General features: G+C 38.0%; 110 protein-coding genes and 6 pseudogenes (2 of these 116 only partly in view). 32 read left to right on the top strand and 84 right to left on the bottom strand.

The annotated features are described in order from the left end of the window. The 3 genes and pseudogenes from ACZ5AE_RS03910 to ACZ5AE_RS03900 all read left to right on the top strand — a co-directional run. A protein-coding gene (locus ACZ5AE_RS03910) for a DUF3231 family protein (RefSeq protein ID WP_464569644.1) crosses the window boundary here: on the top strand, window positions 1-954 show its 3' portion. Its footprint begins 84 nt before the window's first position; 954 of the gene's 1038 nt are visible here — the last part of the coding sequence; its start codon lies beyond the left edge, outside the window; its stop codon occupies window positions 952-954. A gap of 443 nt (window positions 955-1397) precedes the next feature. Next, complete coding sequence (locus tag ACZ5AE_RS03905) at window positions 1398-1913, top strand: hypothetical protein (protein ID WP_464569642.1); 516 nt, start codon at window positions 1398-1400, stop codon at window positions 1911-1913. Between the two features lie 369 nt (window positions 1914-2282). Next, window positions 2283-2458: pseudogene (locus tag ACZ5AE_RS03900) on the top strand (O-methyltransferase); the annotation flags it as partial. Here the strand turns inward: ACZ5AE_RS03900 and ACZ5AE_RS03895 are convergent. The 4 genes and pseudogenes from ACZ5AE_RS03895 to ACZ5AE_RS03880 form a co-directional block, all read right to left on the bottom strand. Then, window positions 2457-2666: pseudogene (locus tag ACZ5AE_RS03895) on the bottom strand (patatin-like phospholipase family protein); the annotation flags it as partial. The pseudogenes ACZ5AE_RS03900 and ACZ5AE_RS03895 overlap by 2 nt on opposite strands. A 149-nt stretch (window positions 2667-2815) precedes the next feature. Further along, window positions 2816-3712: an RCC1 domain-containing protein gene (locus tag ACZ5AE_RS03890; RefSeq protein WP_464569640.1), complete on the bottom strand. Its 897-nt coding sequence runs from the start codon at window positions 3710-3712 to the stop codon at window positions 2816-2818. A 108-nt stretch (window positions 3713-3820) separates the two neighbouring features. Continuing rightward, window positions 3821-4528, bottom strand: a complete 708-nt coding sequence (locus tag ACZ5AE_RS03885) for an aspartate/glutamate racemase family protein (RefSeq protein WP_464569638.1) — start codon at window positions 4526-4528, stop codon at window positions 3821-3823. Between the two features lie 193 nt (window positions 4529-4721). After that, the gene (locus ACZ5AE_RS03880; RefSeq protein WP_464569636.1) at window positions 4722-5201 is read right to left on the bottom strand and encodes a GyrI-like domain-containing protein; all 480 of its coding nucleotides are present in this window, start codon (window positions 5199-5201) and stop codon (window positions 4722-4724) included. 109 nt (window positions 5202-5310) lie between these two features. Here ACZ5AE_RS03880 and ACZ5AE_RS03875 point away from each other — a divergent pair, with 109 nt between their 5' ends. Both ACZ5AE_RS03875 and ACZ5AE_RS03870 read left to right on the top strand, forming a co-directional pair. Next, on the top strand, window positions 5311-6273 hold the full coding sequence (locus ACZ5AE_RS03875) for a helix-turn-helix transcriptional regulator (protein WP_464569634.1): 963 nt from the start codon (window positions 5311-5313) through the stop codon (window positions 6271-6273). 3 nt (window positions 6274-6276) lie between these two features. After that, window positions 6277-6420, top strand: a complete 144-nt coding sequence (locus ACZ5AE_RS03870; RefSeq protein WP_464569632.1) for a hypothetical protein — start codon at window positions 6277-6279, stop codon at window positions 6418-6420. Between the two features lie 104 nt (window positions 6421-6524). On the opposite strand, the gene ACZ5AE_RS03865 is transcribed toward ACZ5AE_RS03870, so the two are convergent. The 3 genes from ACZ5AE_RS03865 to ACZ5AE_RS03855 all read right to left on the bottom strand — a co-directional run bounded on the left by ACZ5AE_RS03865 (window position 6525) and on the right by ACZ5AE_RS03855 (window position 7970). Next, window positions 6525-6686, bottom strand: coding sequence for a DUF3934 family protein (locus ACZ5AE_RS03865; RefSeq protein ID WP_464569630.1), 162 nt, complete (start codon window positions 6684-6686; stop codon window positions 6525-6527). Between the two features lie 318 nt (window positions 6687-7004). Beyond that, the gene (locus ACZ5AE_RS03860; protein WP_464569628.1) at window positions 7005-7205 is read right to left on the bottom strand and encodes a cold-shock protein; all 201 of its coding nucleotides are present in this window, start codon (window positions 7203-7205) and stop codon (window positions 7005-7007) included. A gap of 321 nt (window positions 7206-7526) precedes the next feature. After that, window positions 7527-7970: a hypothetical protein gene (locus ACZ5AE_RS03855; RefSeq protein WP_464569626.1), complete on the bottom strand. Its 444-nt coding sequence runs from the start codon at window positions 7968-7970 to the stop codon at window positions 7527-7529. 693 nt (window positions 7971-8663) lie between these two features. Between ACZ5AE_RS03855 and ACZ5AE_RS03850 the strand changes: the two genes are divergently transcribed. Continuing rightward, window positions 8664-9056 (top strand): hypothetical protein, encoded by a 393-nt coding sequence (locus tag ACZ5AE_RS03850; RefSeq protein WP_464569624.1) that lies wholly within the window; start codon window positions 8664-8666, stop codon window positions 9054-9056. Between the two features lie 538 nt (window positions 9057-9594). Beyond that, a complete protein-coding gene (locus ACZ5AE_RS03845) occupies window positions 9595-9753 on the top strand; it encodes a hypothetical protein (protein ID WP_464569622.1) in 159 nt (52 codons plus the stop codon). A 175-nt stretch (window positions 9754-9928) separates the two neighbouring features. On the opposite strand, the gene ACZ5AE_RS03840 is transcribed toward ACZ5AE_RS03845, so the two are convergent. The 3 genes from ACZ5AE_RS03840 to ACZ5AE_RS03830 all read right to left on the bottom strand — a co-directional run bounded on the left by ACZ5AE_RS03840 (window position 9929) and on the right by ACZ5AE_RS03830 (window position 12760). After that, window positions 9929-10237 carry a magnetosome magnetite crystal formation protein family gene (locus tag ACZ5AE_RS03840; protein ID WP_464569620.1) on the bottom strand — a complete coding sequence of 103 codons (309 nt, stop codon included), beginning with the start codon at window positions 10235-10237 and terminating at the stop codon, window positions 9929-9931. Window positions 10238-10933: 696 nt separating this feature from the next. Next, window positions 10934-11209, bottom strand: coding sequence for a hypothetical protein (locus tag ACZ5AE_RS03835; protein WP_464569618.1), 276 nt, complete (start codon window positions 11207-11209; stop codon window positions 10934-10936). Window positions 11210-11530: 321 nt separating this feature from the next. Next, entirely contained in the window at window positions 11531-12760 is a 1230-nt protein-coding gene (locus ACZ5AE_RS03830; protein WP_464569616.1) for a multidrug efflux MFS transporter, read from the bottom strand. Between the two features lie 122 nt (window positions 12761-12882). Here ACZ5AE_RS03830 and ACZ5AE_RS03825 point away from each other — a divergent pair, with 122 nt between their 5' ends. From ACZ5AE_RS03825 to ACZ5AE_RS03810, 4 genes and pseudogenes are all read left to right on the top strand, one after another. Continuing rightward, complete coding sequence (locus ACZ5AE_RS03825) at window positions 12883-13764, top strand: LysR family transcriptional regulator (RefSeq protein WP_464569614.1); 882 nt, start codon at window positions 12883-12885, stop codon at window positions 13762-13764. A 263-nt stretch (window positions 13765-14027) separates the two neighbouring features. Further along, the gene (locus ACZ5AE_RS03820) at window positions 14028-14426 is read left to right on the top strand and encodes a (deoxy)nucleoside triphosphate pyrophosphohydrolase (protein ID WP_464569612.1); all 399 of its coding nucleotides are present in this window, start codon (window positions 14028-14030) and stop codon (window positions 14424-14426) included. A 187-nt stretch (window positions 14427-14613) separates the two neighbouring features. After that, window positions 14614-15270: pseudogene (locus ACZ5AE_RS03815) on the top strand (transposase); the annotation flags it as partial. 178 nt (window positions 15271-15448) lie between these two features. Further along, complete coding sequence (locus ACZ5AE_RS03810) at window positions 15449-16540, top strand: LLM class flavin-dependent oxidoreductase (protein WP_464569610.1); 1092 nt, start codon at window positions 15449-15451, stop codon at window positions 16538-16540. A gap of 167 nt (window positions 16541-16707) precedes the next feature. Here ACZ5AE_RS03810 and ACZ5AE_RS03805 read toward each other — a convergent pair whose 3' ends face one another. From ACZ5AE_RS03805 to ACZ5AE_RS03770, 8 genes and pseudogenes are all read right to left on the bottom strand, one after another. Beyond that, window positions 16708-18582, bottom strand: a complete 1875-nt coding sequence (locus tag ACZ5AE_RS03805) for a sigma-54-dependent Fis family transcriptional regulator (RefSeq protein WP_464569608.1) — start codon at window positions 18580-18582, stop codon at window positions 16708-16710. A gap of 763 nt (window positions 18583-19345) precedes the next feature. Beyond that, window positions 19346-19954 (bottom strand): transglutaminase-like domain-containing protein, encoded by a 609-nt coding sequence (locus tag ACZ5AE_RS03800; RefSeq protein WP_464569606.1) that lies wholly within the window; start codon window positions 19952-19954, stop codon window positions 19346-19348. Window positions 19955-20587: 633 nt separating this feature from the next. After that, window positions 20588-21100, bottom strand: coding sequence for an SRPBCC domain-containing protein (locus ACZ5AE_RS03795; RefSeq protein ID WP_464569604.1), 513 nt, complete (start codon window positions 21098-21100; stop codon window positions 20588-20590). 143 nt (window positions 21101-21243) lie between these two features. After that, window positions 21244-21551, bottom strand: a pseudogene (locus ACZ5AE_RS03790) (magnetosome magnetite crystal formation protein family). Window positions 21552-22005: 454 nt separating this feature from the next. Next, complete coding sequence (locus tag ACZ5AE_RS03785; RefSeq protein WP_464569602.1) at window positions 22006-23124, bottom strand: GerAB/ArcD/ProY family transporter; 1119 nt, start codon at window positions 23122-23124, stop codon at window positions 22006-22008. Further along, on the bottom strand, window positions 23121-24311 hold the full coding sequence (locus tag ACZ5AE_RS03780) for a Ger(x)C family spore germination protein (RefSeq protein ID WP_464569600.1): 1191 nt from the start codon (window positions 24309-24311) through the stop codon (window positions 23121-23123). Before ACZ5AE_RS03780 ends, ACZ5AE_RS03785 begins: the two co-directional genes overlap by 4 nt. Before the next feature lie 20 nt (window positions 24312-24331). Beyond that, window positions 24332-25891, bottom strand: coding sequence for a spore germination protein (locus ACZ5AE_RS03775; RefSeq protein ID WP_464569598.1), 1560 nt, complete (start codon window positions 25889-25891; stop codon window positions 24332-24334). Window positions 25892-26865: 974 nt separating this feature from the next. Continuing rightward, window positions 26866-27864: an aldo/keto reductase gene (locus tag ACZ5AE_RS03770; protein WP_464569596.1), complete on the bottom strand. Its 999-nt coding sequence runs from the start codon at window positions 27862-27864 to the stop codon at window positions 26866-26868. Between the two features lie 324 nt (window positions 27865-28188). Between ACZ5AE_RS03770 and ACZ5AE_RS03765 the strand changes: the two are divergent. Further along, window positions 28189-29031 (top strand): annotated as a pseudogene (locus ACZ5AE_RS03765) (tyrosine-type recombinase/integrase). A gap of 162 nt (window positions 29032-29193) precedes the next feature. Here ACZ5AE_RS03765 and ACZ5AE_RS03760 read toward each other — a convergent pair. After that, window positions 29194-29619 carry a MaoC family dehydratase gene (locus tag ACZ5AE_RS03760; RefSeq protein WP_464569594.1) on the bottom strand — a complete coding sequence of 142 codons (426 nt, stop codon included), beginning with the start codon at window positions 29617-29619 and terminating at the stop codon, window positions 29194-29196. A 958-nt stretch (window positions 29620-30577) separates the two neighbouring features. Then, complete coding sequence (locus ACZ5AE_RS03755) at window positions 30578-31618, bottom strand: NADH:flavin oxidoreductase/NADH oxidase (protein WP_464569592.1); 1041 nt, start codon at window positions 31616-31618, stop codon at window positions 30578-30580. A gap of 497 nt (window positions 31619-32115) precedes the next feature. On the opposite strand from ACZ5AE_RS03755, the gene ACZ5AE_RS03750 reads away from it, so the two are divergent. Together ACZ5AE_RS03750 and ACZ5AE_RS03745 are read left to right on the top strand one after the other, a co-directional pair. Then, entirely contained in the window at window positions 32116-32925 is an 810-nt protein-coding gene (locus ACZ5AE_RS03750) for a TrmB family transcriptional regulator (protein ID WP_464569590.1), read from the top strand. A 90-nt stretch (window positions 32926-33015) separates the two neighbouring features. Further along, window positions 33016-34410: an MFS transporter gene (locus tag ACZ5AE_RS03745; RefSeq protein WP_464569588.1), complete on the top strand. Its 1395-nt coding sequence runs from the start codon at window positions 33016-33018 to the stop codon at window positions 34408-34410. A 189-nt stretch (window positions 34411-34599) separates the two neighbouring features. Here ACZ5AE_RS03745 and ACZ5AE_RS03740 read toward each other — a convergent pair whose 3' ends face one another. After that, a complete protein-coding gene (locus ACZ5AE_RS03740; protein ID WP_464569587.1) occupies window positions 34600-35256 on the bottom strand; it encodes an ArsR/SmtB family transcription factor in 657 nt (218 codons plus the stop codon). A 127-nt stretch (window positions 35257-35383) separates the two neighbouring features. On the opposite strand from ACZ5AE_RS03740, the gene ACZ5AE_RS03735 reads away from it, so the two are divergent. Next, window positions 35384-35860 (top strand): DinB family protein, encoded by a 477-nt coding sequence (locus ACZ5AE_RS03735; RefSeq protein ID WP_464569585.1) that lies wholly within the window; start codon window positions 35384-35386, stop codon window positions 35858-35860. Window positions 35861-35955: 95 nt separating this feature from the next. On the opposite strand, the pseudogene ACZ5AE_RS03730 reads toward ACZ5AE_RS03735, so the two are convergent. From ACZ5AE_RS03730 to ACZ5AE_RS03720, 3 genes and pseudogenes are all read right to left on the bottom strand, one after another. Then, a pseudogene (locus ACZ5AE_RS03730) lies at window positions 35956-36036 on the bottom strand (YvrJ family protein); the annotation flags it as partial. A 123-nt stretch (window positions 36037-36159) separates the two neighbouring features. Next, window positions 36160-36378 carry a DUF2922 domain-containing protein gene (locus ACZ5AE_RS03725; RefSeq protein WP_464569583.1) on the bottom strand — a complete coding sequence of 73 codons (219 nt, stop codon included), beginning with the start codon at window positions 36376-36378 and terminating at the stop codon, window positions 36160-36162. 177 nt (window positions 36379-36555) lie between these two features. Further along, a complete protein-coding gene (locus tag ACZ5AE_RS03720; protein ID WP_213146163.1) occupies window positions 36556-36774 on the bottom strand; it encodes a DUF1659 domain-containing protein in 219 nt (72 codons plus the stop codon). A gap of 411 nt (window positions 36775-37185) precedes the next feature. Here ACZ5AE_RS03720 and ACZ5AE_RS03715 point away from each other — a divergent pair, with 411 nt between their 5' ends. Further along, window positions 37186-37386, top strand: a complete 201-nt coding sequence (locus tag ACZ5AE_RS03715) for a hypothetical protein (RefSeq protein WP_464569581.1) — start codon at window positions 37186-37188, stop codon at window positions 37384-37386. 46 nt (window positions 37387-37432) lie between these two features. On the opposite strand, the gene ACZ5AE_RS03710 is transcribed toward ACZ5AE_RS03715, so the two are convergent. From ACZ5AE_RS03710 to ACZ5AE_RS03700, 3 genes are all read right to left on the bottom strand, one after another. Beyond that, window positions 37433-38599 carry an ISL3 family transposase gene (locus ACZ5AE_RS03710; RefSeq protein WP_464573536.1) on the bottom strand — a complete coding sequence of 389 codons (1167 nt, stop codon included), beginning with the start codon at window positions 38597-38599 and terminating at the stop codon, window positions 37433-37435. Next, window positions 38532-38999 (bottom strand): transposase family protein, encoded by a 468-nt coding sequence (locus tag ACZ5AE_RS03705; RefSeq protein WP_464565413.1) that lies wholly within the window; start codon window positions 38997-38999, stop codon window positions 38532-38534. The genes ACZ5AE_RS03710 and ACZ5AE_RS03705 overlap by 68 nt, the downstream gene beginning before the upstream one ends. A gap of 610 nt (window positions 39000-39609) precedes the next feature. Next, window positions 39610-40374 carry a SurA N-terminal domain-containing protein gene (locus ACZ5AE_RS03700; RefSeq protein ID WP_464569579.1) on the bottom strand — a complete coding sequence of 255 codons (765 nt, stop codon included), beginning with the start codon at window positions 40372-40374 and terminating at the stop codon, window positions 39610-39612. Window positions 40375-40545: 171 nt separating this feature from the next. Here ACZ5AE_RS03700 and ACZ5AE_RS03695 point away from each other — a divergent pair, with 171 nt between their 5' ends. Then, window positions 40546-40848: a hypothetical protein gene (locus tag ACZ5AE_RS03695; RefSeq protein WP_464569577.1), complete on the top strand. Its 303-nt coding sequence runs from the start codon at window positions 40546-40548 to the stop codon at window positions 40846-40848. Beyond that, window positions 40849-41052 (top strand): helix-turn-helix transcriptional regulator, encoded by a 204-nt coding sequence (locus ACZ5AE_RS03690; RefSeq protein ID WP_464569575.1) that lies wholly within the window; start codon window positions 40849-40851, stop codon window positions 41050-41052. It abuts the gene before it with no gap. 1193 nt (window positions 41053-42245) lie between these two features. Here the strand turns inward: ACZ5AE_RS03690 and ACZ5AE_RS03685 are convergent. The 7 genes from ACZ5AE_RS03685 to ACZ5AE_RS03655 form a co-directional block, all read right to left on the bottom strand. Then, a complete protein-coding gene (locus tag ACZ5AE_RS03685; RefSeq protein ID WP_464569573.1) occupies window positions 42246-42758 on the bottom strand; it encodes an SRPBCC domain-containing protein in 513 nt (170 codons plus the stop codon). A 595-nt stretch (window positions 42759-43353) separates the two neighbouring features. After that, window positions 43354-43827 (bottom strand): GNAT family N-acetyltransferase, encoded by a 474-nt coding sequence (locus tag ACZ5AE_RS03680; protein ID WP_464569571.1) that lies wholly within the window; start codon window positions 43825-43827, stop codon window positions 43354-43356. A gap of 306 nt (window positions 43828-44133) precedes the next feature. Continuing rightward, window positions 44134-44667, bottom strand: a complete 534-nt coding sequence (locus ACZ5AE_RS03675) for a cysteine hydrolase family protein (protein WP_464569569.1) — start codon at window positions 44665-44667, stop codon at window positions 44134-44136. 312 nt (window positions 44668-44979) lie between these two features. Beyond that, window positions 44980-45216 (bottom strand): DUF5348 domain-containing protein, encoded by a 237-nt coding sequence (locus tag ACZ5AE_RS03670; protein WP_464565670.1) that lies wholly within the window; start codon window positions 45214-45216, stop codon window positions 44980-44982. Continuing rightward, entirely contained in the window at window positions 45213-46013 is an 801-nt protein-coding gene (locus ACZ5AE_RS03665; RefSeq protein WP_464565672.1) for an ExeA family protein, read from the bottom strand. Before ACZ5AE_RS03665 ends, ACZ5AE_RS03670 begins: the two co-directional genes overlap by 4 nt. After that, window positions 46006-47361: a DDE-type integrase/transposase/recombinase gene (locus ACZ5AE_RS03660; protein WP_464565674.1), complete on the bottom strand. Its 1356-nt coding sequence runs from the start codon at window positions 47359-47361 to the stop codon at window positions 46006-46008. Before ACZ5AE_RS03660 ends, ACZ5AE_RS03665 begins: the two co-directional genes overlap by 8 nt. 39 nt (window positions 47362-47400) lie before the next feature. Continuing rightward, entirely contained in the window at window positions 47401-47958 is a 558-nt protein-coding gene (locus ACZ5AE_RS03655) for a DUF6431 domain-containing protein (RefSeq protein ID WP_464569567.1), read from the bottom strand. Window positions 47959-48607: 649 nt separating this feature from the next. Between ACZ5AE_RS03655 and ACZ5AE_RS03650 the strand changes: the two genes are divergently transcribed. The 3 genes from ACZ5AE_RS03650 (at window position 48608) to ACZ5AE_RS03640 (ending at window position 50627) form a co-directional block, all read left to right on the top strand. Further along, window positions 48608-49372, top strand: coding sequence for a DeoR/GlpR family DNA-binding transcription regulator (locus ACZ5AE_RS03650; RefSeq protein ID WP_464569565.1), 765 nt, complete (start codon window positions 48608-48610; stop codon window positions 49370-49372). A gap of 52 nt (window positions 49373-49424) precedes the next feature. Continuing rightward, window positions 49425-50045 (top strand): HAD family hydrolase, encoded by a 621-nt coding sequence (locus ACZ5AE_RS03645; protein ID WP_464569563.1) that lies wholly within the window; start codon window positions 49425-49427, stop codon window positions 50043-50045. A gap of 240 nt (window positions 50046-50285) precedes the next feature. Then, window positions 50286-50627 (top strand): NUDIX domain-containing protein, encoded by a 342-nt coding sequence (locus tag ACZ5AE_RS03640; RefSeq protein ID WP_464569560.1) that lies wholly within the window; start codon window positions 50286-50288, stop codon window positions 50625-50627. Between the two features lie 143 nt (window positions 50628-50770). Here the strand turns inward: ACZ5AE_RS03640 and ACZ5AE_RS03635 are convergent, their stop codons facing one another. The 8 genes from ACZ5AE_RS03635 to ACZ5AE_RS03600 all read right to left on the bottom strand — a co-directional run bounded on the left by ACZ5AE_RS03635 (window position 50771) and on the right by ACZ5AE_RS03600 (window position 56339). Then, entirely contained in the window at window positions 50771-51403 is a 633-nt protein-coding gene (locus ACZ5AE_RS03635; protein WP_464569558.1) for a competence protein ComK, read from the bottom strand. A gap of 494 nt (window positions 51404-51897) precedes the next feature. Further along, window positions 51898-52128, bottom strand: a complete 231-nt coding sequence (locus tag ACZ5AE_RS03630) for a helix-turn-helix domain-containing protein (protein WP_213146166.1) — start codon at window positions 52126-52128, stop codon at window positions 51898-51900. Between the two features lie 91 nt (window positions 52129-52219). After that, window positions 52220-52489, bottom strand: a complete 270-nt coding sequence (locus ACZ5AE_RS03625; protein WP_464569556.1) for a sigma factor-like helix-turn-helix DNA-binding protein — start codon at window positions 52487-52489, stop codon at window positions 52220-52222. A gap of 578 nt (window positions 52490-53067) precedes the next feature. Continuing rightward, complete coding sequence (locus ACZ5AE_RS03620; RefSeq protein WP_464565186.1) at window positions 53068-54210, bottom strand: IS91 family transposase; 1143 nt, start codon at window positions 54208-54210, stop codon at window positions 53068-53070. Beyond that, window positions 54207-55079: a tyrosine-type recombinase/integrase gene (locus ACZ5AE_RS03615; protein ID WP_464565188.1), complete on the bottom strand. Its 873-nt coding sequence runs from the start codon at window positions 55077-55079 to the stop codon at window positions 54207-54209. Before ACZ5AE_RS03615 ends, ACZ5AE_RS03620 begins: the two co-directional genes overlap by 4 nt. Window positions 55080-55489: 410 nt before the next feature. Continuing rightward, complete coding sequence (locus tag ACZ5AE_RS03610) at window positions 55490-55627, bottom strand: YvrJ family protein (RefSeq protein WP_213117301.1); 138 nt, start codon at window positions 55625-55627, stop codon at window positions 55490-55492. Between the two features lie 124 nt (window positions 55628-55751). Then, entirely contained in the window at window positions 55752-55970 is a 219-nt protein-coding gene (locus ACZ5AE_RS03605; protein ID WP_464569554.1) for a DUF2922 domain-containing protein, read from the bottom strand. Window positions 55971-56120: 150 nt separating this feature from the next. Next, window positions 56121-56339, bottom strand: coding sequence for a DUF1659 domain-containing protein (locus ACZ5AE_RS03600; RefSeq protein WP_464569552.1), 219 nt, complete (start codon window positions 56337-56339; stop codon window positions 56121-56123). 315 nt (window positions 56340-56654) lie between these two features. Between ACZ5AE_RS03600 and ACZ5AE_RS03595 the strand changes: the two genes are divergently transcribed. Then, complete coding sequence (locus tag ACZ5AE_RS03595; RefSeq protein WP_464569550.1) at window positions 56655-57053, top strand: (deoxy)nucleoside triphosphate pyrophosphohydrolase; 399 nt, start codon at window positions 56655-56657, stop codon at window positions 57051-57053. A gap of 25 nt (window positions 57054-57078) precedes the next feature. On the opposite strand, the gene ACZ5AE_RS03590 is transcribed toward ACZ5AE_RS03595, so the two are convergent. The 4 genes from ACZ5AE_RS03590 to ACZ5AE_RS03575 all read right to left on the bottom strand — a co-directional run bounded on the left by ACZ5AE_RS03590 (window position 57079) and on the right by ACZ5AE_RS03575 (window position 62666). Next, window positions 57079-59982, bottom strand: coding sequence for a DEAD/DEAH box helicase (locus ACZ5AE_RS03590; RefSeq protein WP_464573535.1), 2904 nt, complete (start codon window positions 59980-59982; stop codon window positions 57079-57081). Window positions 59983-60190: 208 nt separating this feature from the next. Then, complete coding sequence (locus ACZ5AE_RS03585; protein WP_464573534.1) at window positions 60191-60547, bottom strand: hypothetical protein; 357 nt, start codon at window positions 60545-60547, stop codon at window positions 60191-60193. A 779-nt stretch (window positions 60548-61326) separates the two neighbouring features. After that, complete coding sequence (locus ACZ5AE_RS03580) at window positions 61327-61752, bottom strand: hypothetical protein (RefSeq protein WP_464569548.1); 426 nt, start codon at window positions 61750-61752, stop codon at window positions 61327-61329. Window positions 61753-61820: 68 nt separating this feature from the next. Further along, window positions 61821-62666 carry a DnaB helicase C-terminal domain-containing protein gene (locus ACZ5AE_RS03575; protein ID WP_464569546.1) on the bottom strand — a complete coding sequence of 282 codons (846 nt, stop codon included), beginning with the start codon at window positions 62664-62666 and terminating at the stop codon, window positions 61821-61823. Between the two features lie 74 nt (window positions 62667-62740). Here ACZ5AE_RS03575 and ACZ5AE_RS03570 point away from each other — a divergent pair, with 74 nt between their 5' ends. Beyond that, complete coding sequence (locus tag ACZ5AE_RS03570) at window positions 62741-63544, top strand: 3D domain-containing protein (RefSeq protein ID WP_464569544.1); 804 nt, start codon at window positions 62741-62743, stop codon at window positions 63542-63544. Between the two features lie 793 nt (window positions 63545-64337). Here the strand turns inward: ACZ5AE_RS03570 and ACZ5AE_RS03565 are convergent. From ACZ5AE_RS03565 to ACZ5AE_RS03505, 13 genes are all read right to left on the bottom strand, one after another. Continuing rightward, window positions 64338-64778: a hypothetical protein gene (locus tag ACZ5AE_RS03565; protein ID WP_464569542.1), complete on the bottom strand. Its 441-nt coding sequence runs from the start codon at window positions 64776-64778 to the stop codon at window positions 64338-64340. 68 nt (window positions 64779-64846) lie between these two features. Further along, the gene (locus ACZ5AE_RS03560; RefSeq protein ID WP_464569540.1) at window positions 64847-66106 is read right to left on the bottom strand and encodes a DnaB-like helicase C-terminal domain-containing protein; all 1260 of its coding nucleotides are present in this window, start codon (window positions 66104-66106) and stop codon (window positions 64847-64849) included. Further along, the gene (locus ACZ5AE_RS03555; protein ID WP_464569538.1) at window positions 66103-67101 is read right to left on the bottom strand and encodes a DnaD domain protein; all 999 of its coding nucleotides are present in this window, start codon (window positions 67099-67101) and stop codon (window positions 66103-66105) included. Before ACZ5AE_RS03555 ends, ACZ5AE_RS03560 begins: the two co-directional genes overlap by 4 nt. 403 nt (window positions 67102-67504) lie before the next feature. Next, entirely contained in the window at window positions 67505-68443 is a 939-nt protein-coding gene (locus ACZ5AE_RS03550; protein ID WP_464569536.1) for an acetamidase/formamidase family protein, read from the bottom strand. Between the two features lie 29 nt (window positions 68444-68472). After that, entirely contained in the window at window positions 68473-69204 is a 732-nt protein-coding gene (locus tag ACZ5AE_RS03545) for an ABC transporter ATP-binding protein (protein WP_464569534.1), read from the bottom strand. A gap of 5 nt (window positions 69205-69209) precedes the next feature. Beyond that, complete coding sequence (locus tag ACZ5AE_RS03540) at window positions 69210-69956, bottom strand: ABC transporter ATP-binding protein (protein WP_464569532.1); 747 nt, start codon at window positions 69954-69956, stop codon at window positions 69210-69212. Beyond that, entirely contained in the window at window positions 69937-70986 is a 1050-nt protein-coding gene (locus ACZ5AE_RS03535; RefSeq protein WP_464569530.1) for an ABC transporter permease subunit, read from the bottom strand. The genes ACZ5AE_RS03540 and ACZ5AE_RS03535 overlap by 20 nt, the downstream gene beginning before the upstream one ends. Window positions 70987-70988: 2 nt before the next feature. Continuing rightward, a complete protein-coding gene (locus ACZ5AE_RS03530; RefSeq protein ID WP_464569528.1) occupies window positions 70989-71858 on the bottom strand; it encodes an ABC transporter permease subunit in 870 nt (289 codons plus the stop codon). Between the two features lie 89 nt (window positions 71859-71947). Then, entirely contained in the window at window positions 71948-73219 is a 1272-nt protein-coding gene (locus ACZ5AE_RS03525; protein WP_464569526.1) for an urea ABC transporter substrate-binding protein, read from the bottom strand. Between the two features lie 414 nt (window positions 73220-73633). Beyond that, window positions 73634-74353, bottom strand: a complete 720-nt coding sequence (locus ACZ5AE_RS03520; RefSeq protein ID WP_464569524.1) for a FadR/GntR family transcriptional regulator — start codon at window positions 74351-74353, stop codon at window positions 73634-73636. A gap of 4 nt (window positions 74354-74357) precedes the next feature. Then, a complete protein-coding gene (locus tag ACZ5AE_RS03515) occupies window positions 74358-74528 on the bottom strand; it encodes a hypothetical protein (protein WP_464569522.1) in 171 nt (56 codons plus the stop codon). Between the two features lie 62 nt (window positions 74529-74590). Further along, complete coding sequence (locus tag ACZ5AE_RS03510) at window positions 74591-76093, bottom strand: purine-cytosine permease family protein (RefSeq protein WP_464569520.1); 1503 nt, start codon at window positions 76091-76093, stop codon at window positions 74591-74593. A 487-nt stretch (window positions 76094-76580) separates the two neighbouring features. Further along, window positions 76581-77063 (bottom strand): hypothetical protein, encoded by a 483-nt coding sequence (locus ACZ5AE_RS03505; protein WP_464569518.1) that lies wholly within the window; start codon window positions 77061-77063, stop codon window positions 76581-76583. Between the two features lie 519 nt (window positions 77064-77582). Between ACZ5AE_RS03505 and ACZ5AE_RS03500 the strand changes: the two genes are divergently transcribed. The 5 genes from ACZ5AE_RS03500 (at window position 77583) to ACZ5AE_RS03480 (ending at window position 80570) form a co-directional block, all read left to right on the top strand. After that, window positions 77583-78329: a DUF4230 domain-containing protein gene (locus ACZ5AE_RS03500; protein WP_464569516.1), complete on the top strand. Its 747-nt coding sequence runs from the start codon at window positions 77583-77585 to the stop codon at window positions 78327-78329. A gap of 79 nt (window positions 78330-78408) precedes the next feature. Beyond that, the gene (locus ACZ5AE_RS03495; RefSeq protein WP_464569514.1) at window positions 78409-78675 is read left to right on the top strand and encodes an Ada metal-binding domain-containing protein; all 267 of its coding nucleotides are present in this window, start codon (window positions 78409-78411) and stop codon (window positions 78673-78675) included. Between the two features lie 421 nt (window positions 78676-79096). Continuing rightward, complete coding sequence (locus ACZ5AE_RS03490; RefSeq protein ID WP_464573533.1) at window positions 79097-79744, top strand: SDR family oxidoreductase; 648 nt, start codon at window positions 79097-79099, stop codon at window positions 79742-79744. 272 nt (window positions 79745-80016) lie between these two features. Then, window positions 80017-80244, top strand: coding sequence for a hypothetical protein (locus tag ACZ5AE_RS03485; RefSeq protein WP_464569512.1), 228 nt, complete (start codon window positions 80017-80019; stop codon window positions 80242-80244). Continuing rightward, a complete protein-coding gene (locus tag ACZ5AE_RS03480) occupies window positions 80244-80570 on the top strand; it encodes a hypothetical protein (protein WP_464569510.1) in 327 nt (108 codons plus the stop codon). The genes ACZ5AE_RS03485 and ACZ5AE_RS03480 overlap by 1 nt, the downstream gene beginning before the upstream one ends. A 201-nt stretch (window positions 80571-80771) precedes the next feature. Here ACZ5AE_RS03480 and ACZ5AE_RS03475 read toward each other — a convergent pair whose 3' ends face one another. The 18 genes from ACZ5AE_RS03475 to ACZ5AE_RS03390 all read right to left on the bottom strand — a co-directional run bounded on the left by ACZ5AE_RS03475 (window position 80772) and on the right by ACZ5AE_RS03390 (window position 102893). Then, complete coding sequence (locus ACZ5AE_RS03475) at window positions 80772-83987, bottom strand: chromosome segregation protein SMC (RefSeq protein ID WP_464569508.1); 3216 nt, start codon at window positions 83985-83987, stop codon at window positions 80772-80774. Next, a complete protein-coding gene (locus tag ACZ5AE_RS03470; RefSeq protein WP_464573532.1) occupies window positions 83984-84613 on the bottom strand; it encodes a hypothetical protein in 630 nt (209 codons plus the stop codon). Before ACZ5AE_RS03470 ends, ACZ5AE_RS03475 begins: the two co-directional genes overlap by 4 nt. A 37-nt stretch (window positions 84614-84650) precedes the next feature. Then, window positions 84651-86084, bottom strand: coding sequence for a hypothetical protein (locus tag ACZ5AE_RS03465; RefSeq protein ID WP_464569506.1), 1434 nt, complete (start codon window positions 86082-86084; stop codon window positions 84651-84653). Further along, window positions 86060-87367, bottom strand: a complete 1308-nt coding sequence (locus tag ACZ5AE_RS03460) for a DUF2399 domain-containing protein (RefSeq protein ID WP_464569504.1) — start codon at window positions 87365-87367, stop codon at window positions 86060-86062. The genes ACZ5AE_RS03465 and ACZ5AE_RS03460 overlap by 25 nt, the downstream gene beginning before the upstream one ends. A 491-nt stretch (window positions 87368-87858) precedes the next feature. Continuing rightward, window positions 87859-88656: an IclR family transcriptional regulator gene (locus ACZ5AE_RS03455; protein ID WP_464569502.1), complete on the bottom strand. Its 798-nt coding sequence runs from the start codon at window positions 88654-88656 to the stop codon at window positions 87859-87861. 212 nt (window positions 88657-88868) lie between these two features. Then, entirely contained in the window at window positions 88869-90143 is a 1275-nt protein-coding gene (locus tag ACZ5AE_RS03450; protein WP_464569500.1) for a dihydrolipoamide acetyltransferase family protein, read from the bottom strand. Window positions 90144-90187: 44 nt separating this feature from the next. Beyond that, a complete protein-coding gene (locus ACZ5AE_RS03445; RefSeq protein ID WP_464569498.1) occupies window positions 90188-91174 on the bottom strand; it encodes an alpha-ketoacid dehydrogenase subunit beta in 987 nt (328 codons plus the stop codon). A gap of 20 nt (window positions 91175-91194) precedes the next feature. Continuing rightward, the gene (locus tag ACZ5AE_RS03440) at window positions 91195-92184 is read right to left on the bottom strand and encodes a thiamine pyrophosphate-dependent dehydrogenase E1 component subunit alpha (protein WP_464569496.1); all 990 of its coding nucleotides are present in this window, start codon (window positions 92182-92184) and stop codon (window positions 91195-91197) included. 48 nt (window positions 92185-92232) lie between these two features. After that, window positions 92233-92433 (bottom strand): tautomerase family protein, encoded by a 201-nt coding sequence (locus ACZ5AE_RS03435; RefSeq protein WP_464569494.1) that lies wholly within the window; start codon window positions 92431-92433, stop codon window positions 92233-92235. A gap of 84 nt (window positions 92434-92517) precedes the next feature. Next, window positions 92518-93537 carry a GTP 3',8-cyclase MoaA gene (gene moaA / locus ACZ5AE_RS03430; RefSeq protein ID WP_464573531.1) on the bottom strand — a complete coding sequence of 340 codons (1020 nt, stop codon included), beginning with the start codon at window positions 93535-93537 and terminating at the stop codon, window positions 92518-92520. 45 nt (window positions 93538-93582) lie between these two features. Continuing rightward, entirely contained in the window at window positions 93583-94581 is a 999-nt protein-coding gene (locus ACZ5AE_RS03425; protein WP_464573530.1) for a molybdopterin-binding protein, read from the bottom strand. Between the two features lie 40 nt (window positions 94582-94621). Continuing rightward, window positions 94622-95248 (bottom strand): nucleotidyltransferase family protein, encoded by a 627-nt coding sequence (locus ACZ5AE_RS03420; RefSeq protein WP_464569492.1) that lies wholly within the window; start codon window positions 95246-95248, stop codon window positions 94622-94624. A 137-nt stretch (window positions 95249-95385) separates the two neighbouring features. After that, window positions 95386-95886: a (2Fe-2S)-binding protein gene (locus ACZ5AE_RS03415; protein WP_464569490.1), complete on the bottom strand. Its 501-nt coding sequence runs from the start codon at window positions 95884-95886 to the stop codon at window positions 95386-95388. Then, entirely contained in the window at window positions 95887-96825 is a 939-nt protein-coding gene (locus tag ACZ5AE_RS03410; protein ID WP_464569488.1) for an FAD binding domain-containing protein, read from the bottom strand. A gap of 78 nt (window positions 96826-96903) precedes the next feature. Further along, entirely contained in the window at window positions 96904-97725 is an 822-nt protein-coding gene (locus ACZ5AE_RS03405) for an N-acyl homoserine lactonase family protein (RefSeq protein WP_464569486.1), read from the bottom strand. Next, on the bottom strand, window positions 97712-100111 hold the full coding sequence (locus tag ACZ5AE_RS03400; protein ID WP_464569484.1) for a xanthine dehydrogenase family protein molybdopterin-binding subunit: 2400 nt from the start codon (window positions 100109-100111) through the stop codon (window positions 97712-97714). Before ACZ5AE_RS03400 ends, ACZ5AE_RS03405 begins: the two co-directional genes overlap by 14 nt. Before the next feature lie 167 nt (window positions 100112-100278). Further along, complete coding sequence (locus ACZ5AE_RS03395) at window positions 100279-101451, bottom strand: XdhC family protein (RefSeq protein ID WP_464569482.1); 1173 nt, start codon at window positions 101449-101451, stop codon at window positions 100279-100281. Window positions 101452-102014: 563 nt separating this feature from the next. After that, window positions 102015-102893, bottom strand: coding sequence for a LysR family transcriptional regulator (locus ACZ5AE_RS03390; protein ID WP_464569480.1), 879 nt, complete (start codon window positions 102891-102893; stop codon window positions 102015-102017). A 320-nt stretch (window positions 102894-103213) separates the two neighbouring features. Here ACZ5AE_RS03390 and ACZ5AE_RS03385 point away from each other — a divergent pair, with 320 nt between their 5' ends. Further along, entirely contained in the window at window positions 103214-104170 is a 957-nt protein-coding gene (locus ACZ5AE_RS03385) for a carbon-nitrogen hydrolase family protein (RefSeq protein WP_464573529.1), read from the top strand. A gap of 130 nt (window positions 104171-104300) precedes the next feature. Further along, window positions 104301-105638, top strand: coding sequence for an MFS transporter (locus ACZ5AE_RS03380; protein ID WP_464569478.1), 1338 nt, complete (start codon window positions 104301-104303; stop codon window positions 105636-105638). Window positions 105639-105670: 32 nt separating this feature from the next. Here the strand turns inward: ACZ5AE_RS03380 and ACZ5AE_RS03375 are convergent, their stop codons facing one another. Continuing rightward, window positions 105671-105862: a hypothetical protein gene (locus ACZ5AE_RS03375; protein ID WP_464569476.1), complete on the bottom strand. Its 192-nt coding sequence runs from the start codon at window positions 105860-105862 to the stop codon at window positions 105671-105673. A 270-nt stretch (window positions 105863-106132) separates the two neighbouring features. On the opposite strand from ACZ5AE_RS03375, the gene ACZ5AE_RS03370 reads away from it, so the two are divergent. After that, complete coding sequence (locus tag ACZ5AE_RS03370; protein ID WP_464569474.1) at window positions 106133-107686, top strand: ABC-F family ATP-binding cassette domain-containing protein; 1554 nt, start codon at window positions 106133-106135, stop codon at window positions 107684-107686. Between the two features lie 709 nt (window positions 107687-108395). On the opposite strand, the gene moaA (ACZ5AE_RS03365) is transcribed toward ACZ5AE_RS03370, so the two are convergent. The 6 genes from moaA (ACZ5AE_RS03365) to ACZ5AE_RS03340 form a co-directional block, all read right to left on the bottom strand. Next, window positions 108396-109412, bottom strand: coding sequence for a GTP 3',8-cyclase MoaA (gene moaA, locus ACZ5AE_RS03365; protein WP_464569472.1), 1017 nt, complete (start codon window positions 109410-109412; stop codon window positions 108396-108398). A 171-nt stretch (window positions 109413-109583) separates the two neighbouring features. Continuing rightward, a complete protein-coding gene (locus ACZ5AE_RS03360) occupies window positions 109584-110378 on the bottom strand; it encodes an XdhC family protein (RefSeq protein WP_464569470.1) in 795 nt (264 codons plus the stop codon). A 19-nt stretch (window positions 110379-110397) separates the two neighbouring features. Then, window positions 110398-111273 carry an FAD binding domain-containing protein gene (locus ACZ5AE_RS03355; RefSeq protein WP_464569468.1) on the bottom strand — a complete coding sequence of 292 codons (876 nt, stop codon included), beginning with the start codon at window positions 111271-111273 and terminating at the stop codon, window positions 110398-110400. Next, window positions 111258-111734, bottom strand: coding sequence for a (2Fe-2S)-binding protein (locus tag ACZ5AE_RS03350; protein WP_464569466.1), 477 nt, complete (start codon window positions 111732-111734; stop codon window positions 111258-111260). The genes ACZ5AE_RS03355 and ACZ5AE_RS03350 overlap by 16 nt, the downstream gene beginning before the upstream one ends. Next, the gene (locus ACZ5AE_RS03345; protein WP_464569464.1) at window positions 111727-113886 is read right to left on the bottom strand and encodes a xanthine dehydrogenase family protein molybdopterin-binding subunit; all 2160 of its coding nucleotides are present in this window, start codon (window positions 113884-113886) and stop codon (window positions 111727-111729) included. Before ACZ5AE_RS03345 ends, ACZ5AE_RS03350 begins: the two co-directional genes overlap by 8 nt. A gap of 113 nt (window positions 113887-113999) precedes the next feature. After that, the gene (locus ACZ5AE_RS03340) at window positions 114000-114581 is read right to left on the bottom strand and encodes a nucleotidyltransferase family protein (protein WP_464569462.1); all 582 of its coding nucleotides are present in this window, start codon (window positions 114579-114581) and stop codon (window positions 114000-114002) included. A gap of 168 nt (window positions 114582-114749) precedes the next feature. Here ACZ5AE_RS03340 and ACZ5AE_RS03335 point away from each other — a divergent pair, with 168 nt between their 5' ends. Further along, window positions 114750-115343, top strand: the 5' portion of a protein-coding gene (locus ACZ5AE_RS03335) for a LysR family transcriptional regulator (protein WP_464569460.1). It continues 276 nt past the right edge of the window; only the first 594 of its 870 coding nucleotides appear in the window; it begins with the start codon at window positions 114750-114752; the stop codon falls past the right edge of the window.

Raw genomic sequence — 115343 nt, 5'->3', positions numbered from 1 at the left:
TGGGCGGCATATATGGGAAACAGTATGGGAAAATGCATCTTAAGCTATTATCTTCAACACGTTGATGATGCGGATATTAAAACATTAGTAGAAAATGCTTATAATTTAAGCGTAGATTTCATGGAAACAATTAAGGGAATATTCGAAAAAGAAAACTTTCCTATTACAAAAGGGTTCGGCAATGAGGATGTTAACCCTAGTGCACCTAGGTTATTCCAAGATGAATTCTATGTCCATTATTTAAAATACACAGCAAAAGCAGGAGGGAGTATTTATAACGTCGCCTTTCCCCTTGTTTATAGAAAGGATGTAAAAGAGTTTTTTAATTATTGTATAGATTCAACAAAGGATTTAATGGAACAAGTCAATGAAATTTTAATGAATAAAGGATTCATTATTAAACCACCTATTATTCCAGTACCAGAAAAAGTTGAATTTGTTCATGAGGACTTTTTAAATGGGTTTTTAGGACATGTGCGCCCTATGCAAGCGTTAGAGATTACCCATTTGTACGATAATATCGAAAACAATGTGACGAGTAAAGCATTAATTATGGCATTTGCCCAGGTTGCTAAAAATGAAAAAATTCGGGACTTATTTGAAAGAGGGAAAAACCTTACACATAAAAATTTGGAACGCTATATGAATAAGCTAAGTGATGAAAATTTGCCTGCTCCACCATTTTTAGACCATTTGGTTACATCATCGAGGTTTTCACCATTTTCAGACAAAATCATGTTAAACCATAAGATGGACATGTTTTCAATGAAGATTAGAGCGTTTGGAAATTCAATGGCAGTAAGTGCAAGACACGATTTTGGGTTGCTCTATTCTAGGTCATTAATAAACATCAAAGGATTTGTTGAAGATGCAGCTGAAATTTATATAGAGAACGGCTGGATGGAAAAACCGCCATATGCAGCTAATAGAGATAACATTGCATCTGATAAATAGACATGTCATTTTAAGCCTGATTTGAAATCCTCATTATTATATATCTCATCTGGGAAATACTCATTCGATGAGGGTTACGCTCAGTTACAAAAATAGAAGGATTCTTATCCTGGCGATTATCCAAATATCGTTTTACCAAATTTCACTGCGAATATTAAAACACACTTCCCTTTCTTTATCTCCTTTTCCCCGGACAATTGCGGATCGGTTGGAGCAATTAATACAATTTTTATCCAGTGAAACAACTTCTCCAATTCTTTTTGAAGTTTGTTTATAAATTTTTATGAATCATAACTTGGGGAACCTGATAACACAAATATTTATTCATATTTGTGAAGCGAAGCTTACTGCACTATCGGGTCAGGCTTGTGAAATAAAATCATGTTGAAAGTATCTGGATAAATTGGTAATAAGGTACACAACATAAACTCTGGAGGTGTATAATGAAAAACTTAAAATTATTATATTTTGCTTTCCTAATTCTGCCTTGGCTAACAGTACCATTCTTAGGTAGAAATTCATTTAAAAAATATCTTCCAGCAGCAATTTTTATGGGTACATTCACAACAGCATTAGATTTATTCGGGGAAAAGAAAAAATGGTGGCGATTTTATAAAGAGATACCACCTTTAAAAAGTATGAACATCTTTAATTGGGGTCCTTACTTTGTTTCAAGTCTTTGGATGTTAAAAATGACTTATGGGAAATTCCCATTATATATATTTTCTAATACGATTCTTCATATTTGTTTTGTTTACCTCGGAGGTGTAAAACTGGCAAATTACTCTAAAGTGTTCACTTTAGAAAAATTAACAAAATTTCAATACTTAGTTATCGACTTTTTAAGGGCATTAATTCTTTATGGATTTCAATTTATTAGTAATCTTAGTCAAAATACGAAAAAGCCTTCTAATATTAATCAAATTAAAGATTCATTACAAAATGGCGAGGATTTCTAAAAAAACAACTGTTCCTTGTGCTTTTATATGGGATATTGGAAAAAACCCACTCAAAGTAACTGAGTGCGATTCAGGGGTGCCACAGTAGCCCCTTTTGTTGTTTCACTAACGGAGCAGAATAGTTAAGGATGAAGGTGGCTATGGCAATCTTTTTTCATATTCCGCTAATGTTATAGATTGGTTGAAATATAGAGATACTAAACTTTTTTCAATTCAATTATTATCTTTCATTGTTGACGAATTCACCCAATTATTTGGGCTCTATGAAATTGAAGAGGAGACAGAAAATAACAAAAATGGAGAAAACCCAGTTTCCTCGTTTGATCCTGAGAATGAAAAAAATTAATTAATTATAAAGGAGTTGACGGAATGAAACATATTAATAGTTATATGATTCAGTTTATTGCAGCCAAGATAACATCTTAGAAGAAGTCCTTATTTCCATAAAGGAGAAAGGAATGCGTTCCATATCGGTGTCTCCCTCTACTGGAAAAACTCTTACAATTCTTGTCTCTATTTCAGTGGCTAAAAATGTTCTAGGGATATTTTATCCTTAAAATACTGAAGTGTCTCCTTCGGCGATCTTCCACTAGCTAGCGCAAGGGCAGTAAATGAACCGTTTGAATTCCCTGCAAAAACATTGGTTCGACGAATTAATTCTGGTTTTTGTCGAGCGAGTCTGTTCAAAAGTTGTAAACTTAATGCACCTAAGGTACCGCCGCCATCAAAGGAGATAATCCGATATCTTGTCAAAGATGATTTCTCCTCTCCATTATCATCAAAGGTATTATTCAGTATATGTTTTTTCTCGTGTCTTTTGTATGGACCAAGATACCTCTTTAACATAAACGGATTCTACAGCTCAATATCTATATAAAATATTATTTCTGAAGCAATGCTTTCTAAATGCCAGACAGTTGGATGCCGCGCCAGCCGCTTACATTGCATTGGCCATAATCATTATTACCCACAGCAACCACCGTGCCGTCCGATTTAAGCCCGACAGTATGGGCACAACCCGCCGCGATCGCCACAATATCCCGCCAGTCACTTACATTACATTGGCCATACTTATTCCAACCCGCTGCCGCCACAGTACCATCCGATTTAAGGCCGATGGTATGATTACTACCCGCCGCGATCGCCACAATATCGCGCCAGCCGCTTACATTGCATTGGTCATGCTTGTTACCACCCACTGCCATTACTGTTCCGTCCGATTTAAGGCCGATGGTATGAAGATAACCTGCCGCGACCGCCACCATATCACACCAGCTGCTTACATTACATTGGCGATACCGATTATTGCCCACTGCTGTAACCGTTCCGTCCAATTTAAGACCGATGGTATGCCAGTCACCAGCCGCGACAGCAGCAATATCATGCCAGCCGCTTACACTACATTCCCCTTCATTATTTCTGCCTACTGCAACCACCCGGCCAGCCGATTTAAGTCCAATAGTATGACGCCAACCTGCAGCAACCGCTACAATATCACGCCAGTCATTTACATCGCATTGGCCATGCTGATTCCATCCCACAGCCACCACAGTACTGTCAGCTTTAAGACCGATGGTATGAGCATTACCCGTATTCGTCGCCATATGAACATTTCCAGCCGCGACCGCCACCATATCGCGCCAGCCGCTTACATCACATTGGCCAAGTTTATTATCACCTACAGCCGTCACCGTCCCATCCGATGTAAGCGCAACGGTATGACGACGGCCAGCCGCGATGGTATCTTTAGGCCACCGTTTGACCTTTGGCGCTGCTTCTTTCGGTGAAATGTAATCCATGTTTATACCTCCTAAATATAATCAACCTTGCAGTTTCATTTTGGTTCATTTTTTCGCAACGCACCTCTAAACCGAACCATAATGGATAGTACCTGAATTTTTTGGAGGTCAATGAGGATTGTCCATAAAAATGGCATCTATAATCTTATTAATATGAATTTCCGCTGTATTTAAAAATTGGATCTTCAAATCCTCATTCTTGATTAACATCGGGAGTTCTGTGCAGCCCAATATGATGCCTTGTATTCCGTCTCTATTTATCATTTCATTAATGATAGATAGGAAACCATGTTTTGTTTCGTTCTTCACGATGCCATTTTCTAATTCCTCAACAATTTTTCTATGTATGTATTCCTGTTCCGATTGATTCGGCACGACAATCTCGATGTTATGAGAAATAAATGGTTTTTGGAAAAAATCATTTTCCATCGTAAATTTCGTTCCGATCAAACCCAGCCTATCTAAGTTCAATTCCTGTGCTTTTAAGAAAGTTTCTTCCACAATGCTGATCATCGGAACCTGGACGTTTTGCTGAATTTGGTCAAACACAATATGTGGTGTGTTTCCACACATGACCACAAAATCAGCACCGACACTTTCTAACTTTTGAACAGCATCCGTTAAATAATGAATAACCTCTTCTGTCTGTCCATTCATAAGCAAACGAAACATCTTGTACATATTAATGCTGTTAATATAGAGTTCCGGCAATTCCTCTTTACTGCCAATCCTTTCTTGAAATCCAGAAATGATGGATTGGTAATAACCAACTGTTGCTTCGGGTCCGATCCCGCCGATGATTCCAACCTTTTTCATCCTGCCAGTCCCCTCTCTCTTTCAGTGGCTTCTTCTTGATTATACAACATTACTCCCTTTTCCATATCTTCCTGTCTTTTCAAAAAGAATTCAACCCACCCACCAAGTAGAGCGCTGATCCTTGTTTAAGGATAGCGCCCTTTTGTTGAATTGCCGTATTCAATTTATAGTGGTTTTAATTTTGATTATCTCTCTATTTCCTAACAACTGGAATCCACATTTCACCAAATACTGAGCCGTTTCGCTGCCCCATGATAACCGCTGTATTTGGCCCGCCAACATAGGCAAAATCCTTTGCTTCAGGCAATACCTGACCAAAGGCAATGCCAGTAACCATATTGCTCAACGCTTCAGCCGTCTCCGCTTCCCCTTTTACAACGAGGTATTCACTTTTAGGAAATTGAATCACTCGGGATGCTTCTGGCAGGGATGCCTCTGTCATGACGCCGGCATAATGCATCATCTTGTTATTCACTGCTTCATTCACGACAAAAATGTAGTCATTTATGGCAACGGCTTTTAACTTGTCAAGCCTTCCATCTTGATTGACCGCCGACCAAAAGTCTGCCTTTTCTTTGGTTATCCCAGCATAGTCCGTGTAGTGGCTCTTAAGCTCTGTTCCAATACCTAAAACGGTGAAGCTTTCTTTTTCTTCTAACGTATAATTTGTCATATTCAAACCATCCTTTTTTTAAAATTTATCAAATGATTTATCTTTTCACTTGATAAGTTTATAATAATCTTTAATCATGTCAAAAAATGAAACTGTTTAGGAGCCCCCGATGAAAAAAGTTGAACGGATTAATATCATCATGCGGTATATCAACAACCGATCCCACTTTACCATTTCTGAGATCATGCAAGAATTTATCATCTCTCGTTCGACCGCGATTCGAGATATTCGAGAAATTGAAGCCATGGGGATGCCGCTTGTCGCTGAAGTTGGCAGGGATGGCGGTTATTTTGTCATGAACAATTCGGTCCTGCCCACCGTCCGCTTTACCGATAATGAGATTAAAGCTCTCTTTATTGCCTTTATGGCCACAAGAAATCAACAACTCCCTTACCTAAAGAGCCGTCAGTCTTTAGCTGAAAAATTACTAGGCCTGATTTCAGAAAACCAGCAAGATGATCTGGTTCTATTAAATCAAATCCTGCTTTTTGAAGGGACCAATCCCAATAATCCAGACCTGCTTGAACTGTCAGACCTTCCCCATCCGATGTTAGAAAACCTTATTCAAATCCTTCTTTTGGATAGAAATTTATTGATTACCATTAATGAAGGCAAGGTCATAAATTCATATCCTATTTATCTCTTACACCTTTATCATGAAAAAGGTCTTTGGCTGATTGAAGGCTATAACTTAAAGGAGGAAAAAAGACAAATTTTCTCTGTCGACAACCTCACCGATGTAGAACCATATCCCACGGAAAAAAGATTAAGTAAGAAAAAGATATTAGAAAACCTATGGAAGCAGGAAGAAGTAATCAACCTTGTCCTTGAACTTGGGCCAAAGGCGATTGCCCAGTTCAAAAAATACCATCCTTTAAAAGTTTCCATTTCCTATACGAGTCCTTACCAAACCACGGCCATTCTAAAGACTTTTATCAATGTTAATCATTCAGAAGAATTGGCTGAAATAACAAATTGGCTGCTTTTCCTAGGTGATGATATCAAGGTCAGGGAAGTGCCTGAGGAAGTCTTAGAGGATTTACAAAAGAGAGTATTTCTATACTGTACATAAACAGTGCAAGCTAAACCTCAAATAGATGTATTAATGGTGAACCAGATCAAAAATACGATTTGGAGTTTTGCACCGCTCAACACAATATCCCCTCGCTTCGATGCTGCAAACAAACAAAACAAGCTGCCAATCTGGCAGCTTTCTTAAACTAAATCTATGTAACTGAAAGGAGTATTTTAAAGGAGCTCGCACACGTTGGGTCATTAAATAATTGTATTTATTAGTATTCTCCTTTTTTCGGATAAGTGACTTTAATTATTGCTCGCAGGGTCATTTTCAACATCCGTTTTTATTGTGCCTTTACTTATATAAGGTTTTGCACTCTTTTTTTTGTTTGTACTAGCTTGCCAACGAGTCCAACCTTTCTTGCCTGTTCCTCTCCCTGTTCCACCTTTTCCTTTAGCTTTACTCATAAAATCACCCCATTCTTGTGAAGTTGCCTATCTGGTTAGTTTTAGACATCTTATTCGGTTATTAACCGCGCGTATTGCAATAAATCACAGCACTTGATTTTACTTCAGTCCCGTGTTTACGTTGCCAACAGGAGTCCTTCTCTTTGTAAAAAAATGAAAAGTAATTAGGTAATCCACAATATATATGCTACACTTGGTTTACCATTTGATTTACTGTTTTCTAGTACCCTGCTCTTTATTGAGCGGGGTACTTTTTTTAAAAAGAAAAATAAAAAACAGACTCCTAAAAAAGAGTCTGTCCATGTTTGGCATTATTATTTAAGCATTACGAACGTTAGCTGCTTGTGCTCCACGTTGACCTTGCTCAACATCAAAAGTTACTTCTTGACCTTCTTCTAATGTTTTGTACCCTTCGCCTTGGATAGCTGAGAAATGGACGAATACGTCTTCTCCACCTTCACGCTCGATGAATCCGAAGCCTTTTTCGCCATTAAACCATTTTACTTTACCTTTTTCCATGTTTGTTGCCTCCTAGTGTGTTAGCACACCAATGTATTACTATCCTTGCTCTCAGTGATCATCAAGACGAAAAGTTTTTACTAATACTATCCTTTACACCGAACAAAAATAATTCATGTTTAGAATAACATTTTTTGAAGTTTTTTGCAAGGTACCCTAATTCTTTAACTAAAGCTACTCGTTATGTAACGTGTAATGTCTCACAATCACTTCTATATTAATTATAACTCCAATCCCTAATATATATTGTATTAGATACCAGAACATAACAAAGAGATGCCTTCTTAAAGTAATACTTGAGGAGTTTTTAAAAGGGTTAATTTATCCGGCATTTAACTCCTTGAATATAAATTTTTTTATCAACAGTCCAAATGTAATACCAAAAATAGCGGTACTTAAAATATGGGAATAATAATCGTTTATAGGTCTAATAGGTATATACTTGCCTTCTATTAATGCTGTGAATAAAAGTTCACATATTAACCAGGCCAGTAAACTACAAAAAGTAGTTTTAATAACTAAATGGCTTGAACTGATCTTTTCAAATATAAGGTAAATGAAGACTGCAAAAACACTTCCAGCTAAAAAATCTATTATTAATCCTATGGTAAATACAGGTCTGTTAAATGTAATAATAAGGCTTGATAATTCATAAATACTATATTTACCAATGCCCAAATAAACAAATAACCTCGAAGCAATCTCTCCTGGTATTGTTGAAAGAACACCTAATAAACCAAATTTCAGCACCTTATCTTGAATCATATCATCAATTCCTTAATCTTAATCTGGATAAATTTAGTTTACAAATTATATTTAATTTTATACGTAATAAAAGAAGACACCTGCTATTGTTCTGATGCTTGGGGACGGTTCTCATGCATCATATTGCCAATGCCGGTTTATATTCCACGCTTGGGTTCATGAGGATCACTGCAATTGAATTGCTGCATAGGTACATAAAAACCATAGGCATGTCCCTTTTCGACAATTTCCAAGGAAATGAAGTTACACAAACGTTAAGGTAAAAACTGCAAAAACATTGCTATGAAAGGATTTCCCTCTTCCTTTGGCCAAATAAATTGTCATTTATCTGTATTTGGCAGTCAATTAATGTCGCCTATGGCAGTATGTTTTTCGAAAAAAATAAGGCTTAATATACAAGTTATGAATAAAATCCTGTGTACTAAGCCTCTATTAAATACATTGCTAATTCAATTAACGCTGCCCGATAGAATAGGAAGAAATCTTTAAAGTTTGAGATCTAAATCATTTACAGTCCCATCAATATTTTATCTGATTTTATCCGCCAACTCTAAGACCACGAACCTAACATAACTTATAAATTTCTTCATATTGCTGTATCTCACTAAATATTTCCATACCCTTCTTTTCAATTTTGCAACAATATGTGTAAAATATTGTTAAGAAGGAATTTTTTTATGGAGGTTAATAAGAATGAAGATTTTGTTTGATGAAACATTTACTTCAGATGATGGAAAGCGAAAAAGCAGGAATATTTGGTATGGATATGCTGATATTTCTGTTGATGGTATGTATGGAAAATCCATTAATCTTACTGGAGATTTTATGGATAATTTATGCGAAATCATAAAAAATGACTTATCTATGAATGCAGAAAATGCACCGACAGAAACTAACTGGTATTTCTATGGAAGTGCTGTAACTCAGGACGCTATTGGAGACAAAATCCGGCCAACAATTATGGTTCGTGAGAGATCTGGCAAGTTTATAACAAATTTTAATATCAGTGACCACGATTTTTCTGTAAATATTGATTCCATTCTGTTGTTTAAGGGGGATTTTGAAAAACGTTTAGCGAGTCATTGATAAGTAATAACAGTATAAGCATTTTCAAACTATATAAGGGGGAGGATTTCGTATGAAATCATTCTCCTTTTCATGTGGCGGGAGCCTTTTTAACGGGAGGAAAAGGACATTAAAAATATATAGATTGTGAATCAGTACACCTAAACTAACCGTTAGCTTAAAGAGAAAAAGCATCTCCCCTTGCCGTGGAAATGCTCTCATACTATAAAATTATGATTATTTCTTAATGAGGAATAAAGTTGGATTAAGGATAGACAGACCTAAAATAATAAAAAACATAAAAAAAGATATAGCATCCCCTGCCAAATTTAATTCATCTACAATAACCCCTTCTTGACAGCTCATTATCATGACACCACAACTGGCTATTTAACCAATTACGAAAAGGTTTCGGGCAGAAAATCACTTCCTTATACTTTAGTAGAAATAAAGAATAAGGACTTTATTTTAACACATCATGAAGAGGTATCTATAAGAGATAAGGTGAAAATCCACTACTTGTCCCACACGAAAATCATTAGGGTATTCGAAATTATGGATGAACGAAAAACCACAATCAGAATCACCGCCCAAACCAACGGTGAAAGACAATCCACCGATTGGCTCATGGGACTCTTCAGAAGAGGATGTGGATGAGTACGTTTCCATCTCTCTCCAAAACCGGATTAGCCACTTGGTCAGAATTCAAGGGCGATAAAGGGAAATTTTATAATGGTAGTTGGATGTATGACGAGAAAGAACAAATCATTATAATTGAGGTGATGGATGCGCATTTTTCTCGCTTACCTCTCGTTTAGATAATTATCCCTGCCCCTTTTTATACCGATGTACGCCAAGGGGGATTTACCCCCCATCGTAAATTTATTACCCATTTACTCAAACCATGATCCAATAATAGGATATCGAAAAGGACGCCCATTAAATGCTTTAACAATTCCAACAATCGGTGCTATTATAGCAATGAGTCCAAAAATAATGAGGAATGGAATCCCGATTAATATCCAAGAAAAAAAAGCAGACACTGAGATTAATATACCGATCACAATATGAAATACCAAAGCTTGTAAGGATAAGCTTTTAATTTCTCGATCTGAAATAATAAAATATGTGATGATGGGAACTAGTATAGGTGCAAACCAAGTACTAGCATGAATCAATATTTTGAATCCCTTATTTTCCATGTAACATTACTCCTCTTTGTATCGTAATATTTAACAAACCTTTATTCATTAATATTATAAAGTTTTGGTTAGAATATTACATCAGGCTATGTACTAAATCGTTATACGACTCTGGTCGTAGTCCAAATCAAAATTCCAGTATGCAAACTATTCTTCTACATTTTCCAATTACTGAGATTACTCCACTATATTGCCCAAATGTAGAATAGTTGAAGGAACACCTAGGCCAAGTGAACATTCAAAGTTACTCTGGTTAAAACGGGGAAAACTTAGATTCGCTTAAGCGGACATCGGCTGATATTTCAGCGATTGGGCAATTAATCTAAGAAATAAAGTCCTCTCGATATGAGAAGACTATACTTTTGTGGATATATATTACCCGCTGCTTTATAAAGATAATTTTTACCTAATCGAGTTGTGCCAGACATCATAACGGAATCTCTTGGTGATAAATTAATCCATTTCCTTTAGTAGAAACAGTAGAATCCCCAACTACATCTATATTCAGGGCGCCTTCACGGTATGCTGCAACATTACTAAAAACAAAGCCACGTTCTCCCCCCAAATAAGGGTCATGCTGAAGGAACGGGTGTTTCTGATGAACATTCTTTACCGCATTTTCCTCTTCACTTAGTTCTGGATCTATATAGGTTCTCGTAAAAGCAGCGCAATGAAACCCCTACAAAAATACTACTGTTAATTCAGGTTATTCACTACTTTAAACATTGCTTGTTCCTCTGATAAGGCTTTTCTCATTTTCTCTCCACACCTTTGACTGCATAACGGGAAAATACCATCAATCCCATTGGATTTAGCCTCGGAACCTCGGGCTACAACAATCATTGGAACACTTGTATTACGAGTATGAAGGTAAATCTGTGTAAGCAGTCCCTCCTTCTCCGTAAAATCGATGCCTTCTGCAAAAGTAACGTTTAATCCGAATACTTCCTTTCCTTCCTTAAACTTTCTCATGCACCATGCACATCTCAACACGATTCACCTCTTATAAATAACTTTGGGATTATTCCATTTATTCCCTGAAACCCTCTGATATACACTTTGCCAAGTCTACCAGTTGATTAAATCATAATGTTTCAACAATCTTACTTAATTTGAATTCCGCTGTATTTAAAGTTTGGATAGTTTAATCTTCATCTTTGATTTACTTAGGAAGTTCTGTGCAGCCAAAACGAGCATTTGGTAATTCCGAAACGGAAACCATTTTTTCCAAGGGTTTTACATTATTAAATAAAGAACAAAAAGAAGAAACACGCTGAAATCTCAGTGTGCTTCTTAATGACTATGTGACATGGTCCTTCTCCTAATACCAATATGATTAATACTGTAAACCCATAATGCATTTAGCAGCAATAAAGCACTTGTGGTGAAGAACACATAATGTATGCCTAAGAAGGCTGCCATTTGTCCGCCTAATACAGATCCTCCGAGCGTACCAATATACTGTGCAGATTGATTATACCCGAATACACGGCCAACAATATCATCTGGTGCACTTTTTCGGACAAGGTTGTTTATGGATGGCAATAATCCAGCTGTCGCAAGTCCAAGACAGAAGCGCAGTCCCATGAGTTCCCAGGGTGTTTTCACAAATGCTTGTGGGATAAAGATAATCCCTGCAGCAATAAGTGCTCCGATCAATATTTTTCTTGAACCAATCCGGTCAGCAAGCTTACCTAATCGTGGAGCAGCGATGACATTGGCTAAACCAGCAGCAGCCACCACCATTCCCGCGATCATAGATAAATGGGCTGCATGTGGTGATAATTCTTTTACATAGACGGTAATTAATGGCTGAATGGACATATTGGCAATTTGCAAAATAAAGGTGCTGGCAAACAATGAAATTAGCAATCTCGTATCAGGAACTCGCTTCCAAACTTGGCTAAAGGCTAACGGTGTTTTATGAACAGGTGTAAATTCTTCCTTTACCAACAATAGAACGGCAAAGAAGCCGATTAACAATAACACGCTTGTCACCACAAAACAACTTCGAATACCAAAGAATTCTGTAATAACCCCTCCCATCAAAGGGCCTAGAAGTCCGCCGCTGACGGAACCGGTTGAAAGTGTACCGAGTGCCCAGCCAGAATTCTTCTTCGGTGTTTGTGTAGCAACTAAGGTAACAGCTGCAGAAATGTAACCGGAAACGGCACCCATTAACATCCGTAATGCGAGCAATTCATAAACGTTTTGTACAAATGCCATCATAAAAACAACAATGGCCATGCCAAGGCTTGCACGGAGTAACATTAGCTTTCTGCCCTTTTTATCTGCAAGTTTCCCCCATATAGGCGAAACAATGGCGGAGATTAAAAAGGTGGAACCAAAAACCAATCCAGACCATTTCTCAATATCTGAAGTGGCATGTACACCTAGCTGATCTATATATAAAGGCAGCATCGGGGATATTTGACTCATCCCAGCGGCCGTCACAAATGAACCGAACCAACAAACAAATAAATTTCTTTTCCAAATCTCCATATAAACACCTTTCTTATTCATTAGAATTTATTTCGACTTCCAAAATAATTGATTTCCTTCATCATACTCCAAATAATTGATAACGACTAATATATATATTACTATCTGCTTATAGGTTGAAGACTATCAATGGAGGTGGACCAATGGATTTCTTACAATTAAGGTATTTTCAAACCGTTGCCGAATTGGAACATATGACAAGGGCTGCAAAAGAGCTTACGATTGCACAACCATCACTAAGCCAAACCATTTCCCGTTTAGAGGAGGAGCTGGGTTTTCCCCTTTTTGATCGAGAGGGAAGGAATATTAAACTCAATCAATTTGGGAAAATTTTTTTAAAAGGGGTAGACCGGGCTTTTTCTGAATTAGAATCTGCCAAGCATGAAATGGCGGAACTTGCAGGAAAGAGCAGGAATCAAATTTCACTTTCGGTCATGCATATCCCCTTATTGCCGAATATGATTAGTCAATTTCGTAAGACCTATCCATTCGTCAATTTTCAAGTAAGTTTGCATTCTCCTTTGCGACTTGAGGACCAATTGGAAAAAGGGGAAATCGATTTATGTGTGACTTACTTTCCTATTGAAAAAGAAGGAATCAGCTGGATTAATCTGATGGAGGATGAAGTATTCCTCGTAGTACCGGATACCCATCCTTTGGCTAAGAGAGACAGCATTCAGTTAAAGGAAGTGGCAGATGAACAATTTATTCACAGAGAGCCGACCAATCCCTTCAGAATGCTAACAGATGGTTTTTGTGAAAAAGCAGGATTCACACCGAAGATCGCCTTTGAACTCGAAGAACCGGGATCGATTCATCACTATGTAGAGGAGGGATTGGGTGTATCCTTTTTAACTGAGCATACCCTTCGCTATTCACACTATGAAAAACTTGTTCCATTGCACATTGAACATCCTATCTGTACAAGGACAATAGGAATGGCATGGAAAACGGAGCGGTATACTTCAAAGGTCGTCCGGGAATTCCGGGAATTTATGATTAAATTTTTTAAGGAATTAAGCTAAATGAAGCTTGAGGAATTTAGGAAATATGTATGGGTTTGTTTGGTTCCTTAGAAACTGCCTTTTCCATGAGTATGGCCATGATTAAAATTCCCATGATAAAAAACGCTCTCAAAAATTGTTTTATAAAAGTGATTCCGAGATAGTATTGGGATTTTGATTAGAGTCATTTTTCGAAAAAAAATTAGCAAAAAAATGACCACTGCAGCATCTATCCACTAAAAGTGATATCATATTGGCTAGTGAAAGGTATAGGAGGATTTATCTTGAAAAAGCTTGTAAAAGTTGTTGCTGCCATTATTGAAAATGACAAACAAGAAATACTATGTGCTCTTAGATCTCCAGAGATGTCGATTCCAAATAGGTGGGAGTTTCCAGGTGGAAAAGTGGAAGCAAATGAGGACATTTATTCAGCGCTACAAAGAGAAATTGATGAAGAATTGGGCTGTAAGATTGAGACATTTAATGGAGTTTTCAATGACAACACCCATGAATACGACACATTTATTATTAATTTGATCTCCATTAAATGCAGAGTAGTTGAGGGAACACCGACGCCAAGTGAGCATTCAAAGTTAATTTGGTTGAAACGAGAAAACTTAGATTCGCTCAAGTGGGCTCCTGCGGATGTTCCAGCAGTTGAGCAATTAATCCATGAAAAATAGTCTTCTCGAAATGAGAAGACTATACTTTTGAGGAGATATATTCCCCACTGCTTATTAAAGATAAATTCTTACCTCGTCGGGTCGTGACAGACATCATAAAGGAATCTGTTGGTTACGAAGTGTAACTTGTACCTCTTCCTCACAATATTGAATAAAGTTTACGATATTCCCAACAAGCTCGTGATATGAGTTATGTAAAAGTCGTTCTTATAAGTGGGCTGTAACAAAGGCAAAGAAACTTATAGAGCAGCTGAAAGAAATCCTTTTCAGGAGACCTTATATCAAAGCCATATTTTAACCCTAGAAATGTATATCAAAATGCTTTTAGAATACCAAAAGCACCTATCTACGTTTGAGGAAGAGATAGATGCCTTAGCAAAAGAAATCAAAGAATATAAGATTATCCAATCGATCCCTGGTATCGGAGAAAAAATCGCGGCAACGATTATTTCTGAAATCGGCGAGATTGATCGGTTTAATCACCCTAAAAAGCTCGTAGAATTTGCCGGAATTGACCCCAGTATTTTTGAGTCTGGTAGATTTAAGGGAACCGTCAACAGAATCACTAAAAGGGGGCCCAGTAGATTACGGCATACTTTGTTTATGGCTGTTAAATGTGCCTTTCCCTGATTGTCGTAAAAAGAAAACGACAGATAATATCATCCCCCGAAATAAGCGATTACGGGAGTTCTTAGATAAGAAACTCGAAGTAGGAAAGCCTTATAAAGTAGCAATATTAGCTTGTGCAAATAAGCTTTTACAATGGAGATATGCACTTTTAAAAAGCAGTTCCACTTTCCAGGCTTCATTATCATTGAGAAAAGTGAGAAAAGTGAGAAGCTGAGAAATTAAATAGAATAAGAGATTTAATTGCTGCGATAAGAAAAATGAGAAATTTCTAGTAATAATATTAATGCAAAATTTTTAAAAACATGGATAGGATCAGCACATTTCTCCTTTTTTAAGTTGGCACGAAATTTGCATTATTAAAGTGTAAATGTATTTAAAAAGGAGATGAATGTATGGAGTTAGGTTTATTTTTAATGCCGTCACATCCACCGGAAAGAAGTTTATATGATGCAACGCAATGGGATTTAGAGATGATTCAGTATGCTGATACTCTTGGATATCAAGAGGCTTGGATCGGAGAGCATTTTACTGCACCATGGGAACCTATTCCAGCTCCGGATTTAATGATTGCTCAGGCTTTAACGACAACAAAGCAGATTAGACTTGCACCAGGTGCTCATTTACTGCCATACCATCACCCTGTTGAGCTCGCACATAGAGTGGCGTATCTTGATCATCTCTCACAAGGGCGTTTAATGCTGGGAGTTGGAGCGGGAGGCCTGATGACAGATAGTGAAACCTTTGGTGTTGATGCTGCAAATGGTGAGAATCGAACCATGATGGCAGAAGCTTTAGAAATCATGCTGAAACTTTGGAATGAGAAAGAGCCTTTCCAATTTGAAGGAGCTTACTGGAAGGCAAATAAAATTGAAGGCAATCCATATGCTAGCTACCATATTTATCCTTATCAGCAGCCACACCCGCCAATTGGTGTTACCGGATTAAGTCCTGGTTCAGAAACATTAAAAGCCGCTGGTGAAAAAGGATTTATTCCAATGAGTCTTGGAGCTAACAATGAATATATAGCCGGTCATTGGAAATCTGTTGAGGAAGGTGCAAAAAGAAGCGGCAGAACTCCATCGAGATCTGACTGGAGGATTACACGTGATGTGTTTGTAGCAGATACAGATGAGGAAGCAATTGAAGGATCACTAAATTCAATGATGGGAAGACAGCATCGCGAATATTGGATTCCCCTTTTCCAAAGTCTTCGTGCAGTATCTGTATTCAAGCATGAAGAATCTGTTGATGAATCACAAATCACACCTGAATATGTTGCCAAACACAATTGGTTTGTTGGCTCTCCAGAAACTGTAGCAAACAAAATAGTAAATCTTTATGAAACGGTTGGCGGATTTGGGGCCTTACTCGTAACAGGCTATGATTATAGCGAGACACCCGATATTTGGAAAAAATCAATGAGATTACTTCAAGAAGAGGTAATGCCAAGAGTGAACCACAAAATAGCTAAAGTGAAAATATAGGCAATACCTTTTTAAAAATAACCGAATACGCGAAATATAAATGCTACCCTATTCATGTGTTAACTCTGTACACAATTAGAAAAGGGCCAGATTGGCCCTTTTCTTTTTGGATCGTCTTATCACCAAAAACAATATGTATTGACTTTTGCTATGAAACATATTTTTCATTAGATATTAAACTTTTTGATTTTACGGTAAAACGTACTTAAAGGCATTCCAATTAACGAGGCAGCTTCTCTTATATTGCCATTCGTACTTTGAAGAGCTTTTATCATTTTTTCTTTTTGAAGCTTATGATTGTTTGAAAAGAATCTCGCCTCTGCATTATTGGCTGACTCTGCTGTAGGTTCTATTGGTGTGCTGGGATTGCCATTGCTTTCTTTAATATAAAAAGGCAAATGTGAAAGCTTCAAAGATTTCCCTTCAGATAAGATCATCATTTTCTCCAAGACATTAAATAATTCCCTGATATTCCCGGGCCAGGAATACGTCGTCAATTTATCCGTAATAGTTGATGAGATAGTAAGGTTTATATTTTTAGACTTATAAAAATACTTAACCAGCTCAGGTATATCCTGTTTCCTTTCACGCAGAGCCGGTATTTTAAGATCAAATACATGGATACGATAGTATAAATCTTGTCTAAATTCACCACGCCTAACAAGTTCTTCTAAATTTTTATTTGTCGCTGTGATAATTCTTACATCAACAGGTATCGGCTTTTCCGAACCAATTGGTACTACTTCTTTCTCTTGAAGGACCCTTAATAAGGCTATCTGCATGGAATATGGCATTTCTCCAATTTCATCTAAAAATATGGTTCCACTATTGGCCTGAACAAATTTTCCTTCGTACCCTTTTTTTCTAGCCCCTGTAAAAGCACCTTCTACATAACCAAATAATTCACTTTCTAACAATTCCTTTGGAATAGCTCCACAATTAACGGCAACAAAGGGCTTGTCCTTCCTGTCGCTATTTATATGAATCGACTTTGCTGCCACTTCTTTCCCTGTTCCGCTTTCTCCATAAATAGAAACAGTAACATTGGATTTTGCTGCTTTTTTCATCTCACTTAGAATCTTTCTAAAAGCGATACTATTTCCTTGTTCTCCTATAAATGTAAAGTTTTCTACTGCAGAAAAATAATAATTAGAATTCTCATTTACATGCTTCACAAAATGTTTGAATCCAATTAATCGATGATCCCCTGAGTAAAGAGGCTGCTTGGTTAAAATTTTCATCCCAAAATCTTTCAGGTTTTTCACTTCAAAATCATTAGGGTTATTACCATCTCTTATGATTTTCATGATGGAATCACTAGCGGTAACCAAATAACCATTTATATCTGAGATAATCATTTGTTCATTGTCCTTTTGTTTAAACTGCAGAAATAGTTCTACCAGGGTTATACGATCTCTTTGCTCCTGCAGTTTCCACTCAGATTCAATGGCATATGCTGTCGATACAGTGAGACTATAAATATCGAATTCGTAATAAGGCTGGTTCTTAGATATATCCAGAACCCCAATTAACTCACCACGTGAGTTTTTAATCGGTGCAGCTGAACAAGTCCAGTTTTGTGATAGGCGTGAATAGTGTTCTTTCCCGACGACATGAATGGGTTCCTCTATCGCCAGTGCAGTTCCAATTGCATTCGTACCGACTTCCTTTTCGGTCCACTTTACACCCTCAATTAGGTTTAATTGGTTACAGATCGGATCAATTATGCTATCTCTTATAACCTTTAAAACATAACCGTTAGCATCAGTAAGTATAATAATTCTAGATTCATCTTTGATGGACCTCCATAAGGATTGAATATAAGGAGTGGCTATTTTTAATAACGTTTCATTTTCTGATACTTTACTGAAATATTCGTCACCGAACAACACTGTCTTGCCTTTGACTAAAAAGGGATCTACGTTACTCTCTTTGCATCTGTACCAAGATTCAAGAATTCGTTTCGAAATTCTGCTCGAATCCAATACATCTTCTTTAACAAATCTCTCCCAAGTGCGATTCAAAAGAATAGTTTGATCCATCTTTGGTTCCCCTTCCCCTTTTCCAAACGGAAAACAATTGCTTTTTAGTTTTGATAACGCTTACAACAGACGGATAAATGAATTGGAATGGACATATAACCTGTGTTTTTTCTATATTAACCAAGGTATCCTTTTTATCCTTCAAATTTATCTTGTCAGGGAGAAACGTAATGGCTAACATGGCGGCGGCTTCGTACAAACTACAGTAAAAAACTGAACGGAGCCACATTAGTATTACATTTCTATTTATAGTAAAAACCAATGTTATAGGATGCATTTTTTCTAACTTCTATTAAAGTGAAATTAGCTTTTGTATCACGTTAATAAAGGGCTTAACAACTAAATAATGCTGTCTCTTTTACTTTATCAAGATACAGTTGTCTGGTAAAGTAAATTTTCATAATTATCTGTATTTAATATCAAGAGATTCTTTCATAGGAAGAATTTCAGAAATTACCTTTGATGAAATTGCTGACGGCCTTAACCGTCTCGAACGGCACGAGGTAGATAAGATCATGGACTCGATTAGTAAATGTGTGGGGATGTGTGATGCATGGGGACGGTTCTCTTGCCTCATTTTGCCGGTTTATGTTCCACGCTTAGATGAACTTACTCCATTAAAATGGCCCAATTGTCGAAAAAAAGCTAATGACGATTGTTCAACTCCCTTTAATTTAATAAAAAATGGCCACCGTAATGGTAGCCGGATCTTAAAGTAACACAACCGTCAGTTCAACAAAGTGGTTTTAGTAAAAATGAATATTTATAAAACATCAGGAAGACAGTATTTATACATTTCTAATGCATTGGAGTTTTCTTTTAACGTTTCAATAGTGTTTTGATTTGGCTTCGTATATATGATTGGAAAGTCTTTTTCATTAAATTCTTCATTGATAGTAAACGCTAATTTTTCTTCCTCAGTTGAAAATTCTGACTGAACACCTGGTTTATTCCCACGGGCATCCAACCGAATCCATTTATCGATTGATTTAATATAAACGCCATTTAGAGCGTGCAATGAATAACCCTTGTCGGGTGAATCAAAAATCATCAGTCGCTGGTAACAAAATCCTGTAGGTATGCGTTGAGCCCTTAATAATGATGCAAGTAAATTAGATTTCGCATAACAGATACCTTCTCTGTATTTAAGAACGTCCGAAGCTGTTAAAGTAACTCTCTCACTTTGAATATCCCAAGAATGAGAGATATGGTCTCTGACAAAATGAAAAGCTGTCTTGATTTTTTCAATTTCTGACTGTTCTTCATTGAACAATTCATCGATTATAGCCTTAATTAAGGGATGCGAAAAATTTATTACTTCATTTTCCTCAAGATAATCCTTCAGATTTGTAGATTCAAGCATAAGTCTCATATAGAACCAACCCCACCTTTTAATTCCATAAAATAAATATACAATTTATTTAATATTTATACAATAAGGGGTATTGTGTCTTTTAAAACTAACCTGCCCCTGTTGTACAATAAGAAAAGCCGCAAGTATTTAGATAAAACTTGCAGCCTGTGATCTCTAATTTATAAACCTGGGTAAATGAATCCAAGTTAATACAACCATCTATAAATGGAGGTTCTATACTTGCTTCGACATTAATCTTCTTTTTGCTTTCTTAGCAGTTTCATATGATGTACCGCCATGTTCGATAACCGTTTTTTTACCCATTCGAGAATAAACCTTAACTCTGTGTCTCACATTATAAGCCCTAAAAGGGGTAGTACCAGCGTAGCTGTCACCAAGTGCCAACCCCACTCTTACACCTAGAAATATCGGCGATACAATTCTCTGCGCAGCTCACCCCGTAGTTGGGCATATAATTGAGTGGTGGATGCTTTTTTATGTCCAAGCAGTCATGAGAAAACAAAGTATTAGACTGACGCGATAAACGAAACAGCAGCAGCCATGGACGAGAAAATAAGGTCCTAGACTGCTGCTGTTTTATTGAACAAACATTCCCAGCTGAAACATAATATTTAAAGTGATTAAGGGTTTCTAATTCAGGGAGACAAGATAGTCGGCAAGTTTATCGAAAGTACCCTCAAGATCTCGTTGAAGCTTTGGAGCCATACCTTTGTAGGTTTCTTGTTCCTCAGCTGAAGCGTTCACAGGGCAACCTTTCAGTTTTAAAACAGTTTTACCTTCGTCATCTTCTAGCGTTATGATATTCATAATTTCAAGAGGCCAGCTCACGCTAAAAGGCGCTCGGACCGTATTGCCTTGCTCATCGGAAAAGGATCGGATATAAGCCACTTTCTCAGGTTCGACAACCTCTTGGTATGCAAATTTTCCCCACATAACCTGATTTCCGTCAGGAGACGTCTGAATACCTAAAAACTCGCCACCTGATCGAGCGTCCATTTTAACGATTTCGAGGGTGACCCCCTTTGGTCCCCACCATTTCGCGAAATGCTCGAGCTCTGTCCATGCTTTAAATACGAGTTCGCGAGGGGCATCGAAAACACGCGTAATTGCAATTTCGAACGATTGATTCAGATCGATATCCATGAAAATCCTCCTTGTTTTTTGAAGGGAACTATTCCCCTACTTTGCTACAATCATTCGCATGAATTACGGTGGCATGGTGTTTATGAAGATTAAAAATACCACTATTCATCATCATTAAAACGATTAGATTCGTTTCGGTTTATTCAAAACCATGATCCAATAATAGGATATCGAAAAGGACGCCCATTAATTGCTTTAACGATTCCAACAATCGGTGCTATTATAGCCATGAGTCCAAAAATAATGAGGAATGGAATCCCGATTAATATCCAAGAAAAAAAAGCAGACACTGGAGATTAAAATACCGATCACAATATGAAATACCAAAGCCTGTAAGGATAAGCTTTTAATTTCTCGATCTGAATTAATAAAAATATGTGATAATGGGAACTAGTATGGGTGCAAACCAAGTACTAGCATGAATCAATATTTTGAATCCCTTATTTTCCATTTAAAATTTACACCACTTTATATGGTAATATTTAACAAATCTTTATTCATTAATCATTATATAGTTTTGGTTAGAATATTACATCAGGCTATAAACTAAATCGTTATACGACTGTGGACGTAGTCCAAATTAAAATTCCAGAATGCGAACTATTCTTTTACATTTTCCAGCTACTGAGATTACTTTGAAAAGGAACATTTTGCTTCGAAGTCGAAGGTAGAAAAAGCGAAGGATTCAAAAGAAGAAACAATTGCTTGAAATGATCTAACTAGTAGATCAACCTCTTAAAGATTATTTATATCATCATTATATACTATCATCATATCATTTTATTTTTCTTATTGGCAGTGGACCGGGATGCAGTTATAAATCGTGAGATGAAATGATTCCTGTTGGGGGGAATGCAGATTTATAAGTAAGCGTAAAATAGTCCCACCTGTTTATCAGATGGAGCTTATTTTACCCTTGCTTTATTATTACTCATCCATTTATTTGAATTTTTACGAATAACTCCAATCCCCCAAAGGAGCAAGGGAATACCTATCATATTTATGGGGAGAACAAATGGAAGCCAATATTTTTCAAGATAAGAAACAGACGCTACGTTATTATTAGGATAAATCAAAGAAAGTACGATTGAAACTATTGCAACTAACCAAATAACCTTTCGCCAATCCTTTATATTTAGCCATTGAGCGATCCCATAACTAGATACGAATAGATAAATGGACAATTTAATAAATATACTGAAGATCCATATAACAGTCACTATTATTTCTAAATTTTGTAGGAAGTGCATAAGCGATATGTATCTCGCCATCTCAAAATATGGATACCATAGTCTTGAAGACAAATTTGCTCCAAATACCATTAGAATTTCTAGCGTTGAAATAGTCACTAAAATAGCTACAACTCCTACACCCCTTACAGCCCAAGTTACTCCTTTTTTAGGTTCTTCTGTAAAAGATAGTAGCATCATCAATAAAACCGACTCACCATAAAACGATACAGGCGTGAAACCTCCTTGTAAAATAGATTTTAATCCTGAGTCAGTATAAACGGGTAGAATCTTATCCCATTCTATATTATTTAAACTAAGGAACAAAGTAATAATAACCATTAAAAGTATCAACGGGCCCATGATTTCACTACACCGCCCAATGCCTTCAATCCCCCCTATGTAATTCACATAAATTACTAAAAGTAATAAAAGTACAATTAAAATAAACAATGGGGTTCTTGTAAATAAAGTCATTTGGATGATTTCTGATGATTGACGAAAAATAACTCCAATCACAGAAAGCCAATGGATAAAATATGGAATCACTATTATCCTCCCTAACCATTTCCCTAATATGCTTTGACTATACTGAATGAATGTTTGGTTAGGATAGAGAAGGCTTAGTTTTCCTGCAGCAAAGGTGATTCCTATTCCTGCCAACCCAGCAAAAACAAATGAGATCCAGGCGTCCTGCTTTGCTTCCTCAATAGCAGGTGATTGTGTCAGTAACAAAACCATTCCAATTTCTAGAGATGCAATCATCCAAAATATTTGATACTTGGAAATTTTCATTTATGGATCTCACTTTCTTTCAAATGTAATGGAGAACCAGTTACCCCAGTTCGCTCAATATGTATATCCACTTTAACTGTAATATCTGCTTCTGAGAATTTCTTACTCCAATCCTTTTTCCACATTTTCCATTTTCGAGGGTATTTCTTATGAACAGATTGTCCAAAACCCAAAATATCTGTTTTATATTCTTTTTGAACTTTTGAAATGGTATTTATCATATGATCTTGCAAATTCTTATTAAATGAACGTTCTATTATTTGAAGATTCTGCGGCTGCTTTAGGTCTAATGCTGTATTATTTTCACGAACTACACCTGTTCCGGAAAGCGTTATATGAAATTTCACTTGATCATTTTGTATAATGGGGTTGATCTTACTTTTAAAATCCATGCCCAGAATACCTGCATTTCCATCTTCCCCTAATATATTTGTGGTTAAATTATGAGTATTTAACTTGTTAATAATCCACAATCTATCAACTGCCTCCCGATAGGATAAAAATCCAACCAACTCAAGATCCTGATTGAATATAGCTCTCCCACCCAGTCGGAAGGTCTCGGTATCCTTGTCTTTCTCCTGGTTCCCTTCTTTTTTAGAACTAATAATTTCAAGAATCGGTAACGTCGGACTAATTCCCTCTAAACTCGCACCTTCCAAAAAATCCTTAAACGTAGTGCTTTCTGGCCCTGCTGTACTTTGAAACATTTTCATTGCAGCAGTAGAAGGCATATCTTCCATCTTGTACGGTACCTGCAGAAAATTCAATGCATCACCGTTTTTTAAAACAAAAAAGTTCGTTCGTATGGGAAGTTCAGGTTCACGACTGTATACATCAAGGATGTTCGATATCCCATTTCTAGCTAACCGTTCCCCAATTACAATGACCTTCTGATGACTTAAAAAAACTTTCCTTGAGAGCTTTCTTTGCAAATTCTGAGTTACATCCAAAAGACTTTTCCCTGTCGCTGTTTCAACTATGTATCCTTTGCCTTTACCACTACTTCCCTCACCAACTTCCCCAGGAACAACAATCTGAGCACTGCCAATATAATCTCCAGCTTCATTTTGGTCGAAACCGCACCCCAATATGATCGCCCGATCGTTTATTTCTCTTTCATCCCAGCATCCAGTAGTTAAAAACATACAAACTAGTATAATAAGACATATTTTTAATCTTTTGATCATCTCATCATTCGTTCCTTCCTTCAGGTTTTCGTCCGCTGCCCTTCAGGAATACGGGTTTTATCTTGACCAGCTACCCTTATAGGTCGGCGATGCATGCTCCATCTTGGTGCTCGTACCAAAACATCCTTAAGATATTTTGGATTTTGCGGGGTAATCGGACTTAAATAGGGAACCCCAAAGGATTGAAGATGAACAAGATGAATAAGGATGGCAATCATTCCTAGAATAACTCCATAGAGACCAAACAGTCCTGCTAGAATAAGCATAGGAAAGCGAAGGAGCCTGTATGCAGTGCCGAAATTATATCGCGGTACTGCGAATGATGCTATTCCTGTGGCTGCTACCACAATAACCATGGGAGCAGAGATAATACCAGCTTGTACAGCAGCTTCCCCTATAACAAGCGCTCCTACAATACTAACAGCTGAACCAATTGTCTTTGGAAGCCGTATCCCAGCTTCACGTAAAGCTTCGAACATCAGCTCCATCATAAAAGCTTCAAACAACACTGGAAATGGGACATCTTCTCGTGCAGATGCTATACTTATTAACAAATTCGTTGGAACTAACTGTGGGTGAAAAGTTATTACTGCAACGTATATAGAGGGAAGCAGTAATGCAATGTTAAATAAAATATAGCGAATCCAGCGAATAAAGGTTACATAAATAAACCGTTCATAGTAGTCTTCAGCGGCCTGCAACCCCGACCAAAAGGTCATGGGAACAATCAGAACAAATGGAGTATTGTCCACAAATATGGATACTTTCCCTTCTAGTAAACTGCCGCAAACGATATCAGGGCGTTCGGTGTTTTGAACTTGCGGAAATGGGGAAAAAGGAAAATCTTCAACAAACTCTTCAATATAACCAGTCTCGATAACTCCATCAATTTCAATCGACTCGAGTCTCTTTCGTACTTTCTTAATAACAGAATCACTTGCAATTTTTTCAATATATACAACTGCTACATCCGTTTTTGTAAGTTTACCAATTTTAAATGACTCTATCTTCAATCGAGGACTCCTAATTCGTCTTCGGATTAAACTTGTATTCACACGTAATGTTTCTGTAAACCCGTCTCTTGGACCACGTATGACGGTTTCGGAGGAAGGCTCTTCAATTGACCGTTTTTCAAAACCTTTTAAATCTGCAAGTAAAGCTGTTGTTTCTCCCTCGACTAGAACGGCGACATTTGCCGTTAATATACCATTAATTAATTCATTTACATTGTTGGTTGATTTTATTTGAGCAACCGCACGAAGTTGATTGGCAACAAATTCTTCAAATATAAATACTTCACATTTTTTTTCAGTTGTCCTAACAGGATTTAACACCATTTCATCGAGAGGTTTTGTGTTACATAAACCATCAATATAAACAAAAAGTAATTTTGTTTTATCGTTTATAGGTACAACACGAAACACAACATCAGAACATTGTTGAAAAATATCTCGCAAAAAACGTTCATTTGCTGAAAGGTCTGATCTTATTAATTTATCTGGTTCTTCATTAGAAAAAGAATCAATCATTTCTGAATGCTTAAATTTTTCTCTTTTTCTTAAGTTTAGAAGTAATTTCATGACCAGTCATCCCCCCTCGTGGTGTAGTTTTCCAGAAAGGAGATGAATTATACTGGTTTGATTTTGTTTAGCTAAAATATGGATAATTGAGAGTAAAAGTTCCGTATTTTCTGAAGAGGGACTTTTTATTTTACCATTTGATGGTAAACGGCAAATGACTATAAATAGCTTCACCAAGAGGAACACCTTGTTTTAAAAGAAAACAATATTATCAACCATATTGTCATTATTTATTCAATCGGTTATTCCTCACTAACCGAACCTTAGTCTAAAAACGGCAACAAAAAAGCGCAGTTCTCCTTCTTGGATCAACGCATCTGTTAAGTACAATATTTCACAAATTCCTTTTTAGAACACAATAAAAAGGGTGAAACCATCCCTATTACCCTAATTACTTCATTTATTAAGTCCTCTTTACAAATAAAAGTATCTGGAGTTTTCTGCTTTAGTTATACAGAAGTATCGGGGCGGGAAGGGGGATTTTCACTTTTTAGATTAAAGCCAACTGCCCCGTAGAAAAGGGAGTTGGCTTTAGTCATTTTGAGATTACCAAAGGGCGGTATGATAATCACCCCTTCATTCGCTCAGGCAGGCTCTGTATCGACTGGACGACTAAAGGAAAAAGTTCAAGAGTACCCTATTAAGCTTTATTTTTTCAGGAGACGTTAAGGATGATGGGTGTTATGAGGGTAATGGGGAACCGGCGTATGCTGCCTGTGCCCGAAGCTGTCTTGTCTGACAAAAGATCAAGCGGATTTTTTATATCGGGATATTTATAATAAGTTCCAAAGAAGTGAACTTACCTTTATGGCTTCTGCTGAAAACAACTTAAGATGGTTCAAAAATGTTTTTGGCAATTAAGAAATGCTGTTTATGGCAGTATGTTTTATAAGCCTAAATTGAACAAGTATTATATATAAACTTGCATAATTTAGGCTTTTAAATTTTATTTGTTATTGTGGTAAAGCACTCCGTTAGTTGTAAAACCATTTCGCCCGCGGTACAGGGAAGTATTCACCAGCGACAAGTTCTGGAGGTACGGCTTCTTCGATTCGTAAAAGGTCATCTGAACTTAAATTCAGGTCAAGTGCACCGAGGGAATCCTGAAGTTGTGATCTCTTTCTTGCTCCAACCAATGGGATAACATCTTCACCCTGAGATAGAACCCATGCAACAGCAAGCTGCGCAACGGTTACTTGCTTTTCTTTAGCAATTTCACGCAAGGACTCTACAAGAGCTAAGTTCTTTTCAAGATTTTCGCTGGTAAACCGTGGACCATTACTACGTTTATCATCCAAACCTAGAACCCGATCTTTTGACCATGTACCGCTCAATAACCCTCTTGAGAGAACACCATAAGCAGAAAGCGAGATACCTAATTCCCGTAGAGTTGGCAAAATATTTGATTCGATGTTCCGATTAAATAGTGAGTATTCCATTTGCAACCAACTAATAGGATGTACCGCGTGTGCGCGACGAATTGTATCCACTCCTACTTCAGAAAGACCAATGTAACGCACATATCCCTTCTTTACCATATCGGCAATTGCACCAACCGTTTCTTCGATTGGTATGTTTGGATCGATGCAGGCTGTGCCTGGTTGATAAAGATCGATGTATTCAACACCTAGGCGTAGTAGGGTATCCTCAAGGAAATTCTTTACTGTATGAGGGTGGTTATCACTCTTTCGATGAGTCTTGTCCTGAGAGTGTAGCTTGCCATCGAATTTTACTGAAATGAAAGCATTTTCCCGTTGGATTCCTTGGAATGCTTCACGTAGAAGTAATTCATTGTGTCCATCGCCATAGAAATCACCTGTATCAAAGAGTGTAATGCCTTCCTCAAGTGCTGCGTGTATTGTTGCAATGCTTTCGCCTCGTTCAACATTACCATATAGCCATGACATCCCCATACAACCGAGACCAATCTCAGAAACCAGTGGACCGTTATGACCAAGTACTCGTTTTTTCATTGACACATTTCCCCCTCGCAGTCTCAGTGATCCAATCTGTAACCAATTTCGTTCTGAAATTCCGCTCCTAACGGCATATCGAATAATAACAAATAGAACAACTAAACCAACAAAAGACATAAGTATTGAAAGCGGACAATCCCTATCACATAGTAATTCTTCATAAAAATTCAGTACTTTAACATTACCATAAATCGGTAAAAAAGCGGGAGATATTTAAATGGTTCTTCTTAAGCTAACTTGCCCCGTTACTTCAATACCACGTTTTCAATTCTATAATCAGGGCAATAATTCCTCTAATACAACCGAAAAGGAGGAATTATTTTGTTATTATCAAAAGCCTGGGAATTATATGAATCGGACAAAAGGATTGAAGGGTTCTCTCCTCAGACATTAAATGCATATAAGCTCCAGTCCAAGTTACTGATTCAACACATTAACGATGTGGATATTCAGTCATTGACGACTGATCAACTGAAAGGATACCTTAGCAAAATCCAGTGAACATCTAAAGTCATCAAGTTTAGCTCATAGAATTTGCTTTATAAAATCTTTGTTTCGTTGGGCACACGAGGAAGGGCATTTACCAAGAAACCCAGCAGCAAAAATAAAAGAACCTAAACAAGGTAAACGGATTCCGATGTTTCTAACGGAGAGAGAAATTGAACATTTAAGGGAAGTCTGTTTAAATCCAATGGAAAAGGCATTATTTGAATTTATGTTTTCAACAGGTTGTAGAATAGGTGAAATTGTTTCTCTAGATAAAAATTGTATTAATTGGTCAAATCGTTCAGCCATTTTGCTTGGAAAGGGTGACAAGGAGAGAGAGGTATACTTTAATATACAATTTGAAATCTGGCTTAAACGATACTTAGACCTTCTCGCCAGGATAAAGATCCAGCTATTTTTGTTACTGAACGGCACCCACATAGGATGAGTATTGGACATATGAGGTACATCATAAAACGAATATCAAGTCGGGCAGGAATTAACAAAGAAATTAATCCTCACCAACTACGTCACAGCTATGCCATACACCTTTTGAACAACGGAGCTCCCATTGATGTTATTCAAAGTTTATTAGGACACGCAAAAAGCGAGACTACAAGGATTTATGCTCAGTTAAGCGGGAGCCTTAGAAGGGAATTTTATAGAAAATACTTTTAGATTGGATGGCAAAAGGCATTGGATAACTCCGCTGCCTTTCCATATTGCACCCGTTAGTGGAATAAGACCCTTTCCAAAAATGTAATTAATTACGAAAATTCTCAACCCATAAGCCGTAATTGACTTGTGTAGATTATTTCACTTATTTTCAATTACAACACATCAGCGCTTAATCAATCCCGACAGGTCTACTTCTAATACTTTATCTTCTTTATCGTTGTAAGTAGATAACAATACAGTAATGATTCCCGATTCATTCTTCGTCACTTTCTTATCGATAACCTCGGCGATGGTATACAATTCATCACCAGGATACACCGGTTTTATAAATTTCAAATTATTCATCCCTGTTCCAGCGATGATATCATCACCATAGATACCTTGTTCAATCCAAAGCCTTACTGAAATGCTTAATGTATGTAGTCCGGAAGCGATGATTCCATCAAATCTCCCCTGCTTTGCTTTTTCCTCATCTAAATGCATATATTGAGGATCAAATTCTCCTGCAAATCTCATAATATCCGCTTTTGTCATTTTGAAGGACTTAGTTTCAAACACCTGTCCAACTGTAAACTCATCAAACTTCATAATTACACCTCTTATTTAGAAACTTTTGCACTTGTTTATATTAAGGTAGCATCAAATACACATCAAGTTAAAAAAATACTCAAAATCCTCTAAAATCAATAGAAAAGAATACTTTTTTGGGGATATATATAATTCATCTTTGCAATTGTAAATACCTTATTTAACTATCCTGTTTCGTAAGTTCAATAAGAAAACAAGACGCTGCTGCAGCAACCTCTTGTTTAACTCTTGCACCGTTAGTTCAAGAAGAATTTGCGACTTTATTACTGAGTTTCCCTTCTATCCGCCGTAGAGTCTAATACGAAATAAAGTATGTACATTGAAATAAAATAAACCAGCGCAGAATCGATTCCATAATGTAAAACTCTAATATAAACTGCATACCATTCAAGTAATACAAGAATACAGGTCCATCCCAAGATATATAAAAATTTCTTAATGGCATTAGATTTCAGGGGAAAATAATTAAAAATAATAACCAGTACAGCAATCTCACCAAGGACTACAACGAGGGACAACCACTCTATTTGTTCTTTATCAAAATACCAGTAAAATTTGTACTTTAAATCAAAATACAAATCAGTTACAAAATTCATTAACAACGCAAACTGTATTGTAGCTAGTAACTCGTGGCTAGTTCCTTTTCTGGGCATTTTGAGGGCAACTAAAAGAACTAAAATGACTGTCGCTATAAATAGCCTTACCAAGAGGAACACCTCGATTTTAAAAAACAACAATATCAACCATATTATCATTATTAATTTGATGAATTATTCTTCTTTAATTAAGCTGATTCGTTAGTACAACACACAAAGGACCGCCGCAGCGATCCAAATTGGGACAAATAAAGAAGGCTATAGCACGATACAAAGCTACAGCCTTCTTATTGTATTAATTATAACTCACATATATAATGAACTAAGTTCTTATGATAGAGTTGACCACACCATACAAAACGCTATCTTTTTATATGATAACCTCGTTCATATTGTTTCGGTACATTTAACTGCTTGCTACGTAGTTCAATAGCTGCATGGGTTGACCAATATGGATCCACTAGCATTCCACGGGCAATTGCCACCAAGTCTGCATCTCCATTCCCAATCACTGCCTCCGCTACAGCAGGATTCTCGAGCATTCCTACTGCAATTACCGGAATGCCGACTTCCTCACGAATTTTACGGGCAAAAGGAACCTGGTAGCCTGGGTAATTTCCTGGCTTTCTTTCACCTGGAATTCCTTCACCACCGCTACTAACATGAAGAATATCAGCACCAGCTTCTTTATAGGCTTTACTTAGCATAATGGCATGATCTAAATCATAGCCTCCATCAGCGTATTCTACTGCTGTGATACGGACAGATAAGGGCATGTCAGATGGCATTTCTTTTTTAACTGCTTGGATAACCTCTCTTCCAAAAAGGGAAAGATCCTCGCCGTATTGATCCTCACGTTTATTCGTAAGCGGTGATTGGAACTGATGGATCAAATACCCGTGAGCGGCATGAATTTCAATCATGTCTACACCCGCTTTAACTGCCCTTCCTGCTGTATCAGCAAACAACTGAACCATTTCCTTTACTTCCTCATTGGATAAAGCACGTGGAGTTTTATAGCCCTCATCAGGGAATTTTATAGCCGATGGGGCAACTGGATTAGCAGCATCCTCGGCTTTTCGTCCAGCATGGGCAATCTGTATGCCTATTTTTGTACCATAGGCATGTACCTGGTCAATAATTCTTGAAAAGGCTGGAATTTGGTCATCTGACCATAAACCCAGGTCATAGTCGGTAATCCTTCCTTCAGGATCTATATCAGTCATTTCCATGATGATTAGACCAGTCCCTCCGATGGCTCGGCTGATGTAATGAACATAATGCCACTCGTTAGGCTTCCCGTCCTTTTCAGTAACCGAATATTGGCACATCGGAGCCATAACAGCCCGGTTCTTTAGTTTTAAAGATTTCAGTTCAAAAGGTGAAAATAATTTATTACTCATTCCTTTTCATCTCCAAATCATTTTTTAATTTCTGGATCAGCTTTTTCTGTTCCTTTTTTTACAAATCATATAAAAACATCCGTGTGAATTATGAAAAATAATCAAATAATCTCTATATCCTTTTTTAACTATTTTTCACTTATTAAGGTACACTTATTCTGACATTACCCTTGTTAAGCTAAACTGCTCCGTTTAGCACAACAAGAAAAAAGACCGTCGCAGCGATCACATCATTAACTATTGCACCTGTTTTCTTAAGTATATTTTTTCACATTCTTATAAAATTAATATCAAATAGAGAAATCGATGTTGTGAATCTTTCAAAAAAAGGCTAGACGAATCAAGCCATTGCAGTATCGTTGATATCCCCACCCTTTCTCTCAATTAAATGAGGTAGGAAAATTAATCTGTCCCCTTCTTCCCACTTATATTGACATCTCTACTAACACACAATATAGTAAGTATAATACTAACTACTATATAAGGGAAGGTCATATATGGAGGAAATTGTTAAAGAGCTTCAGAAATTAGGTTTTTCCCAATATGAGTGCAAAGCTTATATTAATCTGCTAATAAATTCACCTGTCACAGGATATGAGGTTAGCAAGAGATCTGGAGTGCCTCGTTCGATGATCTATGAGGTGTTAGGGAAGTTACTGGATAAAGGTGCCATTTATACCGTTCCTTCAGAACCTGTAAAGTATGTTCCTCTTCCTGCCGAGGAGCTAATTCGGCGATTACGTAAAAGTTTTGAAGATTCCTTCGATTTTTTAGAAAAGAATTTAAAAACGCTGGAAAATGAACGGGAAACTGATGTTATTTGGCGTGTGAATAGCGATGAACACGTAATGGCTGAGATTGTGGACATGATTAATAAGGCACACCATGAAATCTGGCTGTCCATTTGGAATCCACAAGCCTCTTTCATCAAGGAAGAAATAGAAAAACGAACTAATGAGGGAATAAAGGTGTTTTCTATGCTTTTTTCAGAACCGGAAACTAAACTAGGGGTTACATACCATCATGATTTTATGGCTCCGAATATAGCAGAAAAACGGATGGGTGGGCGACTAACGATTGTGGCTCGCGACATGGAAGAAGTGTTAATAGCTAATTTCGCCCCGAATACTGCTGCTTGGGCAGTCAAAACAAAAGATCCTGCACTAGTTTTGGTGGCAATCGAATATATCCGCCATGATATTGCCTATGGAGAGTTAACAAAACAAATAGGAACGGATAAAGTCAAATCATATTGGAGAAACGATCCAGATTTGTATTACGTAGTTACAGGAAAACGGTTCGAATGAAGAACCGTATTTTCTTTGATTTTTTTATAGTAGTTAGTTAAATAACATCTATAATAATGGAGAAACAATGGAGAAAGGGTTGAGTGACATTTGATTCATACAATATCGATTCTAGTACAGAACCATCCCGGGGTCTTGGCTCATTTATCCGACCTTTTTGTTCGTAGAGGATATAATATTGAAAAAATCAAAGCGGGAAAATACAAGAAAACCAATTTAACGCAAATAAATATTGCCGCAACGGGAAGTGAGGATTCATTTGATTCGCTAATCGATCAACTTGGAGCATTATCACAAGTAGTAAAAGTAGATATAGCTAAGCAAAGACGGTATTCATTTTGGTTAGTAGCCTTTTGTTTGTGTATGACCCTGCTTGGTACGAACTTGCCTGCTCCTCTTTATTCTTTGTATCAAGAAAAATGGAATTTCACTTCCGGGACCATGACTTTTATCTATGCACTTTATGCATTAATTGTGATTCCAACCATCATCACGGTTGCACAGCTTTCTGAGCAGTGGGGAAGAAAAAAAGTGCTATTTGCTGGGGTCACGCTTTCTATCTTTGGGTCCATTGGCTTTGCTGTATCAGACGGAGTCAATGGACTAATATTAGCACGCATTTTCCAAGGGTTATCCGTAGGAATTCTGAACGGAATTGCTGTGTCATATATGACAGATCTTCATCCTTATCAAGACAAAGTGAAAAGTGCATCTGTTGCCGCTATAGCAGGTACGCTCGGAAATGCCTTGGGGCCACTTATTTCTGGTTTTCTTGGAGAATATGCTCCCTATCCTTTACAATTTTCTTATCTTATACACATTTTACTTGCTGCAACTGGAATGTTAGGATTAAAGTTCATGTTAGAAAAAAATGTTCCTGCAAACCGAGCAGCTTCTCTTCGACTCCCCTCGGTGACGAAAGAATTTCGATGGCCTTTTCTAATGGCATCCTCCACTTCTTTTCTATCTTGGGGAATTATGAGTTTAATGTTATCGGTGATGCCCACCTACCTTGGACTTTTTACTAGTCATGCGAGTTTAAGCTTATCCGGGACGATGGTCGCTTTAGTTTTAGGCGTGTCCACCTTACATCAGATCATGTTGAGAAAACAGTCTGCCTTTCGGTCCATCATCATAGGCTATATTTTATTAATTATTGGGCTAATCTTTCTCGTTGTTACCTTATTTACAAAGTCATTATTCTTCCTTATATTAACAACGGTCTTGATTGGATTAGGGAACGGTCCTAGCTATGCCGGCAGCTTAGCTTATCTGAACCAAATTTCCACTAATGAGATGCGGACTAATTTGACATCATTATTTTTCGTAGTAACCTACTTAGGCATCAGCATTCCTATGGTGACACTTGGATATATTGGAGAATGGATTGGTCTTACCCACGCTATTCAATGGTATTCATATATCATGATTGGTTTTATCATCTTGAGCCTGATTAAATGGCTGAGAGGGACGGTTCGTTCCTAATGGCCAGGTGTAATTCAAAAGTCTAGCTTTTAATATGGTACCTATAGATAGGACACTTGAAAAAGAGTGTTTCAAAGTATTTACGTTCCTTATTGCACTAACGGTGCTTTACTTTAATAAGGTCTTTGAAACGAACTTCCACAATCGGGCGCTATTCATTAAAAAGGATTACGCCCCATTTTTTCTATTTTATAGTTGATCAATTGTAATAATACCCAAAGATTCGTATAATCCTGATTTGCCGACTTTAGTAATGTTTATAGCCCGATCGGACAATTTTTCAATCCAACCTAGATCTAACAATCGCACTAAAATAGCATTTCCTAGAGACCCTGCAAGGTGGTAACGCCTTTCACTCCAATCTAGGCACTTTCGAGCGAAATATCTTCGTTTTTGTCGTAAATCATCAAGATTGATTTTGAAATCACGAAAGAATTTTTCCCCTTCATCCGTTACAATAAAATCATCTTGCCCCTCAACCAAATATCCTTTTTCTATGAAGGCTTCAGTTAACGATACTCCGAGTTTTCCAGCCAAATGGTCATAACAAGTTCGGGCAATTCGAACTTTTTCTGAGCGCGAAAAATCCTTCAAGGAATTGATACTCGGTGACGGCGCAATAACAGTCAACTGTTCTATAGCCTGAGCGACATTGGAATTAGCTATTCGAAAATAGCGATGGCGACCATGTTTTTCTACACTAATCAGATTTCCCTCCACCAATTTTGCTAGATGACCGCTTGCTGTTTGCAATGAGATATTAGCCTTCCTTGCTAACTCACTTGCTGGTAGGCCATCAAGACCAAGAAGAGCCTCTAACATGTTAGCCCTTGATGAATCAGCCATTAGTTTAGCAACGTACGAAAAGTCAGGTCTACTTCCCATCATCATCCTCCTTAAACATTTATACTTCGATTATAACCGAAGTTTTCGCGTGATAAAATGGTGGAAACGTGACAGGAGGAGTTAGAAAATGAATGTAAATGATTTAATAATTTTTAATTTTGAGGAAGTAAGACGTAGAAGCAAAAAAGTGTGGAAAGCAATACCTAAACAAATGTTAAATTGGAAACCTGATGAAAATGCACTTACTTGTGCTGAAATGATTAGACATTTATTAGAAGGTGAGTTTCTTTATCACCAAATTCTTATTGGTAGAGGCAGTAGAGCGTTATCCAATTTATCCAATCCATTTGAGACAAGAATATTTACAACAGTAGATGACGAACTTGCATTTGCTCAGCCATATCGTGAAGAATTCATTAAATACATAAAGACAATTAGTTTAAACGATTTAGAAAATATAAAAATTGATCGTTCCGACGTAGGCTATGTAAGAACACTTGGGGATATGTTTTTACGTATCGCTTACCACGAATCTGTTCATACAGGACAGTTGTTAGACTATATGAGATTAATGGGGATAGACCGCCCTAAGATATGGGATTAATCTTTTGGTACAAGACTTATGTAGTAGATTATTCTAGAATCCGGCGCTTTAATTAAGTAAGGTTACAAAAACTATCAAACCTTTTTATAAAAGGATGATTCTATTCGATATAGAAGATATAGGGTCACAACGATAGGGAAGCCGACCTCATTGATAAATGAGATGATTTGTTCCATGGCAAATTCTCTCCTTTCCGAATCATATTTTAAAAGAGGCCGGTTTCATAAAAGAATCCGGCCTCTCCCTTAAACATATCGATTTGACCAAATTCCCCTGCAAAATCGATACCTAATAACCTATTAAACAATTTCATACTCCACTACGTTGCGGTCGATGACTCTTGCGCCTTTTGAAGCAACATATCTGCCGCCGGCCGATGTAAATACATCTGCAGCAATGATCTGTTCCATCGCTTGTTTGACAGCGGCCTCATCAATCGGTTCCTTCGGATTGTCCACTGCTATACGGGCAGTCTTTCCAAACTCCGTACCAAACATTAATTCCAATGTTTTTGCCATTTTTATTCACCTCCTTTCTTTGAGACATGGGGACGGTTCTTTTGCTTCAATTTTTTCCAAACCTCCTTCTGGATAGGTTTGAATCTTCGTTGATTCATAGCATGAATAGCTTTTTTAGATTATCAGAACCATCCCCGCGCATCATTTGAATCGCGAGAATTTACTACTTAGCTTCCGTTACGCAGTAAGTTCAGTACTGTCGCTTCGTTCTACCTTGTTTAAAGGGTCATTGCATAAAGCAGAAATGGCTGTTGCAACTTGGAATAACTGGTCAACAGTTGATTCCATTTTGATGTTGCTAAATGTTTTAGTTTTTAGAACAGGATTTCCCTGTTCGTCCAGGTCCACCTGGAATGCCAGTCGAAGCTTTGAACCTTCTAGTAATGCCTGTGCCATTGTCTCTCACCTCCTTTCACCCTTTATTTATGGTTTTTGGAGGGAAAAGGACAGGGTGGGAAATATATTTTTGAAGTCAGCAGGGAGGATCAACGAACAATCGGGAATTCAAGACGGATGATGAAAATTACCCAAGATAATGTTGGTTAACCAATCAAACGCTGGGCTCGTACTACCTGAATATCCCAAGGGGGTTGTATGCTGACTCATTGTCCTTACATTCCATTTCATTTAAATCCTCATGTAATAGATTTCTTTGTTTTTGAAAGACAATTCCATAAAAATAGGTAAGCGGATTTTTGTAAAGTAGCAGGAATCGTATTAACATCTCTTATAGGAAAAAGTTCAAAAGTAACAGATTCAGCTTTATTCTTTGAGGAATCGTTAAGGATGATGGGTGTTATGAGGGTAATGGGGAACCTAGGTATGCTGCCTGTTTCTGAAGCAGTCATGTCTGATCAAAAGAGTTTTTATTTCGTGATTTTTATAATTAGGTCAAGTGTAGTGAACTTACCTATATTGGCTTCTGCTGATGAAAAACTACTTAAGATGGTTCAAAAATGTTTTTGGCAATTTAAAAATGGTTCTTACGAGTTTTTGGTGAAAAAGTGATATTTAGAAGGTTTCTTGTACAGAAAAGTTTTTTGAAAATAATCTTTTATAGGTGATAGAGAACTCGCTTTTCAAGTAAATCTAGTTTGGCACGTCCATACATCATTCGTTTTATGAGTTTTAATCGATGGACATGCCCTTCTATCAATCCATTACTAAACGGGGAAAGAAAGGTTTGTTTGATTGCTTGAAGATCACTCCGTATTTGTAAAGCGAATCTATACAAATGGTTGGTTCGAGTGGACAATTGTTGTTTTAACCAATCTAAAAAGGCATTGTAATCATAATCTTCCCATGCTTTTTTAAATGTTTGAACCGTTTCATAAAAAGGTTTAAGCGAGGGATTGTCTGTAAAGCATTGTTTAAGTAAGTAACACTCTTGTTCTGTAAGGGTTGAATGAAGTTTCCATATGTAGGCACTTACTTGTTGGCGTGAAATTCTTTGTGTTTGAGATTGGGAATGTTGGTATTTTCTTTCTTTGCGAATACTTTCAACTGCCACACGCACTCCAGAAAGCGTGCCAGTATACCCATAATCACGAATAATTGAATCAATTTGCTTAATCGTATGTCCTTTTCGTTCAAGTTCCTCAATTTGCTCATGAAACTCTGCTGTCTGGCGTTTTCTTTTCCCTCTAGGTTTAATAAGTGGCGAGTTCGTTGTTTTTAGATATTTTGTAATCGTCCTGGGATCTAAATCAAACTCTTTTGCTAATACTGATTTCTTCTTCCCCTTCTGGTATTCTTGTTGGACAGTTTGAATCAAATCGAATTTCTTTTCGTTACGTTCCAGTTGAATACGTTCTTGTTTGGTTTCAGCCTGTACAAGGTTGGTCTGGTCTTCCCTTTTGTTCAATGTAATCAACGCTGGAAGAATGGAAACTAGACAAGTATCAACTTGTCTTTTCGCTGCACGAATAAAATGCCAACGATCATATACTTGAGAAATGGTAGAAGATGCTTGAGAGATAGCTTGACGAAAAGCTCGAAACCCATCCCGACTGACAACCTCTATAAATCTTTGTCCATTCAGCCAGGCGGTAACCGTTTCAGGCTTTCTATTAGGAAGTAATGCAACAGGTTGATGGGTTATCAAGTCGCATATAATGGTGCCATAACTATGTCCTTTGAGAAAGGCAAAGTCATCAATTCCGACAAAAGGGAGAAATATCTGGTTTGATCTCCGTTTTTCGAATAATCGAGAGTAATACATCATGACTTACTGGAAGATGGATTGCTTTCGCTACTTTTTCTCCATTTAAACAACTGGATGCAAAAGCGATTTTACGCAAAACTTCCTCAGCTCGAAATGTTCTACGACCTTTCGCAGGCACCCAATCGTAACGCTCTGTAAAAATGTTCTTATCACAAGAATAGTTATCACAAAACCATTTTTTTGAGATTAGTAGGAGAGAGACTGATTTTTCACCGATAGGTAGATCTTTAATGAGACGAGAATAACGGCTATGAGGACGAAAAGATCTTACACCGCAATGAGGACATGGACTAGACTGATGTGTGCTTTGAATAGTAATTTGAAATGAAGATTCTTCTTCACAAATGTGAAGAACTTCAAGGAAAGGATCAGGAGATGACCAACAAATAGAGTTCATGTTTAGCACTCCTTTTGATTTTTATTATACTACAAAAGGAGAAAAAAAGGTCCTTCACCAGTTTAGCGTAAGAACCTTAAAAATGCTGTTTATGGCAATATGTTTTATGAATGTAAAAAGCCTAAATTGAACAAGTTGTGTATATAAACTTGCATAATTTTCGCTTATTAATTTTATTTGTTATTGTGGTAAAGGCTACCCTATAGTTGAAGAAGGACGATAACCAATTTAATGGCTATCGTCCTGTTTTCCTTTCTACTTAACAGTATCATCTATAAATTGTTTGTGATAGGAAACGGAACCAGTTATATTTTGAGATGTTTGTTTTATTGTTTCATTTCATCTAACCTCATTTTTGCAGCGATTTCAGCATCCTTTTAGTGGGTCTGGAACTTCCACAAGTTTTGGATTTAATTTACCCGTTTTCTTATTCTTATACAGCGGGGGTTGCTTCAGCAGCCTTACTCCACTGAGCCTCCTATAAAGAAACAGAAAATAGCAAATAAAAAAGAAGATGAACACTACATTTTGTAGAGATTCATCTTCTTTTTCGTTTGAAGGGGCGTTTGTCAACAGCCCCTAAAGCTGTTCATTTTTTGTGTGTACCATCTTAAATCTTAATATCAATCTTTGCATTTTTCTTTAACTCTTCAACCTGCTTAGAGAGTGATTCCTGCTGTTTTTGCTGTTGAAGAGATTGTTGAATTTGCTGTTTTACGTCTTCAAGCTTTGGAATTTCTTGTCCAGTACTCTTCCCTTGTTCCGCATATTGATCATATGCTTTTTGAATTTCTTCATCGGTTACTTTATCAGCCGGCACTTCTTTCTCAACATACTGATTTAGTATAATATCGTCACCAATTTGAGTTTTAAGTGTTTTCATATCCATGCCGGATTTTTGAAGAGCGGCTTCGAATTCTTTATTTGTTTTAAACCGTTTTTTGACTTCGTCCAGTCGCTTATTAATAGCTGCCTCTGAGACTTTAAAGTTTTTTTTATCTGCCTCTTGAAGAAGAAGAGTTTGTCCGACTAGGCTGTCAATGGTTTGGTTTTTCACTTGCTTCGCAGCTTCTTTTGAAGTCGGATCTTGTCCCATTTGCTGCATTTGTCCTTGTATCGATGCTAAAGCGCTATTATAGTCGCTTCCTAAAATTTTTTTATTATTCACGATGGCAACAGTCTTCTTTTCATCTATTTGCTGTGCTTTTAATTTCTTTTGCATTTCTTCCATTTGCTTTTGCTGTTCCTTCTGCTGATCGGTTACCGATGTTTTTGCTTTTTCGTCATTTTTAGCTTTACTTTCTTCATTTCCACCGCATGCTGCTAGAACAACAGCCATTAGAACAGTTATTACTGCAAACATCATTTTTTTCATAATCGAGCTCCTTCCATAAGCCAGAAGTATAAATTTCCAAAAAAAAATCATCTTGTGCGCATTATAAAGTTAATTTTACGAAAAAGAAACCGTATCGCGCTTTTTTAATATTTATAACAGGATTGAAACATTTAATACTTTTTACATTTTTAATAAGGAGGGGACTTAAAAATGGATTGGGTTAAAATTGTGTATTCAGTCATATTGTTAGTTTGCGGGATCCTGATTTTCTTTGCGCCATTTTCTCAAAAGGGTGATGAAAGAAGGAAGTTTATAAACGCGAAGGCTCAATCATATTCATTTATCGTCGTTATCGGCATGCTAATATTAGAAGTGGCACAGTCAATTTATCTAGCTATTCAGGGGAATGCTTCTTATAATGGTAATGGGATTTCGCCGATCGTGTTTCTGTCGGTGATTTCCATTATATATCTGGTAACATTACTAATTTACAGGAAGAAATATGGGGATTAAATGGAAAATCACATTAAAAAATTAAGAAAATCAGCTAAATTATCCCAGGAAGAGCTGGCTAAACTCTGTAAGGTATCCAGACAAACAATAAATGCCATTGAGAATGATAAATACGACCCTACATTACAATTAGCGTTTGACATAGCCTCTGCATTAGATACCACAGTAGATGAGCTTTTCATCAGTGGTTCTATTAGAAAGTGATAAATTGACCTCCTTTTGAGGTCTTTTTTATGCACTCCTCAAGATTTGAACAGTCCTGTAATTTGATTTTTGACATACTGAAATAAGCATTTGTTGTACCTGTTTATCAAACGCATATCATGTACCTCATAGAGCCTTTTTAATTCTATGAGGCATGGGGACGGTTTTTTTGCCTCATTTTTTTCTCACTAATTACCTCCTTGTTAGATTGAAAGGTTCGATGATTTATAGCCTGAAACAGCTTTTGAATCATGAGAACCGTCCCCGTGCATCATCCATTCCAGCAGAAAGTGAATGGAAATATAACATGGTTGAAGTTAACGTTAAGCATAGTAGTCTTTTTATAACTGTAGATTCACTTCAAGAAGTTCCTGATGTAATTTATAAACGTATCCAAGATCCAATGATGTAAGTGAGAGAAATAACCTTATTTTAAGAGCAAGGTTTAGTAAACCTACATTTCTTGAAAGTGGACTTCTAAACCCGCCGAGTTCCGAAGTTGGAAAATCGGCTTTTTCATTTAAATTTGTGAAGAAATATTCTTAAACTAAACTGCCCAGTTGTGCAATAAGAAAAGCCGCAAGTATTTAGATAACTTGCAGCCTGTAATCTCTAATTTATAAACCTAGGTAAATGAATCGAAGTTAATACAACTATCCATAAATGGAGGGTCTATACTTACTTCGACATTAATCTACTTTTTGCTTTCTTAGCAGCTTCATATCGTGTACCGCCATGTTCGATAACCGTTTTTTTACCCATTCGAGCATAAACCTCAACTCTGTGTCTCACATTATAAACCATAAAAGGGGTAGTACCAGCGTAGCTGACACCACCCGCAAACACTTGGTATATTACGGTAAATTATTAATGACTTCTCACTATATCAAGTTTTTCAACCGTACGGCGTTTCGGGATAGTACCAGTGAAGCTGTCACCAAGTGCCAACCCCACTCTTACACCTAGAAATACTGGCGATACAATTCTCTGCGCAGCTCACCCAGTAGTTGGGCATATAATTGAGTGGTGGATGCTTTTTTATGTCCAAGCAGTCATGAGAAAACAAAGTATTAGACTGACGCGATAAACGAAACAGCAGCAGCCATGGACGAGAAAATAAGGTCCTAGACTGCTGCTGTTTTATTGAACAAACATTCCCAGCTGAAACATAATATTCAAAGTGATTAAGGTTTCTAATTCAGGGAGACAAGGTAGTCGGCAAGTTTATCGAAAGTACCCTCAAGATCTCGTTGAAGCTTAGGAGCCATACCTTTGTAGGTTTCTTGTTCCTCAGCTAAAGCGTTCACAGGGCAACCTTTCAGTTTTAAAACAGTTTTACCTTCGTCATCATCTAGCGTTATGATATTCATAATTTCAAGAGGCCAGCTCACGCTAAAAGGCGCTCGGACCGTATTGCCTTGCTCATCGGAAAAGGATCGGATATAAGCCACTTTCTCAGGTTCGACAACCTCTTGGTATGCAAATTTTTCCCACATAACCTGATTTCCGTCAGGAGACGTCTGAATACCTAAAAACTCGCCACCTGATCGAGCGTCCATTTTAACGATTTCGAGGGTGCCCCCCTTTGGTCCCCACCATTTCGCGAAATGCCCGAGCTCTGTCCATGCTTTAAATACGAGTTCGCGAGGGGCATCGAAAACACGCGTAATTGCAATTTCGAACGATTGATTCAGAATGTTTTCCATGAAAATCCTCCTTGGTTTTTGAAGGTGACTATTCCCCTACTTTGCTACAGAGTGCTTGAAGTCTGAACCAGAAGATCGGCCATGAGAGCGTAATCGGGTGATATCTTCGTCTGGCCCGCCTGGGGCTTGTATGACACCATCAAGAGATACATGTTCAAGCACAATAATTTTTCTCATAATTGAGTTCCACCTAAATCTGGATTACTAACAGACTTAATGTACTTTCATTGATTTGGTCTTAGAATTCTTAACTAATTCCATTCTCTTCATATGCAATTACAGCTGCCATTGGACTTTTCATACATTCAACCTTTCCGATAATACAGAGTACTTCTGCATTTTTATTAATACTTATTGTGAATGTTTTATTACATTTATGCCTTGCAGCTTATCATAAGTTTATTAAATAAAAGCACCCGTTTGTTTAAGTGTAATTCTTCTCAAACTTATCCTTTTAAAGTTCATTTAATACAGGAATGCTGCCCCTTTAGCTCAATAAGCCTTAACATATTGGCCCTTAACCTAAAGAAAGAGCACAATTCTTGCTGCAGAATTGCGCCCTATAACGTAATACATACTTTATTTTTAGATTTCTTTAATTGAGGGTAAGAATAAACTCCTCCACATCTTCGCCACGTGCATTAGAAAACCCACTGTCCTCACCAGTAATCATGAATCCACATTTCTCTAGAACCTTAAGAGATCCTACATTGTCTTTCGCGGCACGAGCATAAAGGGGACGAATTGTAATGTGCTTTAGAAATTCCCGTAAAGCTTTTGTTGCGATTCCTTTTCCCCAATATTCCTTTCCAATCCAATAGCTAACTTCTGGTTCTCCGAACTGCTCGAAACATGAAATATGCCCAACCACATTCTTTTCGACAATAATCGTCTGCTTTATAATTTCCTTATCCGTAAGAATTTTGTTCCAGTGTGTAGTGAAGTCATCCCAATCACTGGGGTCTTTGCTCGTAAAGGCAGCCATATGGTTCGCTTCATGGTTCTGTTGATGCTTGAAAAAAATAGGAAGATCATCCTCAATCACATTCCGAAGCATTATATTACTCATCAAACTCCCCCTTTGTCGTTTACTTTATTTTAACAAACGTGTGTTCCTGTTGCGATGAATTTTCAGAATACTAAATCCGTTTTATGAACAAAAATATTCTCTGAACAAACCACTTTGTTTTGCCATTAATAATACTTTTCCTTAATCCGTTAAATGGCCCGATTGTTGAAAAAAAGCTAATGACGATTGTTCAACTAAACTGCCAGTTAGTGAAGAGTCTCCGCAGCAACTCTATTAAGCTCAAGCCCCCGTTAGTGAAATAAGGACATTGTGACTTTATTAAATCTATTTAACCAAAAAAATAATTTACCTAAACAAGATTTTGCTTACTTCATCAACAGATAGAACTTTGGCAAAACGATTATTCCATATTTTATAATTATAAAACTCATAAAGTTTTTCACCAGATAGATACTCATTATCAAAAGTTGTATTTGTTTGTTCTGGAATAATTACACTATATCCATTATCAAATGCACTTTTCAAAGTTGCATCAATACAATATTCTGTTTGAAGTCCTGTCAAAATAATAGTATCTATTTTTTTACTCTCCAAATATTCCTTTAAGCCAGTTTTGAAAAATGCACTATTATATTTTTTTTCAAAAACCCTTTCATCCTTAATAGGTGCTATTTCATTATAAATCTGCCATCCATCAGTACCATATTCTAATTCTTCACCTATACCATCATCGTGCCGAACATATAACACTTCTTTATTAGAATCTCTTGCAATAGAGATAAGTTTTTTGATATTCCCAATTACTTTTTTCTCATTATATGGATGTTCTTTAATCAATGCTGTTTGAACATCAACAACTAACAAAACACTATTACTCATAAAATATCATCCCTCACATAAAATTTAATGGTTATTCTTATTATACCGCTACAGCAATCCCCACTGTTCAACTATTGCTAACCGTTTGTTTATGTACATTCCTTCACATTTTCTTCTTTGTGTTCTTTCTATTTTCTTTCGGTTTTCTCATTAGCGCCAATAATGCTATAACAAAACAAATCAATAGAATTATATTTAGGACCCAACTGTTACTGACGTTCTATTTTGGCAAGAAATTGACGGTATCATTTGTCCTAAATCTGACGAAGATTTTGACCGAAAGAAAGGGGAAGACCTTAGCTTCCCCTTCAATTAAATATCAACCTGATAGGTTTCGTTTTGTTTCAAATAAAATTTTGTATCATTCCTACCGGCGATAATATACCAATCTCTTCCGAGTTCCATACGGCAAGAAAGCTTCCTTCCATCTCCGAGGTGAAGATCAAACCAATCGTCACAGCGTACCTTGTAGCCTGTATTATCACCCCAGAAGACCACCCAACAATTGAAATCCTCATTATACTTCATTTCTTTCCAGCGGCTCTTCATGACAGTTCACCCTGAATGACATGCTTAATCATATGATCATCAATAATCCGACGGCCATTTTGAGCTCCATAAAGAAGGCTGTGTGTACATACTTTATTAATAAGCCTTGGGGTTCCGCCAGAAAATCGATGTATTTCCTCCAAAGCACCATCTGAAAAGATTTGTTGGTCAATTCCTGCATATTCTAGATGTCGTGAGACATACGCATCTACTTGTGCACGATCATAGTGACTTAATTTGAACTGAATATCGATTCTTTGACGTATGGCAGCGTATGATTGAAGACGCAGACGATCCCATAATTCACTTTGGCCCACAAGGATAAGGGCCATTGGGCTTTGTGCATCCATCTTAAAGTTGAGTAAAAATCTAACTTCCTCAAGCATTTCACGATCTAATAGGTGTGACTCATCCACCACGACGACAGGCTGAATCCCATGAATACCTCTCATTAATTCAATTTCTCGATGAAGCTGTCGTTTGGCATCGCCTCTATAAAACTTCGATTCCGATCCTAGCTGTTCTAACAAGCCTTTATAAAAATGTCTAGGAGTTAGTTTTGAATCGGATAAATATAGTATTTGAAATTTCCCTTGATCAAGTCCATCTACAAATTTCCGGATGGTGGTCGTTTTCCCAGTACCGCAATCCCCAGTTAAAACGGCAAATAGCTGCCTTTCTGCGGTATACTTTAAGCGACCTAAAACCTCTTGCATCGTAATGGAATCATAAAGTTGAGTAGTAGGCACATCTCTTGTAAAAGGGGTATGCTTCATCCCATAAAAAGACTCAAACATCTTCGCCGTCCTCCTTCCAAACAGCACGGAAAGAAACGGCTGGAGCTTGTTCAATTTTTCTTTCTTGATGCTTCTGTTCGGCTGCTTTAAGTAATCTGGAAGAATCAACTTCAAGTGATTGAAGGTGTGAAGGCAAAGTTGGACGCCTTCCGGCTCTTTCTCCAATCACAAGCTTTTTTGCTCTCCAAGGGGAATAACCCTCGTATTCAATTGTTAGCTCCTCAAAATCCGCAGGATCATATACAACATCTACTTGACGACCTATAAAAGAAAGACCAACTTCATATTTCTGATCCATAAAACTAATGCATCCCGACTTATCTACTTTCCTCGTCTCACAATGCAAGAAAGCATTCGCTAGTTTATCAGGATCAATAAATCGAAGTGCTTTTTTATCGCTTCGAAAAGCAGTTTCAGGGCTAATGTTCTCCCCAAGACCGGAATGGGATTTATTCTGATAACACTCTGATAACCATACTTGAAAAAGCTCATTCAATCGATCTAAAGAATTGGGCTTTTCAAGGGCTGCTTCACTTAAGAAGGAATCAACGACTCTATTGAAGCGTTCAACTTTACCTTTTGACTCAGCCGCATAGGGTTTTGCATAGATTAATCTTGTCCCCAATTTGGAACATGTACGTGACATCCACTTGGTTCGATATTGTTTACCGTTATCAAAATAAACGGCATCGGGGACACCGTATTTTTGTATGGCGTTTCGAAAAGCATCTTCAATAATCCTAGAATCAAGAGTAGGATAGAAGGCTCCATGTAAAATAAATCGAGTCGCGTCGTCTATTATAGCGACTAAGTAGACCTGCTTCTTCGTGCCATTTGGTCCAATGGGTAAATAAGGGCCAAACTTAATATCGGATTGCCACAGCTGATTCCGGTGACGCTTTTGAAATCGTCTAGCTGCTACTCCAGTTTGAGAGTAGAGCCTCATTTGTCGTGAACTGTAGCCTCTTTCAGTTAACTTTTCTTGAAGAGTTGAACGCTTTAGCTGCCCTGGTGTAGCCAAGCCTTCCCACTCAAGTATTTGAATAATTTGTGCAACACTTCTAGTAGGGGCCTCATTTCGAAGGAGAATCGCTTGTTCCAATAAATGCGAGGGAATAATCTCTTTTTTCATTTTTCCCGAGATTCCTTTTGGTTTTAGCCCTTCAAAACTTTCATTACGGTACTGCTCAAGATAACGTCTAATGGTCCTTTCAGAAAGACCGCTGGTCTTACATATATGGTTTTTCAATTCCTTTGCTTTTCCAGCATCTAGCCCTTCCGCCAAAAGAGGGGCAATGAGCTGGAACCTTTGTGCTGCGATTTCTTCTGCCTTTTTACGATCTCTCATGATAACACTCCTCTAATATGTGTTTATCATGAGTGTAAATCAGCTATCCTCGGACAAGAATGCAGAACGGGTATGTTCCCACAAATTAATATTCACAATCGGACGGACAATTCTCTCCAGCCATCTGGGGGCATTCCCTACCAGTCGTCCTATTCTATGAAGTGCAGTCTCTGAATTTGCGGACGTCAAATTCAAAGGGACCTTATCCTGACTAGTTCGAAGCACAATTGATAAGAGACAATTAGCCCAGTAATCTACGAAATAATTAAACCAATCATACCAACGAAATAAAGTAGATTCATCAGCTGGAACATCATGTGTAGAAGGGTTCGTGAGAACCGACTCTATACACTCTGCCTTATATCTTTTATATGGAACTAAGAAATCTGGTAATTCATGATGAATCCGGCCGCATTGATCACACCCTAATCGCCGAATATTATATACTATTGTCTCTCCAGAACATTCTCTTGATTTTCTTTCTCTAGTACCAATTACGCTCATGCTTTTCCCACAACAGGGCGAAGGAATCCTCCCCGCACCTCTAACCAAAACTCCATTGTTTTCAATTATTTTATAATCTGATACAATAATCATATGGGTTTTTTAGGGGACGTCTCCTGTATATCTGTTGGCGCAGATATACATTATGGGAGGCGTCTTTTCCTTTCTCCAGAATTATTAATGTCGAAATGTTTCGAATTATGTATACATGGACATTATAACCGTCTAATTCTGGACAGGCAACACCGTCAACTTTCGGTCATATTGGGATGGCAATAACACCCAACCGAAACTATCAATATACTGCACTACTCTTCCTCCTCAGATATGTTTTGGTTCACTTTAGCATGATTAAGGTATTAGTTGGTTGTTTTCTATAAAAGAAGATAAAACGTTACAATTTTTTTATCAAGATCCGTTTGCTGTAATTCCCATAATAAAACACCACCCTTTTCTTATTACAAAACGTAGAGAAAGGACGGTGCTTAGCTTTCATTATTTATTTTCGTCAAGGTAAGTTAATGTATCAACACCAATGTTTTAGCTACAATTAGCATCCCTTATTGAAGGAATGCACCTGTTAGTTTAAGTGAAACCTTTCACAAAATCTAAATTATAGCAATACCGAAAAGCGTATTAATAACTTAAAGTAACTTAATTGATAAGTTTTTTTGATAAATTTACTTGAAGTCACTTCCGTAATGCCTTAAGTTGACTTATCATATAATTGAGGAGGTTACTAATGAATCAAGAAGAACGATTAATACGCATCCTTAATTATTTAGAATCTTATAAAACAATGAATATTAAACAGATGTGTGAAACGTTTAATATCTCCCGTGATACCGCAAGACGAGACATAGTTAAACTTTCAACAAATAAAGCAGTGGTTAGAACCTATGGTGGAGTTTCTTTAGCATCTTTTCATAAGAAAATTGATAATTATCAAGAGCGATTACAGACTGAATTTGAAATGAAAAAATTAATTGGAGTGAAAGCAGCAAATATGATAGCTGACGATGAATTGATTTATCTAGATGTTTCCACCACAGTTAATTTTATTGCTCAATCCATACAGTCACAACCTGTTACCATTGTGACGAATTCAATTGATACTGCTTATATGTTAGCCCAAACTGAGGATACAAAGATTCAACTCTTAGGCGGAACGTTAAATAAGTCATCCAGACATCTCACTGGATATTCAACTATTGAAAAACTTAAAGATTATCACTTCAATAAGGTATTTATTGGAGCAGCAGGTATTACTGAGAACGGTTTATACTATGCATTTGAAGAAGATATTCATTTTAAACGTGAATTAATAAAGCATACTGACCAAGTTATTTTATTAGCCGATCATAGCAAATATAATCATCGACAGAATTATAGAGCTTTAACATTCGAATCAATTGATACATTCATTACAAATGAAGTTCCACCTAATGATTTATATGATGTTATGGATAAATATGGTGTTGAAGTATTAATTGCAAGTAAAGATTAAAGCTGGGAGATAATCAGAGTTTTTTCATAATTAAACAAGAGGGAGAGAGATTATGTATAATACGATTATTTTTGATGTAGATGGAACGCTGATAGATACAGAAAAAGCAGTTTTAGGTTCGCTTCAAAAAGTGCTAAGAACAGACTATGACAAGGTTGTTCCACTTGAAGATTTGTATTTTGTTCTTGGAATTCCCGGATCTGACTCTTTGCCACGATTAGGCATTAGTGATATTGACAGGGCTAATGATCGCTGGAATTACTTTATGAAGGATTTTTTTCATTCGATAGAAGTGTTTAGTGGCATTAAAGATTTATTAGAAACCTTAAAGAGCAGAAATATCATTCAAGGAATTGTGACATCGAAAACCAATGAAGAATTAATAAATGATTTTGTGCCATTTGGACTTTCAAGTTATTTGACTCATACCGTGTGTGCTGATGATACAGAAAAACATAAGCCGAATCCTGAACCGTTATTAAAGTTTTTAGAGATTTCTGGTGCAGACCCAAAAACTTCTTTATATATCGGGGACACAGTTTACGATTATGAATGTGCAAGGGATACAGGAATAGACTTTGGTTTAGCTTTATGGGGCTGTAAAAACCACCAGAATATTCAAGCTAAATACAAATTTGAAAGACCACAGGATATAATTGGTTTACTCTATTAGGGTATTTACAACGGTGTAGGTGATAAATGGAAACTAAATGAGCTTGCTTGGACGAAACAACTTCAATCTATTGCAAACATATTAATAAGAGGGGCTTCTGAGATTTAAGTAGCCTTCTCTTTTATCTGGATAAACGATTTCCCCTTATTAAACTAACCTCCCGTTAGTGCAGTAAGCATCGCTTCACAAATACGAATAAATATAAGTGTTTATACACGATTACCCTTAAGATCACCACAAATGTCGATTCCAAATAGGTGGGAGTTCCCTAGTGGAAAAGTGGAAGCAAATGAGGACATTTATTCAGCGCTAAAAAGGGAAATTGCTGAAGAGTTGGGCTGTAAAATTGAGACATTTAATGAAGTTTTTAATGACAACACCCATGAATACGACAAATTTATCATTAATTTAATCTCCATTAAATATAGAGTAGTTGAAGGAACACCAACCACAGGATGGGTTTTTATCTTCAAAACCAAACTGTCCCTGTATCTAGGAAAGGTAAAAAGACCAAGCCGTTTATCTTGCTTGGTCTTCCTCCGCCAGGAGTATATTAAATTCGCGGACTTACCTATTTTTTAGTTTTTCTGTCCCGCATCAATTGGGCCAAATCCCCCATTCCCAAACGGAAGGACTCGTCTCTAACCTTATGTACGCCGTAGCCCTCTAAATCATCATATCCCCGAAAGTTATTGGATGTAAAACATTTGTATCCCTCTGGAACTTTAAATATTTCTATATCCACGTACAAATTCCTGTTTAAGATATACCATAACCACCGCGATTATGTTAGTTGAACATAAGACACCTATTTTTTTGATCTTCTTTCGGGATCTCTTCCGGCTCTTTAGCAATTGCTCCCTCCTTGGATGGAGGACGAAAGAGAGTGGGTTGCTGCCGAGTTCCCCTGTAATCTTCTTTAATTGGTCGGCATTTTGCAGCTTCGTATTAAAGGATGTTAGCCGGCAAGGAACAGTGATGATGAGACCGTTCCGTAAAGTGACTTTAGTTTTTAGATAAAAGCCATTGGTCCTGACAATATACTCGGGATTAAACCACATGGCGTCCTCATGTTTCGCCGATTTGGTGGCAAACACACATATATTGTGAATCGGATTGACCATGATGGGACACATTGAGATGTCACCAAGAATCCATTTGGCAGTGGCAATTGCCCCTTTTAAATCAAAACCGATACAGCGAATGCTGTCTGCAAGAATTTCCAATGGAGACTTGTCTACTATGATGGTTCGGGACAGTTCACGTATAAGCGAACAAAGCTTGCCATTTCGGTCATAGTGTCCCGCCATATTCATAAAGTGCTGGTTGATAATATAAAATTTTTCAATGATCAACATACTCGCCCCTCAATCGTTAGTTGATTGAATTTTATTCAAAAAAAGATATACTTATCAATAAGTTAGTTTTTTAAAACTAATGGGACCAAGAGTATCGTCTTTCCGGGACACTTGCTCTTGGTTATTTTTTTGCCCTTTTCACATTTTCCTCAACTCCTTTCCTGCATACAATTGAATGAAGCGGTTGCAAAAATATATAATTTTAAAAGAGCAGTGACTTGACATTATAGGTTTGAAAAACGCTAAGAAAAACTAGAAAGCATCTGACTGACAAAGAGGTTGGTTGGGTAAGAATTTTCATAGTTAGTAGGATATCTTGGAGAATATTTATTATTTTTAAAAAATAATTACACATAAAAAATAACACAAAATATTACATAATTGGTCTGTTTTTACAGAACAAATCGTAACATTTTGTGTCGAATTTTAGCGTTTTATGGCGAATATTAACAAGTTCTTCATATTAGGTAGTTTGATAAATGAGGAAGGCAGTATCATTCTTCTTCTTCATCGGTGTCTACTAAGTCAATAATCTGACGAATATCTTTTACATCAAGTGCTTCTGCAATCTTTTCAATATGGCTAAATTCAATTCGCTTCCTTTTTTGATTAGCCAATTCGCTTATAGCTGCATGGCGTACATCAGATAGAAGGGATAATTCTCTCATTGAAATTTTATACGTATCAAGCAATTTATGGATTTTTACATATACTTTTTTAGCCATAGATTGCCGACCACCAATCAAAGTACTCTAAAGAAAAAGTAACATAACGGCACTTTTTAGGTGGTACGCCTAAACGTAACGTTTCATCAATTCAGTTCTTGTTTGCCGCTTTTATTTTCTCCTGCGCTCCTGTCCGCCATTGCTTTACTGCCGATACTGTGACTTTTTCTAGTTCGGCGATTTCTTTAATAGAAAGCCCCTCCCAGAAGGTGTACAATAGCCACTTCTGTTGGTTTGGGGTAAGTATTTCGCAATAGGAAAATAGGATTTCTCTTTCCAAAGCTCTGTCTGGCAGCCAATCCGCAATAGTTTTCCAGAACTCATCCTTTGGGTAAACGTTTCGTTCCTTGGCTTTCGCCATTTTACCCAACTCCTCTAGCAGGCGGCCTCTAACGAATATTGTTCTGCAATCTGATCAAAGCTCTCCAACGGACGTTCCGTTCAGGAAAGCGCGCTTTGCCAATGTATTCCCGGGTACCTCTACCATAACGGGAATCCCTTATTTCATCGAACTCCACTAATTCACTTTCAACACCAAAAAGAACCCCAAACTCACACATTTTCGCTTCAAAATACAAATATGAATCCATTTTTTAGAATTTCGAACAAATACAATAAGAATTGATGCGTGGGGACGGTTCTTTAAGAGGACAATCGGAAGTTTTGCGCGTAAAAAGGCCCGACTAGTGGATAGGTGCTAATCGGGCCTTGGTGTATTTATGGGTAAGATCTTTTCGCAAAATTTTTGATTGCCATAGAAGAATGAAGTCGCGGATTTGGTCTGTGGGGTTTCAATCTTCGGGCGATCCTTGATTTTTAATTTTTTTACCTGTTTTCATTTTCAAACAGATATTTTTTTGTTATTTCTATCTGTTTTTAGATACAATTTCCCCCTCCCCAATTAAGAGGCTTTTAAAAAATGTATTTATTTCTCTTCATTTATGGCACGGCTCCATGGACAGCTGACTTTAGATGAGACTTATTACAGGATGGGCATACTGTTACGTCTTTTCCCGTAATTTGCTTGATAATTTCTATGGTACTAAGTCCAGTAAATTTAGGTTTGTAAGTCGGGCTATTGGTTAACTTTCGGCACAGTTTGAGTTTGGTTTTCTTATTTCTATTAGCCAGTAGACCATAATGTCTGATTTTCACTAATCCCTTCGGGAGAATATGCATGAGAAATCGGCGAATAAATTCTACACCTTTCATGGTTACTGTCTTTATTTGATTATTGTTTCGATAGTCCTTCACCCTGATTGTAACTGTGTTTTTATCTATTGAAACAATTCGATTATTCGATATGGCGATTCTATGTGTATATCGCCCAAGGTACTGAACCACTGCCAATGGACCTGAAAAAGTCCGTTTAGTGTAGCTGTACCAGTTTAGTGAGTAACATTCATCTATTAAACACTGAAACTGTTTTGGGTCTTCGTACTTTTTTGCGTCGTTATAAAAGACAAGCAATTTCTGTTCATAATATTGCTTTAAATAAAATAGATACTTTCCACGGAACTTTTTGGACAGAACTTTTACAGGAATAAAGAACTTTTTACTCGAGTGACGCCACTTATTCTGCTTGGAAAGTCCTCCAGCCAAGACAACCGTATGGATGTGAGGGTGAAAATGCAAGTTTTGTCCCCAAGTATGCAAGACAGAGAAAAAGCCAATTTGCGCCCCCAGATACTTTTTGTCCATGGAAAGCTCCGCAAGCGTTTCTGCGACGCATTTGTACATTAAATCATAGAGTACCTTCTGATTATGATAAATTAACATGTGCAGCTGCGCCGGCATGGTAAATACCACATGAAAATAGGGGGCGTTGAGAATATCTTTTTTTCTATTATCCACCCAAACTTCTTTGTTAACCCCTTGGCACATGGAACAGTGACGATTCCGGCATGAATTGTATCGAACCTGGGTATGACCACATGTATCACATTCATAGGCATGTCCACCTAAGCTGCTTGTTCGACATCTAATGATGTCGTTGGCTGCTTTGGCCTGTTCAGGGGATGGCTTATATTTTTCTTTATACTGCGCATAGAACGCCATAAATATATCTTGGATGGTAGTCATTCCCTATGATTCCCCTTTGAATCTAACGGACTTTTAATGCCCATCAGACTTTTAGAGGTCATGTGCAGATACGTTAATGTTGTTTTAAGGCTCTTATGTCCAAGCATCTGTTGGATAAACACTGGATCTACGCCGTCTTCTAAGGAATGGGTGGAAAAGCAGTGCCGTAAAGTGTGGGAAGATATATTTGGATCAAGAGAAAGACTGTTCCTAAGTTTTATTAATGTATTCTTTATCGTTTTGACAGTAATGTGCTCGCCGGGGTTTTGGCCGGGAAACAGCCAATCATTTGGCTTATAGTTTTTAGCACTGAAATAAGTTTTAAAATACTCTCGAAGCACTTCCAGTGCTGTTTGGGATAAGATTGTATACCGGTTGGTATTATGTTTAGCATTATCAACACGGATTCGCATGGTCTTACTACAAATATCACTAATTTTTAATTTAGCCACTTCGCTTACCCGAAGGCCACTGCCATAAACAAGGTAAAGGATAGCCTTATGCTTTAAGTTATGAGTTGAATTTAATAGGGAAAGTATAACTTCCCGTGAGGGAACAACAGGGAACTTCTGAGTTCTTTTCATCCTTGGAACTTTCATTGAGTTCCATTCCTTTTCTAATACATAAGTATAGAAAAACTTAATGGCTGAAATGTAATTATTGATAGTCCCTGCCGTAAGTTCTTTATCTCGTTTGAGATAAAGGATGTATTGTTGGATATCCTCAAGGGTCATTTCTTCTATGGGTTTTTTTAGTTCTTGCATATAGTTTAAAAAAGCCCGCATTCTTCGCCAATAAGATTCCTGGGTGGAATCTGGGGTTCCCTTAAGTTCAAAGAAAAGCTCAATTTTTTGATCATATTGTTTCATGGTGTTGCCTCCTGATGATTGTTTAAAGTAAATAAATCAATAATCAAAAGGGCAGGAGGAGCTCTCTCGGAAATATGGGAAATATTAATATGTATTTTTCGCGGTATTCGTGTTAAAATCTCCATATGAAAAAGTATGTTCTTTCATGGTTTGTTTGGTTTGGCGATTAAACAATACCACAGGAGACATACTTTTTCATTTTTTTTATGCTTTTTTTAGGATGGAAAATTTACCAAAAAGCCATCGCGGAGCGATTTCGTTCTTCTCGTGTGTCATTTTTATCATCCATTGGGCTAGTGAAGTTTTGGGGCGGACAGGGGGATTTTCACTTTTTAGATTAAAGCTAACTGCCCCGTAGAAAAGGTAGTTGGCTTTAGACATTTTGGGATTACCAAAGGGCGGTATGATGATCACCCCTTCATTCGCTCAGGTAGGCTCTGTATCGACTGGACGACTAAATCAAGCTTGGATTCTATTCGATATAGAAGATATAGGGTCACAACGATAGGGAAGCCGACCTCATTGATAAATGAGATGATTTGTTCCACGGCAAATTCTCTCCTTTCCGATTAATATTTTATAAGAGGCCGGTTTCGTAAAAGAATCCAGCCTCTCACTTAGAACATATCGATTTGACCAAATTCCCTTGTAAATCCGATACCTAATAACCTATTAAACAATTTCATACTCAACTACGTTGCGGTCGATGACTCTTGCGCCTTTTGAAGCAACATATCTGCCGCTGGCCGATGTAAATACATCTGCAGCAATGATATGTTCCATCGCTTGTTTGACAGCGGCCTCATCAATCGGTTCCTTCGGATTGTCCACTGCTATACGGGCGGTCTTTCCAAACTCCGTACCAAACATTAATTCCAATGTTTTTGCCATCTCTGTTCACCTCCTTTCTTTGAGGCATGGGGACGGTTCTTTTGCCTCATTTTTTTCTTCCTGATTACCTCCTTGTTAGATTGGAAGGTTCGATGATTTATAGCCTAAAACAGCTTTTGAATCATGAGAACCGTCCCCGTGCATCATCCGTTACGCAGTAATCATGGTGCTGTCACTGCGTTCGATTTTGTTTAGCGGGTCATTGCATAATGCGGAGATGGCTGTTGCGGCTTGGTATAACTGGTCAACAGTCAAATCATTTTTGATGTTGCTAAACGTTTTGGTTTTTAGAACAGGATTTCCCTGCTCGTCCAGGTCCACCTGGAATGCCAGTCGAAGCTTTGAACCTTCTAATAATGCTTGTGCCATTGTCTCTCACCTCCTTTCACCCTTTATTTATGGTTTTTGGAGGGAAAAGGACAGGGTGGGAAATATTTTTTTGGAAGTCAGCAGGCAGGACCAACGAACAATGATTTAATTGGAAGTTTAAGACGGATGATAGAAATTACCCAAGATATTTCATCATGATCAACCAAAGATTGGGATTTATAGCGTAATGGAGATAGTTGAGAATACAAGATAAATGTGTAAACTTTTTTTAAAAACAAAAAAAACACCCCATGCAGCATCTAACCCTCAAAAGTGGTATCATAATGGCTAGTGAAATGTTTGAGGAGGATTATCTTGAAAAAGCTTGTAAAAGTTGTTGCAGCCATTATTGAAAACGACCAACAAGAAATTCTATGTGCTCTTAGATCTCCAGAGATGTCGATTCCAAATATGTGGGAGTTTCCTGGTGGAAAAGTGGAAGCAAATGAGGACATTTATTCCGCGCTAAAAAGAGAAATTGATGAAGAGTTGGGCTGTAAGGTTGAGACATTTAATGAGGTTTTTAATGACAACACCCATGAATACGATACATTTATTATTAATTTGATTTCAATTAAATGTAGAGTAGTTGAGGGAAGGCCGACGCCAAGTGAGCATTCGAATTTAATCTGGTTAAAACGAGAAAACTTAGATTCACTCAAATGGGCACCGGCAGATGTTCCTGCAGTTGAGGAATTAATCCAAGAAAAATAGTCTTCCCGAAATGAGAAGACTATTTTTAGTCATCCGTACCATTAATAATGTAGTTGTAAAGTTTATTTTCAATTGGGTTTTCCATTACCAAGTTCATATGAACAACAGGTAGTTTTTTCCCCTTACCATCTTCCATAATAGCTTGTTCGATATTATTTTTATCCGGGGTTGCTTTTCCTAGATAATAAAAATCAGTTCCTTCATCATTATCTTTCTTTACAAAAATATGAAGGTCAATTCCTTTAGCTTCGGATTCAATAATTGTTTTCACTTCTTGGGATTCTAATATTCTGTTACTCCTTGTTGACCACTTAAGTACCTCAGGGCTAAGAAATTCCTCCGCATAATCAATACTAGACTCAACGTCTTCATTTTTGTGATAGGTCACAAAGATTGGACAGGTGCCGTGTTTTGTTTTATACCCATAAACCGTAGAACTTTCATCGTTAGTCCAATTCAAGAGCTTACAAACATCTTTTCTTGAATATTTCTGATAAAGGGTAAGGGGTTCCTCAGATTCGTATAGCTTAGATTTTTCCTTGGCGCTTTTTATAACATCTGTTACTAAAAAGTTAAAATACGGATTATTCAATAAACTGGCTCGAACCATATCATTAAATGTAAAGGTACCATCGTCTTTTAAAATAATTATTGGCTGATTACCATACTTCTCTCTATATCCTTGTGTGAAAAATTCCAAATTAAAGACGCGCAAAACTGAAGAAAGAATCTCCTCATCAATAGGACAATTAAAATGAATTAAATTTTCTATAAAATCATCATATTTTACTGTTTCTTTTTTAAAAAGAAGGTCTAGTAAAATAATCTCATGTTTCCTTTTGCCATTTAATATCTCCGTAGAAAGCATAGTCAAAACACTGTTTTGATACTTCGTCAATAATGGTATTTCTTCCTTTAGCTTTAATAAAAATTGATAATAGTTCGTGTACTTATCGACTATGACTTCAGGGTCAATGGAATGGTTTGTTACAAAATCATATAAATAAGGCGTTCTGCCAATTCGATTTTTTAACTCAACAAATGCTTCTTTTAAAACTTTTAACGCAGTTAAATTACTATTGTTTATCGCTTTAAAGATCTGCTTTTTGGCAATTTCCTCAAAGTTAATCGTAGAAACGCCTTTAATATAGCTCGTATCCTTAATATAACGACGGATATTATCCTTGTTCTGTGATTTGTCCCCTGAAAGCGCGATAGGAATTAAATAGTTATTTTTATAGTTCCCGATAAAATCAATGATTGTTACAAAGTCCTTTGTTAAATGTTTACGAAGTCCCCGGCCAAGTTGTTGTATAAAAATGATACTGGATTGGGTTTGTCTTAACATCACTACCTGATTAACGCTAGGAATATCGATTCCTTCATTAAAAATATCAACTGTAATAATATAATCTAATAAGCCCTCTTCGAGTTGCTTTACCCGACGTTCCCGTTCATCCTGATTGTGATCCCCTACTAATGCAACTGTTCGTAGCCCTTTCTCGTTGAAAGCATCAGATAATTTCATTGCCTCCTCTTTTCTGCTACAGAACATTAGCCCTTTTACTTTTTCTCCTGAAAAGCCATAGTAATGGATTTTTTCAAGAATATGATTGACGCGTTCCTCGGTAACAAGCTTTGCTAAAACGGCTGTTTCATCAATCATCTCACCATTATACTCAATGTCTGTAACCCCAAAATAATGGAAAGGACATAACATATCTTCTTCCAGGGCTTCTTGCAAACGAATTTCATATGCAATGTTATAATCAAAAAGCTCAAAGATATTAAAATCATCCGTCCGTTCCGGTGTAGCTGTCATTCCCATTAAAAATTCTGGATTGAAATAGTCGATGACCTTCTGATATGATTGAGCACCAGCTTTATGTACTTCATCAATTAAAATATAGTCAAATTCTTCGGAATCAAACTGGGGTAAAGTTTCTTCCTTCGAAATAGTTTGAATCGTGGCAAACAAATATTTCGCATTTGTCTGTTTACTAGTACCCGACAGTATTCCGAAATCCGCATCTGCTCCGCCAAGTATCTTTTTAAAATCTTCTTTCGCTTTTTGCAGTATTTGCTCTCTATGCACAACAAATAGCATCCTTTTTGGAGCAAACCGTCTGACATCAAATGCAGACAAATATGTTTTTCCTGTACCAGTTGCTGATATGATTAACCCCTTATTTGCCCCGGCATCACGAATCGCCTGAATCCCTTGCAATGCCGCCTCTTGCATTTTATTTGGCTTTATTTTCAGGGCCACTTCGATAGAATTGGTATTGTATTGAGACGGTAATTCTATCACCTGGTCTAAAGCTCTCCTGTGAACAAGTGGTGTATACCTTTTCTCGTACGTTTCAATCCATTCTTCATTTAAAGGAAGAGCATCGTTCCAAACTTCTTCAAATTGATTTTTAAAATGATTAACAATTTCCCCATTTTCATGCGAAGTTAATTTAACATTCCACTCGTAATTCACTTTTAATGCATGTGCAGTTAAATTGGAACTTCCGACAATTAAAGAATAATGATTTCTCTGATTAAATATATATCCTTTTGAATGGAACCCTTCTAAATCGGTCGTCCGAACTTCAACATTCTCAATTTTCATCAGTTCCTTAAAGACTTTTGGCTGATTAAAATTGAGAAAAGTTGAGGTTAAAATACGCCCCTTAACCCCTTTACGTTTAAGGTCAAGAAAATGGGATTTGAGGGTTGCGAGGCCGCTTTCAGTAATAAATGCAACTGAAAAAATAAATGTGTCGCAGCTATCTAATTCATCAAGTAAGGTATTTAATACATTTTCGCCTTTTTTTGCATTATTCACTAATAAGCTGGGCTTGTAAATTCCGGTTTTGTTGTACGCTTGATCAATAAATCCTTTATGTAAGGAAACTTTTAGATTATCGATAAAATTACTCATATGATCACCATTCATTACCAATTGATATATCAATTGTAATGCTCACTGATAAGTACTGCAACCATATAATAGCTAGAAAAATTCTATTACTGTTTTTGACTGTGTAAAAAATTGTGGTAAGTGTACAGGTACACCTTTTAAGAACGTAGAAAAAAGGACACCAATGAGTTGACGTCCAATTTAATATTTTTTCTAAATTAACTTTAATTTATACTAATTTTTTTCTAAGTATATCTGCTATATATTTAATCTGGCTATTAATGTCTTTATCTAAATCAAGTATTAAATTACCAATTCCATAAATAGGATCAAAGAGTGTTACATTCACATTTGAAAATAGAATTGGAATTACACGACGTTCACCGAATCTAGCTTTAAATTGCTCCGACTCAAATTTAGTCCAAACTCTACTAGAGTAATTTTCACTTAATAAAACAACAACAAATTCTGCATCACTTTCATAGATTGGCCTGAGGTAATCTTCAACTTGCTCACCTAAAATAACATGCTGCTCATTAAAATCATAAAATATTGAAAGTTCCTCTTTCACCAATTCTTTATAAATAGCCTCAGCGATTCCCCATGTGTTAAATCATCAGCAAAGTTTATCAATGATCGTCCAGCTTTTTTTCAGTTACTATCTGGACATGCTACATTCCAATTCTAGTTGTTATTTTGTATTTCTATATAAATAATTTTCATTTTTCCGATAAATTACTTCCTCTTTATTACTGCCTTAGGATACTTTTTTAAAGGATGAACCTATTGAGTTTTCATCCTTTAACTAGCTCCTAATTCATGAATGGGGATATGTAAAAAATAAATTTGATTATCTTCAACATCTGACAGAACTCTGAAGTACTTTTGGGTACCGTAAAAAAAGTGACTGTCACCACCGAGTAATGTCGAAAAAGAAACCGATAAATTTCATATGCCTGCATCGATATGCTTTATAGTTATTGAAGTCAGACACCACAACAATTCCTAATATAGAAGACGACTACGTAGTTTGGCCTAATAAAAAGAGCATTGTCACGCCCCGAATAATCTCAACTAATAATCAACAAATTTACGGGTAGAGACTAGCATTTGCCTTTTGGTCGCTTTGCTAACAAGTTACTATCATTCCCATTAGTAGTAATGGTTAATTCAAGCATCTCTATCGCAGCCATTACTTTTATCGTGAGTATTGTTCCAGGCATTATCAAAAAAGCGGCTTTTTAATTAGGATGACCACTTTGATATAGATGGTCAGAGTGACGAAATCTTGTATTAAATGAATTAGAATTTTTTAACCAGGGGATTGCACTGTTTGAAATTGTAGGCTTATTTCCTACTTTCACCTTACCCCTCCTTCTCAAACCGCTCCACTATCGCTGGAAAACTCTCAAAATCCTTCCTCATCTCCCGAAAGCTAACTACCTCTTTCCCTCTCACAAACTCAAACTCTAGTGGATATTCGTGGCAGTTTAATGGGGTTTGCTGAAATGTCTCGGTAAAGAATTGGATGGCCTCTTGCGGGCTGCTGGCAAAGATGAAATAAAACTCCTTCTTATTCATTTTTAGTGAGTAGGCTCGAACCTTTTTAATACCTAATACATTCTTTCGGATTAATTCCGCTACTTTCTGATTATCTGCTTGAACTGAGTTTAATATGGATGTATCGTCCTCTAATGAAATTTGTTGTTCCGTAAGTAAATGGTAGATGTAATGTGCCAAAGTAGACTCTTCAAAACGAAAACTATCTTCGTAAGCCTCTTTCACCAACATGTGATTTCACCTCATTATTCGTTCATAAAATGTTCCGCGGGCTTCCTTACCTAATGGCTGCTGGATAGCTATACAAGTGGTTTGCTCTGTTCCTTTCGCTCATCTATCGCTCCCGTATACTCGTTGTAGTTCACAGCGATGGTTCCAACTTGGCCATTTCGGTTTTTCGAGACAATGATTTCAAGGGAATGATCTTGGGAATCCTTGTCATAATAGGCTTCGCGGTATAAGAACAAAATGACATCGGCATCCTGCTCGACACTTCCCGATTCCCGAATGTCAGACATCATCGGCCGTTTATTGGCCCTTGATTCCACCGACCGATTTAGCTGCGCCAAGCAGATGACGGGGCAATCAAAATCCTTTGCCATGTTTTTCAGGGATTTGGATATTTCCGTTACTTGTTGATGGGAATTCCCTCCGTACGATTGGCTGGATTGGATCAGTGTTAAGTAATCAACAAACAGGATCTGTCTTTTGCCAGGAAATTGATTCATCAGCTTTCTCGTTTTCGCTCTCATCTCGGAAATCGTTTGTCCCGCCCCATCAAAAATTTGCATATTGGTTTCCGTGAGATCACCAATCACATCCGACCATTTATCCTTTTGACGTTCACTTAGCATTCGCTTCGGATCCCGCATTTTCGAACGATTAAAGCCCCCTGTCGAAGCAATTAATCGCTTAGTGATCAGTTTTTCAGGCATTTCTAAAGAAAACACGAGGGGCAGATACCCGGCCCAGCCCGACATCTTGGCAAAATGAAGCATCACGTCGGTTTTTCCCATGGATGGTCTGGCCGCTAGAACAAACAATGGATGGCAGGCACCATCCATCGATAATAATTTCTTTAATTGGTTAATGTTAGAAATGTTAATGCAATATAAATGCCATGGACGTAAACAAATTAACACCACCCTGTTCTTTTTTTTCGAAAATTCTATGTTACGATTAATAAAATTAGCAATCAAAGAACATGGAGGGTAAAAGAATGCTTAAAAAAATTACTTCAATAGTAGCAGGTGCTGTACTCTCAGTAACTGTAAGTGCTAATGTACAAGCTGCAACAATCACTGTACAAAAAGGAGATACCCTATGGGATCTATCACGTGCAAATAATACTACTCTAGAAAATATCCAAATGTTGAATCGTCTTACTTCCGACCTTATTCACCCTGGGGACGTCCTAACCATTGCACCTCAAAAACAATATACGGTTAAGCAAGGTGACACATTATGGGATATAGCCCTAGATCATGAAGTAACAGTTTCGCAAATTAAAGAATGGAACCAATTACATACTGATCTCATTCATCCTGGTTTAAATCTATTAATCTTTGAAGGTGCAAAAACTACTAATACGGCTGTAACTGAAAAACCAATGGTGACTGCAGCACAAGAACCAAAGGAAAGTGCACCTGCAGCGGCCGCACCTTCAACAGAGAATACATCTGCAACGGAAAGTACACCTACAGCAACTGCTCCTTCAACAAGTAATACAGTTTCAAAGGAAATTACAGTGGAAGCTACAGCCTATACGGCTTCATGTGAGGGATGCTCAGGTATTACGGCTACCGGAATTGACCTTAGCGCCAACCCAAATGCAAAAGTCATCTCAGTGGATCCAACAGTTATTCCACTTGGTAGTAAAGTGTATGTGGAAGGCTTTGGTGAAGCGATCGCCGGAGATACTGGCGGGGCCATTAAAGGTAATAGGATCGATGTCTTTATTCCTTCTAAACAGGAAGCAATCAATTTTGGAAGAAAACAATTAAAGGTAACTATATTAAACTAATCTATCCTTTGAATCTCAATATTCGTACAAAACACTGCAAACCTAAAGAGGGGTGCAGTGTTTATTTTTATTAAATAACCCTATTGCCCATTGAAAGACAACCGAACGAAAATACCTCACGTATTTATCATAGATTCACCGTAACGCATCTAAATGAGTTTTTTTATTCTTCATTAAAGTATGTTTCTTATTAGAATTCAGGCATTTTTCTTTATCCTTTAGACAGTTCTCTCTAAAACCAGGATTCCATTTCTAAATTGTATTTAATCTAGCTTTATACTTACTAGTATTTACTTCAATGCATTAAAAATAAATTATTCTTTTTATCGTTTCCTCCAAATTGTCTAGGGGCTATATGGCATTTTTCAGACCGAACCCGTTATTAATTATAACCACGCTTTTAACTTTATTATTAGTTAACTTGAATCTTGCAAATTTACCAAGACACCCTAAAAAACACCAATATCGCTCAATGCCTTTTCGTGAAAGAAGCTGGTATTCGTCAAAGTTACTTTTGAAACGAAGACCACGTTCCTCCACAGTATTGCTTTCGGAAATAAGGACGATAATCCCAAGCATACGATGAGTTATCGTAAACAATATAGGCTGTCACAATACAATGACACCATACACTTTTCCCGTCAGAATGGGAAAAATGAAAATCAAGTCCTTCCATTCGTGAAGTGGAACGGTCCTTCTTAAACTGGGTATCATCATAATGAAAAAGAAAGAGTCAAGTATATAATTATAACAATTAATTGGACTAGGATAACTTTTAAATTATAAGAAATCACTATTTTAAATGGTGGATTATTTCCTTCTCAAACCTCCCCGCTATTGCTGGAAAGCTCATGAAATCCCTCCTCATATCCCAAAAGCTAACCACCTCTTTTCCTCTCTCAAACTCGAATTCTAGTGGATATTCGTGGCAGTTTAATGGGCTTTGCTGAAACGTTTCGGTAAAGAATTGGATTGCCTCTTGCGGGTTGCTGGCAAAGATGAAATAAAACTCCTTCTTATTCATTTTTAGTGAGTAGACTCGAACCTTTTTAATACCTAATACATTCTTTCGGATTAATTCCGCTACTTTTTGATTATCTGCTTGAACTGAGTTTAATATGGATGTATCGTCCTCTAAGGAAATTTTTTGTTCCGTAAGTAAATGGTAGATGTAATGTGCCAAAGTAGACTCTTCAAAACGAAAACTATCTTCGTAAGCCTCTTTCACCAACATGTGATTTCACCTCATTATTCGTTCATAAAATGTTCCGCGGGCTTCCTTACCTAATGGCTGCTGGATAGCTATACAAGGAGTTTGCTATGTTCCTTTCGTTCATCAATTGCTCCCGTATACTCGTTGTAATTCACGGCAATCATTCCAACCTGGCCATTTCTGTTTTTCGAGACAATGATTTCAAGGGAATGATCTTGGGTATCCTTGTCATAATAGGCTTCGCGGTATAAGAACAAAATGACATCGGCATCCTGCTCCACACTTCCCGATTCCCGAATGTCAGACATCATCGGCCGTTTATTGGCCCTTGATTCCACCGACCGATTTAGCTGCGCCAAGCAGATGACGGGGCAATCAAAATCCTTTGCCATGTTTTTCAGGGATTTGGATATTTCCGTTACTTGTTGATGGGAATTCCCTCCGTACGATTGACTGGATTGGATCAGTGTTAAGTAATCGATAAACAAGATCGGTCTCTTGCCGGGATGATTCATCATCTTTCTCGTTTTCGCTCTCATTTCGGAAATCGTTTGTCCTGCCCCATCAAAAATTTGCATATTGGTTTCCGTAAGATCACCAATCACATCGGACCATTTATCCTTTTGACGTTCACTTAGCATTCGCTTCGGATCCCGCATTTTCGAACGATTAAAGCCCCCTGTCGAAGCAATTAATCGTTTGGTGATCAGTTTCTCAGGCATTTCTAAAGAAAATACGAGTGGCAGATATCCGGCCCAACCGGACATTTTGGCAAAATGAAGCATCACGTCGGTTTTTCCCATGGATGGTCTTGCTGCTAGAATCGTGACTTCCCCGCCCTGAAAGCCTCCCGTCATGTCATCAAGCTGTTTGATACCCGTTGTGACACTTTTCAGGCGTAATTGATCCTCCCAGGGTGCCTCATAGATGTTGGCCAACGCTTGTTGTAACGAAGTGTGATCCTCGAGCTTTAATTGGTTGATTTTATCCAATTCGCTCACGACCTTCTCAATCTCCCAGTCATTCATGGCGGCAACGGTCAAGATGTTTCTCTTTTCCCGCTCCTTCCACGACTCAAGAATGAGCTTTTCCGTTCCATCAAATTTCTCCATGTCTGCATAGGACAACAGCTCAGAAAGGTAGGACATACCCCCTACTGATTCGAGGTCGGGCAGGGTGGAAAAAGTAATTAAATCAAGATACTTACCAGCACGTTTGAATTCCACCATTTTTCGCATGATTTCTTTATGCCGGGAACTTTCCAGCTGTTCAGGCTGAATCACGGTATCTGTTAGTAAGTATTCTGCCTTCATCAAACTGCCCAAGAACGCTTTTTCCGCCATACTCATTCCTCTTCACCTGCCGTTAGATCAAGTTGGAATCCACGTGGAATATCTCTTCCGGCACGAACAATTTCAGTTGATTTTCTTGACATTGGTACTGCCTGTTGGGGTGACTGTTGGGCCTCAACATCTGCTACGGTCAGTAACGATTCATTTTCCCAGTTTCTAAGAATCGCAACGATATAGTTGAGCCTTCGCTTGTTATTCGCACAGGCAATCTCCATGGCTTTTAGGATCATCTCTTTCGGCTGTAAAAAGCTAGAATCCTCTAACCATGCTAACAGCTGCTGCTTCGCCATTAGGTTCGTAAAGCCAAAACCATTCGCATCCCAACATTCGATAATTTCATTTACATCTTCTGTTTTTATAAGATTCTCTATAACTGGAGCGTCCTCCATAACTGGCTGAGAAGCTATTTTTTGTTTTTGTTTTTGTTTTTCTTTTTTATTTTCTTTTTCTTTTTGCCCACGTATCGTAGCACGATGCGCGGACGAATCGTCAAGCTCTATGTATGCAGAATCTGAATATGTATCCACCTCTTCAAGGTCAGAACCATCGTTACTAGCAGTTATCACTTCTTTATTACAAAATGATTCATAGAGGTCTCGAATTTCCTGCTTAGGGATTGCTTCTGATACATATGAAATGAGGGTTAGATCTTGTACATTTTTTAATTCAGAAAAAATGCAATCCATAATCGGCTTCCCGCCTTTATGAAGATTATCTTTTCCCCAGTTCTTAATCGCGAGCTCTCTTGTCTCCGGATTGTAACGAATCAACTTGTGGTGCTCGATAAATCGTTCCATTAGCATCTGGACAGTCTCAATTGAATATCCCAAATGTAAGGCTATTTGTTTTTTTGTAATACGATAAATGCCAATTTGGGTCGTATGGGCATTTGACATAAGGTAGACATAAAAATATCTGTCTTCCGGGGTCATTTCTTCCAACACAACCGCATTGTCCCAAAAATCAGTTTGTAACATTCGATACCTTGCCATCCTGAACCACCATCCTTGTTTATTGGAAAACTATATTCATTCTCTATTTAGGGTTTGGTGAGGAAAAGGGATAGGGTGGTTTTTATAAAAAGGTGAATGTTTTGTGACAATAATGCATTTTCTTGTGGCATAGTTTTTTATGTTGGGAATTCGGAGAATGAAGGTAGCTTTTAACGGAATCATCCTCTTATGAAGAAGAGGGAAAGAATCAAAAAAAACTGTAGATATTTTTTATCTACAGTTTCTGGTTATTTAAAAAGTTCAATCAATCCACATGTCAAGACTGCAGATTGCAAAAAACAAAATTATTAGGGGATGTAGCATTGTTACCTTTTTTTACCCAGTAGAATATTTTTGCCGTTTTTTTGTTTAGATTTACAATTTGAAAAAACATGAAAATATACTACTCAATATTCGGCAATGCATATTTTTTCTCAATTTTAGCAACCAATGAGTAATACGTATCCACCATGTTTCCTACATGAAGTTTACCGATTTGAGTTAGAGCTTGATATGCTTCGATTTTGTCCCAACCCATTTCTGACATCCAATCAATCAGCTCTGCATAAGCGATACGCGCTGCATCTTCCATTGGGCGAGCACTTCCGACAACCATAAATTCTGTAGGGCTTTCAATACGAGGCCATTTAATTTCTTTGCCTTTAATTAATTCAAATTTTATTTTTACTTTTGCTGAGATTTCTAGGGCAACACCGCATAATTCACCATCTCCCTGACCAGCATGGCAATCGCCAGTAAAGAAGTAGGCGCCTTCCGTGCGAACTGGGAGATAAACCTTATTTCCAGGCTTTGTATCAGGCACATCCATATTTCCACCATGATTAAACGGAGTTAACGCAGATATGGCTTCTATTTCAGGAGCGGTTCCTATGGTACCCAAGAATGGACGCCATGGAAAATTTAAGCGCTCATTATTTTTAAGCATGCCATTCTCAAGTTTGTATATCCACACTTTTTCAGGCAGAGGTTCATTTAAGGCTCTTGTTAAATCTGTTGCAGTTAGTCCCCCAAAATTTTCCTTTAATATACTAACCGCCCAATCTCGTGTTGGTTCAATATCGACAATATGAGCTACCAAAGTGTCGCCTGGCTCCGCGCCCTCTATGTAAATCGGACCAGTTTGAGGGTTCAAGTAATCACCTAGGATTTCACTAGGTATATCATTTTCACTTGTAATCCGGTTCTCAAATGCATCTTTCGTATGGATTTCAACTAATTCACCAGGTTTTACACGCGCAATCGGCTCGAGATATTTACTAAAAACATAGCTATGTTTTCCTGGCTGTTTAATCTCTTTTATCTTCAATTCTGTTTTTTCCATGATAAAACCTCCAATTTTTTAATAAGTTACTAGACAGCTAGATATTGCTTTAGAATGTTATAGTCTTTGATCTCTTTAGCTCCAATTTCTCCAATTATGGTTCCTTTGTCCATGGCATAACAGCGTTGCGACATCTGTTGAATTAAACCAATATGCTGTTCTACAAATAAAACTGTCAGTCCTGTTTCTTTATTTATTTTGCTAATAATTTGACTGATATGCTCAACAATATTGGGTTGAATTCCTTCAGAAGGTTCGTCCAGAACTAGTAAATCAGGCTTTCCGACTAATGCTCTGCTTATTGCTAAAGCGGCCTGTTCACCTCCGCTTAGTGTTCCTGCTTTTTGTTTGCGGCGTTCTCTTAGCTTCGGAAAATAGTTGTAGATCATGTCAAAATCATTCTTTGCTTTATTAATATTAATTGTTCCACCCATTAATAAATTCTCCTCAACGGTTAAACCCGGGAATACCCCATGTCCCTGAGGAACGTAACCGATACCATTCCAAGCTCTTTCATAGGCTTTCAGTGTCGTAATGTCTTGACCATTAAAGGTAATTCTACCTTTCATTGTTGGAAGTAAACCCATTAATGTTTTTACAAAAGTGCTTTTTCCAATACCATTTCTTCCAATAATGGATACCACTTCACCAGTTTGAATGTTAATATTAACATCCCGTACTACGATGACCTTGCCATAACCAGAAACTAACCCTTCAACTTTAAGTATGGCTGCTCCCTCCCTAACACTAGATGAGACCACATGAATTATGATTTTCCTAAATAAATTTGAACAACTTCTTCATTTGATTCAATCTCTGAGATTGTTCCTTCTGCAAATATCTTCCCAAAATGAAGTACTGTCACTTTTTGAGCAATTCTCCTGACAAAATCCATATCATGATCGATAAACAATATCGTGATGCCTTCATTATTTAAATTTTCAACCAATCTTGCGGTAAATTCTGTTTCTTCCGGTCCCATTCCTGCAGCTGGTTCATCAAGAAGAAGCAGTTCTGGTTTACTGGCTAAAGACATCCCAATTTCAAGCCATTGCTGCTGGCCATGGGAAAGATTATTGACTACCTCATTTTCTAAACTTTCAATCCCAACGAGCTTTAACAACCGCAAAATTTCATGACGGAGTTCCTTCCCCTTCACATGGTTTTGCGCTGCTATTCTCATATTGTCATATACCGATAGCTCGCCAAAAACACCAGGTACCTGCATTTTTATACTTATGCCTAATTTTGCTCGATCCCAATTTTTCATATGAGTAATATTTTTGTCCTTAAAGTACACTTCACCGACAGTTGGCTCATATACACCCATAATCATTTTGAAAATTGTACTTTTCCCTGCGCCATTTGGGCCAATTAAACAATGCAAATCACCGCGGCGAATGGATAAGTCTACATTTTGCACTGCTTTTAAACCGCCAAAATACTTTCCTACGCCTTTAAGCTGCAATACTGTTTCATTAGTTGTTCTCTCCTTAACTAATCCGCTTTTCATGTACACTCTCCCTTTTCTGAAGCTTTAGGTTGTGCTTATTAGTTTTGAAGATAAGATTATCTGCCAACTTAAAAATTGCAACGACAATACCTTCTGGAACAAACAAAATTACAAGTATTAAAACAACCCCAAGTATAATTAATGCGTATTGGTTACCACTTGCAGAAAGATTTTGAGAAAACCAATAATAGAATAGTGAAAAAATCATACCGGCGGTCAGATTTTTCCTTCCCCCTGCAGCAACTAATATAACTGGCAGTGTGGCTGCGGTAAGTCCCATACTTGAAGGTGTAATATAGTTACCCCATGTAGCATATAAAATACCGCTAAGAGATGCTAAGGCCCCTCCAATCGCAAAAATCATCGTCTGTATTTTTGGAACATTGTAGCCAAATAATTTGGTCCTCTCGCGATTTTCCCGAATTGCAATTAAGGTATAACCGAAACGGGATACTGTTAAGATTCGTAGTGATACATAAACAACAGTCAGTATCAATAAGACAAGGTAAAAAAAATGATTTTCTAAAAATGTGAATGAACCAATCGAAATGGAAGGTATACCGTTAATTCCGTTGTATCCACCGAGAAGCACCTTGCCAACTTTCCATTCAGGACCGGCTGTTTGCGCCATAAAAGTTTCCAGTACAACCGTAACACATAGAGTAATCAATCCTACAAATACATCGTTTATTCCACCATAAAACATGAAATAACCTAAGATCCAAGCAACTATTCCCCCAACAAGAACTCCTATAATTAAGGCTACGAGAGAAAAAGCCGTGATTCCCATATTTAAGGTTACGATTGCATATACATAAGCACCGATTCCAAAAAAGGCCGCTTGCCCAAAACTGAATATCCCGCAGTAACCCCAGATTAACGAAAGGCTTAGGGATAAGAAAACCATAGATAGAAAGTAAGATAAATTCAGCACCTCATAACTAGACACGAAAAGCGGATATAAAAATAACCCTGCGAAAAGGATAATCCCGACAATGTTCTCAGTACTCATCTTCATTTTATTTTTCATAATTATATCCCACGCTTTAATTTTTTTTCGGCTAGTCCGGAGAAACCTAACGGAAATAATCGTATGACAACAATGGCTACGAAAAGCAATCCCAGCCTTCCGTAAAATGTACCCCATAGATCTGCTAAGATGCTGTTAACCACACCGAGAACACCTCCAGATAACACTGTTCCGATAAGTGGATTCGCTCCCCCAACAATAACGGTAACAAAGCTAGGCATGAGAAATCCTGCGCCAAAGCTTGGAGAAACAGCCATCGTTGAAGCGTATAGCCCTCCTGTTAATCCTGCAAAAGCTGAACCAATTACAAACGTCAACGAGTACATCTTATTTGTATTTACTCCCAAACTTTGAGCAATATCACGCTTTTGCATCGTAGCCCTGGATCGCAGCCCAAATTTTGTATGCATAAAAAGCCAATACATTATAGCCAAAAGGATAATGGCGATAAAGAATAATAATATTCGATAAGTCGAATAAGATTCGCCTCCTATTTCAATAGATCCAAGAGGAGTTGATACGCCAGGCAAGGATGGTCCAAAAATGAGTAAAATTCCCTGCCCCATTATCATGCTAATTCCCCATGTAGCAACAACAGAATCCAACGTTCTGCCATAAAGTCTGCAAATAATCAACCTGTCAACAATGTAACCAATTACTCCAACACCTAGTGTCCCGATTAATATGGCAATTGGTAAAGGCACGCCCGCTACAGCAGTTAATGTTGTTATGTAGGCACCTAACATGATGAATTCTCCATGGGCAAGGTTAATGATTCCCATCATTCCAAAGATAATGGACAGACCTATAGCAGAAAGGATAAGGAAGGCAAAACTGTCCATAAATTGATAAAGCATATCAAAAAACTGCATAAAACCGCCCCTTTTCTGCATTTAGATTAATTTTTTTAAATATGGAGTGAAAGGAGTAAACCTGTTTACCCCTTTCAACCATATTAGAGTTACTTTTTATCAAGAGGGGTATATTGTGTAAATTCACTCTTTTTCGTAAGATCTACGCCTTTATCTTTTGAAAGCCAATCAGGAACTACCGCTTCCCATTTTCTAGGGAATGTAATTTTGTGATTCTCATCTGCATGCACTAAATAGACATCTTTAATCGCATGATGTGTTTTTGGATCAATGGTTACTTTACCAGCAGGTCCATCCACACTAATATTACTTTCAAGGGCTTTAATTACAGCATCTGTTTTGGTGGTACCAGCTTGTTCCACTGCCTTTGCCCATAACTTTACTCCGGTATATTGCGCTTCCGCTTCCATACCGACATATTCATCTTTTGGAAATTTCTTATAGAAATCATCGACGAATTTCTTAGCTTCTGGATTTTCAGTTGCAAGTTCCTCCATAAATGGAGCAGTTACATACATATTTGCTAGAGCTGGAGCTTTAAATCGTTTATGTTCGTAAGCTTGAGCCATATTTACAGTAGTAGCCATTGGGATTGCTTGGTTCCCTTCTTTTGCCCATTGGCCATAGAAAGAAGATTGCGCCTGCCCTACCATTAATGTTACTAATACATCTGGCTTTGCTGCCTTTATTCGACTGATAGTACTACTAAACTGTGAAACACCTAGTGGTATGAACTCTTCTTTGATGATTTCTCCGCCATTTTCTTCAGCGGTTTTTCTGACCCAATCAGCAGTAATTTGGCCAAAGTTATAATCAGCAGCAATAGTATAAATTCTTGGGCCATATTGCTCGATCATTGCTTTTATCAGTGTTACGACTTGATGTTCTGGAACAGCACCTGTAGCGAACGTATATTTACTTGCCACTCCACCTTCATATTGGTTGTTGTAGAAATAAAGCATTTTATTTTGTTCCATGATTGGGCGGATTGCTTCGCGGGATGCACTCGAAAAGCCGCCCATAACTACATCAACTTTATCTTCTAAAATCAATTTCCTTGCCATTTCCTGGTAGCGCTTATTATCTGATTGAGTATCCGGAGAAATAATCTTAACTTTTCTGCCTAATAATCCACCGTTTTTATTAATCTCATCGACTGCAAGTTCTGCAGCATGCAGCTTTTGAATACCGACAAGAGAAAAGTCTCCCGATTGATCTTCAAGAATTCCTAATTTAATTGGACCTTTAGAATCAGTAGATGAAGCATTTGATGATGAATTGCACCCAGTAAGGATGAGTGTAAAAACAAGCATTAGCATAAAAGCTATGTACCATTTTGAATGTACATTTTTCAGATTCATATCTTAAACCCCCTTTGAATTTGGATCAATAAGACTGTTGGTCAGACCAATTTAAAAGTAACATCTCTATATCCTATCACCCCCCTTCAGTTTTAGGTCTATTGGTCAGACCAATGAAACTAAAAAAAGAAAAACACTGATTTTCATCTATCACTTTTTACTCTTAGGACTGCTGGTCAGACCAAGTATTTTTTGAATTATCTGTATCTTAACACTTTTCTAAAAACTAGTCTATATTTTCATTTAAATAAACACAATAAATTTTGTAATATCTTACGTCTGTCATGATGTATTAGATTTGATTTAAAATTTATCATAAAATAATCCATAAAGCCTTTTGTTTGTTAGGTTATTTAACAAGGTTTTAAGATCAAAAAAATGGTTTTTGAGCTATTCAACACTCAAAAACCATTATCATAAATCAACTCTTTGATCCCACGATCTAATAATATTTTCTGCAAATGTTAAATGATTCTCCATTTCTTGTGACGCTCTCTCTGGATTTTTTTCTATAATCGCTTGTAAAATCAGGCGATGCTGTTCAATTAACCTAGCATTTATTTCTTCATTCGAATGCATATGAAATCCCGTTGAATAAAGATTTTTACTAACTACATCTGAAACAACAATTAAAATATCCGAGAGTGTATTATTGTAAGCTGCTTTTGCTAAAAACAAATGAAAATCAAGGTCTGCATTAATTCTTTCTTCTAAATCTTTAGAGGTCATCATTCTAGAAATGGAATCTTTAAGAACCTTTATATCCTTATCTTTTCTGCGTTTTGCAGCCAGTTTAACAATTCCGCCTTCCAAAACCTTCCTAGATTCAAATAATTCTAAATTAGCTTCCAAAGGAATAGTGATAAATGGAAGAATTTTCGTTAATATCTTTGGTACTTCAGGTTTTTTCAAAAGGGTGCCTTCACCAGGTTTTGATTGTATTACATCAAAGATTTCAAGAATTCTTAGTGCTTCTCTTACAGAAGATCTGCTAACTTGGAGAGAATTCGCCATTTCTCTTTCAGTTAATAGCTTATCTCCTGGGTTTACCGCTCCTGAACTAATACTATCCCTGATTCGATCAAGAACCTGTTCAAACATTCGGTTATTTTTATTAATTGGTTCAAATAACATTCAATCACCCTCTCTTCAGTTGTTTTTTTAAATCTTTTATCCTGCCTAGCCAATCTGTATATTCTTGCATATCATCTTCCATTCTTAAAAAACTCCCAAGACATTGATCTGAACAAAAAATATGCTCTTGCTCTGGAAAACCTACGATATGGATTATTATATTCTTATTAATCATGTTATGACAGGCTTCACATTTTTTTACCATTATTCATCACCGTTATATTATATTAAACGTAATTAATAATTTTTTAAATGGTTTTTATTTTTTTGTTCAAAATCCTTCAAAAAATTTTGATTTCCATCTAGACGCGGAACCCAGTTTGTTTCACGATCTATAGGGAATGTTGTAAAATAATAACGTCCTTTTGTTTTTATTGTAAATGAAACGTGGAGAATCGGGCCAAGCGTCATTGAAATAAATGAAGCGTAGTAGATCGGATACAAACCAAAAACACCCATGGCACCTGCAATTACGGCAGCAAGCAAAGAGAATAAACCAGTTGGATTCCATCGATATAAAAAAGGCCTACGATATTCAATGAAATCACTTGGACCGTAATTTAGCCATTTTTTGCAAATAAAATGATCGGTTAATATTATAAATATCCAAGAGTTTGTCAAAATTCCTGTAACTGCAAGCCAAGTATCTAAATACTGTAAAATATCAAAAGCATAAAGGAGACACCCCAAAATATAAACAAATACCATCCACCATGGTCGACCAGGGGTGAAGTTAAAAAAAAGCGAGAATGAATTCGATAGCGCTAGTGAACTGGAATAGAGGTTCATGACGTTAATCCGAATTTGCGTAACAATAACAAATACCGCCCCCCATCCTCCCATAAGGAATGGAAAAACAACACCTGCATTCGAGGCAAGAAAAATGTCACTAGAACCCTTCTCCGATTGTAATAATGTATATGCAAACAACGGTCCGATAGTAATGTTTACAATCATGGGCAAAAGCATTCCTACCATACTTAAAAAGCCACCACTGTAACCAGAGTTACTCTTGGCAAAACGGCCATAGTCTGTTGCCATTAATCCTTGAAATACTATCTGGCCATTAACGAGCATAAAGGCCAGCCATATAGATTCGGACGAAAGGGGTATGATCGGTTTCCAACCGCTCGGACCCACAATAGCGTAATGAGATGTTAAAAAATAAATTGCAATTCCGAATAAAACGCTGTAAATAAACATTCCCCATGTTTGCAATATCTGCAATTCTTTCATACCATACCAGGTTAATAAAAGTTTTACCAAACCTAATATAGAAAAAATAATAATACCATCTAATGAATCAAAATTTAGTCCAAAGGCAAAAGCAATTGCATGGGTTACGATTGTTCCCTCAAAAATAAAATAAAAGATGTAATTAATTCCATAAATAAGAGAAGTAACAGCCGAACCCATATAGCCAAAACCCATCCCCCTCGTCATTAAATCAATAGTAAGGCCTTCTTGACTAGCAAGCTTAATCAAAGCCATTCCTATTAAACTAGAACAGAGAAAAAAATAAAGAAGAGGAAGCAGCATTAAAGGCCAACCTACAGTGTATGCTAATTGCACCCCAAATGTATAAAAAAACAATGCTGTTGAATTACCAATCAGCACTAAAACAATTGCAGGAATAGGCCAGCGAAAATGTGAAGGAATTTTACGAATGGCATAGTCTTCAACATTTTCAGATTTTGAAGTGGTAGCAGGTCCTTCAAACCATTTTGTCCATTTGCTCAAAATGTTGTTCCTCCATGGAAATTTACTTATAAAAATTATAGCAAATTAGTCAGAAAATTTACACAAAATAAATAGACTTCAACTTTGAAGAAGACCAAAAAGACAATGCCCCAATAATGTCTTACTATCATCAAGACTAAAAAAAATTTAAACTATCAATTAATATTACCAACCTTTTACCTATTCCAACCATTACATACGTTTTCTCTATATTTATAGCAATAAAAAGAGTGCCTGGTACCAATCCATATTTGTCGTGGAGTATACGACAAATTTCGGGTAGTGACAGGCACTTGCCTTACTAGAATTTTAAAGACCATCCTTGAATCTTTGATCATATCAGCCCCCAAAAATAATGTTTATTTCCAAAATACTTCCTTCCTTTAGCAGTTTTAAAGAAAATGCGATTTGATATTTTACCAAATAAACAATTCAAAAATAAAAACTCTTAAGGCAAACCTAAGAGTTTTTTTCAATGTAAGACTTACTACGCGGACTCATGTTGATTTCTTTGAATTAAACGTTTGCATACTTCATAACACTCATCTATATGTGAATTTCCAAGATACTTCATTGCACCAAAACTAATTCCTGCTGAAACAGCCTGTCCAACAAACGGTATAAATTTAGTAACTGATTTAACTGCTACACGTGTGCCAACCTTTTTTAATAAAAGAACGACCGTCTCTTTTGTAATAAATTTCCCTACTAACTTACTACCGAGCGAAGAAATAATAACTAGAATTTGTCCCTTAATTGCTGAATCTAATTGATCGATTTGTTCTGGAGACAAACCAAACTTTCTATTTATTGCAGGCAGTAGTTCCATCATAATTGCTACGTCAGCACCAACATCAACCCCTGGAACAGGTACTACCGCTGCGGCTGCAGAGGCTGACGCCCTTTTATTAACCATAGATTTGCACTCTTCTTTAATACTGTCCAACTCATTAATTGTCTTCGGCATCATGCTATTTTCTCCTCTATTGCAAATTGTTGTTAATTACTAAATTTCGACAAATACCAAAAAAACCCTCCATTTCGCCTACAACTTTTTACATAATTCTTCCTTCACTTCATTCGATAAACCGAACAAAGAGTAAAAGAATTCAACTAAACTTAATGACGAGGAGAACTATATGTATGGCTATTTTAAGAAAGACCTACTACAGAATTATTTTATTTCTACAAGAAAAGGGTACCTGTGACGCCCTGAATAATGTCGACCAAAAATCAACAAATTACGGGTAATGACTTGCTCTTGCAAATCTTTACAGGCACCCTAAATGTCAATAAAAAAAGATGTATCTGGCATATTTAATAAACAGCACTGACTTTTTTATTGCTTTATAGTCAAATTTCCACATTAATACCCATATTTCGATACAAATGCATTGAATTATTTTTATACTCTAGTAGAATAATAATGTGATATTTCAATTTTTTTACATTTTCGTTCTTTAAGCTATATCTAAAGGAGGTACTATATTTGGACGAAAAAATTGCACAGCTAGAAAGACAATTAATAGAATTAAAGGAAGCACAACAGCAAAGTGCTGCAACTATTGCGGTAGATCATAACTTAAGATCTTTATCTGCTCCGAAAGGGAAATTTAAGTTTTTCTTAAAAACTGGTAGTTGGAAGATTATTTTGGCCATCCTTGTTTTATTAGTCCTCGCTTTAGGAGTAATTAGAATTTGGCTATTTCCGAGCAGTACCTCTAAACAAGAGTCTGTCACGTTTGTTGAACATGTTCAAGAGCTATCCACATTAGCAACAGCTGAAGCCTATACGAAAGGGGTTCTACATGTAAAGGATAATAAGATTTTCGGGAAAGACATCCCTTTTGATCTAGATCTACCGGGAACAAAGAGAGAAGTACTATTAATTGTACCTGCGACGGTTATTGCTGGTGTTGATTTGAAAGGGATTACTTCTGAGGATATGGTTATTAATGAAGAAAAAAAAGAAATAGATATTACCCTTCCCCATGCAAAGCTCATCCAGGATCCATCACTACAGATGGATAAAATACAAACCGTTGACGATAGTGGTTTTTTCCGTGGTGATATTAAATGGGATGAGGGGAATAACCTGACAGCTAAGGTACAAGAGCAAATTCGTCAAGATGCCATCAATGGTGGTTTACTAGATACTGCAGAGAAAAATGCAGAAAAAGTGTTAAAGGAATTTTTTAAGAATGATGGTTATACGGTAAATGTCACGATTAACTAATAGGACGGCCTGCCCCTGCTACTTGGGACAGGCCTGTTCTATAATTTACTATAATATCGAGGTCAAGGGGGTGAATAAAATGAGTGAAAAAATGTATACCTTGCTTGATGCGAACCGCAAACCGTACCAGAGTGCAACACCTGGAAAGTTGGGAGGGAACGGGAAAGGAAAAATCTATGGGCGGCTGGATTGCCCTGCTGCATTAAGAGCGATAGCCATAGGTGGGTATGTGGAAAGCCGGGTCTTCTTTGCCGATGAGGAAACTGCCATTGCAGCCGGATTTCGCCCCTGCGGAACATGTATGCGCGAAAAATACGCAAAATGGAAAGCGCAGCAAGGAAAATAAAAAAGAGTGCCTGTTACCACCTGAATCTTGTCGAGGAGAATCGGGGTGTAACAGGCACTTACTTTTTAATCTTCATGGGAAGGCGGGCAACCGTCATAGCGAGTATTCTAATTTAGTGATTGGTCCTTTCAGTCCCTAAATTACAAGTAATGATCAAAAACAACCTTTGTGAGATAAATCACATTTTCCTAATAATATTAATGCTATCATAATCTAATGTATTAGACTTCCGGATAATTAATATAAATCTAACCCCATAAAACTATAACTACAATTTGAAAAATGGGGTCAGGTCCGCATTCAGGTTAAGTTTTATAGCAACGGGGCACTGACCCCAAAATACGAGGAACTACTTTTGATTATTGCATCGACCTTTGAAATAATATAAGGGCATATGCTGTTTTGAAAGGTGGAGAAAATGGTGAAAGTATTTTTAATCGGTGCCAACGGTCAGGTAGGAAAGCATATAGTCAATTTATTGCAGAACAGCGATGAACATACAATAAGAGCAATGGTACGTAATGAAAATCAGGCGGGAATCCTTAGACAATCAGGAGTAAACGCAGTAGTGGCCAATTTGGAAAGCAGTGTGGGAGATCTAGCCAAGGCAATGGAAGGCTGCGATGCTGTCATTTTCTCAGCTGGTTCTGGCGGCAAGACAGGGCCAGATAAAACATTGCTTGTGGATTTGGATGGTGCGGTAAAATCGATGGAAGCGGCAGAAAAAGCCGGGGCACATCGTTATATCATGGTTAGTGCAGTCCAAGCACATAATCGGGAAAGCTGGAAGGACAGTCCGATTAAGCCATATATGGTTGCCAAACATTATGCAGACCGAATGCTCGTTTCAAGCCAGTTGAATTATACCATTGTGCGCCCTGGTGCGTTGCTTAATGAACCGGGTACAGGGAAAGTACAGGCTGCGGAAGATTTGCAAAGAGGGTCTATTCCGCGCGAGGACGTGGCCAAGACGGTAGTAGCTGCTTTAAACGAAGAAAATACGTTCCGCCGTTCATTTGATTTAATGTCGGGGGTTCAATCAGTCGAAGAAGCTTTAAAAAATATATAATTTGCAAAAAGCGAGTCTCCTGTTACGGGCTCGCTTTTTGAGCATGCAGTGAATTCAGCCCCCTATCCCAATTTCTTTAGAATCGAACTACATAGTTGAGCCTCCACTTTTATACATATAAAAAGATGCCACTGGCACCACCTGTCGAGGAGAATTCGACAAATTGCCGGTAGTGACATGCACTTGCCTTTAGGAAATAAAAGATTAAAAAAAAGTTGTCCTCACATTAAGGGCAACCTTTCGCATCTCATTTACTCATTTACTTATGATACGTGGTTCACCGTAATATACTTACTGATAAGGAAAATGATATTTATATTTATTTCAAAGAAAGCTTTAACCAAAATTACTTCGTTTTTGCTGATGGTAACGCTTGGATTGTTATTATAGGTGAAAATGGTATCATTGAAACAGCAATGATTGCTGATAGGCACAATCATTTTTTACACGAAACAAAAGGTTATAGGTATATAGGAAAAATTAAGGAGGTGTGGCAGTAATGGACTTCTTGAAAGATATTGAATATTACGGTGAGGATGTTACTGATATTGAGGTAAGTCCATTTGAAACAATCGATATGCTGCATCGCCGTAGCAGGTTAAACAAAGAATCATCAAAAATGTCGTTACAAGAACGTGTTCTTCTAATGAAATATGACTTAAAACTTCTTGAAAATGTAGAAGAAATAGTTAAACATATCGGGAAAGTATATGACTTTTCTCTCTCCACCGAGCCTTTTGAAGAATGGTGGTGGCACCTCGACAAGGTTGTCAGTGGCGAATTGGTAGTTGAAATTGGCCTAAGCCAAAAGGATAAGGTTCTTTAATGTCGACCAATATCAACAAATTACGGGCAATGACACCAGGCACTTGATGAAAAGAGTGCCTGGCACCACACCCGCAGAATGTCGAAAAAAACGAATAGCCTAATGAATGTATGTCCACCTTCCGAACCGTTAAATCATTTATATATATCGGTAATTCCATTTCTGCGCACTGCCGGCATCCTGTTTTTATGAATAGATATGTTATTCGCACTGAGAATCTTTCTTCACTATCCCAACTACTTTACTAGAAGGAATGGTCGGGTCATGTTGAACAACCAATGCCTTTGAGAAACGCTTTAAGTAATGTTCTTCATGTGATTTCGGCGTTAGGATGATCAGTTTTCTTTGTAATTCCTGTACATATAAGTCAAATACCTTTAATTTCCGGTTTTCATCCAGAGCACTGTCAAATTCATCTAATACAATGAATCCTGGTTTAAAGGATAAATTCTGCAATAATGCCAAAGCAAATAGTAGAGAACTTAGTGACTCCTCTCCCCCTGAGACACCTTTGCCAACCTTTCCTCCGCGCGCCTTTGTACTGACATCTTCCATTGTTCCTCGGTGGCCTTCTTTTCTGGCTTTTATGAACAGTTTAAAGTGTGTTCTCCCTCTTTTATCCTCGGATGACTCCCAATCCACTTGCCCTTCAAATTGAAAGTGGCTCATATAGGATTGAAATCTTCTGCGAATTTCGGTTACCCGCATATTAATGGTCGTTTCCAGCTTGTCCTTTAGTTGCTCAGCCCGCTCCCTATCTTGCTCGAGTAAGATGTTCGTGCGCTTATATTCATTATCCAATCGTTCAAACTCTTGCTTAACAGCTTCATAGTTTTCGGGTGCAGCAGGGTCAATATCAGGCTCCCTTCTCGCGGCGTCAAACGTAATTTTTCCATTTTCTCGTCGGTCTTTTAAAATTGTCACGGAAGGCAGTTGTTCCGAAACAGGATTAGCAGCGATCTCTAAGTAAACTTGCGGAACTAGCTCTTTCATTTCCGTTATTTCTTGTATATAAACGACCTGCTGTTGAGCAATCAAATCCAATTCTTCTCTTTTATTTTTTTGTTGAATCTCTATTCTCTTTAATCCTTTATCGGAAAGTTCAATTTCCTCGCCCAGTTCATCAACATTCCGCTTGAGCTTTTTCATTTTACTTTCCAGCTTATTTAAGCCCTCATCCAATCCTTCAAGAATAGCATTCTGCTGTTCACGTTGATTCTTAAGCAATGTTAACTGATTTTGTAAAGTGAGTAGGTTGTCATACTTTGCTTTCATCTTCCCAAGCTCTTCGTAGAAAGCCTCTTCTTCTTTTAAGGTACGCTGTTTGTCTTGAAGCTGAATCAGATGAACATCGAGGGATGTCCTCTTTTCACCAAGTTCCCCTAACAATGTAACAATCTCTGATAATCTTTTTCTTTCTTCTTCTAGTCTTTTAATGCGACTTTCCCGCTCGTAATCCGTTGCCATAAACGCTTCGGCTTCCCTTACATACTGAATAATTCGATTCAATTCTTGTGATTTTTTTGTATGATTGCCGATAAGTTCGTCTAATTCTGACAGTCTGGATCCTTTTGTGAAGATGAGCTTTTCCACTTCTTGTTTTCTAGCCAACAAGGCTTTCTTACTTAAAATATAGCGATCTTTTTCCTGTGGTCCCCGAATCCCCATCCCATCATGTAAGAAACCATTCTGTATCTTAATTGGACCGTTATTGAAAAATTGCCCCACCCACCACAGCGCTTTGATGGCATGTGGTATATCTTCGTCCCTCATACCTTCCTTAATCCTCAGATGGAGTTCAGGCAACGCTTCTACAGAGCGATCAGGCACCGTTTCCATTAATGAAACATGGTAAAGATCATTAGGTGGATCGATGTGTTTCCCTTGGAAAAAAATCGTATACTTAATCGTATTAAATAGACGTTCATCTTTTAATTGTGCCTGTTCATCTAATTCCACTAATTCACGAAGAGGATAAGCTTTTATTTTTCTCAAACGAAGATAGGCTAATGATTCAGCTTGGCGTTTAGATAAATCGCGGTTTTCTAAAAGAGAAGCCCTTTCTTTTTTCAGATCTTCCACTTCGTTGAATAATAGCAGGTGTTCATTTTTAAATGAGATAATTTCAGCATCCAGCTTAGCAATAGTCGCTGAAACCTCATAACTGCTTTTGTATTCTGCTAATCTTTTACTATGCTCTTCGTATAACCTTTGGTCTTCCTTTACTTGATAATCTAATCTTGCGATTTCATTCAGTCGATCACGTTGTAACAGTTCCTGCTGTTGGTATTGTTCTTTTACATCAGCTAATTGCTTACTGGTATCTTCGATTGCTTTACTCAATCGACCTAACTCTTCGTGCACTTCTTTTTCCGTACGGGTAATTTGATTTTTCCGTTTTGTTAAGTCTTCCAGTTCTTTTTCTAGGTCAGCAATGGACTGCTTTTTAGCCTGAATTTCAACATCTACTGTTTCCAGTAATTCTTCAGTCTCCTCCAGCCGGCTTTCTAACTCTCCTTTTTCAATTAGCAGCTTGTTTAACTGTTCAATCAACTTTTCTTTCTCTTCTTGCTTGGAGGAGATGGCTTCCTTCGCTTCTTCCATTTCAAAGGAAAGTTCCACCATTATTCCTTCTAAACTACTCTTCTCTTTTTTCAAAGCTGCTTCTAATAATAAAAGAGCTTCTGTATATTCCCTTGCACCGCGTATTAGACGTTCTTGATTACTTTTAAACCTGTCTAGATCAGCCTTTTTGATTTGCAATTCTAATCTTTTGTTATCAACACTATACTTGGCTGTTTTAAGAGTTTCGGTTGTGTCCTTTAGCTTTTCAATACTTTCTTCCCATTCGCGCTGTGTTTGATCAATCCCATGCATCTCGCTAAAAATTCGAAACCGTTCTTCAGGGTTCATAACGGCAAATTGATTAACCTCTTGCTGATACCAAATAAGATAATAGGAATCAGGGTCAATTTTGTATTTGTAAAGCAGGTCTTTCTTATAGGCGGAAAAATTAAATTGGCGGTCGCCAGATGTGAATTTTATAGTATTCTCCCAATGGTCGATCTCCTCACCCGTTGAGATAGAGAACTCTTTTTTTATCGGCTGTCCTGGTTCTTGAACCATTCTTAATGAAAATTGGATGAAGGCTGCAGCATCAATTTTCATTTGGCCTTCATTTCTAAAGAGTAATGAAATATGGGCTTTCCAAGTTTGATCAGGTAATAGGTTTCGAGATTTTAACCCTTCCACATCTACTTTTGAAGAATAAAGGACTGCTCCCATGCAATACGTGATTGTTGATTTACCGGAACCATTCGGACCAGTAATCATAATATGTTGGTCGATTCCCGATAAATCAATTTGCTCCGGCCGATAATCACGAATACCTGAAAATGACATTTTCCAAGGGATCATTCGCTTTCTCCTTTCTGATATAAGTTATATCGTTTAAAAAATTTCAATACTTCCTCTTTGTTCAACTGATTTGACTGACTAAATTCTGCTGTTCGACGTAAGAACGAATCAGAAAAAAGATGCACTCCAATTGCCGTAAGCTGAAAAGCTCTCTCTGATGAATCCGTTTCATAATCTTCAATTGCCCCTATTTTCTTTAAAGGGTCTATATTGAGTAGTACTCTTTGGTTTGCTTTTTTGGTTTCGTGCCCAAGGGCATCAAGCAATTGGTCAAATAGTGTAAATTCATGTTGCAAAACCTCTTGCTGGTAAAAAATATATAGTAATATCGCTAGACTTTCTTTGGATAAAGTATTGCGGGCTGAATGTGCAGGTACTCTCATTAAAGCCACCACTTGATCGCGCTTTTCATCATAAATTAATTGAAAGTACCGACTGATGGCTTGATTGACCCTTGTAATAAAAGAGAAAAAACGGTCGTCTTCCGATGAAATGCCAAGCTGTTTTTCAACCTCTTTTCGGGATAAGCCAAAATTTCCCGACCGAATCGTAGCGGATGAGGAGAACAGGATATTCATAAATGTTAACTCCTCTTCTTGCGTTAATATCCCTCTTATTGACTGCATTACATTTAACGGATTTACATTTATATCCCCAATAGTATCATTCGTATTTTTCGGCTCTTCGGAAAGGGTACTTTCGCTTAATAATGTCTGATCCATCTCCATCCTTCATCCACTCCCATTTTTTTTCGAAAACCTTGCGTTCTTTATTTTTTTCATTAGTAGTAGTTACGGTTACCTTTTTATTTCCTATTAAAGCCGAAATGGCTGTCAAAGCATTAATAGCATCACTCCACTGATCAGTGGTTGCTTCAATGATCACCTGCTCTAATGGTGCTTCTTCCTGTATTTCGAAAAAGGCTTCAATTGCCGTAGTGTCGATCATATTCTTTGTTAATAACCAGTTCGATTCCCCCATCAAACTCTCCAGCTCTTCCTCTGACATTTCCTCTGATGAATAATCCGTCTCTTCTTCTTCATCCACAATAGGATCTACAGCAGGTTCATACGTTTCTAAATACTCTATGGCATCTTCAATTGCTAGTGGAGATAAAGGGGCAGCAAACTTAACCGGTATCCATAGCCCATCGATAGCTTCATCCTCATATTGATTTTGCTCCATAAAACTTAATAACTGATGGGCATTGGGAATGTCGGAATCGAGTGGTGGATCAAACATTTTCGAAATGAAGGCTCTGACCTTTTCGGGTTGAATGGTTGAGGTTAACGGTGTTTTTTGCATATTTGTGAATTTTACATACTTGTTAATCATTCCTAAACTAAGGTTCGTTCCTTCAGCAAGAACAGCTGTCCCTCTTTGCATTAAATCGGTAAGTACTAAACTATCTTCTACTGTCTGGAATTGTCTAAACCTATCCTCAAGCTTTATCTCTAAATCCTTCATTAATTGATGGATTAGTTCAAGCTGGGGTAGAGCGTTACGGTCCGCAAGCATCTCTAACTCACGCTCTCTCAAAAGAGCAATTGCATTTTCCACATTTCGAATCATACTTGCAATTTTATTTCCACCAGAAATGCCGTTATCATCATAGGCTTCACTAATTTCAGCGTCACGCCTTGCTTGAAATAAGGATCGTCCGATATCATCGTTCATATAGTAAGCAAGAGAATCATTAGCAAGTCGAATAAGTGCATCCATCATGCGCTTCCCAACATCTCGCAGTTTGATTTTTCTTGTTTGTTTCGAAATCCAATTGTTTTTTATTAAAACATTAATGATTTGTTCAACCCTTTTTTTCGAAGGCGGTTCTGAGTCTTCGTACCGATTTCGATAACGATAATAAACGGTTTCCTCATTTTCAATCGGATCATCGAGTCCAAGTGCTTCTTCATTTAATAATTGAATAATCCTTAAAAATCTCAAGATTTCCCCTGGAGACTGAAAAAAGTTTTGAGCTCCTAAGTCGCTTAGAACCCCCGCTAATGAAGAAATATCTTTCATCGACTGCATAATTTCCGGTGCCGATTCCGTTGATTGAAATATAGATATTAATCTCGAATCCACCTTCTCCAATGTTCAACACCTCCAACCATTTGTTCCTGTTCCATTTTGTTATTTTCCAAAAAGCTTATTAGATATTGCTCATACTGCTGCCAGTGTGTAATAATTTTCTGGTCTGGCAAGATCAACTTTATCGTTAGATTGTCGTATTTACAGACTACTTCATGGATTTCCTTAGAAATTTGAAGTCCATCTGAATCGTAGTCACACCATATAAATACTTGTTCAATTTCACTGTTGTTTAGAATCTGGTAAATGGCATTTTTGTGAGCGGAACGTAAATGTCCATCAACACAGATGATAAGGGAATTGGTGTCCTTTAAGAAATGCTCCGTAGCTGCCATTCGCGTCAGAATCGCTCGATTTTCGACAAGCCAAAGTGTCGTTGCTTTTGTTTGAATCTCCCCATTTCCAATTGATAAATTCGTTAATGCATGAACCGGGCCCCAATCATAGGAAACATATTTCCCGCTCAATTGGCCAGCAAAAAATACCGGCGTAATTTGACCAAGGCTTGTTAAACCTAACTCAACTGCCGGAACATTCGTCCACTCTTCTAATTGATCAATAAACTCTTCCTTATAGGAATCAAATTCCTTTGACCCTCCAATTTTTTGAAAATATGCTGCACCAATTTCCTTCCAGTCGAATTCCTTCTTTTGAAGACATAATTGACTAAATGCATTTACAAAATGTAAAAACTTTAACCGTTTACCTAAATTCCACTTTTGCTGAAAAAAAACCGATGCCCTAAATTCATTCTGGTCAAGCTGATCCATTACCTTCAATATGTTTTGTATGCCAAGCTCTCTTTGATCGAAAAAGTTATCTTCAGTTAATAGAGTTGTTAGGATTTGGTTCTTAATTTGGAGAAATTCATGACGAGTTTGATCCATCTTTTGTTGTATCTTTAACTCTTCATATTGATACAATCGAAACCCCATCCGATAGTGTGATGAACGGACCGTTTTCTCATCTTTTTCAAACCTTACTTCCTTCAAAATCCACCCTTCCTCTAGCCATTTAAAGGTCTGGCGATCATCATCATTTAAGTAAACTTTTTTCCCAGGGGTAAATTTTAAAGCATCCAATTTATGATCATTCGTCGTTTCTACTGTATTAAGCTTTTTGGTTGATAATGTTAAGAGACCCAGAATTCGATAGGTTCTTACCGAACGTTTGATAATCTTTCCTTCTAGTAAAAAATTATCACTAATTGGTTGACCCCACTCCAGCTCCTCGTCACTTTTTAGAATGAATTCTTTTATATATTGTTGGAATGACTCATCTATCATACCGCTACCTCGTTCATGGTTTTCTATTCTTATTCTAACAAATTAATATGATATACGTTTGAGGTATCATTAGGAAATTTTTTGGAAAAGTTGACCTTTACATAACTAAAGTGAGCAAACATTATTTGTAAGGGCTAGAAAATGTTAACAGTTAGTGCCCGCGATATTGAAGGGGTTTTTTGTATAGTATCAAATGTATTGTACTTGGCTTATTTAATAGGAGATTTAAGCGTGTAACAAAAAATAGAGTACTTATTCAGATAATTAAAAACAGGTCTGTTCCTTGATCAGATAAAGCATTAATGAAGTTTGGGACTGACCCCAAATATAAGTATCAATAAAAAAAACTGTGGGTATTAATTACCACAGTTTTTGAATTTATTTATTTTGCATTCCACATGTGCCGAGTGTATGTGGGACACATGCGGTGCTGGTCAGTCACTAAAAAATATTCCGTTACTAGAAAGCCTAAATGCAATTTGAATTAATGGTTATAAGAACGACCTCATATCCGGAACAAAGCCTAACCACCTAGAGATTTGCGATGCCGCTTCTTTTAGTTGACCGCTATTATAATCATGGTTTTCTTCCATCCTTGCCGTTGGGCCGCCGATACTTATCGCCCCAATAGCTCGGCCTGTATAATTGTAAACTGGTATAGCATAACAGGTTAATCCTAACTCAATTTCTTCTCGATCAATGGCAATACCCTGAATTCTAATATTGCTCAATTCTCTTAAAAATAGTTGTCGATCCGTAATCGTATTTACTGTATAGGAAGGCATCCCTTTTTTATCTAAGATTTTATCAACATCTTCAAGGGAAAAGGTTGAAACGATTGCCTTTCCAACTGCTGTACAGTGGATGGGCCTCCTCATTCCTAACTCTGCAGTAGTACGAATGGATTGCGTTCCTTCTACTTTATACAAATGAACCACATCACCATCGTTGAAAACCGAAAGAAAGGATGTTTCCCCCGTTTTATAGGATAAATCACGTAGATATGGGACAGCAACATCAACAAGTTCTGAATTTTTGAGGCCAGAAACCCCAACCTCAATCATTTTTAATCCGATATTGTAAGTCTCGGTCTTTTCTTCAAAATGAATAAATTGATGAGACTTCATCGTTTCTAATAATCTATGAGCAGTGGTTTTTGGGATATCTAATTCTTTCCCTAATTCTGCAAGGGTAACTCCGCCACTTTTTTTTGCTATATAATCTAATAAGATTAATACCCGATCAGCTGTTGAATTACCCTTTTGATCAGTTGAAATTTCTTTCGTCATTATGATCTCCCATCTTTTAATTATATTGTGATCAAACATTTGTATATGTTTCATTAAAAAATAGAGTTTTAATAGATGGAAATTGGATACAGTGTATAGAAAATTCCTACCATTTTCACTTTACACAATAATATATTATCTTTCCAGCCTAAATTCATACCAAAAAGCAAAATGAATTAACAATGCATTTCATCGATAAAATATGAAAGACTTTATACGATCTTCCAGTTTTCAGATTCTATTATTTGACTAAGGTCTCTCATGAATTTTGCAGCATCCGTTCCATCCAGTGTTCGATGATCAAACGAAGCAATCATGGTAAGCATTGGTCTAATTTCGATCTGGTTATCTTTTGTAACAATTGGCTGTTTAATCGTTGACCCAACGGCTAAAATCGCACATTCAGGAGGATTGATAATGGCCGTAAATTCGTCTACCTCGAAAGAACCAAGATTTGATATCGTAAACGTCCCGCCGGTCATTTCATCTCTTGATAAACGATTAAATTTTGCCTTTTGGATCAGTTCTTCCCGTTTTTTAGCAATTTCTGCTAACGATAGCCGGTTGGCCTGTTTTATGACAGGAACCATTAACCCGTTATCTAATCCAACTGCCAATCCTACATTGATATCTTTATTTTTTATAATTTTTAATTCATTTTCTGCATCAGAAAAGTAGGCATTCACCAGTTCATTTTTTTCAAGTGCCATTGCAGCTGCTTGAATAAGAAAATCATTTAAAGATATCTGAATCCCAATCGACTTTAATGTATTTCTCAGTTTTGTAATGTTGCTAAGATCTACTCTTTTCCTAATTGTAAACTGAGGAACATCCCTGAAACTTGCGGATAATTTCCTTGCCGTTGCAGAGCGAATTCGATTCAATAAGGCGACATCCTGAGCTTCCGTTTCTACTTGTTTATAATTTTGGGGAGGAACGATTGCTTCTTCTTGTTTAGGAGGTTCATAGGAAACCTGATCCTTATCTTGTACTAAATGGTTTTTCAGCGCTTCCAAATCTTTTAGGACAATTCGATTCCTGGGTCCTGATCCTTTTATTAATTTCAGTTCATCAAAACTTAATCCCAACATTCTAGCTTTTTTTCGGACTGCAGGGGACATTCGAACACCATGGAATCGGTAATCATTCATTTTTGGATAATCAATCTCTGTTTTGGTTTGAAGTTTATCCTTAACAAGCGGATTTGAACTTTGAGGTTCGGTCTTGCTGCCAGAACTGTCTACAATTGTACCTTCACCAATATGACAAATGACGGTTGAAACCTGGATTGTATCCCCTTCGTTATATAATTTATCAAGAAGTATACCAGAAGAAGTAGCTTCAATTTCCAGTGTTGACTTATCAGTCTCTACTTCAGCTACGACTTCATTTCTTTCCACTTTATCCCCTATCTCTTTATACCATTTTATTAAAGTTGCTTCTTCCATCGTTAAACCAAGCTTAGGAAGAACCATTGCTTCCACCATTTTCAATATTCCCCCTTTCAAGTAGCGGTTTCCAAGCCAAATCTCTACGCATGGATATATAAACTTTTTCTAACTTCATTTACGATATCTTTAACTTGTGGTAAGGTTTCCTTTTCCAATTCCAGGCTATATGGAATGGGTACGTCCTTTGCCCCCACACGTGCAATCGGTGCATCAAGTTCATCAAAGGCTTCCATTTGTACTCTTGCGGCTATTTCTGCTCCCCACCCATATGAGGTAGAGGCTTCATGCACTATCACCAGGCGATGTGTTTTTCTTACAGATTGAACAACACTTTCAGTATCGAGAGGGACCAGACTTCGCAGGTCAATCACTTCTGCATCTATACCTTCCTGTTCCAGCTGCTTTGCTGCCTCTATTGCAAGATCTACCATTCTCGACAAGGCAACAATTGTAACATCCTTCCCATTGCGTTTAATGTCTGCTTTACCTAACGGGATAATATATTCTTCTTCTGGGACTTCGCCTTTTGTATTATATAGGAGTTTATGTTCGATAAACATAACCGGAGACTCTTCTCGAATGGATGCCTTTAGAAGCCCTTTTGCATCATAGGGATTAGCAGGGCATACTACCTTCAGTCCTGGAAACTGGGCAAAGAGGCCTTCTAAACTTTGGGAATGCTGGGCTCCATTTCCTCGTCCGCCTCCACCTTGTGTCCTGATGACAAGAGGGACTTTTGACTGCCCCCCAGACATATAACTTAATTTAGCTGCCTGGTTTAAGATTTGGTCCATCGCGACCAGGGTAAAATCAACCCACATGATTTCAATAATGGGACGCATCCCCGTTATAGCAGCCCCAATTCCAATCCCTATAAAACCTGATTCGGAAATCGGAGTATCAATCACCCTGTGCTTCCCAAATTCATCATATAAATCTTTTGTTACCTTAAAAACGCCGCCATACGCCCCAATATCCTCTCCAAGCAAAACAATATCCTCATTAGCTAGCATTTCTTCCCTTAGAGCCTCATTAATGGCTTGCGCATATGAAATAATTCTCGACATCTACATTCACCCCCAAATGATTAATAAACATCTGTATAGATTTCTTCATAGTCAGCCACTGAGCTGTTTAATGCAAATTGAAAGGCTTCCTCTATTCTTGCGTCTATCTCATTCGATAGACTCTCCATTTGCATTTGGCTTATGATATTGAAATCGTTTAATTTCTTTTTAAACAGCAGAATAGGATCCCTTTTCTTCCACTCATTTACTTCTTCTTTACTTCTATAAATTTCTGAATCTCCAAACATATGACCTTGCTGACGATAGGTTTTCGCTTCAATAAAAGTAGGACCTTTTCCGTTTCTGGCTCGTTCTACTGCCTCTTCGGTTACTTGGCTGACGGCTTCCACATCGTTGCCGTCTACGACAACAGAACGGATGTGATAAGCAAGGCCACGTTCAGCTAAATCGTTGTTCTTTACCATATCTGCAATCGGAGACATTTCTGAGTAGAGATTGTTTTCGCAAACAAAGATGATAGGCAACTCCCAAATCGATGCCATATTCAATGTCTCATGAAATACCCCCTGATTCGTTGCCCCATCCCCAAAAAACGTAACAGCTACTTGGCCCCTCTTTCTCCTTTTTGCAGTAAAGGCCGCTCCTGTGGCAATCGGAATCCCAGCTCCCACGATCCCATTTGCCCCAATCAGGCCAATCTCTATATCAGAGATATGCATAGGTCCTCCCTTACCCTTGCAATAGCCGTCCGACCTTCCCATCATCTCTGCAAATAGTTTTTCTATACTTGCTCCTTTGGCAATCGCGTGTCCTCTGGAACGATAAGTGGTAGTGATATAGTCATCAACATTTAAATTTTCACAAACACCTACCGCTACAGCTTCCTGTCCGATATAACCATGTAACGAACCTCCCATTAACCCCTGCTTATACATTTCTACCGATTTTTCCTCGAATTTTCGGATGGTCAATAATTTGCTCAATACATTGAATGCCTGACCTTTATCAAAAACAAGTTCATTTGGATTTGAAGTGCGGCTTGTAAACATAGGCTTTCCCTTACCTCCTTTTAGCTAAAAAAATGACTTTACAGCTTTTTATTTCTTTACATTTGGTCTATCTTCAATTAACACTCCGCCGATACTAAATAAATCCTTTTTCACCTCAATCAACTCAATTCGTACATTATCAGGTGTAATATCCAGTGAGTGGCAAACCGCTTCAGTAACGGAGGAAACGAGGCGTCTTTTCGTTTCTAGATCTCGTCCTTCCACTAATTTCAACTTAATATAAGGCATTCTATTCCACACCTTTCTCATTAATAGGTAAACTAAATAATCTATTAAAATGGTATTCACCAATCATAATCACCATAGCTAGGTTTATCCTCCAATGTAATGCATCTCAATTCTTTGATGATTTGGAATATGCGTTGCGTTAAATCTTTCATCAGAATAACGGTCCATTCTATTTGCCCAAACGTCCTGAATAAATTTTCTAATGACCTTATCATTCGATTCTGATCGGATAAGCGATTGCAAGTTTGTACCCTTCGACGCAAACAGACAGGTATATAAATTTCCATCAGCAGAAAGCCGTGCACGTGTGCAGGTGGAACAAAAGGATTCCGTTACGGATGATATAAACCCTATCTCCTCGTTCGTTCCCCGATAGTAATAACGGCTGGCTACTTCACCAAAGTAATTGGATGGTATCGGTTCTAATGGCATCTCGCGATGGATGAGCTCGATCATTTCTCGTTTGGAGACCACATACTTTAAGTTCCATCCATTGCTATTTCCTACATCCATGAATTCAATAAAACGTAAAATATGCCCTGTATTTCGGAAGTAACGTGCCATCGGAAGAATATCATGGTCATTGACCCCTCTTTGGACCACCATATTTACTTTTAATTTCAACCCAACAGCGGCCGCAGCATCAATTCCTTTCAGTACTGTATTGACATCGCAGCGGCCGCCGTTCATTTGTAGGAAGGTTTCATTATCCAGGCTATCCAAACTAACATTTATACGTTGGAGGCCAGCATCTTTAAGATCCTTCGCAAATCGTGTGAGAAGAGAACCGTTAGTGGTTAATGCAATTTCCAAATTCCCATCCACTTGTTTCAGCATCGAGATTAACTTTGGCAAGTCCTTGCGTAATAAAGGTTCTCCTCCAGACAAACGAATTTTTTCCACCCCAAGGGATGCGAAAATCGCAGCCAGACGAGTAATTTCTTCAAAGCTTAGCAGTTTTTCATTAGGCATAAACTGAAAGTTCTGATTAAAAATTTCTGCAGGCATACAATAGCGACAGCGAAAATTGCATCTGTCTGTAACAGAGATACGTAAATCACGTAGAGGACGATCCAATAAATCAGATATTTTAATAGAATTAATAGTCATATTATTCCCCTCTCTCTGTTTAGAAAAAATTTTTTTACCTTAACATGGATGAAACCCTCCATATCCAAGGGTGATGATATCGCTTTCCGTTATTTTTTCACCTGCAAGAATCCGCGGCAAAATTACATCGAATGATGTATAAGGGTCGTGCATGACACAGCCGGGGAGACCCATGACAGGGATTTCGTTAATATAGGAAACAAGCATCATTGAACCAGGTAACATGGGTATGCCATAACGAATGATGTTTGCCCCTGCATTTTTTATCGCTAACGGAGTTCGATCGTCTGGATCTACCGACATACCTCCTGTGACCAAAATTAAATCTACATTCTGATTCAGAAAGTAATGGATTTTCCTTTCTATTTCCTCCGAACGATCAGGGACAATACATTGTTCCACAATTTCGGAACCAAAGTGCTCCACTTTCTTTTTAACTGCCGGACCAAATTTATCTTTAATTCTACCTTCATAAACTTCATTGCCTGTTGTAATCATTCCAACCTTTAGTGAGCGGAACGGAATTACTTTTACGATATAAGAATGTTCCTGACAAATGGACTCGACTTCCCTTATGATAGATTCTTCCAGAATCAGAGGGATTTGTTTGACACCGCAAATTGACTGATCCTTCTCAACCGGCCGATTGGTGACAAAAGTGGATAGGATAATTCCATTGAGGGCATTGATTTGATGTACTGCCTTTTCGTTGATTTTTAAAAGACCCTGTACGGCACTTTTTATGGTCATTTTTCCTTCGGAAGGCCCTGCTGCATAGACGTTATCTCCAGAAATCGCCTGTCCCATTCGCTTGGCAGCTTCATCCTCGTGGATGTATTCTTCCGGTATGTCCATGATGTAAATATGACCTTTGCCAATATTTAATAATTGAGGAATGTCTTCCTCTCTTATCACATGGCCCTTCTTAAACAATCGCCCTTTAAATTTTCCAGGAATAATTTGGGTTAGATCGTGAGCCAGTTCCATTCCAACAGCATGTTCAACCTTGACCTCTTTCATAAAAGCTTTTCTCATCAGACATTGCCTCCTTCACTAACCCCTTTTTTGAAACGGATCATTAATTGTAACGTTCCAGATTTTCCAATATGTATTTATAATCTTCTGGTGTATCGATATCTAAGATGACCCCTTTATCATCTACTGGAACGAGTATGTGTTTCTCTGCAAATGGAAAAATCTTTTTCGCACCTTGATCACCGGACAAATGATCGATATATGGAAACATTCCTAAGGAAATAAACACAGGATGTCCTGTTTGACCATTATAGGAAGGCTGAATGATAAAATTGGAAGATGTTTCAGCAATCTCACTGATTTTATCGAGTAATTGAAAGATCGTCTTCTCCTTTAGCAGCGGCTGATCTCCTAAAAAAATCATCATCCCAAGCATTTCTGAAGGAACGTGTTTCACTGCCTCTTTGAGCGAACTGCTTAATCCATCATGATAGTGATGATTGGTAATCCATTTAAATCGTGTGTCTTTGATGGTAACGGTAGACATGATTTCGTTGTGTTTATATCCAACAATGGGCACGATCGTTGAAAAAGGCAACGATAGAATTTTCTTAAGGACCCTTTCTATCATGACTGTCCCTTGAATGGGTAATAATTGTTTTAAACGGCCCATCCTGGTAGATTTACCTGCAGACAGCACGACCGCCACGATTGGTATCTTTTCTTTCATCCATTGATCACCTTACTTGTTCTGCTAGTCTGGATACCCTTTTATCTTCGTTATTAAAACTGATTTAATTCGTAATATTCTGACTTGTTAACTGCTAAAAAGTTAGCAAGTCAGAACTAGTTTTTAAACAGTAGATGTTACTTCACTACCTCTACTTCTTTCATTTTTTCAGCTGCACATTTTACCGATTTGACAATATTTTGGTAACCTGTACAGCGGCACAGATTTCCTGATATTCCTTCTCTAATTTCTTCGTCTGTAGGATTTTTATAATCTTTTAGAAAAGAGCATACCGACATAATCATTCCTGGTGTGCAGAAACCACACTGCAAACCATGATTTTCTTGAAAGGATTCCTGAATGGGATGTAAGTGATCAGGAGTTCCCACCCCTTCAATCGTAGTAACGGAGCGACCATCTGCCTGAACGGCTAATGTCAAGCAAGATCGGGCAGCTTCCCCATCCAATAAAATGGTACAAGCCCCGCAAACACCCTGCTCACAGCCGACATGTGTTCCTTTCAAGCCAACTTCACGTCTTATAAAATCAACCAATAGTAATCGAACGTCGACCTCTTTCTCAACAAGGACTCCGTTTACAGTAATGGAAACCTTTTTCCGTGCAACCGCTTCAGCCATCTATTTTCCTCCTTTGCTCCGTTCAAATGCAATTTTCAATGCCCTGCAGCTAAGAGAACCTGCAACCTCTTTTCTATAATCAGCACTAGCAATTTCAGACACGCGCCGGCCCATTATTCCAGATAACTGCTCAACAAAAGCTGCTTTGGAATCTGCTTCCGGATCAGGATTCACTTCATTCGAGATTTCAATTGCCAGAGCATCGAAATCGACTTCGCTGAAATTTTTTCCGATTAATTGATTAACTGCATTTACTCGATATGGAACACCATGTTCGCTTACATTTCCCACCGCAACACGAACTTCCAAAATATTGTCATGTTCATCCAATGAAAGGATAGCCCCGGCCGAGATGATCGGTATATGGCCATGGCGTCGTGTAACTTCAAGGAATGAGTAACCCATTCCTTCCGGTAAAGTTGGAAAATGGATTTCCGTCAGCATTTCATTGCACTTAACATCTACAGTAAAGTGTTTAACAAAAAATTGTTCCGCTGACACAATACGTTTTCCATCAGATCCTGCTATCACCATTTCTGCATCCAGTAATCTTGCGATAACCCCGTATTCGGCACCAGGTGCATTTAATGATAAAGAACCTCCAATTGTTCCACGGTTTCGAATCTGGAAATGCGCAATGTGTTTCACGGCTTCTTGCAGGATCGGACAAAGAGATCCGATCACTTCAGAATTCTCAACGGTTCGATGACGTGTTAATGCACCAATAATAATTCTATTAGGGATTGCATGAATGAAATTGAGTTCAGTTATGCCATTGATGTCTACTAAATAGGACGGTCGGAGTTGCCTCATATTCATAGAAGGCATCAAGCTCTGGCCTCCAGCGATGATACGGCCATCCGCTCCGAATTTTTTCAGGGCATCTATGGCTTCGTTTAAACTTTCTACGGCCACGTATTCAAATGGAGCAGGTTTCATCTTATCTAAATCCCCCTTACTGTTTAATTTTTTGATGTTTATCATGTTATAGTTCAAAGATTTTATTGATTTTTCAGATCAATCTATACCGATAAACGATTTTACGTTTTCCGTTGGTAAACCGTTTTCATATTTCTTTACTACCTCATAATCATGGCTTGGGAGAATAAAATCCCCATCATTCTTGATTTTCTTCATCGCACGGTAGGTTGCTTCCAAGTCATAAAACAATCCAGGTGGAATGCCTTGATTAATGTTCAATTCTACATTTCTTGCAATATCTCCAAGGATAATAGCCGTTCCGCTTCCCGTATTCACATAAACCGCCTGGCTCCCGGGTGTATGAGTATTAGCAAAGAGGACGCACTTGACACCTGGAGCAATTTCTACATCCCCTTCAATCAGTTCCACTTGCTCCCAAAGAGGATCAATTAGTTCTGCAATATCTTTACGATCATAGAACAAGGAAGATCCCCCTATTTCCAATGTGGATGGAGCCAACGGTGCTGCAGCGGCTTGCAATTCACTTCGTTGGATAATAAATTTCGCATTCCTGAATTGAGCGCAGCCGCCAGCATGATCATAGTGAAGATGGGTGAGAATAACGGTTTTAATGTCGTCTAATGCCAATCCGAATTTTGTCAGCTGCTGCTCAAGACTCCATTCCGGTTTGGTGCGGTGAGGTCCAAGAGCATGAACCTCTTGACATCTCTGGGCATCTCTAAAACCAGTGTCCACCAGAATGGGTTCTCCTTCACCCTGCGGCAAAAGGAGCCAAGCCATAATGGGAACAGTCACCTTGGATTGATCCCTGGTCAGAGACCAAAATACATCTAAAACCTTTCCTACTTCAGCTTCTCCCACAACAATGGGATAGACTTTCCATTTAGATTTTTCCACCAGTCAACTCTCCCTGCTTAATACACTCTAAAACTCTCTCCGGTGTTAACGGCAAATCTTTGATACGAACACCAAAAGGCGACAATGCATCTTCCACGGCGTTTGCTATGGCTGCCGGGGAAGGTATCGTTCCTCCTTCACCCATTCCCTTCGTTCCGAGAGGAGTGAACGGAGATGGACATTCAATATGGATGGTATCCATTTCAGGAACTTCCATCGCAGTTGGACATAGATAATGCTGGAAGTCTGGATGAATCATTCTTCCATTTTGATCATAGGCCAAGTCTTCCATTAAGGCGCCACCAATTCCATGAGCAACGCCTCCGTGGATTTGCCCATCCACAATCATCTCGTTTATTACCTTTCCAGAATCATGGGAGATGATAAATCTATCAATTTTTACATGCCCCGTTTGAATATCAACTTCAACTAAGGCAATAAATACGCCCGTTGGGTGGGTGGTATATAGATTCACTCTGCCATGTTCGTCAGGCTCCCATTTTACAACTTTACTCGTCCAAGTGTAGGTCGCTTCAAGATTACAATCGACTCCCTCTGGGACAATTCCGTAAGGACCGGGCCATAGATAGACTTTATTCCCCAATTCCCTCAAGCTTATCGACTTCTCCGAAGAGTGGCTTCCTTTTAACACAACATACCCGTTTTCCATCTCCAGATTTCCAGGATCTTCTTGTAACACATGACCTGCAATCTTCAGGATTTTTTCTTTTAATAGTTTTGCAGCTTCATAAACGGCTGATACAGTGAAAGTCGCACCTCGGGATGAAAATGGACCTAATCCATAAGGTGTGACATCTGTATCACCATAACTTAATCGGATATCGTCAATGTCCACATCCATGACACTTGAAACCACTTGCGGAAGGGTAGTGTCAACACCTTGACCGATATTCTGATGGCTCGTCAGGATCTGGAAACCACCTTCTGGAGTCATACGAACTGTGGCAGGCTGATACCCATTAAACACCCCGTTAAATACTGCTCCACCGGAAGGTTCAAGCATAGCGGAAATGCCGATTCCAATATATTTACCTTGCTTGCGCAACTCATTTTGTTTTTGTTTGAAAGCCATATAGTTCGCTTTATCAATTGCAAGATCCATGAGGAGATGAAAATCCCCGCTGTCATATAGTGGACCCGAAATTTGCTGGTAAGGGTATTCATCTTTACTGATAAAATTAATACGGCGTAATTCAACAGGAGAGATGCTGAGCTTTTGAGCCATTATATCCATCATACGTTCAACAGGATAGCTCGCTATATCCTTCCCGTAACCACGATGGGCTCCATAAGGACCTTTATTTGTCACTACACCAATCGTTTCCACATCGTATACGGGAACTTTGTATGCCCCTGGAAAATACGCGCCTGCCACTAACAAAGCAGGTGTACCCGGCCCATGACATGTTCCGTCAATACCTATATTGGCATACAATTTCGCTTGCATACCGGTAATCCGATAATCTTGATCAAGCCCTACTTTCAATGTGCAATACCAATCACGGGATTGAATGCCACTTAATGTATTTTCAACCCGGTCTTCCGTCCATTTAACAGGCCTGCCAAGCATTTTTGAAACCATACATGGGATCACTTCTACATTTGCCTGAAGCTTTGTCCCATATCCACCGCCTACATCCGGGGCAATGATTCGAATATTATGTTCAGGCATCTGCAGGGTTTGAGCAATTAATGTTCGGGCTTGACTTGGGGCTTGTGTAGAGCATGTGACGGTCAGCTTTTTGGAACCTGGGTTATATTCTGCAATACAGCTTCTTGACTCAATTGGGGTTCCAGTATATCGGCTATGTGTAATTCTCTCTTCAAATACATAGGCCGATTTAGAAAATGCATCTTCGATATCACCAATGGAGCTTTTCCATTCCAACTGTACGTTGTGTCCCCAATCTTCATAAAGCAAAGCTGTTGGTTTAAGAGCGTCTTCAATGCTGACTACCGCTGGCAGCGGATCATATTTTGCCTCAATTAAGTCAACAGCGTCTTCAGCAACATAGCGGTCAATGGCTGCAACAACCGCAACCGGTTCTCCGAAGTATCGAACCTTTTGATAGGCAATCGCATATACTTCCGGAACGGCATTAAAAATATCAATCGTCGTGGAAAGGCGGCCCGTATATTGAAGTGCTTCTTCACCAGTCACAACTGCGACTACTCCTGGCAGCTGCTTTGCCTTGCTTGTGTCTATTTCAAGGATCCGTGCGTGGGCATGCGGACTCCTTAATATCGCCAAATGCAGGGTACCCGGCTTTTCTATATCATCTGTGAACTCGCCATTACCAGTTAAAAACTTTGGATCTTCTTTTCTTTTTAGGCTTACACCTAAACCTTTCTTCAACTTAACCATGCTTTTTTTCGCCTCCTCCAAAATTTTTGGTGACACGTAAGTCATTAAAATTAAAATCGAATTTACTAAATGTGAACCACCCCTTTCAAAAGAACCTAATTCCAATCACAGAAGGGATAGATAAAATAACCGTCTATAAATGTCAAGCGCAGGTTTATGGGTGCCCATTAAATGGGTTGGTGAATTTTATTCGATTCGATCCCCTTCCGGCTTCGTAAAAATCCACCGGCATGGCGATTACGAACTGCAATGATTTCAGATAAAATACTTAAAGCTATTTCTTCCGGTGACTCAGCTCCAATATCGAGTCCCACCGGATTATGCAGTTTATGAAAGGGTGGATCATTTATTTGAATGCTGCTAAGTATCTTGTTACACCTAGTTCTTGGTCCTAACATTCCTACATAAGGAGAATTAGATTTTAGGGCAAACTCTAAACTTGCCTGGTCACGCTCCAAATGATGATTCATGATAACGATGTAGGAACGAGGTCCTACTTCAACATGAGCGCTAACCATTTCCGCATCGACTCTGATTATTCGAGTACCAGGAAAACGTTCTGCTGTTGCATAAGCTGGGCGGGGGTCCACTACAGTGGTCTTAAAGCCCACCTGCGAACCAAGTTTGGCCAAGGGAATGGCGTCTTGACCAGCACCAAATATGATCAATTCAAAAGCGGGAACGTTAACATCCAAAAATACATCAACCCATTCACCCGTTGAGAGTGAAACGGTACAAATTTCTGACTTAGGAGATTGTTGGTTCATTTTTTGATAAGACATTTCGGAGACAATTTGGTTTAACTCATGAAGGACAAATTGTCCCACTTGACTTTTATGGTCTGAGATGAAAATTCGGGTTCCTGGAAGTATATCTTTTGCTGTGGAGGTGTTCATTACCGTGGCTAATACGCATGCTTGTTTTTCTTGGAGACAGTTTATCCACGCTTGAAAAGGTTCTAACCTATTAGTGGGTTGCAATCGTTCATGATGATGAACATTTAAATTACACAATACAGAGGTTTTAATGGGTTCAATATAGATGTCTACGGTTCCTGGACATCCCAGCCCTAATCCCCAAACTAAATCCTCATCAAGATGATATGTTTTAAGCACCGGTTGCCCATTATCCATTACCTGTAAGGCAACTTCCGTTACGTCCCGCTCCAGGCAGCCCCCAGAGATAACGCCATATGTCCCACCTTTATCATCAATAAGCATTTTCGAACCTTCACGCTTATAGGCTGACCCGGTTACTTTAACGACTGTTGCTAAAGCTAGCTTTCGACCTTTACCAGAAAGCTTAAGGATCTCATTAATTACAAGATTGTTTTCACTCAAATACGTCACCACCATAAAAAATATAGTATTTGTCTATCCCTTTACTTCGGAATACTTAAACTATTAAATTTTGAAACGATGGATATAATCTTTTTCAATAATTAAAACGCTTCCATTTTTTATAGTAATGAGATTCATATAAACGCTTTAGCACTTGGGTTTATTTATGGTACGTCGTTCCAAAGTTTTTATGTATATACACGTTTTTTGGAATAGCATCCCTTTTTTATAATGATACAAGCAATTTTAATATAAAGTCAATATAATATTGTCAATTTTATAAAAATTTGGAATTAAAAATATATATTGTAAATTTAAACAAAAAACAGACTCCACTATGATATCCAAATCTTGAGATTTTTGATGGTTATCTAGTAATTTGATCATTATAAATAGCCGGATCCTCATGGAAACCGGCCATAGATGAATTTTCAGTATTCTTTTATATTTTTTTGATCATGAGGTAAGTTTTACGTTTTGCACTTTAGGGGTCATAAACATATAACCTTCTTTTAACTATTTTTAATGTGATATTCCCTTGTTTTCAAATCAGGTGGAGCTGTTCAATTATAAATTTCTCTAACTACATTGATAAATTCTTTGAGTGCGTATGACTGGTATGAATTTTTTTTTGTAATGATTCCTATGTTCCATCCCATTTTCGGCTCATCGATGGGTAATCCGACAATGTCAATCCCATTTAATTTATTGATCAGCTTTTGCGGGATGATTGATATGCCCAATTGGGCAGAAACAAGCTCCAAAACCAAATCCCATTGGCTGCTTTGGAAGGAAACGATTGGAGAAAAACCGGAGTTAATACAATGGCTCCTGATGAAATTATATAGTGTAAACGATTTATCGAAGAGAATAAATTTGTCATCTTTCAAATCTGACAGTTTTACTGCACCTGCTTTCGCAAGCGAGTGTTTCGATGATACGCAGACTACAAATTCATCTTGGTATATCAATTCTGCATCTAAAGTATTGGCGGTTGGGAGCACAACAAACCCGATATCTAATTCTCCTTGAGTTACAAGCTTTTCTATGATGACACCCCCGTCTTCTTTAGTTGTCAGCCTTACTTGCGGATATCTTTCCATGAAAAGATGAGCGACTCGGGGAAAGAATACTGACCCAATAATTTGTGGGATGCCTACCTTCACTTCCCCGCTGATAACTTGAGATAATTCATTTAGGGATTTGGGAATACTGTCTACTTTTGCCAATATTTCTTTGCTCTTTTCATAAAGCAATTTTCCTTCATCCGTTAATTGAATTTTTTTGCTTGTGCGGTCGAATAGCGCGACATTTAATTGTTGCTCCAGCTTTTGGACCATTTTGCTTAGGGCTGGCTGGCCTATGTATAAAGCTTCCGCAGCTTTAGTAAATCCATTTTTTTCTACGACTGTCACAAAGACCTCAAGCAATTTTAGCTGCATCCTAATCCCTCGCTTACATTCCTATCAAGAATGATTTAAATTCCAATTATGTATTTTACACCATAATAACTGGTGTGTAAAATTATTATCAAGCACATGAAAACGGATACAAACAAGTATTTAAGAACTAAATTTAGGAGGTAAATAGAAAAGTAGAAAAGTATTCTAAGAGTCCGTTCTTCCTATTCTCTTTGTGGTTGTTGAGATGATTATGTGCTATTACCTTTGCTATGCGAGTATTTTTACAGCAGATAACCATAAACATAATAGAGAAATAGCAGGAACATTTTTCCCTGATGAGCCAAAATGAAAGGATGATTATGTTGGAGAAAATCAATCAATTTAAAGTAGCGGTCGTTCAGGCCGGAGCAGAAGTAATGGACAAGGAAAAAGGAATAAAGAAGACAGTTCGCTTGATTGAGGAAGCAAGCCAAGAAAATGCAAAAATCATTGTGTTTCCGGAAGCATTCATACCAGCGTATCCAAGAGGGATGTCCTTTGGAACGGTAGTTGGTTCACGGTCGGATGAAGGGAGGAACGATTTCTTTCGATATTGGGATAATTCTATTATTGTGCCTGGAAAGGAAACGGCCGAAATCGGCAAGGCCGCTAGGAATGCGAAAGCTTATGTTGTAATAGGGGTAATTGAAAAAGATAGTGATTCCAGCCAAGGAACGCTCTATTGTACAGCATTGTTTTTCGGTCCCGATGGAGAGCTATTGGGAAAGCACCGAAAGTTAAAGCCTACGGGAACGGAGCGGCTTATTTGGGGAGAAGGAGATGGGAGCACACTGCCTGTTTTTGATACACCGTACGGGAGAATTGGTTCGCTAATCTGCTGGGAAAATTATATGCCGCTTGCCCGGGCAGCGATGTACGATAAAGGAGTTCAGATCTACATTGCACCAACTGCTGACGGAAGAGATACTTGGTTCTCTACGATGAGGCATATTGCGGTGGAAGGAAGATGCTTTGTCTTGTCATGCAATCAGTATTCTACAAAAGATATGTATCCGGTAGAAATTTCTTCACGAAAAGAATTTGAGAACTTGCCGGAAGAGCTTACCCAAGGGGGGAGCTGCATTGTCGATCCACTAGGCGAATTTATTGTTGAGCCTGTTTTGGGAGAGGAAAAGATTCTCTATGCAGACATTCATTTGGACAAGATTGCTAAAGCGCAGTTTGATTTTGATGTAGTCGGACATTACTCAAGACCAGATATATTCCAGCTCGTTGTAAACGAAAAAAAACAGGAAAATGTGATTTGGACTAAATAATTTTTATATTCTGTTCCTTCATTTGATTGGTTTTTTTTTATTAAAAATTAACGGAAAATTGAAAAAGTAAATCAGTGGGTTCTACATTATTCTGATGTAATTACATCAAAAAATAAAAGGAGCTACTTGCATGATCGTAAATAAACATACTGCTTTAATAAATCAAGAAGCAAACGACGACAAGGCAAAGAGTACGTTATGGGCAGCATTTTTGGGCTTTTTCGTCGACATGTACAGCGTATATCTTCCGATTGTTGCTTTGGCGCCTGCCATGGTTTATTTTCAACCTAAAGATATGTCCAGCACCCTTAGTACAACCATCTATTATATTATATTCGCCGTTTCACTAATTGGCCGGCCCCTGGGTTCCGCAATCTTCGGGAATTTGGCTGACACCATCGGGCGTAAAAAAATTACGTTCATTTCAATTGGAGGATTCGGTGTCATCACCTTTTTAATTGGCATACTTCCCGGCTACAGCAAAATCGGCATATGGGCAATTGTGCTGCTAATCCTTTTACGATTTGTGGATGGTATATTTTTAGGCGGTGAGTACAGCTCTGCAAGTCCTTTGGCTATGGAATATAGCCCGCATCATAAACGCGGTTTTTACAGCGGTGTGATTCTTGCCGGTTTTCCAGCAGCCTACGTATCCATTTCACTTTTTACAGTCCTTGTTATGAGTTACTTTCCGACGGGCGGTATTGACTCCCCTTACGTACAATGGGGATGGAGAATTCCGTTCTTTATCGGTACTATTCTTTCTTTTGCTTACATCATATATTTCAGAAATCACCTAAAAGAATCGGAAATATTTGTTGGAGAACAAAAGGGGCAAAAAACAAAGAAAGCCAGTGCCCCGATTAAAGAGCTGTTTAAAGGTGAAAGTGGACGAAACTTCCTTCAGGTATTCGTGCTTATGACGGGAATCTGGTTTACATTCAACGCCATCGCAAGCGCACTGCCAGGTATTTTGACCGGTTATTTGGGAACCGACGGAAAAACAGTAACAACCGGCTTTTTGATAATCAATGGAATTTTATTTTTTACGTATATTGCCGGAGGCTCAATCAGTCAAAAGACAGGCAGAAGGCCTTATCTTATTACTATAGGAATCCTTACAGCCATTTTTGGGACAAGCCTCTACGTTTATTCGATCAGCGTAGCCGTTCATAACATTGTGTTAGCATTTGTTCTAATCGCAATAATGGAAGTGATGTGTATGTCTGTATGGGGAGCAGTAACTGCATATATCACCGAACGGTTTCAAACGGGTGTACGTGCAACAGGTTTCGGATTGGGATATAGTTTAGCTGTTATCATTCCTTCTTTCTACTCTTTCTACATGCTTTGGATGTCTAATTTGATCCCTTATCAATATACATCAGCAGTTTTATTGGCAATCGGTGGAATTTTGACTGCAGTCGGCGCTGCTTGGGGGCCTGAAACAAAAGATGTTCAATTTTAAAGCAATGCGGAATAAGTAATATCCCGTAAAGATTACGGAAAAAATAAGTGTCCGGCGTCAAAGCCGGACATCTTAATCGAGAAAAATATCTCCCAGTCATTCAGGGTGGCAACGTTCAAGATGTTTCTCTTTTCCCGCCTCTTCCACGACTCAAGAATGAGTTTTTCCGTTCCATCAAATTTCTCCATGTCTGCATAGGTCAACAGCTCCGAAAAATAGGACATTCCCCCTACTGATTCGAGGTCGGGCAGGGGAACTCAACCAATTCTTTCATTTTTTCTACATTTATTTCCACATGCAAATTACTCATATTTTACCTCGAGGTTCCGTTGTATAATAGAATCTTACCCAGTGTTAAACACCAAAATAAATATAATTTAATTTTAATAAGATGGGACAAACTTCAATTTTTACAAAAAATAATTTCAAGATAGAAAAAGCATCTAAAATCTAGTAAGATATCCACATGTGACATTAGATACGGGGGTAAAAAAATGAGCGTATTAAACGTACAAAATTTAAGTCACGGTTTCGGTGATCGTGCGATTTTTAATGATGTGTCTTTTCGGCTTTTAAAAGGAGAGCACGTTGGACTAATTGGGGCAAACGGTGAGGGTAAGTCTACTTTCATGAATATTGTGACCGGGAAGTTGCAGCCTGACGAGGGGAAAGTTGAATGGTCACGAAAAGTTCGAGTAGGTTACTTAGATCAGCATGCTGTACTTCAAAAAGGTACTACGATGCGTGAAGCTTTGAGTACCGCTTTTCAATATCTTTTTGATGCTGAGGCAGAAATCAATGAACTTTATGCCAAAATGGGTGATGAAGGTGCTGATATCGATGCATTACTTGCAGAAGTTGGAGAGCTGCAAGAAACGTTAGATAGTAATGATTTCTATCGAATTAATGCAAAAGTTGAGGAAGTTGCTCGTGGTCTAGGATTAGACGATGTTGGACTCGATCGAGATGTAGATGATCTTAGCGGCGGGCAGCGTACGAAAGTTTTGCTGGCTAAGCTTTTGCTGGAAAAGCCTGAAATCCTATTACTAGACGAGCCAACGAACTATTTGGATGAACAGCATATCGAATGGTTGAAGCGTTATTTACAGGAATATGAGAATGCATTTATCTTGATTTCACATGATATTCCATTCTTGAACAATGTTGTTAACTTGATTTATCACATGGAAAACCAAGAGTTGAATCGCTATGTTGGGGACTATGATAACTTCTTAAAAATTCATGAAATGAAGAAGCAGCAGCTAGAGGCCGCTTACAAGCGTCAACAACAAGAAATTGCTGATTTGAAGGATTTCGTTGCTCGTAACAAGGCAAGTGTTGCGACTCGTAATATGGCGATGTCTCGTCAGAAGAAGCTCGACAAAATGGAAGTAATTGAATTAGGGAGAGAGAAGCCGAAGCCAGAGTTTAACTTCAAAGAAGCCCGTGCAGCTAGTCGTTATATTTTCACGGCTGAAGATCTTGTTATTGGTTACAATGAGCCACTTTCCCGCCCTCTAAATTTAAAAATGGAACGCGGACAAAAGATTGCATTTGTGGGTGCAAACGGTATCGGTAAGTCTACTCTTTTAAAAAGTATTCTTGGGTTGATTGATCCGCTGGAGGGTAAAGTGGAACGTGGTGAGTATCAACACATTGGTTACTTCGAGCAGGAAGTTAAACAGTCTAACTACAACACTTGTATTGAAGAAATTTGGAGCACGTTCCCAAGTATGAATCAGGCTGAAGTCCGAGCTGCTCTTGCAAAATGTGGATTAACGACGAAACATATTGAAAGTAAAGTCGAAGTCCTTTCTGGCGGCGAAAAAGCCAAAGTTCGCTTGTGTAAAATTATTAACACAGAAACGAATATACTCATTCTAGACGAACCTACCAATCACTTGGATGTTGACGCAAAAGAAGAATTGAAGCGTGCTTTAAAGGCATATCGCGGAAGTATCTTGATGGTTTCCCACGAACCTGATTTCTATCGTGAAATTGCGACCGATATTTGGAATTGTGAGGATTGGACTACGAAAGTGTTTTAAGCAAATATTAAGGGGTACCCAAGAATAAAATTTCATTTGGGTACCCCTTTTATCTTTGATACGGATGGTGAGGCAAAATGAACACCTTTTTGAAATAAGTTTAGGATTTAAATTTAACCAGATGATCTCACTATTTAAATTGTAGGAATCTCTCTCCTCCCCTTCACCTCACCCTCTCATACCGCCCCGCTCTAGCCGGAAAACTCTCAAAATCCTTCCTCATCTCCCGAAAGCTAACCACCTCTTTCCCTCTCACAAACTCAAACTCTAGTGGATATTCGTGACAGTTTAATGGGCTTTGCTGAAATGTTTCGGCAAAATAATAAAAGCGCAAATACCATCTCTCTACTAAATAAGCGGAAATTTTTCGGTTAGATGCAGAATGGAGCTACTTTCGGGGGAAATAAGGGAAGGTTTTCCGATTATGCAAAGCAAAATCCCTCATTTTCGCGCTTTTCGAGTCAATAGGCGGAATATCTTCGTCTATTTAAGCTTTTTTACATACTAATTACTCATTAAGCGAATTTTTTCCGTCTATTTATATGTCTCCGACAGCCCAAATTAACTTTGTAGCCCGCTTCTATTTCAACAAATAAAAATTCTCCCTCCAAATTTGTTTTGGAGTAAAATTCATGTATAAACAGGAATACATAATAGAAGAAACTCGTGACCATCATTACCTTTGGAGTCTGTAGTAGTGATTATTTAATCATCCACCTATATATGACATTTCAATCTTTTTCCTGGCTTTTCTCGTTTCCTCGGTGCGTTCATCAGAATAACGGTCGGAACGATGATTCCAAATGCCTTTAATTCTTTCTTCTACCTCTTGATCGGTAGCTCCACTTCTAATAAAATCCCTAATATTATGGCCGTTTCCATTAAATAAACAGGTGAAAATCTGCCCATTTGCTGACAATCTTGCACGGGTACAGGTTGAACAAAACGATTCAGATACGGAGGTTATAAAGCCGAAATTAAGATCCGTCCCTATATAACGGTAACGCTTGGCCACCTCTCCGTAATAAGCAGCCTTCACCGGTTCAAATTCAAAGTGTTCTTTTAATATTTCATATATTTGTTGCTTTGTAACAACGTCCTCCATCATCCAACCATTTGTACTGCCGACATCCATATATTCAATGAACCGTAGTTCTAGGTTCTGTTCTTTACAGTAGGTTGCCATCTGAATAATTTCAGAGTCGTTAAGTCCCTTTTTTACAACCATATTGATTTTTATGCGAAGGCCTGCGCCTTTTGCGGCCTCAATTCCTTGGAGTACCGGGCCAACTCCAACATTCCTGCCATTTATTTCACCAAAAAGTTCGTCATTTAAACTATCTAAACTTATATTGATCCTTTCAAGGCCGGCTTCCTTCAACTGTGAAGCATATTTCGGGAGCAATACGCCATTGGACGTTAAAGCAATGTCCTTTAGACCATTAATTTTTGAAAGCATTTCAACAAGAATTGGTAAATCCTTTCGAAGAAGGGGTTCACCTCCAGTTAATCTAATCTTCTCAACACCTAATTTAATAAAAATGCTGGCAAGACGTGTAATTTCTTCATACGTTAGTAATTCGGATTTAGGCAAAAATGCATAATCTGGACCGAACAGTTCCGCAGGCATACAGTATTGGCAGCGGAAATTACATCGGTCAATCACAGAAATCCGAATATCACGAAGCGGCCTGCCTAATTGATCTTTAACTTGTTGTTTGGTCACATTTTTCAACTCCAAATTGATAAGTCCTTAAATACAAAAATAGTTTACCTCAAAATGCTTCTTGGTAGGTTTCCCAAGCTATACCACGAACTAACCTTTGACAAAAAGACCACAGGGGCGGTAAAGCGGCCTTTTTGACCAGCCAGAACCGTCCCCTGGGATCTATTCTATTTATCTATTTAATTGTTTCACCTTTATTGGGCTTGTTTCTTTGCTTAATTTAATGATTTCGCCGATAATACTGATGGCAATTTCTTGTGTTGTTTCTGAGTTAATATCCACCCCGATGGGAGAAGTAACGCGCTCCAGCTGTTCTTCTGAGAATCCTTCATCTTTTAATTTTTGTAATATTTGTATGGCCTTGCGCTTGCTGGCAAGCATGCCAATATAGGAACAAGGAAATTGCAAAGCTGTTTTTAATACGATTTCATCTTGATCTTTTGTCACAACTACTAAGTAAGACTTTTCATTTAGGTTGGCCGCAAGCGTTGCCTGCCCAATATCCTCATCCACAATAAGCCTGGTCGCATTTGGAAAGCGTTCTTTCGTACAATAACCCTCCCGGTCATCCACTACGCGATAGGGAATTTCAAGAAAATCGGCGAGTTTTGAAAGCGCAATGGCTACATGACCTGCACCAGCCAGAACGAGTTCAGGCCTGCTTTTATAAACTTCAATAAACACCCGTACTGCTCCTCCACAATTCATTTGAATTCCGTCTTTAGCGTGTTTATTTAATTTATATTCAACGATTTTCGATTTTCCATTTTGAATTGCCTGCACACACTCATCAATGATAAAATATTCAACTAATCCCCCTCCGACAGTCCCTTCAATCGAGCCATCAGGGTGTACAATCATTTTTCCCACATGGCTTGGAGTCGAGCCTCTTGATTCAATGATCATGGCTAGAGCAAAGGTTTCGTTTTGACGAGTCAGCATGGCCACTTTTTCCATCAGCAGCATGTATGGCTCAGCCCCTTATTTAAACATTAATTCGGTTACTATTGCACGTGTTAAGAAAATAACGCAAAAGATTTAAGGCGACCGTTTTCCTATATACAGCTGTGGAGCGCTGGTCGTCGATTGGCCGAATGATTTGATCAAAATCTGCCACTATCGAATCGATGTCCGTTTCCGATAATGGGATTGGTTTTCCAAGCAGCTTCTTCTCAATATCGATCGACCGAACCATTGTCGGTCCGACCGCTCCAAAGGCAAAGCGAATGTCATCGATTCGTTCGTTGCTGATCCGGATGTAACCTGCAAACGATACTTTGGCAATGGCATCTGCATTTCGGTTACCGATTTTTTCAAAAACGACATGAGATCCTTCTTCTAAAACTGACGGCAATATGATTTCAGCCAAAATTTCATTGTGATTTCGACCAATTCTTCGCGGTGCTTGAATAAAATCACTAATTGCTACCACGCGATCCCCATTAACGGAGCGCAGCAAAAGTTTTGCGTTGTAAACATATAATAATGGCAGTGTGTCACCCGCCGGAGATGCATTGCAAATATTCCCCCCCAATGTCCCTCTGTTTCGAATGGCCGGTGCTGCAATCGTTTTGATTGCATTTTTTAAGGCAATGGGAATTAACGGGTTTTCCAGTAATTCACCATAGGTGCTGCAGCTTCCGATATGGAGATCTTTATCTTTTTGATACACCCGCTTTAGCTCGGAAAGATGATCAATAAAAACAACTGGTTTAGGAATTTTAGGAGGCACTCCCCTTCCACTTTTGTGAAGGACCATGACATCGGTGCCGCCGGCTACGATGGCACAGTCTTCTTTATTCAATTGGCTCAAGGTTTCGTCTAAATAGTCAAAACGATACGCGGTTATTTTTTCTGGCATACGACTTCACCTTTTTTCGCTGCCAATTTAACTGCATCCACAATCATATTGTAGCCAGTGCATCGGCATAGATTTCCAGAGATGCCTTCGCGAATTTCCGCGTCTGTTGGATTGAGATGTTCAGATAACAAAGCAGCACTTGCCATGACCATCCCCGGGATACAATAGCCGCACTGCACCCCTCCACACTCGGAAAAGCTCTCATCTAAAATCTTAAATTGTTCTGTTTCCATTAATCCTTCGATCGTTTGAATTTCGGCCCCCGCAATCGCGCCAATCGGAATAAGGCAGCTGTTTTGCAAGGAATTATTTACGAAAATACTGCAGGCTCCGCATTCCCCTTCACCACAGCCTTCCTTTGTTCCGATTAATCCAAACTCTTCCCTTATTAAATCTAGTAATCTTGCAGTGGGAGGAGCATCCGTTTCCACCGTTTTTCCATTAAGAGTAAATTTAATCAACCCTATTCACCAACTTTCGTTCAAGACTTTCCATAATGACTTCCGCTGTAACCGGAATTTGCTGAAAGGAAGTTTGCAGTGCGTCTTCAATCGCCGACTGGACTGCCGGGGCTCCGCCGATTAAAGTCAATTCACCTGCGCCCTTCGCCCCGTACGGGCCATCCGCATATGGGTTATCAAATAGCTTGCTTTCGATTGAAACAACGTCCAATGAAGTCGGAGGTCCATAATCCGATATGCTTTTTTGTTGGATTTTGCCTTGCTTTGTCGTCATCTTTTCCAGATACCCGTATGCTAACCCTTGTGCAAGACCACCATCAATTTGGCCTTTCATAATCCGATCATCGATGGCCTTCCCCACTTCGTAATTTCCGTATACTTTTTCTAACTTTACAATTCCTGTTAACGTATCTACTTCTACTTCCACGAAATTAACGCCCCATGAATAAGCGGGGTAGGCATCTCCGGTGAAGGTTTTTTCGTCCCAAGGAATCATTTCACGGTGAACATAATGCTCAAATACTTCTTGTTCCTCCCCTGACTTCCACTCGGCCTTTAGTTTTTTTGCGGCCCGTTCAAGTAATTTCCCAACAATCATCGTCGTCCTGGAGGCTACGGTTGGACCGGAGTCGGGAACCTCTTTTGTATCGGGATCAGGGTAGGAGACTTGTTCCAACGGGAGGTCGAGTTCTTTGGCGACAATTTTACTCAATGTCGTATAAATTCCCTGTCCCATATCAGAATTTGAGATTTTTAAAAGAACCTTGCCGTCCTTTGATTTAACTAATTTCACCGTTGCTTTAATATGATCTCTTTCGCCGCTGCCTGTAAATCCACAGCCGTGAAGGAACACCGAAGTCCCAATGCCTTTCTTATAGCGCAAGTTTTGTTGATTGAATCGCTGGAACTCCTCTTTTTTCTTGTTGTAATCTGAGGCATCCAACAGGTCTTCAATCATATCTTCCATTAAGATTGGGTCGCGGAAGTTACCTTTTGTGATGGTAGGGTCTCCCTGTTTGACGAGGTATTTTCGCTTATATTCAAGAGGGTCTAGCCCGGCGTGTTTACTAAGATGTCCCATATGACTTTCGATTCCAGCAAAGCTTTGCGGGGCACCAAAGCCTCTGAAGGCACCGTTCGGAACGGTATTGGTTTTTAAAACATGCCCCTTGGCATGAAAATGAGGAATGTTATAAACACCGGCACTATTTAATAATGACCTCTGCAGCACAACAGAACTCAATCCTTCATTTGCCCCGCCATCAAGAAAGACGTCAACACACATGCTCAAAATATTTCCTTCCTTATCAAGGGCAGTTCGATATTTGAATTTGGCCGGATGCCTTTTTGTCGTCACCACCATATCCTCATGGCGGTCGAACACGAGCATGACTGATTTTTTAACAGCATTTGCGGCAATGGCTACGTGACAGGCCATCATCGAAGGAAATTCTTCTTTTCCGCCAAAACCGCCCCCTGTAGGGCTTTGCACCACTCTGACTTCATCGTCGCCACAGGCTAAAGCGCTTAGCAATGCATTTTTTATATAATAAAGAGCTTGCATCGATCCGTGAACGACAATTTCATCATCCTTATAAACGGCAAGCATTCCTTGTGGCTCAAGGTAGACATGCTCCTGATAACCCGTCGTATATTCTTCTTCGACAATATGATGGGCATCTTGCTCGATAGCTGAAATGATATCTAGTTTTTCCCCAAATTCATAGCTAACGAAACTTGCGGAAGATTTCTGATCGATTGCTTCATCCAATGTATAGATAGGCTGGTGTTCTTCAAATTCAACCTTCACTTCATCTCTCAGCCCGTAGAGGGTGTTCAGATCTTTGCCAACGAGCATGAAAATCGGCTCCCCAATATAGTTGACCCACTCATTGGCGAAAATAGGCTGGTCCTGTTTAATAATTTTTACGTAATTCGGACCCGGGATATCCTCTGCCCCAACTACATCATATCCTTCAGGAAGATCTGGCACGTATATGGATTTGATTTTTCCATATGCAATCGGCGACCGATACAAAACACCATAAACCATATTGTCCACTTTCACGTCACTAATATAAGGCAGCTGGCCTGATACTTTATCTTTATGGTCCTTTTTGGGCACTGGAGTGTTTATATCCTTTAGTCTCATTACAGCCACTCCCTTCGATTAAATTTTTTCACCTGAAACATAGATTAATAGAAACCCCTTTCAAAATTTTATATATAAAATGAATTTTATAATTCATTTTTACCCCCATAAAGTTATATGAGACATTTTCGTTTATAATAATCCATGGCTTTTTGGTAATCCTCCGGTGTATCTACATCCATGATTACTCCAGGATCATCTGTATTCACATATTTCCTTTCGTAACTGGCGAGGACCGTACGCAAAATTCCTTTAGAATCGGTATCTATAATTCTCTGTTTCACTTCACTTGACAATTTGATCGGGTGGCCGCCTTTATAGTTAAAGCTGGGAATCACAACGTCCCCTCTTTGCATGGCGATTAGCTGCACGGTCTCTTTCTTAACAAGTGGACAATCCCCCGGTGTTAGAAAGAAGGCTTGGTCGCTTACTTCACGACAGCCCATTTGTATGGAACTGAACATGCCTTGGTCAAAGTTTTCATTGTAAACAAACTTCATCTGGAATGAATAGGCATTTTTATTGCTGATTTTGGTTATTTCCCTTTCGATGATTTCCGCTTGAAACCCCGTTACGATAATGGCCCTGCTGATTAACCCTTCAAATTTAGAAATCGTTTGCTCCAATATCGTCATATGCCCCAGCGGCAAAGTCATTTTATAGGTATTCGCCCGGCTGGAATATCCAGCAGCCAAGATGATTGCTTCTATTTTTGGTCACCTCCATGATAAATACAAACTAGGATGCTGGCGCGAAATAACTTTTTGAATTTTCATATTATTATGATATCATAGACGTATACTATACGAAAAATATATAATTTATATAGAAATCATATATTATTTAAATAGATGGAGAAATAAATGGATATCAAACAATTACGGTATTTTATAGCGATAGCTGAGGAAAAGAATATAACTGCTGCCGCTGCTCGGCTACATATGTCTCAACCGCCTCTTAGTATGCAGCTGAAACAATTAGAAGAAGAGCTTGGTGTTAAATTAATTGAGCGAAATGGCAAGGGTATGGAGTTAACTGATAAAGGAAACGTGCTCTATAAACATGCTTTACTTCTAGTGAACAGTATCCAAGAAATAAAAAATGAATTACAGGAAACAGAAGATGGGAAAAGGGGCGTACTATCTGTAGGGATCAATACCCTATCGGTTACAGGATTTTCAGACATGTTGCAATCCTTCCACAAAAAATATCCGCTTGTTCCATTAAAAATTGTTCAAAATGATTCCCCTCGTTTGGCGGGAATGGTAAAATCAAGAGCCATTGAGATCGCATTTGTACGTCTTGCCATTGACCATCGCGGCTTGACTTATCATCACCTTATTAATGAGAACTTTCTTTTCGTAAGCAGTAAAAAGATAAAGGCAAATATGATCTCTTTGAAAGAGATTTCCCATATGCCCCTTATTATTCCGAGTTCTGAGGGTCTAGGCATCTAT

The organism is Neobacillus sp. S1227, from assembly GCF_055385255.1.
This window is presented reverse-complemented; position numbering and strand designations above follow the sequence as displayed.

Bases quoted from the DNA above. Each gene is read 5' to 3' on its own strand.
- ACZ5AE_RS03505 (WP_464569518.1), bottom strand. From the start codon at position 77,063: ATGATGCCGAAGACAATTAATGAGTTGGACAGTATTAAAGAAGAGTGC.
- ACZ5AE_RS03645 (WP_464569563.1), top strand. From the start codon at position 49,425: ATGTATAATACGATTATTTTTGATGTAGATGGAACGCTGATAGATACA.
- ACZ5AE_RS03630 (WP_213146166.1), bottom strand. From the start codon at position 52,128: ATGGCTAAAAAAGTATATGTAAAAATCCATAAATTGCTTGATACGTAT.
- ACZ5AE_RS03660 (WP_464565674.1), bottom strand. From the start codon at position 47,361: ATGAGAGATCGTAAAAAGGCAGAAGAAATCGCAGCACAAAGGTTCCAG.
- ACZ5AE_RS03605 (WP_464569554.1), bottom strand. From the start codon at position 55,970: ATGGCAAAAACATTGGAATTAATGTTTGGTACGGAGTTTGGAAAGACC.
- ACZ5AE_RS03780 (WP_464569600.1), bottom strand. From the start codon at position 24,311: ATGATCAAAAGATTAAAAATATGTCTTATTATACTAGTTTGTATGTTT.
- ACZ5AE_RS03675 (WP_464569569.1), bottom strand. From the start codon at position 44,667: ATGAGTAATAGTGTTTTGTTAGTTGTTGATGTTCAAACAGCATTGATT.
- ACZ5AE_RS03580 (WP_464569548.1), bottom strand. From the start codon at position 61,752: ATGTTGGTGAAAGAGGCTTACGAAGATAGTTTTCGTTTTGAAGAGTCT.
- ACZ5AE_RS03540 (WP_464569532.1), bottom strand. From the start codon at position 69,956: ATGAAAAGCGGATTAGTTAAGGAGAGAACAACTAATGAAACAGTATTG.
- ACZ5AE_RS03400 (WP_464569484.1), bottom strand. From the start codon at position 100,111: ATGGTTAAGTTGAAGAAAGGTTTAGGTGTAAGCCTAAAAAGAAAAGAA.
- ACZ5AE_RS03770 (WP_464569596.1), bottom strand. From the start codon at position 27,864: ATGAAAAAACGAGTACTTGGTCATAACGGTCCACTGGTTTCTGAGATT.
- ACZ5AE_RS03825 (WP_464569614.1), top strand. From the start codon at position 12,883: ATGGATTTCTTACAATTAAGGTATTTTCAAACCGTTGCCGAATTGGAA.
- ACZ5AE_RS03625 (WP_464569556.1), bottom strand. From the start codon at position 52,489: ATGGCGAAAGCCAAGGAACGAAACGTTTACCCAAAGGATGAGTTCTGG.
- ACZ5AE_RS03550 (WP_464569536.1), bottom strand. From the start codon at position 68,443: ATGGAAAAAACAGAATTGAAGATAAAAGAGATTAAACAGCCAGGAAAA.
- ACZ5AE_RS03635 (WP_464569558.1), bottom strand. From the start codon at position 51,403: ATGTTGATCATTGAAAAATTTTATATTATCAACCAGCACTTTATGAAT.
- ACZ5AE_RS03450 (WP_464569500.1), bottom strand. From the start codon at position 90,143: ATGGTGGAAGCAATGGTTCTTCCTAAGCTTGGTTTAACGATGGAAGAA.
- ACZ5AE_RS03830 (WP_464569616.1), bottom strand. From the start codon at position 12,760: ATGAATAAGAAAGGTGTTTATATGGAGATTTGGAAAAGAAATTTATTT.
- ACZ5AE_RS03415 (WP_464569490.1), bottom strand. From the start codon at position 95,886: ATGGCTGAAGCGGTTGCACGGAAAAAGGTTTCCATTACTGTAAACGGA.
- ACZ5AE_RS03750 (WP_464569590.1), top strand. From the start codon at position 32,116: ATGGAGGAAATTGTTAAAGAGCTTCAGAAATTAGGTTTTTCCCAATAT.
- ACZ5AE_RS03615 (WP_464565188.1), bottom strand. From the start codon at position 55,079: ATGAAACAATATGATCAAAAAATTGAGCTTTTCTTTGAACTTAAGGGA.
- ACZ5AE_RS03460 (WP_464569504.1), bottom strand. From the start codon at position 87,367: ATGATAGATGAGTCATTCCAACAATATATAAAAGAATTCATTCTAAAA.
- ACZ5AE_RS03680 (WP_464569571.1), bottom strand. From the start codon at position 43,827: ATGAGTAATATAATGCTTCGGAATGTGATTGAGGATGATCTTCCTATT.
- ACZ5AE_RS03785 (WP_464569602.1), bottom strand. From the start codon at position 23,124: ATGAAAATTTCCAAGTATCAAATATTTTGGATGATTGCATCTCTAGAA.
- ACZ5AE_RS03560 (WP_464569540.1), bottom strand. From the start codon at position 66,106: ATGAGTATGGCGGAAAAAGCGTTCTTGGGCAGTTTGATGAAGGCAGAA.
- ACZ5AE_RS03800 (WP_464569606.1), bottom strand. From the start codon at position 19,954: ATGAGACTTATGCTTGAATCTACAAATCTGAAGGATTATCTTGAGGAA.
- ACZ5AE_RS03435 (WP_464569494.1), bottom strand. From the start codon at position 92,433: ATGCCTTATATTAAGTTGAAATTAGTGGAAGGACGAGATCTAGAAACG.
- ACZ5AE_RS03890 (WP_464569640.1), bottom strand. From the start codon at position 3,712: ATGGATTACATTTCACCGAAAGAAGCAGCGCCAAAGGTCAAACGGTGG.
- ACZ5AE_RS03565 (WP_464569542.1), bottom strand. From the start codon at position 64,778: ATGTTGGTGAAAGAGGCTTACGAAGATAGTTTTCGTTTTGAAGAGTCT.
- ACZ5AE_RS03520 (WP_464569524.1), bottom strand. From the start codon at position 74,353: ATGTTATTTGAACCAATTAATAAAAATAACCGAATGTTTGAACAGGTT.
- ACZ5AE_RS03740 (WP_464569587.1), bottom strand. From the start codon at position 35,256: ATGGCTGATTCATCAAGGGCTAACATGTTAGAGGCTCTTCTTGGTCTT.
- ACZ5AE_RS03720 (WP_213146163.1), bottom strand. From the start codon at position 36,774: ATGGCACAGGCATTACTAGAAGGTTCAAAGCTTCGACTGGCATTCCAG.
- ACZ5AE_RS03840 (WP_464569620.1), bottom strand. From the start codon at position 10,237: ATGGAAAATAAGGGATTCAAAATATTGATTCATGCTAGTACTTGGTTT.
- ACZ5AE_RS03410 (WP_464569488.1), bottom strand. From the start codon at position 96,825: ATGAAACCTGCTCCATTTGAATACGTGGCCGTAGAAAGTTTAAACGAA.
- ACZ5AE_RS03905 (WP_464569642.1), top strand. From the start codon at position 1,398: ATGAAAAACTTAAAATTATTATATTTTGCTTTCCTAATTCTGCCTTGG.
- ACZ5AE_RS03495 (WP_464569514.1), top strand. From the start codon at position 78,409: ATGAGTGAAAAAATGTATACCTTGCTTGATGCGAACCGCAAACCGTAC.
- ACZ5AE_RS03360 (WP_464569470.1), bottom strand. From the start codon at position 110,378: ATGCTGCTGATGGAAAAAGTGGCCATGCTGACTCGTCAAAACGAAACC.
- ACZ5AE_RS03760 (WP_464569594.1), bottom strand. From the start codon at position 29,619: ATGAAGTTTGATGAGTTTACAGTTGGACAGGTGTTTGAAACTAAGTCC.
- ACZ5AE_RS03570 (WP_464569544.1), top strand. From the start codon at position 62,741: ATGCTTAAAAAAATTACTTCAATAGTAGCAGGTGCTGTACTCTCAGTA.
- ACZ5AE_RS03735 (WP_464569585.1), top strand. From the start codon at position 35,384: ATGAATGTAAATGATTTAATAATTTTTAATTTTGAGGAAGTAAGACGT.
- ACZ5AE_RS03480 (WP_464569510.1), top strand. From the start codon at position 80,244: ATGGACTTCTTGAAAGATATTGAATATTACGGTGAGGATGTTACTGAT.
- ACZ5AE_RS03370 (WP_464569474.1), top strand. From the start codon at position 106,133: ATGAGCGTATTAAACGTACAAAATTTAAGTCACGGTTTCGGTGATCGT.
- ACZ5AE_RS03385 (WP_464573529.1), top strand. From the start codon at position 103,214: ATGTTGGAGAAAATCAATCAATTTAAAGTAGCGGTCGTTCAGGCCGGA.
- ACZ5AE_RS03445 (WP_464569498.1), bottom strand. From the start codon at position 91,174: ATGTCGAGAATTATTTCATATGCGCAAGCCATTAATGAGGCTCTAAGG.
- ACZ5AE_RS03710 (WP_464573536.1), bottom strand. From the start codon at position 38,599: ATGTATTACTCTCGATTATTCGAAAAACGGAGATCAAACCAGATATTT.
- ACZ5AE_RS03690 (WP_464569575.1), top strand. From the start codon at position 40,849: ATGGAAAATCACATTAAAAAATTAAGAAAATCAGCTAAATTATCCCAG.
- ACZ5AE_RS03600 (WP_464569552.1), bottom strand. From the start codon at position 56,339: ATGGCACAAGCATTATTAGAAGGTTCAAAGCTTCGACTGGCATTCCAG.
- ACZ5AE_RS03355 (WP_464569468.1), bottom strand. From the start codon at position 111,273: ATGCCAGAAAAAATAACCGCGTATCGTTTTGACTATTTAGACGAAACC.
- ACZ5AE_RS03700 (WP_464569579.1), bottom strand. From the start codon at position 40,374: ATGAAAAAAATGATGTTTGCAGTAATAACTGTTCTAATGGCTGTTGTT.
- ACZ5AE_RS03390 (WP_464569480.1), bottom strand. From the start codon at position 102,893: ATGCAGCTAAAATTGCTTGAGGTCTTTGTGACAGTCGTAGAAAAAAAT.
- ACZ5AE_RS03705 (WP_464565413.1), bottom strand. From the start codon at position 38,999: ATGAACTCTATTTGTTGGTCATCTCCTGATCCTTTCCTTGAAGTTCTT.
- ACZ5AE_RS03515 (WP_464569522.1), bottom strand. From the start codon at position 74,528: ATGATTAATAAGAATATAATAATCCATATCGTAGGTTTTCCAGAGCAA.
- ACZ5AE_RS03845 (WP_464569622.1), top strand. From the start codon at position 9,595: ATGAACGAAAAACCACAATCAGAATCACCGCCCAAACCAACGGTGAAA.
- ACZ5AE_RS03620 (WP_464565186.1), bottom strand. From the start codon at position 54,210: ATGACTACCATCCAAGATATATTTATGGCGTTCTATGCGCAGTATAAA.
- ACZ5AE_RS03345 (WP_464569464.1), bottom strand. From the start codon at position 113,886: ATGAGACTAAAGGATATAAACACTCCAGTGCCCAAAAAGGACCATAAA.
- ACZ5AE_RS03755 (WP_464569592.1), bottom strand. From the start codon at position 31,618: ATGAGTAATAAATTATTTTCACCTTTTGAACTGAAATCTTTAAAACTA.
- ACZ5AE_RS03860 (WP_464569628.1), bottom strand. From the start codon at position 7,205: ATGGAAAAAGGTAAAGTAAAATGGTTTAATGGCGAAAAAGGCTTCGGA.
- ACZ5AE_RS03795 (WP_464569604.1), bottom strand. From the start codon at position 21,100: ATGGATATCGATCTGAATCAATCGTTCGAAATTGCAATTACGCGTGTT.
- ACZ5AE_RS03665 (WP_464565672.1), bottom strand. From the start codon at position 46,013: ATGTTTGAGTCTTTTTATGGGATGAAGCATACCCCTTTTACAAGAGAT.
- ACZ5AE_RS03555 (WP_464569538.1), bottom strand. From the start codon at position 67,101: ATGGCAAGGTATCGAATGTTACAAACTGATTTTTGGGACAATGCGGTT.
- ACZ5AE_RS03725 (WP_464569583.1), bottom strand. From the start codon at position 36,378: ATGGCAAAAACATTGGAATTAATGTTTGGTACGGAGTTTGGAAAGACT.
- ACZ5AE_RS03695 (WP_464569577.1), top strand. From the start codon at position 40,546: ATGGATTGGGTTAAAATTGTGTATTCAGTCATATTGTTAGTTTGCGGG.
- ACZ5AE_RS03880 (WP_464569636.1), bottom strand. From the start codon at position 5,201: ATGACAAATTATACGTTAGAAGAAAAAGAAAGCTTCACCGTTTTAGGT.
- ACZ5AE_RS03530 (WP_464569528.1), bottom strand. From the start codon at position 71,858: ATGCAGTTTTTTGATATGCTTTATCAATTTATGGACAGTTTTGCCTTC.
- ACZ5AE_RS03590 (WP_464573535.1), bottom strand. From the start codon at position 59,982: ATGAGTAATTTTATCGATAATCTAAAAGTTTCCTTACATAAAGGATTT.
- ACZ5AE_RS03455 (WP_464569502.1), bottom strand. From the start codon at position 88,656: ATGACGAAAGAAATTTCAACTGATCAAAAGGGTAATTCAACAGCTGAT.
- ACZ5AE_RS03525 (WP_464569526.1), bottom strand. From the start codon at position 73,219: ATGAATCTGAAAAATGTACATTCAAAATGGTACATAGCTTTTATGCTA.
- ACZ5AE_RS03850 (WP_464569624.1), top strand. From the start codon at position 8,664: ATGAAGATTTTGTTTGATGAAACATTTACTTCAGATGATGGAAAGCGA.
- ACZ5AE_RS03640 (WP_464569560.1), top strand. From the start codon at position 50,286: ATGTCGATTCCAAATAGGTGGGAGTTCCCTAGTGGAAAAGTGGAAGCA.
- ACZ5AE_RS03470 (WP_464573532.1), bottom strand. From the start codon at position 84,613: ATGCAGTCAATAAGAGGGATATTAACGCAAGAAGAGGAGTTAACATTT.
- ACZ5AE_RS03655 (WP_464569567.1), bottom strand. From the start codon at position 47,958: ATGATTATTGTATCAGATTATAAAATAATTGAAAACAATGGAGTTTTG.
- ACZ5AE_RS03715 (WP_464569581.1), top strand. From the start codon at position 37,186: ATGGGGAACCTAGGTATGCTGCCTGTTTCTGAAGCAGTCATGTCTGAT.
- ACZ5AE_RS03440 (WP_464569496.1), bottom strand. From the start codon at position 92,184: ATGTTTACAAGCCGCACTTCAAATCCAAATGAACTTGTTTTTGATAAA.
- ACZ5AE_RS03875 (WP_464569634.1), top strand. From the start codon at position 5,311: ATGAAAAAAGTTGAACGGATTAATATCATCATGCGGTATATCAACAAC.
- ACZ5AE_RS03670 (WP_464565670.1), bottom strand. From the start codon at position 45,216: ATGAAGAGCCGCTGGAAAGAAATGAAGTATAATGAGGATTTCAATTGT.
- ACZ5AE_RS03685 (WP_464569573.1), bottom strand. From the start codon at position 42,758: ATGGAAAACATTCTGAATCAATCGTTCGAAATTGCAATTACGCGTGTT.
- ACZ5AE_RS03475 (WP_464569508.1), bottom strand. From the start codon at position 83,987: ATGATCCCTTGGAAAATGTCATTTTCAGGTATTCGTGATTATCGGCCG.
- ACZ5AE_RS03420 (WP_464569492.1), bottom strand. From the start codon at position 95,248: ATGAAAGAAAAGATACCAATCGTGGCGGTCGTGCTGTCTGCAGGTAAA.
- ACZ5AE_RS03535 (WP_464569530.1), bottom strand. From the start codon at position 70,986: ATGAAAAATAAAATGAAGATGAGTACTGAGAACATTGTCGGGATTATC.
- ACZ5AE_RS03835 (WP_464569618.1), bottom strand. From the start codon at position 11,209: ATGAGAAAGTTTAAGGAAGGAAAGGAAGTATTCGGATTAAACGTTACT.
- ACZ5AE_RS03855 (WP_464569626.1), bottom strand. From the start codon at position 7,970: ATGATTCAAGATAAGGTGCTGAAATTTGGTTTATTAGGTGTTCTTTCA.
- ACZ5AE_RS03810 (WP_464569610.1), top strand. From the start codon at position 15,449: ATGGAGTTAGGTTTATTTTTAATGCCGTCACATCCACCGGAAAGAAGT.
- ACZ5AE_RS03885 (WP_464569638.1), bottom strand. From the start codon at position 4,528: ATGAAAAAGGTTGGAATCATCGGCGGGATCGGACCCGAAGCAACAGTT.
- ACZ5AE_RS03775 (WP_464569598.1), bottom strand. From the start codon at position 25,891: ATGAAATTACTTCTAAACTTAAGAAAAAGAGAAAAATTTAAGCATTCA.
- ACZ5AE_RS03650 (WP_464569565.1), top strand. From the start codon at position 48,608: ATGAATCAAGAAGAACGATTAATACGCATCCTTAATTATTTAGAATCT.
- ACZ5AE_RS03380 (WP_464569478.1), top strand. From the start codon at position 104,301: ATGATCGTAAATAAACATACTGCTTTAATAAATCAAGAAGCAAACGAC.
- ACZ5AE_RS03865 (WP_464569630.1), bottom strand. From the start codon at position 6,686: ATGAGTAAAGCTAAAGGAAAAGGTGGAACAGGGAGAGGAACAGGCAAG.
- ACZ5AE_RS03375 (WP_464569476.1), bottom strand. From the start codon at position 105,862: ATGTCCTATTTTTCGGAGCTGTTGACCTATGCAGACATGGAGAAATTT.
- ACZ5AE_RS03805 (WP_464569608.1), bottom strand. From the start codon at position 18,582: ATGGATCAAACTATTCTTTTGAATCGCACTTGGGAGAGATTTGTTAAA.